Origin of the sequence: Thioalkalivibrio sulfidiphilus HL-EbGr7, assembly GCF_000021985.1 — a bacterium.
GTDB classification, from domain to species: Bacteria; Pseudomonadota; Gammaproteobacteria; order Ectothiorhodospirales; family Ectothiorhodospiraceae; genus Thioalkalivibrio_A; species Thioalkalivibrio_A sulfidiphilus.
In genome coordinates this window covers 792652-907994 of the sequence record NC_011901.1, presented here as the reverse complement: position 1 = coordinate 907994, position 115343 = coordinate 792652, and the positions used below count along the sequence as shown (strand labels likewise).

The following is a 115343-nucleotide window of genomic DNA, read 5'->3' as shown; positions in this document are numbered from 1 at the left end:
CCTCAGCGCCAGCCTGGCGAGCGGCTTCCTGTTCCTTGAAGACCTGTTCGCCCAGCAGGTGGCCCACAAGACGGTGCTCTCCATCGCCGCCTGGCTGCTGTTCGGCACCCTGCTGTTCGGTCGCTGGCGCTTCGGCTGGCGCGGGCGCATCGCCATCCGCTGGACCCTGGGCGGATTCGGTGCCCTGGTCCTGGCCTACTTCGGCAGCAAGCTGGTGCTGGAACTGGTGCTGGGGAGATAAGGAGGCGATTCGAAATTCAACATTCAAGATTCAAGATTCAAAATTCAAAGGAATAGGCTCTGGTCCCAACGCTTTGGCGAGACTCCAACCTTGCATTGAATCTTGAATTTTGAATTTTGAATTCTTGAATAATCAGCCTCGAATCGATTAAATGGTCTGCATAGCCCAATCACCCGCACCCCGCCTTGGCTGAGATCCCCTTAAGCGCACTGTTCGCGGTGCTCATCGCCCTGCTGGCCTGCTCGGCGTTCTTCTCCGGTTCCGAAACGGCGCTCATGGCGCTCAACCGCTATCGCATGCGCCACCTGGCCCAGGCGGGACACCGGGGCGCGCGCCGGGCGCAGCGGCTGCTGGACAAGCCGGACCGGCTGATCGGCCTGATCCTGCTGGGCAACAACTTCGTCAACATCCTCGCCACACAGCTCGCCACCTACATCGGTTTCCGCCTCTACGGGGACGTGGGCATCGCCATCGCCACCGGCCTGCTCACCCTGGCCCTGCTGCTGTTCGCCGAGGTGACCCCCAAGACCCTGGGCGCCCTGCATTCCGAACGTATCGCCTACCCGGCTGCATGGGTCTACACCCCCTTGCTGCGGATCACCTATCCCCTGGTGTGGATCATCAACCTGATCGCCAACGGCTTGCTGAGGGCGCTTGGAGTCCGACTCAAGGACATCGACCAGCACGCCCTGAGTTCCGATGAACTGCGCAGCGTGGTCAACGAGGCCGGAGGCCTGATACCCAGCAAGCACCAGAAGATGCTGGTCAACATCCTCGACCTGGAGAAGGCCACGGTGGAGGACATCATGGTCCCCCGTCACGAGATCCAGGGCATCGACCTGGAGGATGACTGGGACGACATCGAACAGCAACTGTTCACCGGCAGCTACACCCGCATGCCGGTCTACCAGGGCAACATCGATCAGGTTCTTGGCTTCATCCATGTGCGCAACGTCCTGCCCCTGATCATGCGGGAAGAGCTCAGCAAGGAATCACTGCGCGCCCACCTGCGCGACGCCTACTTCATCCCCGAGGGCACGCCGCTCAACCGCCAGCTGCTCAACTTCCAACGCGAGCGCCGTCGCATCGGCCTGGTGGTGGACGAATACGGCGACATCCAGGGCCTGGTGACCCTGGAGGATCTGCTGGAGGAGATCGTCGGCGAGTTCACCACCGACCCCGCCGCCCTGTCGCCGGACGTCATGCCCCAGGAGGACGGCAGCTGGGTGGTGGACGGCGGCGTGCACCTGCGTGAACTCAACCGCATGATCGGCGCCCACTTCAGCCTGGAAGGCCCGCGCACCCTCAACGGGCTGATCATCGAGCATCTCGAGACCATCCCCGAGGCCAGCACCAGCGTGCTCATCGACGGCTATCCCATCGAGATCGTGCAGGTGAAGAACAACGCCGTGAAGACCGTGCGCATCGGCCGTCGCCTGGCCGCATACCGCTCCGGCCGCACGCCAGAGGCGGACTGATCCATGGCCAGGGCAAAGACCCAGTATCACTGCACCGCCTGCGGCGCCGTGCACCCCAAGTGGGGCGGACAGTGCGCCGACTGCGGTGCCTGGAACACCCTGGAGGAGACCATCGCCTCGGCGCCCGCAGCGGCCGCGAGCCCGCGCTTCGCCGGCTATGCCGGCGAGGCCGCCACCATCCGCCGACTGGGCGACGTGGTGGTGGAGGCGGAACCGCGCAGCGGCACCGGACTCTCGGAACTGGACCGGGTGCTGGGCGGCGGCCTGGTACACGGCTCCGTGGTGCTCATCGGCGGCGATCCCGGCATCGGCAAGTCCACCCTGCTGCTGCAGACCCTTGCCATCATGACCGGCGCGGACGGCGGTGCCATGAACGGTCTGTACGTCACCGGCGAGGAATCCCCCCAGCAGGTGAGCCTGCGCGCCCGGCGCCTGGGCCTGCCCTACGAGGACCTGAAGCTCCTCACCGAGACCTGCGCCGAGCGCATTATCCAGCACGCCCAGCAGGCCCGCCCCGACATCATGGTGGTGGACTCCATCCAGACCCTCTATACGGAACAGCTGCAGTCCGCCCCGGGATCGGTGGCCCAGGTGCGGGAATCCTCCGCCCAGCTGGTGCGCTTCGCCAAGCAGACCGGCACGGCCCTGTTCATCGTCGGCCACGTCACCAAGGAAGGTCAGCTGGCCGGCCCCAGGGTGCTGGAGCACATGGTGGACACGGTGCTGTATTTCGAGGGCGATCCCGGCGGGCGCTACCGGGTCCTGCGCGCGGTGAAAAACCGCTTCGGCGCGGTCAACGAACTGGGCGTGTTCGCCATGGTGGACAGCGGCCTGAAGCCCGTGAGCAACCCCTCGGCCATCTTCCTGTCCCGCCACGAGGACCCGGTGCCCGGCAGCGTGGTCATGGTCACCCGGGAAGGCACCCGCCCCCTGCTGGTGGAGGTGCAGGCCCTGGTCGCCGAGAGCCACGCCGCCCAGCCCCGGCGCATCACCGTGGGCCTGGAACAGAATCGCCTGAACATGCTGCTCGCCGTGCTGCACCGCCACGGCGGCATCGCCCTGTTCGACCAGGACGTGTTCGTCAACGTGGTGGGCGGCGTGCGGGTCACCGAGACCGCCGCCGACCTGCCCATGCTGGCCGCAGCACTCTCCAGCTTTCGCAACCGCCCCCTGCCCCAGGAACTGGTGGTGTTCGGCGAGGTGGGCCTGGCCGGCGAGATCCGCCCCGTGCCCAACGGCGAGGAACGCCTGCGGGAGGCCGCCAAGCACGGCTACACCCGCGCCATCGTCCCCGCCGGCAATGCGCCGCGCAAGCCCATCAAGGGGATGGAGGTGATCGGGGTGTCGAGACTCTCCCAGGTGCTGGATGCCCTCTAGGACTCTGTCGGACTCAGGTGCCCGTAGCGAGCCGCGTGGGAGAGCGAGGCCATTTTTTCGATCGTTTGAGGAGAATAGCCGTCACTATTTGACGAAAAGGATCGGAAAAATGGACCGCTCTCCCACCGGCGCAGTAGGCGCAACCTAAGTCCGACAGGCTCCTGGGGCATCGCCCCGCTCACCTCGTCAATTAACCTGCATCAAGCAACCCCGAATACGCGTTCACAATCCCGCACAATGCGGCGATGCCCGTAATCATCGGGACTAGACTCCCTGGCATGCGCCGACACCTGCCGGCGACGAGGAGGATAGGACCATGATGCGCACCCTGCTGATCTCCGCCGCCCTGGCGGCGGTGGCATCAACATCTGTTATTGCCCAGGAACGGGGCACCTTCAGCTACCCCGTGCTGATCCCCGAAGTGGCCCTTGAAGCGGCACAGGCGGCGCTCGAGCACTGCCGGGGCCGGAACGTCCAGGTGGCCGTCGCGGTGGTGGACCGTGGCGGAAATGTCCAGGTGCTGCTGCGCGATCGCTTCGCCGGCGCCCACACCCCGGAAACGGCCATCGGCAAGGCCTGGACGGCGGTGAGCTTTCGCACCAACACCACCGACCTGATCGCCATCTCCCAGCCAGGCCAGCCTTCCAGCGGCATCCGCGACCTGCCCGGCGTGGTGGTGCTCGGCGGCGGCGTGCTGATCGAACAGGCCGGGTCCATCGTCGGCGGCATCGGGATATCCGGCGGCCCGAGTGGCGAGGTGGATGATGCCTGCGCCAGGGCAGGCGTGGACAAGATCAAGGAGAAGCTGGTCTTGTAGTGGAATTTTCCGCCCGGCCTGCCGATGAAGAGTCCAGGCGGATCACCAACTTGTCGCCCGGTCCGCATCTGCCAGATGCGGACCGGGCACGTGTGAACCTCGCGGGTTAGACTGTCGGCATGAGACTGCCGGAGTATTGCGAGCGAAGCGCCGAAGGGCTCTGGGCCGAGCCTCTCAATGCCATCACCAATGCCGCCTTCCTCATCGCCGCCTGGATGGCCTGGCGCGCATGGCGCAGGCAACCCGACGCCTCCTGGAAGGCCCAGCCGGACATCGGCGTGCTGATTATTCTGGTGGCCGTGATCGGCATCGGCAGCCTGCTGTGGCACACCGTGGCCGTCCCCTGGGCCTACCTGCTGGATGCGGGCCCGATCGTGGCGTTCATCCACGCCTTTCTCATCAGCTTTCTGTGGCGCATCGCGGGTCTTTCCTGGCCCGGGATCCTGGGTGTGGTGGTCCTTTACCAGCTCGTGACCCTGGCAACGATGGGTATCCTCCCGGCGGGGGCCTTGAACGAGTCCGTGGGTTACCTGCCGGTACTGCTGTTCCTGCTCGCGATGGCCGTGTGGCTGCATCTGAGGGGGCATCCCCTGTGGCGACGCCTGCTCCTGTGCAGCGGCCTGTTCGCCCTGTCCCTGGGGTTTCGTATCGCGGACCTGTTCCTCTGCAACGCCCTGCCCTTCGGCACCCATTTCCTCTGGCACATGGTGAATGGGCTGCTGCTCTACCTGTTGCTGGAGGGACTCATCCAGCACGGCACGAAACGGTGCCAGCGCGCCTGAACAATACCCGCCCTCGGCGGCTCTTTGCCCAGGCCATACACAACGCACAAAACACCAAGCACAAAACACAAAGTACTGACACAAAAAAAACGGGGCCTTGCGGCCCCGCCAGTGCTCCAATCACCACAGTTGTATTATGCCAGATCCCTGGCGAGAGAATCCCGGATGCCCTGGGGAAGCGGCTCCACCTGGTGGGCGTAGTTGTCATGGTCCACGCCGACACTGATGGCGGCACCGGACTTGGCAGCCTTGACCATGTCGGGGGTCAGCTCAAAGCGCATGAAATGCACGGAGGAGGTCTTTTCCTCGGTGTCGCGCTCCATGTCCTCGTCGGCAATGGCATAGACCCTGTCGAAGCCGCTGACCTGCACCCAGGTCTTGTCCTCGATGCCGATGAGTTTGGCCAGGGCGACCTTGCGCTCCTCCACGTCATCGAATTCCACCATCATGGTGGCCTTGAAGTTGCTGCCGTCGGGGATCAGGGGGTTGTAGGCCTCCAGCTCCTCCATGATGCCCTCGGATTCGTAGATGCGCTCGGCCCGCAGCATCTCCTGGATCTGGTACTGCATGGTCAGCCGGTCTTCAAAATGCAGGGTCACGTTGGGACCCACCGGCACGATGCGGTCACGCTTGTGCTTCATCACCTCGGCGCGGAACTGGGGCCGCACCTCGGCATACTTCTCCAGGGAATACAGATCGTCTCGGGTCAGCTTGTCCATCATGAAATCACCTCGTAGTTGGCTCTTGGACCAGGGCGCTTCCGGGCCGGCCGTTCGATCGGCGCTGCTCGGCAGTCCTCAGCCCTTGTGTTCGTGTTCCAGGCCGGCGATGGGTTTGTCGGTGAACAGGTAGTCGCGCAGTTCCTTGTCGAAGGTCTTGTCGCGCCGACGGATCCACTCCAGCACCATGGCGGCGTGTTCCTTTTCCTCGTCCCGGTTGTGGGCGAGGATGGCCTTCAGCTCCTCGTCCTTGCAGGCGTCGACGCGCTGCTGGTACCAGTCCACCGCCTCGAGCTCTTCCATCAGGGAGATGATGGCCCGGTGCATGTCGCGGGTCTCGTCGCTCAGTTCCTCGTAGGGCTCGTGATAGCCTTCGTTCGACATCTGTCTTCTCCTTAGCTCGTCTTTTCTTGCCTTACAGACCGTAGGCCTTGCGCAGCAGGGTCAGCGGATGCTCCGGGGCCTTGTCGCCGTCCAGGCCGTTCTCGATCTGGTGCCCGGCCATGGGGCAGTCACTGGAGTAGTGATCCGCCCCGGCCTTCTGCACCCGGCTCACCACCGGGCGGCAGATCTTCATGGAGATCTCGTGGAACTCGCTCTTCACCGCGTAGGTACCGTCGTGGCCGGAGCAGCGCTCGATCACGTCGATCTCGGTGCCGGGCACCAGTTCCAGGGCCTCGCGGGTCTTCAGGCCGATGTTCTGCACGCGCAGGTGGCAGGAGGCGTGGTAGGCGATCTTGCCGAGCTTTTCCTTGAACTCGGTGTTCATCCTGCCTTCCTTCTGCCGGATCATCAGGTACTCGAAGGGATCGAAGATGTGCGCCTTGACCTTCTGCACGTCCGCATCGTCCGGGTACATGAGCGGCAGCTCCTGCTTGAACATGAGCACGCAGGAGGGCACCGGGGCGACGATGTCATAGCCCGCGTCGATGGCCTTCACCAGCACCGGGATGTTGTGGTTCTTGGCGTCTTCGACGGCCTCCAGGTCACCCAGCTCGAGCTTCGGCATGCCGCAGCAGCGCTCCTTCTCGGCGAGCGTCACGGGGATGCCGTTGTGCTCGAAGACCTTGACCAGGTCCTCGACGATGTGGGGCTCGTTGTAGTTGCCGTAGCAGGTGGCGAACAGGGCCACCTGGCCCTGGGTCCGACCCACGGCCTCCGGCTTGTTGCTGGAGCTGTGGTTCTTCAGACGCTTGCGCCCGGTGTTGCTGTGGTACTCGGGCAGGATGGCGTCGGGGTGCACGCCCATCACCTTGTCCAGCACCTTGCGCACGGGCTTCATCTTGTTGGCGGCGTTGACCGCCTGGGCCACCACCGGGATACCGGCCAGCTTGCCGACCGTGTCAGTGGAGGACATGAGCTTGTGGCTCGCCTTGGCGCCTTCCTTCTTGTAGCGCACGGCCTTGGCGCGCAGCATCACGTGGGGGAAGTCCAGGTTCCACGGGTGCGGGGGCACATAGGGGCACTTGGTCAGGTAGCACAGATCACACAGGTAGCAGTGATCCACCACCTTCCAGTAATCGGCCTTGGCCACGCCGTCCACTTCCATGGTCTCGGATTCGTCCACCAGGTCGAACAGGGTGGGGAAGGAATTGCAGAGGCTCACGCAACGGCGGCAGCCGTGACAGATGTCGAACACCCGCTCCAGTTCAGTGAACAGGGATTCCTCGTTGTAGAACTCCGGGTCGCGCCAATTGAGGGGGTGACGGGTGGGCGCTTCCAGGCTTCCTTCTCTCTGACCTTCGATCGGTGCGGACATCTCGGCCTCTCTTGCTGGCTGCCTTGGATGAATTCTGTGGGGTAAAAAAACCAGGGCCGGCGAACCGGCCCTGGCGGGTGCCGCTTAGGAGCCCAGGGTGTCCAGGGCCTTCTGGAAGCGGTTGGCGTGAGAGCGCTCGGCCTTGGCCAGGGTCTCAAACCAGTCGGCCACTTCGTCGAAACCCTCTTCACGGGCGGTCTTGGCCATGCCCGGGTACATGTCGGTGTACTCGTGGGTCTCGCCGGCGATGGCGGTCTTCAGGTTGGCCTCGGTGCTGCCGAAGGGCAGGCCGGTGGCGGGGTCGCCGCAGGCTTCCAGGTATTCCAGGTGGCCGTGGGCGTGGCCGGTCTCACCTTCGGCGGTGGAGCGGAACACGGTGGCGACGTCGTTGTAGCCTTCCACGTCAGCCTTGGATGCGAAGTACAGGTAACGGCGGTTGGCCTGGGATTCACCAGCAAAAGCCTCCTTCAGGCTCTGCTCGGTCTTGCTGCCTTTGAGTTCCATAGTGGTTCTCCATCTTCAAACTGTGGGTTGAGTGGGAAAACGCACGATTTAGAATCGTTCTAAATCGTGCCGATAAATTAGACCAAGTCTAAATCACTGTCAACAGGCAACGGCCCGTTCCGGCCGGTCCCGCGGGGACTTGCAGAGGAAACATCACAAGCCATCCCTTTCCGTGGTGGCATTCGAGCCTGATTTCAAGCCCGGGCCTGCCCGGCTGTCATGCCAGGACCCTTTCTTTATACTCTAGACCCTTTTAGCGGAGATTGACCTTGGCCAAGAAAAACGCACCTTCCGCACCGGCGGATTTCGAGCAGGCCCTGGGCGAACTGGAAGCCCTGGTTGAACGCATGGAACAGGGCGAGCTGAGCCTGGAGGCCTCCCTGGCCGAGTTCGAGCGGGGCATCGCCCTGGCGCGTCAGTGCCAGCAGGCCCTGCAGGCGGCGGAGCAGAAGGTGCGCCTGCTCAGCGGTGAGGGGGAAGAAGTGCCCCTGGATACGCCTGATGCCGAGGATGGGGACGGCGAATGAGCCCGACAAATATGGAACAGCACATCTCCGCTCTGCGGGCGCGCCTGGAGCAGGCCCTGGACCGCTGGATCCCTGCCGAGACCACCCACCCCGCACGCCTGCACGAGGCCATGCGCTATTCGGCGCTGGGCGGCGGCAAGCGGGTGCGCCCGGTGCTGGTCTATGGCGCCGGCCAAGCCCTCGGCGTGGCGCCCGAACGGCTGGACGGCCCGGCCTGCGCCGTGGAGCTGATCCACGTCTACTCCCTGATCCACGACGACCTGCCGGCCATGGACAACGACGACCTGCGCCGGGGCAAGCCCACCTGCCACAAGGCCTTCGACGAGGCCATGGCCATCCTGGCCGGCGACGCCATGCAGGCCCTAGCCTTCCAGATCCTGTCCATGGACCCGGACATGCTCGACGACCCGGCCCGGCGCCTGCGCATGATGGAAACCCTGGCCCGTGCCGCCGGCTCCCGGGGCATGGCCGGCGGCCAGGCCATCGACCTGGGCTCGGTGGGCAAACAGCTGGACATCGCCCAGCTGGAAGACATGCACGTGCACAAGACCGGTGCCCTGATCCGCGCCAGCGTCCTGCTCGGGGCGCTGAGCGCGCCCGAGGTGGACAAGGCCCACCTGGAGAACCTGGACCGCTTCGCCAAGTGCGTTGGCCTGGCCTTCCAGATCCGCGACGACATCCTGGACGTGGAGGGCGACACCGCGACCCTGGGCAAGACCCAGGGGGCCGACCAGGCCCTGAACAAGCCCACCTACCCCGCCCTGATCGGCCTGGAGGAATCCCGCCAGGCGGCCCGCGAACTGGTGGACCAGGCGCTGGGCGCCCTGGAGGGCTTCGGGGCAGAGGCGGATCTGCTGCGCTGGATCGCCCGGTATATCGTCGAGCGTATCCACTGAGTGTGAGGCGTGAGGGGATAGGCGTGAGGCGCACCCCCTCACCCCTCACCCCTCACGCCTCCCCCATTTCTTGCATGACTCCCCGGCGGGGTCGATAATTGTCCCCTTTTCCGTTGTGCAAGCCCCTGATGAGCCAGCCTGAGTCCTATCCCCTGTTGTCCCGCATCGGGTCGCCCTCGGATCTGCGTGAACTGCCCGCAGCCGAACTCCCGGCCCTGGCGGGGGAACTGCGCGCCTTCCTGCTGGAGTCGGTCTCCAGCACCGGCGGCCACCTGGCCTCCAACCTGGGCACGGTGGAGCTGACCATCGCCCTGCACTACGTGTTCAACACCCCCGACGACCGCCTGGTCTGGGACGTGGGCCACCAGAGCTACCCCCACAAGATCCTCACCGGCCGCCGCGAGGCCATGCCCGGCCTGCGCAAGAAGGGCGGCCTGGCCGGTTTTCCCAAGCGCGCCGAGAGCCCCTACGACACCTTCGGCGTGGGCCATTCCAGCACCTCCATCAGCGCCGCCCTGGGGATGGCCCTGGCCGCGCGGCAGCTGGGCGAGGACCGCCACGCGGTGGCCATCATCGGCGACGGTGCCATGACCGCGGGCATGGCCTTCGAGGCCCTGAACCACGCCGGCGACCAGAAGGCCAACCTGCTGGTGGTGCTCAACGACAACGAGATGTCCATCTCCCCCAACGTGGGCGCCATGAACAACTACCTGGCGCGCCTGCTCTCGGGCAAGGTCTATTCCACGGTGCGCGAGGGCAGCAAGCGGGTGCTGGACCACATGCCCCCCATGCGCGAGTTCATGCGCCGCGCCGAGGAGCACATGAAGGGCATGATCGTGCCCGGCACCCTGTTCGAGGAGCTGGGCTTCAACTACTACGGGCCCATTGACGGCCACGACCTGCCGTCCCTGGTGAAGACCCTGAAGAACCTGCGCGCCCTGCCCGGCCCGCGCCTGCTGCACGTGGTCACCCGCAAGGGCCACGGCTACGCGCCCGCCGAGCAGGACCCCTGCGGCTACCACGGCGTGGGGCAGTTCGATCCCAGCCAGGGCCTAGCCGCCGGCAAGACCCCCTCCAGCCCCAGCTACACCCAGGTGTTCGGCCAGTGGCTCTGCGACATGGCCGAGGCCGATCCGCGCCTGGTGGGCATCACCCCGGCCATGCGCGAGGGCTCCGGGCTGGTGGAATTCTCCCAGCGCTTCCCCGAGCGTTATCACGACGTGGGCATCGCCGAGCAGCACGCCCTGACCGTGGCCGCCGGCATGGCCTGCGACGGGCTCAAGCCGGTGGTGGCCATCTACTCCACCTTCCTGCAGCGGGCCTACGACCAGCTGATCCACGACATCGCCATCCAGAACCTGCCGGTGCTGCTGGCCATCGACCGGGCCGGCGTGGTGGGGCCCGACGGCCCCACCCACGCGGGCAGCTTCGACCTGAGCTACCTGCGCTGCGTACCCAACCTGACCGTCATGGCCCCCGCCGACGAGGACGAGTGCCGGCGCATGCTGAGCACCGGCTTTCACCTGGACGGCCCGGCGGCGGTGCGCTACCCCCGGGGCAAGGGGCCGGGCGCGGCCCTCGACCCGGGCCTTGACACCCTGCCCGTGGGCAAGGCGCAACTGCGCCGCAAGGGCCGGGGTGTCGCCCTGCTGGCCTTCGGCGCCGTGCTGCCGGCGGCCCTGGCCGCGGCGGAACCCCTGGATGCCACGGTGGTCAACATGCGCTTCGTCAAGCCCCTGGACGAGGCCCTGGTGCGGGAGATGGCCGAGGGTCACGACCTGCTGGTGACCCTGGAAGACAACGTGGTGGCCGGCGGCGCCGGCAGCGCCGTGGCCGAGAGCCTGGCTGTCCAGGGCATTACCGTGCCCCTGTTGCACCTGGGCCTGCCGGACCGTTTCCAGGAGCACGGCAGCCGGGAAGAACTGCTCTCCGAGGCCGGCCTGGACGCCGAGGGCATCCTCGCGGCCGTGCGCGCGCGGCTGAACGATGTACCGTCCCGGTCCGGGCGTGACGATTGCCTGTCCGCGCCCACTCGGGTAATATCCAAGTAATTTACTAAGTTATTAAATTGTAAACATGGCCGCCCAATACACCCTCAAGGTCCTCACCGACTTCGCCTCCGCCCACACGCTGCGGGACTACCCCGGCGCCTGCGCGCGCATGCACGGTCACAACTGGAAGGTGGAGGCCGAGGTGATCGCCACGCGCCTGGACGACATCGGCATGGGCATGGACTTCCGGGACATCAAGCAGATCGCCCGGGAGATCGCCGGGCGGCTGGACCACCGCTATCTCAATGAACTGGAGCCCTTCACCGAGGTCAATCCCACGGCGGAGAACATCGCCGCCTGGTTCTTCCGGGAGATGGCGGCCCAGATCAACGGCCCGCACCGGCGCATGCACGCGCTGACCCTGTGGGAAACCGAACGGGCCTGCGTCCGTTACACTGAAGACTAGTGTCGAAAGCGACACTGCCCCGGACACACCGAGGACAATGAATACAATGAGCAACATCGCACCCAAGGCCATCTCCGGCGGCATGCCCGACGTGCAGGCCAGCGCCGACACCCGCCAGATCCCCATCAACAAGGTGGGCATCAAGGACATCCGCCACCCGGTGCGGGTGAGCGATCGGACCGGCTCCGAGCAGCACACCGTGGCGCGCTTCAACATGTACGTGAACCTGCCCCACAACTTCAAGGGCACGCACATGTCCCGTTTCGTGGAGATCCTCAACAACCACGAATATGAGATCACCGTGCAGTCCTTCAAGCAGATGCTGCACGAGATGGCCGAGCGCCTCGAGGCCGGCTCCGGCCATATCGAGATGAGCTTCCCGTTCTTCGTCAACAAGCGCGCGCCGGTCTCGGGCGTGATGAGCCTGATGGACTACGACGTGAGCTTCATCGGCGAGATCCACGACGGCGTGGCGCAGATGAACATCAAGGTGGTGGTGCCGGTGACCAGCCTGTGCCCCTGCTCCAAGAAGATCTCCGACTACGGCGCCCACAACCAGCGCTCCCACGTGACCATCAACGCCCGGGTGGGCGAGTTCGTGTGGATCGAGGAACTGATCGACCTGGTGGAGAGCGAGGCCTCCTGCGAGCTCTACGGCCTGCTCAAGCGCCCCGACGAGAAGCACGTCACCGAGCGTGCCTACGACAACCCCAAGTTCGTGGAAGACATGGTGCGCGACGTGGCCGCCCGCCTGAATGCCGACGAGCGCATCCGCGCCTACGCGGTGGAATCGGAGAACTTCGAGTCCATCCACAACCACTCGGCGTATGCGCTGATTGAGAAGGACAAGGACGCGTAGGAGCGGCGACTTCGCCGCGAATCGACGCGCCACCGCTGTTCGGCCCGGGGTCGGGCCTCCTACACCGGGTCGTAGGTCGGGCTTCAGCCCGACATTGCGACGTCTCCATGAGCGCCCGGCGTCGGGCTGAAGCCCGACCTACGTCAGGCATCCCTCCAGCCAAACCCCTCCTCCTGCCGCGCCACGTCCAGCCACTGGGGCGTACACCCCAGCGCCCGTGACAGGGCCTCCAGGGCCAGGGCCTCGGTGTTGTTCTTCTCCGACAGGTGCATGGCCACCAGGTGAGTGAGCCGGCTGGTGTCCATCTCCGCCAGCAGGGCCTCGGCCTGGGTGTTGGCCAGGTGGCCGTAGTCGCCCCCCACGCGCCGCTTCAGGGATTCCGGATACGGGCCCGTGGCGAGCATCTGCACATCGTGATTGCACTCCAGCAGCAGCGCGTGACAGCCGTCCAGCACCCGGCGCATGTGGGGCGTCACCGAGCCCGCATCCGTGAGCAGACCCAGGCGGCGGTCGCCGTCACTGAGCACGAACTGGCAGGGCTCCCGGGCATCGTGGGGCACCGGGTAGGGATCGATGGCAAGATCGCCCAGGGCCAGGGGCTCATGGGCGTGGATGATGCGCAGGGCGTGGAAGTCGGTATCACGCAAGGCATCGTAGGTGCCGGCGGTGAGCCACACCTGGCGGCGGTGGCGCCGCGAGAAGGCCGCGGCGCTGCCCACGTGATCGCTGTGCTCGTGGGTGATGAGCACCGCGTCGATGTCCTCGGGTGCAAGCCCCAGGCGGGCCAGGCGGCGCTCGGTCTCCGCAACCGAGAAACCGCAGTCCACCATCACCCGGGTGCGGCCCGCCTGCACCACCAGGCAGTTGCCGCGGCTGCCGCTGCCAAGGGAGGCGAAGCGGATTCCCCGAACCGGCTGACCCGCCATGGCGGGTCTAACGCAGTTCTTCCTGCAGACGAACCAGCACGCTGCGCGCCTCGGGGGCCCGCAGCAGCTCACCCTCGCGACTGCGTACGGTCACCCGGGTCCAGTCGCCCTCCTGCACCAGGTGGATCTGGTAGCGGGCGCCGGCGTCCAGAGTCTCACGCCGGAACATGCGGCTGAAGAAGCCGCTCTGGGTGGCCGTGTCGGGGTTGTAGGTCACGTGGAAGACGCGACGGCTACGGTCCTGGTCATCCACCAGCAGGCCGGCGCGATCCAGGGCCAGGCCCACACGACGCCACACGGAGGTGAACTCGCCGCTCAGCTCGATGCCCGGCTGGCCATCCACCTCGCGCTCGCGTATCTGAGTGCCGTGATCGGCCGCATCCAGGGCGGTGCGGGCCGCGGCATCCTCCTGGCCCAGGAACACCAGCAGGCGGGTGAGCATCTCCGCCTCCAGTTCAGGATCCGCGGGCCGCGGTACCCAGCGCATGCCGGCGCCTTCCTGGGTGGTGGCCACGCTCTCCACGCCCCGATGGCTCAGGAACAGGGCGGTCACGCCCTCGGACTCCCGCTCCAGTCGGACGCGGTACTGATCGCGCAGTCCGGCGTCATAGAGGGTGCCCAGGGTGCGGCCCAGGGTGGCCCGGAAACCGGTCACGGGCGCGCCCAGTCGGGTCTCCTTCCAGTCGGTCTCCATGATGCCGATGCGCGGCTCGTCCCGGCGCAGCTCGAAGTCCTGCTCCTGCCAGAAGGCGCGCAGCGAGGGCCAGATCTGCTCGGGCTCGGCGCGGATCTCCAGCCAGCGCACGGCGCCGTCGCGGCGCACGGCCACATCACCCAGCTCCCGGGGGGCCACCTCGGCGACGGTGCCATCGGCGGAGACACCGGCGCCCAGGATGCCCGAGGGCTGCTGACGACGCTCGGCCTCCACGGCGCTGACGCGGCCATCGCCTCGGGCCGGGATGCGGTAGGTGGCGTCCACCTCCGGCGGCAGCAGATCCGGCGGCACCTCCAGGGCACGGCCGGTGGTGGCGCCGTGATGGGCGGTATCGCGTCGGTCGCCCAACATGCCGCAGGCACTCAGACTGATGACCAGGAGGGAAACAACAAGGACAGGGAACGACTTGGACAGCAAGGGCTTCAGGGACATGGATTCGGGTATCAGGCGTTGAGGGTGATGCCCGCGGCGGCGAGGGCCTCGCGCACGGGGGCATGGAAGCGTTCGGACAGGCGGGTCAGGGGCAGACGTATCCCCGGGGGGATCAGACCCATCTGCTCCAGGGCCCACTTCACGGGGATCGGATTGGCTTCCAGGAACAGGTTGCGGTGCAGCAGGTCGATGCGGGCATTGATGGCCTCGGCGGCTGCACGATCGCCGCGCATCGCCGCCTCGCACATCTGGTGCATCTCGGCAGGGGCCACGTTCGCGGTCACCGAGATCACGCCCTTGCCGCCCAGCAGCAGGAACTCCATGGCGGTGGCGTCATCGCCACTGTAGAGGTCGATCTTCCCGCCGCAGCGGGCCACCAGGTCCCGGGCGCGGTCCAGGTCGCCGGTGGCATCCTTCAGGCCGACGATGTTGGAGATCTCCGCCAGGCGCACCACGGTGTCGTTGTGCATGTCCACTGCGGTACGGCCAGGGACGTTGTAGAGGATCTGCGGGATGGGCACCGCCTCGGCCACGGCCTTGTGGTGCAGGTACAGGCCTTCCTGGGTCGGCTTGTTGTAGTAGGGGGTCACCAGCAGGCAGGCATCGGCCCCGGCCTGCATCGCGCAGCGGGTCAGTTCGATGGCCTCGGAGGTGGAATTGGCGCCGGTGCCGGCGATCACCGGGATGCGCCCCGCCACCCGATCCACCACCTTGCGGATGACCTCGCAGTGCTCGTCGAAATCCAGGGTCGCGGACTCGCCGGTGGTGCCCACGGCGACGATGGCGTCGGTGCCCTTCTGAATGTGGAACTCAACCAGCTCCGCCAGGGATGCGTCGGAGACGGAACCGTCTGCCTCCATGGGCGTCACCAGGGCCACCATACTGCCGTGAAACATCGAAACCTCCGAGGCCAGACCAAGTGGGACATGGTACTCACCGCACCCCCGCGGGATCAAGCAAGACCCCGGTCCGCGGGCCGTTCAGGCGGGCATGGCGCCCCGGGTCTGTGACCTGATACTCTTACAGCAACCTTCCATCCGAGCCCGAAGATCCTCAATGACCCGCAAACCGGACCCCAAGCACAGCACTCACCTGGTCATCTCCGCCATCGGCGAGGATCGTCCCGGCCTGGTGGAAAGCCTGTCCAGGGCGGTGCTGGAGAGCGGTTGCAGCATCGAGGACAGCCGCATGAGCGTGCTGGGTGGGCATTTCGCCGTGATCATGCTCGCCTCCGGCAACTGGAACACCCTGAGCAAGCTCGACAATGCATTGGATCAACTGCGCAAGCAGCAGTTCCTGGAGATCATCAGCCAGCGCACCACCCAACGCTCCCCCAGCGCCCGGGCCCTGCCCTATGGCGTGGACGTGGTGGCCCTGGACCAGCCTGGCATCGTGCACCAGCTGGCGGGGTTCTTCTCCGCCCGGGGCATCAACATCCAGGAGATGAGCACCCACGCCTACAACGCGGCGCACACGGCCACCCCCATGTTCGCCGCCCACCTGACGGTGGAGTTGCCCGCCACGGAGCACATCGCCAGCCTGCGGGACGATTTCCTGGATTTCTGCGATGAACTGAACCTGGACGGGGTGATCGAACCGATTAAAGGATGAACAAGTAAGAAGTGTGAATTGGGAAGTGGGAAAGAAAGCCTTTACTTCGCACTTCCCAATTCACACTTCTCACTTGCCTTCAAAGCACCAGGACAACCAACATCAGAAGAGGCCCCTCATGCCCCAAGTCGCCCTCGACAAACCCGTCCCCGACTTCGAACGCCCCGCCACCGGCGACAAGACCGTGCGTCTCTCGGACTTCAAGGGCAAACAGCACGTGGTGATCTACTTCTACCCCAAGGATGACACACCCGGCTGCACCACCGAGGGCAAGGACTTCACCGAGCAGTACGCCAGGCTCGGCAAGCAGGGCGTGGCGGTGCTGGGGGTCTCCCGGGACAGCCTCAAGTCCCACGAGAAGTTCAAGGAGAAGTATGGTTTTCCCTTCGACCTGCTCTCCGACGAGGACGAATCCCTGTGCACCCTGTTCGACGTCATCAAGATGAAAAACATGTATGGCAAACAGGTCAGGGGGATCGAACGCAGCACCTTCCTGATCGACAAGCAGGGCGTGCTGCGCCGGGAGTGGCGCAAGGTGAAGGTGCCCGGCCACGTTGACGATGTCCTGGAGGCCATCAAGGAGCTTTGACACCGCACATGCCGCGAACCCCGCGCAGATCCAGGCAGTCCACCGCGTTCCACACGCCGCAGCGCCCCTCGGGGTTCTGCGGCGTTTTTGTATCCACGCACCCACAGTCCACGCACACAGTGCCAGGAGCCCTTCCATGGTGAAGAAAGAAATCCGCGGCAAACGTCTGTTCGTCCTGGATACCAACGTGCTGATGCACGACCCCACCGCCCTGTTCCGTTTTCAGGAGCACGACATCTACCTGCCCATGGTGGTCCTTGAGGAGCTGGACCGCAGCAAGAAGGGTGTCTCTGAAGTGGCGCGCAACGTGCGCCAGGTGAGCCGCTTCGTGGATGAACTGATGGCCGACGCCACCCATGCGGAAATCGCCAAGGGCCTGCCCCTGGTGAGCGAGAGCCTGGCCGAGAGCGCCTTCGGCAGCAGCGGCCGGCTGTTCTTCCAGACCCGCGCCATGCCCGTGAGCCTGCCCGACAGCCTGCCGGGCAACACCCCGGACAACACCATCCTGGGCACCGCACTGGCCCTGCAGCAGGAACGCCCGGACGTGGACGTCACCCTGGTGTCCAAGGACATCAACCTGCGCATCAAGGCGGCGGTGATCGGCATCCACGCGGAGGACTACTACAACGACCAGGTGCTGGACGACGTCAACCTGCTCTACAGCGGACGCTGCGAACTCAACACCGACTTCTGGGAACAGCACGGCAAGCGCATGGACTCCTGGCAGGAAAGCGGTCGCACCTTCTACCGCGTGCACGGGCCGATGGTGACCCAGTGGCATCCCAACCAGTTCCTGTACCTGCAGGGCGAGGAGCCCTTCACCGCCATGGTGCGGGAGGTGGCGGGCGAGGAAGCGGTGATTGAGATAGCCGGGGACTACATGAACCCGCGCCACACGGTCTGGGGCATCAACGCCCGCAACCGCGAGCAGAACTTCGCCCTGAACCTGCTCATGGACCCGCAGATCGATTTCATCTCCCTGGTCGGCGCCGCCGGCACCGGCAAGACCCTGCTGACCCTGGCGGCGGGCCTGGCACAGACGCTGGAGGACAATCTCTACAAGGAGATCATCATGACCCGGGTGACGGTGCCCGTGGGTGAGGACATCGGCTTCCTGCCCGGCACCGAGGAGGAGAAGATGACGCCGTGGATGGGCGCGCTGATGGACAACCTGGAGGTGCTCACCAAGTCCGAGGTAGGCGGCGACTGGGGCCGTGCGGCCACCAACGATCTGCTGAAAAGCCGCATCAAGATCCGTTCCCTGAACTTCATGCGCGGACGGACCTTCCTCAACCGCTTCATCATCCTCGACGAGGCCCAGAACCTCACTTCGAAACAGATGAAGACGCTCATCACCCCGCGCCGGCCCCGGCACCAAGGTGGTATGCCTGGGCAACATCGCCCAGATCGACACGCCGTATCTCACCGAGACCACCTCCGGCCTGACCTTCGTGGTAGACCGCTTCAAGGACTGGGCCCACAGCGGCCACATCACCCTCACCCGGGGCGAACGTTCACGGCTGGCGGATTACGCGTCGGCGACGCTGTAAGGATGGAATGATTGCCGCAGGGACGCTGAGGCGCAGAGGCAAAAAAACCAAGAAATCGACGGGATTTACATGATTAACGGGATTAAATGACAAAAGCCCAAATGATTTTTTGACATCCTGTGAATCATGTAAATCCTGTCCGATATTTTCGTTCCTCCGCGCCTCTGCGGCAAAGGGAATTTCAGGCCTTCTCTTCCGAGCTCGGCACCTCACCGTGCCGTGGCCAGGAACGGATCACCGCCTGGATGAGGGTGGCCAGGGGGATGGCGAAGAACACGCCCCACAGGCCCCAGAGGCCACCGAACACGATCACCGCGGCGATGATGGCCACCGGGTGCAGGTTGACCACCTCCGAGAACAGCAACGGCACCAGGACGTTGCCGTCCAGGAACTGGATGACGCCGTAGGCCACCAGCACCCAGACGAACTCGCTGCCCAGGCCCCACTGAAAAAAGGCCACCATGGCCACGGGGATGGTCACCACCGCCGCGCCGATGTAGGGGATGATCACCGACAGCCCCACCATCACCGACAGCAGCATGGCGTAATTGAGGCCGAACAGGGTAAAGGTGACATAGGTGACCGCCCAGACGATCAGGATCTCGATGAACTTGCCGCGCACGTAGCTGGCGATCTTCACGTTCACCTCGGCCCAGACCTCGCTGGCCAGGCCGCGGTCACGGGGCAGGAAACCGGTGATCCAGGCGAGGATGGCTTCCTTGTCCTTGAGCAGGAAAAAGACCATCAGCGGCACGATGATCAGATACACCAGGAAGGTCACCAGGTGCATGGCCGAGGACAGGGACAGGGACACCATGCGCTGGCCCAGCAGGGTCGCCTCGGCGCGGATCGCGACGATCAGGTCGCGCACCTGCTCCTCGGAGATGAACTGGGGATAGCGCTCCGGCAACTCCATCAGAACGTACTGCCCCTGGGCGATCATTGCCGGCAGCTCGCGCACCAGCTGCGTGACCTGCTGGGACAGGAGCGGGATCAGGCCCAGCAGGGTGATGATGAACAGGGTGACGAATACCACGAACACCAGGATCACGGCCGCCAGGCGCGGCATGTGCCAGCGCTGCAGCTTCTGCACCGCACCATCCAGCAGATAAGCAAAGATCAGGCTGGCCAGCAGCGGTGCGATGAGCCGCCCGGCGAACACCACCACGGCCGTGCCGAAGATCAGCAACAGGGCCAGGATGACCACCTGGGGGTCAGAGAAATGCCGGTCGTACCAGGCGCGCAGCGGACCGATCACCTGGCCTTACTCCCGTCCGGTGACGCGCTTGTAATGCATCTCGAACACCACTTCCAGCTCGTCGATCACTTCCTCGGCGGGCCGACCCTGCATGACGTGCTGGGCCATGAGCGCGGAGGTCTCGTTGAGCAGTTTGGACTTGTCGAGCATGTGGTAGGTGGCGGAGAGACGCTTCATGGCCTTGACCACGCTCTCCCCCTCGGGACGGGGGATGGCCTCGGGCTCGGGGATCTCGCGGGGTGCCTGCTCACCCTGGCTGGCCAGGAACTCGGCAAAGGACAGCAACGTGCGCTGCTGTTCCTCGGACAGTTCACGGAACAGCTTGAGCAGGCGCTTGCCCTGCTCTCCGGCACCGCCCGTCATGCCAACGGATGGGATCACTGGGTCTCCACCCTGAGGTTGAACACCGGCATCTTGCGCCGTTCCTGCATCAGGGACAATCCGGTCACCAGGCCCTTGAGCACCAGGGCGGTGGTCTCCTGCATCTGGTTCCACTCCATGCGCGCCTCGCCGAGCAGCTCGCCGATGTGGGGCGGCGGGTTGTGCCTGGCCTCCATGATGATGTCCTCCAGCATGCCGGGCTTCATCTCGGGACGGAACAGCAGGCCATAGCTGAGCGGGTCCGGGCGCACGGCCAGCCAGTGGCCATCCTCGTCCACCAGGATGGGCTCCAGGCCTTCGGGCAGGGCCACGTCGCCGTTGTACATGACCAGCACGCGGCGCCCGTCCAGTTCCTCGGCGATGGGGTCGCCCTCGCCTGCGGCGGTCTTGCTGGCGGTGACGAACTTCGCCGTGTGCATGGGTTCCGCCTTCGGCGTGCCGCCGGCAGCCATGGCCACCAGCTGGCCGCCCATGCCCAAGCCCACGATGGGCCGCCCGGCCTTCTGGAACACCCTGATGAGGTTGAGTTCGTCGCTCACCTGGGGATTGTGCTCCTCGTCGGTGAGCGGCCAGGCGCCGCCCAGCAGCCAGAGGCCGTCGAACTGGGCGGCGGAGCCGGGCAGTTCCTGGCCCACGAAGGGGCGGAAGTAGCTGAAGCCGATGTCGCGCTTCTCCAGCTGGCTCTCCACCAGGCCGAGGAATTCTGAATAGGTGTGCTGAACGACCAGATAGTTCTTCATTAAAGACTCCGTGGCGATCTGTGCAAATGTCGCGGACGTGCCGGTTCAGGCGTCGGTCCGCGGGAGATCGCCAGCATGGACCTGGCAATAATTGCGTGCAAATTCCAGCAATTCCTCCATGGCCCGCAGACGGAACTTCTGCCGCTGGCGCACGAAGGAGAACGGGCGTTCGAGGGGGGGCGCCAGGGGGATGGCCACCAGGCGCTTGAGCGCCAGCTCCTTTTCCACCGTGGCCCGGGACAGGATAGAGACCCCCATGCCCGCCTCCACGGCACCTTTGATGGCCTCCGGGCTGCCCAGTTCCAGGCACACCCCCAGGGCGTTCTTATCCACGCCCTGGCTGGCCATGTAATCCACGATCACCTCCCGGGTGCCGGAGCCTTCCTCCCGGCAGATGAACGGCTGGAGCAGGATCTGATCCAGGGTGGCCTTTTTTTCACCGGCCAGAGGATGGTCCGGCGGCACCACCAGCACCAGCTGATCCTGCTGGCAGACCTCCACCAGCAGGTTGCGGTTGCTCACCGGTGATTCCACCACACCCAGGTCGATGATGTTGTTCTCCACCATGGAGACGATGCCCTCGGAGTTGGACACCTTGAGACGGATGTTGATCTCCGGGTACTTCTTCTTGAAGTCCCCCAGCAGGGAGGGAAGCATGTACTCGGCGATGGTGGTGCTGGCCCCCAGGGTCAGGGCGCCGCTCACGTCGCCGGTCAGCTCTCGCACCGAGTTCTCCATCTCCGAGTAGAGTTCGAAGATGCGCTCGGCATACTCGTAGACGGTACGGCCGGCCTCGGTGAGACTGACCCGGTTGTGGGTACGGTCGAACAGCCGGGTGTTGAAGTAATCCTCCAGCTGGCGCACCTGGAAGGTCACCGCGGGCTGGGTCATGTGCAGGGCATCCGCCGCCTTGGTGAAGGACAGCAGACGCGCCACGGTGTAGAAGACCTGTAGTCGGCGATCAGCCATGAAAGACCCTGATACCCTGTGCTTGGCAATAAGTATGGTTAATCGGCTGAATATTAGCATAGCCGCAAGCACGGCAATGCCACAGTAACCGTCGAACCGCCGGGGTCAATGGGCAGACGGGCCGTCGACCGCTACACTCCTCCCTCTCCCCAAGCCCCGGAATAAAAGCCCACATGAGCGAAGCCTGGAAGAAACTGGATCTGGAAGGCGCCGGCCTGCAGCGCCTGAACATGACCCTGGCCCAGGAGATGAAACGCCGGCCGATGGCCTACGGCCTGCTGGTGCTGTTTCCCCTGGGCCTGCACCGCTTCTACCTGGCCGAGCGCCGGGGCGGGTTTGTCTACCCGGGCCTGAGCCTGCTGGGCCTGGTCCTGGCCCTGACCCTGGCCCCGGTCTGGATCCTCGCGGGCCTGGTGCCGGCCCTGCTGTTCGCCGCCTTCGACCTGGTGTGGATCGACCGGCGTGTGACCGCCTACAACAAGGCCCTGCGCATGCAGCACTTCCTCAAGCCCGGCACCCGCCCGCCCCAGGGATTCCGGGGCCGATACACCGACGACGACGCGGGCCTGGATGAATACGTGCGCATCAAGGAATCGGAACGGGCCGGCCACCAGCCCGTGGGCAAGGATGCGGACGAGACCGGGCGCAAGCACATCCCCTCCTTCAACGAGCAGGAGGCGATGCTGCGGGAACTGACGAGGACCAACAAGGGGAGGAAGAACAAGTAGGAAGTGTGAATTTGGAAGTGGGAAGAAAAGCAACTTCGCACTTCCCAATTCACACTTCCCACTTCAATCAAGCGTCCCCCGGTCTCCACACCCCCGAGGCCTCCTGGGCCGGCGGGGCGGCGGGCTTGCGCTGCTGGGAGACCACGTCGTTGAACACGTGGTGCAGGAAACCGGTGAGCTGCTCCAGGTAGTCCCGCTTCTGGTCCTCGGCCATGGACTGGCTGGCCAGCATGTAACCGGTCACCGCCGCCAGGTACTGCACCGCCACCAGCGGGTCCTTGCAACGGAGGTCATTGGCGGACAGGGTGTCCTGGATCCGCTGGACCAGTTCACCGGACAACTGCAATGCATCATCGCTCATGGATCGGACTCCCGGGTTAAATGGTCGGGCAAGTCTAATACAGATGGCCGGCGCGGGCGGAATTCACACAAGAAAAACGCAGGGTCCGCGAATGAACGCGAATCAACGCCAATAAAACACGGAACATCATGCGATCCTGGCCTCAACGGCTGACCCCAGACACCTGCGGTAGCTGCCTTGATCCAGTAACCAGGCCTTCGGAAACCTTCGAGCTTATGGTTTCAGTCATTCATTTGCGTTGATTGGCGTTCATTCGCGGACCCCGCTCTTTACCCGCCCTTGGAGAACGTCAGCCCGTCGCCCGCCACGTCCACGCGCACGGTGTCGCCGGGCAGGAACCGGCCGGACAGGATGGCCTGGGCCAGGGGGTTCTCCACCTGGTGCTGGATGGCGCGCTTGAGCGGCCGGGCACCGTAGACCGGGTCGAAGCCTGCCTCGCCCAGGCGGTCCAGGGCGGCCTCGGAGACCTCGAGCTTGAGATCCCGCTCGGCCATGCGCTTGCGCAGGTCGTCCAGCTGGATGCTGGTGATGGAGCGGATCTGCTCGCGGCCCAGGGGATGGAACACCACCACCTCGTCCACCCGGTTGATGAACTCCGGGCGGAAGTGGCTGCCCACCACCTCCATGACCGCCGCCTTCATGGCCTCGTAGTGCTCCTCGCCGGCCATCTCCTGGATGATCTGGGAACCCAGGTTGGAGGTCATCACGATCACCGTGTTGCGGAAGTCCACGGTGCGGCCCTGGCCGTCGGTGAGCCGGCCATCGTCGAGCACCTGCAGCAGCACGTTGAACACATCCGGATGGGCCTTCTCCACCTCGTCCAGCAGGATCACACTGTAGGGCTTGCGGCGCACCGCCTCGGTCAGATAACCACCCTCCTCGTAGCCCACGTAGCCGGGGGGCGCACCGATCAGGCGGGCCACGGAGTGCTTCTCCATGAACTCGGACATGTCGATGCGCACCATGGCCTCTTCAGTGTCGAACAGGAAGGCGGCCAGGGCCTTGGTGAGTTCGGTCTTGCCCACGCCGGTGGGGCCCAGGAACAGGAACGAGCCGTTGGGCCGGCGCGGATCGGAGAGCCCCGCGCGGGAGCGGCGGATGGCGTTGGAGACGGCCTTCACCGCCTCGCTCTGGCCCACCACCCGGGTGGTCAGGGCCTCCTCCATGCGCAGCAGCTTCTCGCGCTCGCCTTCCAGCATCTTGGACACGGGGATGCCGGTCCAGCGGGAGACCACCTCGGCGATCTCCTCGTCGCTCACCTTGTTGCGCAGCAGGCGCATCTCGTGCATCTCCGCCTGGGCGGCCATGTCCAGCTGCTTCTCAAGCTCCGGGATGCGCCCGTACTGCAGCTCGGACATGCGCGCGAGATCCCCGGCGCGGCGCGCGGTCTCCAGTTCCAGGCGCGCCCGCTCCAGCTCCTCCTTGATGTGGGCGGTGCCGGAGAGCGCGGCCTTCTCCGCCTTCCAGATCTCGTCCAGGTCCGCGAACTCGCGTTCCAGCTTGTCGATCTCCCCTTCCAGGGTATCCAGGCGCTTGCGGGAGGCCTCGTCGGATTCCTTCTTCAGGGCCTCGCGCTCGATCTTGAGCTGGATCAGGCGACGCTCCAGGCGATCCATCTCCTCGGGCTTGGAGTCGATCTCCATGCGGATGCGACTGGCCGCCTCGTCGATCAGGTCGATGGCCTTGTCCGGCAGCTGGCGATCGGTGATGTAGCGGTGCGAGAGCATGGCCGCGGCGACGATGGCCGGGTCGGTGATCTCCACGCCGTGGTGCACCTCGTAGCGCTCCTTCAAACCGCGCAGGATGGCGATGGTGTCCTCCACCGAGGGCTCGTCCACCAGCACCTTCTGGAAGCGGCGCTCGAGCGCCGCGTCCTTCTCGATGTACTTGCGGTACTCGTCCAGGGTGGTGGCGCCGATGCAGTGCAGCTCGCCGCGGGCCAGGGCGGGCTTGAGCATGTTGCCCGCATCCATGGCGCCCTCGGCCTTGCCGGCGCCCACCATGGTGTGGATCTCGTCGATGAACAGGATGATGCGACCTTCCTGCTTGGAGAGGTCATTGAGCACGGCCTTCAGGCGCTCCTCGAATTCGCCGCGGAACTTGGCGCCGGCGATCAGCGCGCCCATGTCCAGGGACAGCAGGCGGCGGTTCTTGAGGCCTTCCGGCACCTCGCCGTTGACGATGCGCTGGGCCAGGCCCTCGACGATGGCGGTCTTGCCCACGCCGGGCTCACCGATCAGCACCGGGTTGTTCTTGGTGCGCCGCTGCAGCACCTGGATGGCGCGGCGGATCTCGTCGTCGCGGCCGATCACCGGGTCCAGCTTGCCCTGTTCGGCGCGCTCGGTGAGATCGATGGTGTATTTCTCCAGGGCTTGGCGCTGTTCCTCGGCGTTGGGGTCGTCCACCCGCTGGCCGCCGCGCATGGCCTCCACGGCCTTCTCCACCGCCTGCCTGTCGGCACCGGCCTTCTTGAGCAGTTCACCCAGGGTGCCCTTGTCCTCCAGGGCGGCGAGCAGGAAGAGCTCCGAGGAGATGAACTGGTCCTTGCGCTTCTGGGCCAGCTTGTCGCAGACGTTGAGCAGGCGGCCCAGGTCGTTGGAAAGGTGCACCTCGCCCTCGGCACCCTGCACGCTGGGGAGGCGCTCCAGGGCCTCCCCCAGCTGGGAGCGCAGCAGGTTCACGTTGGCACCGGCCTGGGTGAGCACGTGCCGCACCGTGCCGCCCTCCTGGTCCAGGAGGGCGATCATCAGGTGCGCCGGTTCGATCATCTGGTGATCACGGCCCAGGGCCAGGGAATGGGCATCCTGGAGGGCCATCTGAAACTTGCTGGTGAGCTTATCCATTCGCATGAGCTGAATTCTCGCTGGGCAACTTTGGCAATACCCCTAAGATGGGTGGGGCAGGCGGGAATTCAAGATTCAAGATTCAAAATTCAAAGGGTGATGGCGACTGACCTTTGAATTTTGAATTTTGAATTTTGAATTTTGAATCTTGAATCTGCCCTACCGCCCTCACGGCCTGATCCAGATCAGGCTGGCCATGCGCCCGGTGGTCGCGTCGCGCCGGTAGGAGAAGAAGCGCTCGCGCTCGGTGCAGGTGCACAAACCACCGCCATGCACGGACCTGACGCCGCAGGCAGCCAGGCGACGCCGCGCCAGGGTATAGATGTCCGCCAGCCAGCGCTCGCCATCGGGCCGGAAGGCCCCGGCCGCACCCGGATCTGCGTCCAGGAAGGCCGCGCGCACCTCGGCGCCCACCTGGAAGGCATCGGGCCCGATGGCCGGACCCAGCCAGGCGATCAGGTCCCCGCCACCACCCAGGGCCTGCACCGTGGCCTCCAGCACCCCGGCATGCAGACCCCGCCAGCCCGCATGGGCAGCGCCCACCTTCGTCCCCGCCGCGTCGCAGAACAGCACCGGCAGACAGTCGGCGGTCATCACCGCGCACACCACCCCGGGCTCGAAGGCCACGGACGCATCGGCACGCACGCCGGCCGTGCCGCGCGCCGCATCCACCACCGTGGTGCCATGGACCTGGGTGAGCCACAGGGGATCGGCGGGCAGGGACAGCGCGTCCACCAGGAGGGCCCGATTGGCGGCGACGGCGGCGGGATCATCACCCACGTGATCGCCCAGGTTCAGGCTGTCGTAGGGCGCGCGGCTCACCCCACCCTGGCGGGTGGTGGAGGCGGCGCCGATGCGATCGGGGGCGGGCCAGTTGGGGAGGAGGAGGTCAAGCATGGTGAAGCGGGAATGTGAATAGAGTTCGAAGTGTGAATTGGGAAGTGGGAAATGAAAATCCGCCATCTGCGCATGAAACTTGTCTTGCCGACGACAGCATTGTCACTTTCTCGCCGGACTGATCCCGGGCTGGCTGTTTTGCACTTCCCACTTCCCAATTCACCCTTCGCATTTCAACACAGCGCCTCCAGCAGCGCCGCGAAATCCGCAGGCATGGGCGCCTCCCAGCCCATCTCCTCGCCGGTGACGGGATGCACCAGCTCCAGGCGCGCCGCATGCAGGGCCTGGCGACGGAAGCCGCGCAGGACCGCCTGGTCCGCCTCGGACAGGCCTGCGGGCACCTTGAGTCTCCCGCCGTAGACCGGATCGCCCACGATGGGATGATGGACGTGGGCCATGTGCACCCGGATCTGGTGGGTGCGGCCGGTCTCCAGTCTCACCCGCAGCAGGGTGTGGTGGGGGAGGCGCGCCTCCACCCGGTAATGGGTGATGGCCTCCTTGCCGCCGGCGACCACCGCCATGCGCTTGCGGTCCACCGGGTGGCGCCCGATGGGCGCATCCACGGTGCCGCCGGCCACGATCACGCCCTGCACCAGGGCCAGGTATTCCCGGCCCACGGTGCGCGCCTGGAGCTGGCGCACCAGGTCCGTGTGGGCCTCCAGGGTGCGCGCCACCACCAGCAGACCGGAGGTCTCCTTGTCCAGGCGGTGCACGATGCCCGCCCGGGGCAGCGCGGCGAGATCCGGGGCGTGGTGCAGCAGGGCATTGACCAGGGTGCCCTCCCGGTTGCCGGCGGCGGGATGGGTCACCAGGCCCGGCGGCTTGTTGATCACCAGCAGACTGTCGTCCTCGTAGATCACCTCCAGGGGGATGTCCTCGGCCCGATCCTCGGAGGCCGCCTCCACCCGGGCCTCGATCACCACCCGGGCACCGCCCAGGGCGGTGTCCCGGCGACGCGGCGTCTCGCCGTCCACACGCACCCAGCCCGCCTCCATCCACTGCTGGATGCGGCTGCGGGAATAGCTGGGGAACATGCGCGCCAGGGCGGCGTCCAACCTCTGACCGGACAGCGCCTCGGGCACTTCCCCCTGTAAATGAATGACTTCAAGCTCTCCGGACAAGCTCACGGCCCTCTCGTTGGGAAGCGCTGAACAAGTCCGTCCAGGACTTGTTCAGCGCGCGCCGCGCCCGGTACACGCCCGGACGCGGCTACGCGAATCAAACACTTAGGCGTTCGATTCGCGGGCGGGCCGTCCCTGGCCCGCGGAAACGCCGAGTTATTCAGCGTTTCCCTTGTTATACTGCCGCCCATTATTCCAGTCCCGGTGCCCCATGACACCCATGCGTCAGTTCATCCTGCTCCTGCTCGTCTCCCTGCTGTCCCTCACCCTGGTCGCCGGCTGCGGCGCCAACCGTCAGGATCCCACCCGCGACTGGTCCGCGAGCCAGCTCTACACCGAGGCCCGCGCGGCCCTGGACCGGGGCAACTTCGACCAGGCGGTGAGTTATTACGAGAGCCTGGAGGCCCGCTTCCCCTTCAGCCGCTTCGCCCAGCAGGCCCAGCTGGAAGTGGCCTACGCCTATCACAAGGCCGACGAGCCGGAGATGGCCCTGGCCGCCGCCGATCGCTTCATCCAGATCAACCCGCGGCATCCCTACGTGGACTACGCCTACTACCTCAAGGGCCTGGTGAATGCCAACCGCGGCCAGGGCTACCTGCAGCGCTGGTTCCCCCGGGATCCCAGCAGCCGCAACCCGGCCCACCTGCGCCAGGCCTTCGATGACTTCTCCACCCTGGTGGGCAACTTCCCGGACAGCCGCTATGCCGAGGACGCCCACCAGCGCCTGATCTACCTGCGCAACATGCTCGCGGCCCACGAGCTGCACGTGGCGAACTTCTACATGCGTCGGGGGGCGTGGCTCGCCGCCGCCCAGCGCGCCCGCACCGTGATCGAGCGCTACCCGGAGGCCGACTCCAACCTGGATGCCCTGGAGGTCATGGTGCGTGCCTACCGGGAACTGGAGCTGAACGACCTGGCGAATGATGCCCTGCGGGTCCTGACGCTGAACGATCCGGAACGGGCCGCCCGACTGCAGAACCGCTGAAACCCCAGACAGGACACAGGCCATGTGGGACTTCTTCAAGACCGTGCGCCATCGCCACTCGGTCCGCCGTTACCAGGCGGACATGCCGGTGGAGGATGAAAAACTTCACGCCATCCTGGAGACCGCCATCGCCGCGCCCTCAGCCGGTGACCTGCAGGCCTACGGCGTGGTGGCGGTGCGTGACGCCGCCCTGCGTGCCGCCCTCTCCCGGGCTGCCCACGACCAGGCCTTCATCGCCGAGGCCCCGGTGGTGCTGGTGTTCTGCACCGAGGCGGAACGCTCTGCACGCAAATACGGCGAACGGGGGCGGGACCTGTTCGCCCTGCAGGACGCCACCATTGCCTGCGCCTACGCGCAGCTGGCCGTGGTCGCCGCCGGACTGGGTTCCACCTGGGTCGGTTACTTCGATGAGGCGCAGGTCGCCGAACACCTGGGCCTACCCGAGACGCAGCGCCCCGTGGCGCTGCTGTGCGTGGGTTACCCGGCGGAACTGCCGGAGGTGACGCCGCGCAGAAGGCTGGATGAACTGGTGATTTACAAGTAGCAAGTCTCAAGTGGCTAGTGGCAAGAAAGACCTTTGCTTCGCTGACATCGGATCAGATCGAAGCCGCGGCTTTCCTTGCCACTAGCTACTAGCCACTGGCCACTTGCTAAAGCGCCTCGCTCCCCTCTTCCCCGGTGCGGATGCGGATGGCGCGCTCCACCGGGGTGACGAAGATCTTGCCGTCGCCGATCTTGCCGGTGCGGGCGGCCTTGACGATGGCGTCCACGCACACATCCACCCGGTCGTCGTCCACCACCACCTCGAGCTTGGCCTTGGGAATAAAGTCCACCACGTACTCGGCGCCACGGTAGAGCTCCGTGTGGCCCTTCTGGCGGCCGAAGCCCTTGACCTCGGTGGCGGTCAGGCCGGTGACGCCGATCTCCATCAGCGCCTCGCGCACGTCTTCGAGCTTGAAGGGCTTGATGATGGCTTCGATCTTTTTCATGTGCTCATTCCCCAAATTGACGATGTCTGGTTCAGGACAAGGTACTCGCTACCAGGTACCAGGGCAAAGGGCTTGGCCCTCTTGTCACTTTTCTCTGGCAACTTGTATCTATCTTCAACTTAACAATCTTCCGTACCCGGAGGTAATCGGATAGCGCCGGTCCTTGCCGAAGCCGCGGCGTGTGACCCGCACGCCGGGCGGTGCCTGGCGGCGCTTGTACTCGTTGCGCAACACCAGGGTCGCCACCCGCTGCACGGTGGCCTCGTCAAAGCCGGCGCGCACGATCTGCTCCACGGACTGATCCTGCTCCACGAAGCGCTCCAGGATCGGGTCCAGCACCTCGTAGGGCGGCAGGCTGTCGGAGTCCTGCTGTCCCGGCGCAAGTTCCGCAGACGGCGGACGCTCGATCACCCGGCGCGGGATGGCCGCACCGAGGGTGTTGCGGTACTCCGCCAGGCGGAACACCCACAGCTTGGAGACATCCTTGAGCGGCGCGAAACCGCCGGCCATGTCCCCGTACAGGGTGGCGTAGCCCACCGCCATCTCGCTCTTGTTGCCGGTGGTGAGCAGCATGCGGCCGGTCTTGTTGGAGATGGCCATGAGGATCACCCCCCGGCAGCGGGCCTGGATGTTCTCCTCGGTGGTATCCCGGGGCAGTCCCTCGAACTCCGGGGCCAGTCCCGTCATGAAGGCCTCCACCATGGGCTCGATGGGGATCTCCCGGTAGCGCACCCCCAGGCTCTGCGCCTGGCTGCGCGCATCCTCCACGCTCATGGAGGCGGTGTAGCGGTAGGGCATCATCACCGCCTCCACCGCGTCCGCGCCCAGGGCATCCACGGCGATGCACAGGGTCAGCGCCGAGTCGATGCCGCCGGAGAGCCCGAGCACCGCGCCCCTGAAGCCGTTCTTGGAGACGTAGTCGCGCACCCCGGTGACCAGGGCCTGGTAGAGCTCGGCGGCCTCGTCGGCGAGGGGCGCCTGCTCACCGGCCCGGGGCTGGAGCGGCGCATCGCCCGCCGGGCAGTCCACGCTCACCAGGGACAGGGCCTCATGCCAGGCGGGCAGGGACTGGCGTACCTCGCCATCGCCACCCATCACCAGGGACTGGCCGTCGAACACCAGTTCGTCCTGGCCACCCACCAGGTTGAGATAGAGCACGGACAGTCCGGTCTCCCGCACACGGGCGCGCAGGGTCTGCAGGCGCTCCTCGCGCTTGCCACGGTGATAGGGGGAGGCGTTGATGTTGAGGATCAGACGCGCGCCCGCCTCCCTGGCTCGGGCGGCGGGTTCCGGCTGCCAGATGTCCTCGCACACGGTCAGCCCCAGGGGCACGCCGCGCACCTGGATCACGCAGGCCCCGTGACCGGGCACGAAATAACGCTTCTCGTCGAACACGCTGTAGTTGGGCAGGATCTGCTTGTCGTAACGGGCAGCGATGGCGCCGTCGCGCAGCAACAGGGCACTGTTGTGCAGGCCGCGCTCATCCTGCATGGGCGCGCCCAGCACCACGTCGATGCCACGGACCTCGTGGGCCAGCCGGTGCAGGGCGCGCTCGACGCGCGCATGCAGGCTGGCGCGCAGCAGCAGGTCCTCGGGCGGGTAGCCGGTGATGGCCAGCTCGGGGAACAGCACCAGGTCCGCGCCCAGTTCATCCCGGGCCTTGAAGACCCAGTCACGGATGCGCTCGGCATTGCCCTCCACGTCACCCACCAGCAGGTCCACCTGGGCCAGGGCGATTTTCAGGGTGTCGGTCATGGGGGAAGACAATTCAATATTCAAAATTCAACATTCAAAGGACGGGCACAGCCGCGATCGACCGTCACGGAGAACGCGGGCGTGATCCTCCCTTTGAATTTTAAATATTGAATTTTGAATTCGCCGCTCACAGCAGCGTCTTCATACGCTCGCCCATCTCCGCAGGCGAACGCACCACGGAGACGCCGGCGGCCTCCAGGGCGGCGAACTTCTGTTCCGCCGTGCCCTGGCCGCCGGAGATGATGGCGCCGGCATGGCCCATGCGCCGTCCGGGCGGTGCGGTCACGCCGGCGATGTAGGCGACCACGGGCTTGGTGACGTGGGCCTTGATGTAGGCGGCCGCTTCTTCCTCCGCCGTGCCGCCGATCTCGCCCACCAGGATAATGCCCTCGGTTTGCGGATCGGCCTGGAACAGCGCCAGGCAGTCCACGAAGTTCATGCCCTGGATGGGGTCTCCGCCGATGCCCACGCAGGTGCTCTGGCCCAGACCCGCGTCGGTGGTCTGCTTCACCGCCTCGTAGGTGAGCGTTCCGGAACGGGACACGATGCCCACCCGACCGGGCTGGTGGATGTGGCCGGGCATGATGCCGATCTTGCAGCCGCCGGGCGTGATCACACCGGGGCAGTTGGGACCGATCAGGCGCGCGTCGCTGTGGGCCAGGGCCGCCTTGACCCGCAGCATGTCCAGCACCGGGATACCCTCGGTGATGCACACGATCACTTGAATGCCCGCGTCCATGGCCTCCAGGATCGCGTCCGCCGCGAACGGCGCCGGCACGTAGATCATGGTGGCCTCGGCGCCGGTGTCACGCACCGCATCGTGAACGGTGTCGAACACCGGCAGGTCCAGGTGCTTCTGACCGCCCTTGCCCGGCGTGACACCGCCCACCATGCGCGTGCCGTAGGCGATCGCCTGCTCCGAGTGGAAGGTGCCCTGCTTGCCGGTAAAGCCCTGGCAGATCACCCTGGTGTCTTTGTCGATCAGAATGGACATGGTGGGGACTCGCGCAATTCAAGATTCAAAACTCAAAATTCAAAGGTGGGATTGCTGGATCCGGAATTTGTGACCTTTATATCTGCCAGATTGCAGGTAACGGATGAAGCCGGCGAGCATGCGACTGATTTCAACACATTCATTCCTCAAATGCCCGGCCCGCTGCGTGTCCAGCAGGCCCGCATCCTGAGCAATATAAATCTGGGAACGCAACTCCCCAGCCGAACCCTTGGCCATGGACAGAAAATTAATCAGCTCGCGATTCCCACCCCGCTCGTACCCTTCCGAGATGTTGGACATCACCGAGACCGCGCTGCGGCGCATCTGGCGACAAAGCACTTGATCGCTGAAAAGGGCACCGTCACGCGTCAACGCATAGACGGAAGCCGTGAGCGTCCTCGTACGTCTCCAGACCTCAAGATCCTCGAATCGAGCACCAGACATTCCATGTCCTCTCGTTTTCCTTTGAATGTTGAATCTTGAATTTTGAATTCACTGGACCGACGCCACCACCCGCCTGGCACCGTCGGTGAGGGACTCGGCGGTGATGATGTTCAGGCCGCTCTCGGCCAGCATCTGCTTGCCCTGGTCCACGTTGGTGCCTTCCAGGCGCACCACCACGGGCACGGTCACATGGACTTCCTTGACGGCGTTGATGATGCCTTCCGCGATCAGGTCGCAGCGCACGATGCCGCCGAAGATGTTCACGAACACCGCCTTCACGGCCTCGTCGGAGAGGATCAGCTTGAAGGCCTCGGCCACCCGGGCCGCGGTGGTGCCGCCGCCCACGTCCAGGAAGTTGGCGGGCTCGCCGCCGTGCAGCTTGATGAGATCCATGGTGGCCATGGCCAGGCCTGCGCCGTTGACCATGCAGCCGATGTTGCCGTCCAGGCGCACGTAGTTGAGTTCGTGCTCCCGGGCACGGGCCTCACGGGCGTCCTCCTGGGTCTCGTCGCGCAGTTCGGCCAGCGCCTGGTGGCGGTACAGGCCGTTGTCGTCCAGGTTGATCTTGGCGTCCAGGGCAATGAGCTCCCCGGTCTTGGTGACCACCAGGGGGTTGATCTCCACCAGGCTCGCATCGCTGTCCACGAACAGCCGGTAGAGCTGGCCCAGCAGCTTCACCAGGGCGGAGACCTGCGGCCCTTCCAGCCCCAGGGCGAAGGCCACGCGGCGGCCCTGGTAGGGCATGTAGCCGGCGGCCGGATCCACGTGCAGCGTGATGATCTTCTCGGGGCTCTCGGCGGCCACGGTCTCGATGTCCATGCCGCCGGCCGCGGAGGCCATGATGGCCACCCGGCGCCGGGCACGGTCCACCAGGAGACTCAGATACAGCTCCCGGCCGATATCGGTGAGGGACTCCACCAGCACGGTGTTGATGGGCAGGCCTGCGGGACCGGTCTGGTGGGTGGCGAGCCGGCCGCCCAGCAGTTCGCCCACGGCATGTTCCAGTTCCCTGGAGCCCTTGACCAGGCGCACGCCGCCCGCCTTGCCGCGGCCACCGGCGTGGACCTGGGCCTTGACCACCCAGGCATCACCGCCGAGTGAACTGATCGCCTCGCCCAGCGCGGCGGGATCGCTCACGGCCACGCCCTCGGGCACGGGGATGCCGTGTTCGCGGAACAGTGCCTTGGCCTGAAATTCGTGAAGGTTCATGGGGATGAAGATACTCGCTTGACCCCTCGGGGTACAAGCGAGCGGATGCCGGTTCAGGCGGATTTCTGCAGCAGATGCGGCCCGGGACGGTGCAGGTGATAGCCCTGGGCCATGTCCACGCCGAGGGTATTGAGCATCTCCAGGGTGGCGGCATCCTCGACGAATTCCGCCACGGTGCGTTTGCCCAGCCCCTTGGCCACGTCCACCATGGCGCGCACGAACACCTGGTTCTCCCTGTCGCGGGTCAGGTCACGCACGAACATGCCATCGATCTTGAGCATGTCCACATCGATGTACTTGAGATAGGCGAACGAGGAAAAGCCGGCGCCGAAGTCATCCAGGCACACCTTGCAGCCCAGCCGGTGCATGGACTCGATGAAGCGCTGGGCCTCCTGGATCTCGGAGACCGCGGCGGTTTCGGTGAGCTCGATGATGAGCCGCGATGGATCCACCCGGTGGCGTGCGATCAGTTCCCGGATGGCATCGGCCAGGGCCGGATCATCAAAGGAACGGCCCGAGATATTCACCGCCAGGGGAGGCATGTCCGGATTATCCGCCAACTGGGCGATGCCCAGTTCCAGCACGCGCCGGTCCAGGGCGAGGATCAGCCCGGTCTTCTCCGCGATGGGCACGAACTGTCCGGGCATCAGGATGCGCTCCAGGTCCCGGGGGTCGCGAATGCGCGCCAGGGCCTCCATGTGCACCAGCTCGCCGCTGGCCGCGTCATAGACGCCCTGGTAGTGCAGCAGGAGCAGGTCCTGCTCCAGGGCCATGCGGATGCGGTCGCCCCAGCTCAGGCGCTCAGCCACTGCCTCGGAACGGTCGCGCTCCGGGTCGTACACCGACCAGGTGTTCTTGCCCAGACCCTTGGCCTGGTACATGGCGATATCCGCCCGGGCGACCAGGTCCTCGGTGGTCTCGCCGTGCTCCGGATAGACAGCGATGCCGACGCTGGCGGTGCTGCGCACCCCGGTGCCCCGGAAGCGGAACGGGATCTTGGCGACGGTCCCGCAGAGCCTCGCGGCGAGGCTGCGGGCCTCCTCGATGGAGTCGATCTGGGTGAGCAGGGCGAACTCGTCGCCACCCACCCGCGCCAGCATGTCGCCGCCGCGCACCACCGGGGCCAGTTCGCTCGCCACCCGCACCAGCACCGCGTCACCGGCACGATGCCCGAAGCTGTCGTTGATGGCCTTGAATTCGTCCAGGTCGAAGTACAGCAGCGCGAGCCGGTGATGATGGCGCTGGGCGGAGGCCATGGCCTTCTCCAGGCGCTGCTCGAAGCAATGGCGGTTGCACAGGCCGGTGAGGGCGTCGTGCTCCGCCAGGTAGAGCAGCTGCTCGGCGGTCTGGCGCTCGTGGGTGACGTCCTCGTAGATCCACAGGCGGCCCAGGCTGTTGCCGTCGTTGTCCAGCACCGGGTAGGAGATCTGGGTGATCAGCCGCCCGTCGTTGAGCTCCGTCTCGAAGCGTTCGCTGGATTCGTGGGTGTCCAGGACCTGTAGGATGTGGCGCGAGCTGTGATCAGGGCGGGACTCGAAGTGGGCCGCCAGTTCCAGCACGTCCTGGGTGGGCATGCCGGTCAGGTTGGTGTCCCGGGGGATACCCCAGATGTTCTGGAACGCGGGGTTGTAGTACTCCACCCGGTGATCATGGGTCTCGAACAGCACGCCGATGTTCATGGCCGAGAGCAGGGAACGCAGCCGGCCCTGCTCCTGGCGGGCAAGCCCGGTAAGACGCTCGGCCTGGCGATGGGCCTCGGTCAGCTCCACCTCGCGGGTGCGCACCGAGGAGACCATGGCGCGGAACGCCTCGGCCAGCTGGCCCACTTCGTCATGCCCCCTGGCCGGGAGCGACACATCGTAATGGCCTGCACTGACGGCTCGGGCGCTCGCGGCCAGATGCGCGACCCGCCTCACCATGCGGTGCCCGACCGTGCCCAGCAGCAGCAACCCCAGGGGCAGCACCACCAGGACCACCAGCAGGCTATCCATCAGCAGGCGCGAGCGGGCCGCCTCCTCCGCCTCCAGGGACGACCCGATGAAGACCTGCCCCACGTCCATGCCGCCAAGCGTCAGCGGGACGCGGGCATGATGGATGGAGGAGACGTCGGCCTCCGGCCCCTGATCTGCCTGCAGCCAGTCCGGCACCGCGCCGGCGCTGGCGTAGATGCGACCGGACAGATCCTCCACCTGCACGTAGACCACCGCGCCTTTGCCAGTGGACACCATGCGCAAGGCCAGGTCCGCCAGCGCGCCGTAGTCCTGCTCGAACACCCGGGTGCTGAAGGCCGCGTTGATCCACAGGGGCAGGTCGCTCTGCTGCGCCCGCAACTGTTCTTCGGCGAAGCGATCCACCTGGCGCAGGCCCACGAACACCGCCAGGCCCAGCGACAGCACCAGGACCAGGACCAGGGAGGCGCTGAGCTTGCGCTGCAGCGAAGCCTGCAGCCATTGCCAGAGGCTCATGGCCGCACCTCGGGCCGTCGCAGTCTGGGCCGCCACACCCTGGATTCTGGGCCCTTGCGCGGCAGGTCGCGTTGTCGCGCGCCCACGCTCACTGGCCCCCGAGGGCGCGGGCGGCCCGGTCGGCAAATGGATCAAGGGCCTCCAGCAGCCCGGTTTCGGGCAGCATGAACCTCACCAGCCCGGAACCCTGGAAGTAGCGCTCACCCACCGGCTCGGCGTGCAAGGTCAACAGGTCCCGAGACAGGGCCGCCAGCCTCGGGGCAGGCAGGCGCTCAGGATTGCCCAACAGCACGAAGCCCGGGATGTCCCGGGTGCGGAAGATCTCCACCAGCTGATCCTGGCCCGAACGCCGGGCATCCTGCCAGGTAGGCAGTCCCACCAGCCCCACCCCCCCCTGCTGAAGCACCGCCAGCAGCGCGCTGTTGTGAGACTGTGCCACCTCGATCGTGAGCTCCGTGTCCACGTCCAGGCCTGCCTGCAGCAGGGCCTCGATACCCAGCTGGTGGATGATCGCCAGTTCCGGCGGTGCATGCAGGGTCTGGCCGCGCAGGTCGGCGAGGCTGGCAAGACCCGCATCGCGGCGGGCGACGAACACCGCGGCCGAACGATTGGCGGTCACCGCCAGCACCATCTGGCCGCAGTCGCGCTGAGCCAGGCGGCCCAGGTGGGGCGCGGTCAGTGTCAGGACGTAGTCGCCCTGGCAGGTGCGCTGTGCGAAGGTCTTGAAATCCGGGGCCGTGACCAGGTTGACCGGTGCATCCAGTTCCTGGGCCAGCCAGGCGCGCAGGGGGCCATGGCGGGTAGCCAGGGAGGCGGGACTCATGTAGGGAAACACACCGAACAGCGGGGGACTCACGCGCATGGCCGTAGAGTCGGCGGCCGCCACAGGGGCCACCACCCAGGCCCCCAGACACCAGGCCAGCAGCATCGCCGCCAGAGCGCGGCCTTTGGGCAAGTTCATCCGTGACAAGGGGGTCCCCGTTGAGAAGCTTGAATCAGTTCACAAATTATAGGGGAAAGTGTCACTTGGGAAGGGCCCGGCGTTTCTGCATGACACGACCGTTCGTCGGAAGATCCGACCCTCCGGCCCGTTACGGCCATCCGGAGTCCCACACTGCCTCAGCATGCGCCCGTGCCTGGCGGCCGGGCTCCCTCAGCCCTGAGGCGCGGGGAACAGGCCCTCGATCTGCTCGGCGGGCGCCGGGCGAGCGAACAGGTAACCCTGGGCCACATCACAGCCCAGACGCCGGAGGATGTCCCGCTGTTCGTCGGTCTCAACCCCCTCGGCCACCAGGCTCAGGTCCAGCCGCTCGGCCAGCACCACGAGGGTGCGGATGAGGTTCTCCGCCACCGGATCGCCGCCCAGCCCGCGCACGAAGCTCTGATCGATCTTGAGCGCATCCACCGGCAGACGGTGCAGGTAGCTCAGGGAGGCATAGCCGGTGCCGAAGTCGTCCAGGTGCACGGCAATGCCCAGTCGCTTGAGCCGGAACAGGGCCTCGGAAACCTGTTCCATGTCCTCGATCACCGCCGTCTCGGTCACCTCCAGCACCAGGGGCATGTCGTCTTTATCCAGCCCATGGCGCTCCAGCACCTTCACCACCTGGGTGTCGAAACCCGGCGTGAGCAACTGGCGGGCGGAGAGGTTCACGCTCATGTGCAGGTGATTCCAACCCTGCGCACGCCAGTGGGCGATCTGGGCACAGGCCTGCTCCAGCACCCATTCACCCAGGGAGAGGATCAGGCCGGAATGCTCCGCCATGGGGATGAAGCGTCCCGGCGAGACGCTGCCGAAACGGCGGTTGTCCCAGCGCAACAGGGCCTCGACGCCGAGCACGCTGCCGTCCCGGGTATTGACGATGGGCTGGTAATGCAGGTGCATCTCGTCCCGCTGCAGGGCGCCCTGCAGCTCGTTGTCCAGGGCCTGGTACTCTCGCACCCGCTCATCCATCTCCCGCGCATAGAACACGCAGCGCCCGGCATGGGACTGGGCACCCCCCTGGTGCAGCGCCACGCCGGCGCAATGCAGCAGTTCCGGCCCGGACTCCGCATCCCCGGGATAGACCGCGGCACCGGCGGAGAGCTTCACGTGCAGGGGCGGCAGGTCACCGCCCATCTCCAGTTCAAAGGGCTCCAGCAGCTTGTCGGCCACCTCCGAGACATCCATGCCCATGCGCAGGTCGCAGAGCAGCAGGGCAAACTCGCCGTTGCCCAGGTGCGCCACGGTATCGCCCTCGCGCAGGCGGCTGAGCAGCCTTCTCGCCACCACCTGCTGCAGACGGTCCCCCTGCTGACGGCCCAGGGAGTCGATCACCGCGCGCAGCCCCAGCACTTCCAGGGCCATCACGCCGATGTAGCGGCGGTGATGCCGCGCGCGCAGCAAGGCCTGGCCGATGCGCTCCTCCAGCAGGCCGCGGTTGGGCAGGCCGGTGAGAGGATCGTAACGGGTGGAACGCTCCAGGGCCTGGGCCTGGTCGATGATCATCAGGCCCAGGCCCGTGTCGGCGGCCACCTCGGTGAGCAGTTGCAGTTCGTCGGCATCGAACACCGTGGCCTGACGGGACAGGAAACCCAGCACGCCCAGCAGTTGCGATCCGTTGAAGAAGGGCACCACGGCCATGGCCCGGAAGCCCCTCGCCACGGCGCGGCTGTGACACTCATCCATGGGGGGAATGGCGCTCAGTTCATTGACCACGAAGGGCAACCTGGCGCACAGGTCCGCAGCCATGGGGTGGGCGTCAGGGTCTCCGGAGGCGATGCAAAGGCTCAAGCCGTCCAGACAGTCCAGGGCATCGCCGGCACTGGCCACCGGGCTCAGGGTGCGAGCATCCGCGTTCACCAGCCCCACCCAGGCAAGATCGAAACCGCCGGTGTCCACGGCGATGCGGCAGGACTCCCGCAACAGGCTGTCCCTGTGGCGTATACGCAGGATGGCGCCGTTGATGGCGCTGAGCATGGCGTGCACCCGGTTGAGCCGGGCGATGTGCAGGCCGCGCTCCTCGAGCCGCACGTTGGCCTGGGCCAGGACGTGCATCTGCCAGGCGATCAGGCCGTAGAGCAGCAGCGCGGTGACCAGTACGTAGGCCCAGCCCTTGAAGGTCTGCAGCCAGGTGAGCAGCACCGGATCGTCCACCAGCATGGCCAGGGCGCGGTCAGAGAGGGCGATCCACAGGATACCCATGACCAGGTAGACGACGACGATCCTCAGGGCCAGCCGACCCGCCAGGCTGCGGGATGGGGACGATCCGTTGCGTGTCACGGCATGATGTTCCATTACGGGGAGCAAGCCCCCCCATTGACGATGGACTGCATCAGCGACACGGGCTCCCTGCCGCCGCCAGGCGCGGTTCGCATGCGCCGGCGGCCCGTAGACAGCTGCCGCTTACTGCTCCGCCATCTCCAGGATAGCGGTGACGATGTCATTCATAGTGACAATGCCTTCCAGCTCATTGTTGCGCAGCACCACCAGGCGGCGGAACCCCTGGTTGACCATGAGACGGGCCACGTGCTTGACGTCCATCTCGCTGAACACCGAGATCACCGGCTTGGAACAGACGTCGTAGACGTTGATGAGATCGATGTCGCCTTCCTCGGCGACGATGGTGCGCAGGATGGTGGTGTAGGTGATGATGCCGTAGGCGTCGTGGATATCCTTCTTCTCCACCACCAGGGATTTCACGCCATGGCGCTTCATCTGCCGCATGGCTTCGCGGATGGTGGCAAACGGCGAGACCGTGACCACCTTGGGCTGCATGATGTCCTTGACGAGCATGGGCTTCACCTTTTCCTGGGGCACCACCAGGTCTTGTCACGAATGAAAAAATCGACAGGATTCACATGATTGACTGGATTAAAAATATCCGATCCAGAGACAATCCTGTAAACCCTGTCAATGAATGTTCTAGATTTCGTCCTTGATGCGCTCCTCGAAGCGCTCGATCTGGCCCACATCGATACCGGCGATGTGCTCCAGCGGGATGGTGAACACCACGCCCTTGCTGTGGGCCGTCAGGTCCAGGTCCTTGGTGAGCTTCTTGAGCACCGTGACGGAAAGCTTCTTCTCCAGCACGAAGATCAGCACCGACTGACTGCCCTCGTAGGTCAGACCGAAGAAGGTTTTTTTCTCCTTCGTGCCGATGCCACGCCCGTCCAGGATGGTGACGCCACCGGCGCCGGCCTGCTTGGCCGAGTCGATGGCCTTCTCTTCCAGTTCCTCGGCCAGGATGGCCACCAGTACCGCGAATTTCATGTCTGCACCCCCCTCGTCCTGGCGACGAGTTCAACGAAAATAGCATAGAGCATCACCGTGACGATCGGAAAGATCGAGGCAAAGGCGATCAGACCGAAACCGTCGATGAGCACGTTGCGCCCCTCGATGTGCGTGGCCAGGCCGATGCCCAGCGCGGTGACCAGGGGCACGGTCACCTCCGAGGTGGTCACGCCACCCAGGTCATAGGCCAGGGCGACGATGTACTTGGGCGCCAGCCAGGTGAGCAGGATCACCAGTGTGTAGCCGCCCATGATGTAGTAGTGGATGGAATCACCCGTGATGATGCGGTGCACGCCGATGGTGATGCCGATAGCCACGCCCAGCGCCACCAGCAGGCGGATCAGGTTGCCGTTGAGCCTGCCCTTGCCGGCCTCCTCGGCCTTCATGCCGATGGCGATCAGGGCGGGCTCCGCCATGGTGGTGGCAAAGCCGATGCAGAAGGCGAACAGGTAGATGAAAAACACCTTGTCCAGGCCGATGAGCTGTGCCGCCATGCTCTGGCCGATGGGGAAGAGCCCGAGCTTCAGCCCCACCACGAAGGCGTAGAGGCCCACGATCACCAGCACGAAGCCACCCATCACCTTGTGGATGTGGGCGATAGGCTTGCGGATCACCAGGTACTGGAAGAAAAGCACCACGGCGATGATGGGCAGCACGTCCCGGAACATCACCAGCAGGTCCGTGACCATGCCCAGCAGGATGCTGCCGGCGGTGGGCGAGACCGCCTCCTCGATCGCCGGGTCCAGCATTGCGGCACCGGCGTCCACGGTCCCCGGTTCGCCGAAGCTGTAGACCAGGATGCCGTAGAGCTGCACCAGGATCATGGGCACCATCACCGCGAGCCCCACAAGGCCGAAGCCATGGGTCAGCGCGTTGCGCCCGCGCAGGGACACGGCCAGGCCGATGCCGAGCGCGGCAATCAGGGGCACCGTGACGATGTTTGTGGTCACGCCGCCGGAATCGTAGGCCAGGCCCACGATCTCCTCCGGTGCGAAGAAAGTCACCGTGACCACCACGATGTAGCCGATGATCATATACCAGTGCAGGCTGTGGCCCAGGATGATGCGCACCACGCCCAGCGCCACCACCAGGCCCACCGAGACGGCCACCAGCAGGCGCAGGGTCAGGCCGTGGATGCGCCCTTCGCTGATCTGTTCCGCCTGGCTGGCCACGGCGATCAGCGCAGGCTCGGCCACCACCGCCGAGAAGCCAAGGCAGAAGCCGAAGATCATCAGCAGGGACAGGGAGCCCTTCTTGGCGAAATCGTTGGAGAGGTTCTTGCCGATGGGGAAGATGCCCATCTCCAGCCCCTGCAGGAACAGGGCCACGCCCACCACCACCACCAGCAGGCCGAAGGTGATGGGCAGCAGGTCGTCGGGCACCTGGCGCATGATGACGAACTGGAAGAAGGCCACCACCACGATGATAGGCAGCAGATTCCGAAAGGAATGCTTGAGGATCCCGAGGAATTCTCTGAGCTGGTTCAAGGGTCAGCCGTAGGTTGCGGTCGTTTGCTCAAGAGCCTCGGCCGACAGGGTCAGCGTCGTTTGACTTCTTGTGAGCCCCCGCCTCCAGATACCGTCGGATTGCGGCGACGTCGATGCCACCCGTCTCATCCAATTTGAAGCAGAATGCGAGCCCCTGAAAGGGTTGCAGCAGATCCAACTCCCTGTTCAGACGCTCGACGGCATGTTCGGCGCGGGTAGCATCCAGCACACACAGCAATATCTTCTCGAGTCCTCGGTAGCCGAGTCCGAAAAAACTCTTGTGTTCAGGGAAATTAAGGCCTCGAGCGGGCAGAATCGTCACCCCGCCACCCCCTTCTTCGCGAATAATGGCAACGGCACGCTCTTCCAGCTGATCAGACACCACGGCAATCAAGAGATTTGCCTTGGTCATGACATCTCCCCATGAGATTGGATGCGTTGCACCACGATAACATAGAGCAGTACGGTGATGATGACATAGAGAGATGCCAGCGCCACCAGGCCAAAGCCCTGCATCATGACATCGTCACCCCCCGTGGCCATGGCCAGACCCACCCCCAGGGCCGCGATCACAGGGACCGTCACATCCGAAGTGGCGATCCCACCCAGGTCGAAGCAGAAAGCCACCAGATCCCGAGGCGCCAACACCGCCAGGACGGCCAGCAATCCGAGACTGCCCGCAAAGACATGATCCAGAGACCAGCCGTATATAAATCGCAATGCACCGATCACAAGTCCCAATCCGACGCCCAGGGCAACCAGCCCACGGACCACAGGCGGGCGGATCCGAAACGGGTCCAGATGTGCGGCATGGCGGATGACCGCCATGAGGGCAGGCTCCACCAGCGTAACGGCGAAACCCAGCAGAAAGACAAACATCACCAGATAGGCGCCACCGCCGGTGCGCGCAAGCCCTGATGCCAGGTGCTCGCCAATGGGGAACAGCCCAGAGGTCAGACCCTCACTGAAGGCAAACAACCCAAACAGAAGCAACAGCGCTCCACCGACAAGCCGACGGGGATGCAACATGGGCTGACGGATCACGAGAAACTGAAACACCAGGACCACAAGCACAACGGGCACCAGGTTTGCCATCAGAGACAGCACGTCCGTGAGCAGGCTCCAGACGGGAGCGGATGCCATCTGCACTGCGCCCAACCCCGCCCCAGGTCCATACCCGTCCAGGACTGTGGGATCTGACGCGTAAACAACAATGCCATAGAGCTGCACGGTCAGGCGCGGGGCCATCACGGCCAACGCTGCCAGGCCGAAGCCTTCGCTCAGCACACGGCGCCCCTTGAGTGAGGCCATGAGCCCCATACCCAGGGCCACCACCAGGGGAACGGTGACCATATTGACACTCACCGCACCGGCATCGAAGGCCAGCCCGGTGATCTCCGGGGGCGTGAGGTAGGTGACAGGGATGAGCAATAAATAGCCAACCAGCACGTACCACAGCACGGAGTGCTTGAGTATCGACCGAAGGATGCCCAGCACGATTGCGCCCCCCACCGAGGCGGCTACCAGCAGGCGCAGCGTCCAGGCATCGATACGCCCTTCACTGACCATCTCTGCCTTCTGCGCCAACGCGATCAGGGCCGGCTCGGCAATCACCGTGGCCGCGCCCAAACAGAAACCGAAGATGAGCAGCCAGCTCAGCATACCCTTCGCGACAAAGGCATCTGCGATGTTGCGCCCGATGGGGAACACGCTGAGTTCAAGGCCGCGTAAAAACAGGGCAATCCCCAGGGCCACTAGGAAAAGACCGGCAAGGACAGTACCGACCCCTTGCGGCCAGGCACCGATCACCAGCCACTGGTATAGCGCCACGACGCCGATAACAGGCAGAAGATTGCGAAAGGACTGAACAAATGCCCGCAGAAAATGAGTGACCTGATCCAAACCTCGGCTCCGTCTTCGTGGCATCAACTGTCTCGATTGAGTGGGCGCGCTTCCCACCCTCGGTATGCGTATTAAAGCGCCTCTCATTCTTCTGAGCGCCCAGGTTGGACACTCGGATTTGTGCTATCAAGTCGCAAATCAAGGTCAAAAGCGAGCTATTGTGAAAATTTGATGCCGAAAGCCCGGACATGGGCCCTCAAGATGCGTACTCACGAATCCTGAAAGAGGCACCCCGATACAATAGACAGGGTGAAATTACCGAAATCCGCTATACCTTTGTTTTTGTAACTTATTTTTTTGGCTTATAACAACAGCCACTTGGGGGCGCAGGACGATGGAATGGCTGACCGAGGCCAGCGGCAGGCTGGCAGGCTTTCTCTGGGGCAATCCCGTCACCCTGTTGCTGCTGGTGGGCACGGGCCTCTATCTCACCCTGCGCCTCGGCTTCGTGCAGCTGCGCGGCTTCCGCCACGGCGTGGCCCTGGTGCAGGGCAAGTACACCCACCCGGGCGAGCCCGGCCAGGTCTCCCATTTCCAGGCCCTGTCCACGGCCCTGTCCGGCACCGTGGGCACCGGCAACATCGCCGGTGTGGCCACCGCCATCGCCTTCGGCGGCCCCGGCGCCCTGTTCTGGATGTGGGTCACCGCCTTCGTGGGCATGGCCACCAAGTTCACCGAATCCACCCTGGCCCTCAAGTTCCGCGAGATCCGCCCCGACGGCACCGTGGCCGGCGGCCCCATGTACACCCTGTTGCACGGGCTGAAGATGAAGCGCATGGCCTGGCTGTTCGCCTTCTTCGCGCTCATCGCCTCCTTTGGCATCGGCAACATGGTGCAGGCCAACTCGGTGGTGGACGGACTGGTGTTCCTGTTCCCGGAGCTGCATGACAACCCCGAGGGCCGCCAGACCGCGGCCCTGTTCCTGGGTGTCGGCATGGCCCTGCTGGTGGGCCTGGTGATCCTCGGCGGCATCACCCGCATCGCCAAAGTGGCCAGCACCATCGTGCCCTTCATGGCAGTGCTCTACATCTGCGCCGCGCTCATCATCCTGCTGAGCAACCTCACCGAGATCCCCGCCGCCTTCGGAGTGATTCTCAACCACGCCCTGAACCCCTGGGCCGTGGGCGGCGCCGCCATCGGCGAGGCGATCCGCTACGGCGTGGCCCGGGGCCTGTTCTCCAACGAGGCGGGCCTGGGCAGCTCCGCCATCGCCCACGCTGCGGCCCGCACGAAGGAACCCACTCGCGAGGGCCTGGTGGCCATGCTGGAACCCTTCATCGACACCCTGATCATCTGCACCCTCACGGGCCTGGCCATCGTGGTCACCGGCGCCTACCTGGACGCCCCCGAGGAGATGCGCGGTGCCTCGCTCACCGCCTATGCCTTCTCCATCAACCTGGGCAGCGGCGGCGCCATGGTGGTGGGCGGCGGGCTCATGCTGTTCGCCTTCTCCACCATGATTGCCTGGTCCTACTACGGCGACCGGGCCGCCTACTTCCTGTTCGGGGATAAGGCGGTCCTGCCCTACCGCATCGTGTTCGTGCTGCTGATCGTCGTCGGCGCCACCCTGTCCCTGGAACTGGTGTGGAACCTCTCCGACATCACCAACATCCTCATGGCCGCCCCCAACCTGATCGCCCTGATTCTGCTGGCCGGCGTGGCGGTGAAGCTCAAGAACACGTATTTCAGGGAGCATCAGGACAAGATCTGATCGAAAGGCGATTCTCTCGCGGAGACGCGGAGGCGCAGGGAAAATCCTTATAAGGGTGTTCTCCGCGTCTCCGCGCCTCTGCGAGAACATAGGGTTTTGTATTGAGCAGTAAGGGCGCTTTCTCTCGCCAAGACGCGAAGACGCCAAGAAAACTTTCGTCCTGAGTTGTTCTTCGCGTCTTTGCGCCTTCGCGAGAGAACCGGTTTTTCCCCGCCCGCGTTACAATCAGGCTCCACCCGTTGAACCGGATTCCCCGATGGCCGACCACGACACCCGCCCCCCCGCCGCTCCGTCCGCGGAGCTGATCCGCGAGCAGGTTCGGCTCGCCCTGGTCGAGGACGTGGGTTCCGGCGACGTCACCGCCGCCCTGATCCCCGAGGACGCCATCGCCCACGCCCACGTGCTGTGCCGGGTCCCGGCGGTGGTCTGCGGCAGCGCCTGGTTCGACGAGGCCTTCGCCCAGCTGGACCCGCGGGTGGTGGTGGGCTGGCACGTGGCCGAGGGCGAGCAGGTCGAGGCCGACACCCGCCTCTGCTCCCTACGCGGCCCCGCCAGGGCCCTGCTCACCGGCGAGCGTACTGCCTTGAATTTCCTGCAATTACTCTCCGCCACCGCCACCGCCACCCGCGCCTACGTGGACGCCGCGGCCGGCACCGGCGCCCGGATCCTGGACACCCGAAAGACCCTCCCCGGCCTGCGGGTGGCCCAGAAATACGCCGTCGCCTGCGGCGGCGGCCGCAACCACCGCCTGGGTCTCTACGACGCCGTGCTCATCAAGGAAAACCACATCCACGCCGCCGGCTCCATCGCCGCCGCCGTGGAGACCGCCCGCCGGACGGCCCCCGGCCTGATGGTGGAGGTGGAGACCGAGACCCTGGACGAGGTCGACCAGGCCCTGGCCGCCGGCGCGGACGTCATCATGCTCGACGACTTCCCCCTGGAGCGCATGCGCGAAGCGGTTGGCCGCGTGGCGGGCCGGGTGAAGCTCGAGGCCTCCGGTGGGGTCAGTCTGGACACGGTCAAGGCCATCGCCGAAACCGGGGTGGACTACATCTCGGTGGGGTCGATCACCAAGGACGTGGTGGCGGTGGACCTGTCGATGCGGTTTGAGTAATTCGGTCTCAGCCGAGTGACGGCGTGGCCAGACACCCACCCCGGAATACTCACTTGACCTGACATTTCACGAGGCAACTGTGCACGACCAGGACCCTCTCAACAGGCCCTGACAGTCCACGTCAGCCGGATTGACAACTTTTGTCACCCCCCATCGCGCCTTCGTCAAGAGCACGACCACTCGTCTCCCCATCTCGACCACCCGTCCCAGATTGCCGCCCTGGCACGACATCTGCATAATTTGCACGCGAGAACACTCACGTTCCGAACAACGAACATCCGCCCCTCAAGGAGATACACCATGCAGAGCATGAAGAAAGTACAGCAGGGCTTCACCCTGATCGAACTGATGATCGTGGTGGCCATCATCGGCATCCTGGCCGCCATCGCGCTGCCCGCCTACCAGGACTACACCATCCGCGCCCAGGTGTCCGAGGGTATGTCCCTGGCCTCCGGCGCCCGTACCGCCATGGCCGAGTTCTACAATGACCGCGGTGCCTTCGCCTCCACCAACGAATCCTATGGTCTGGAAGACCCCACCGATATCGCTGGCTCCTACGTTGTTAGCGTTGACGCCGGCACCACTTCTGGCGTGATTGTCGTCACTTACGGCAACAACGCCAACAGCAACATTCTGAACAGCACCCTGGAATTCTCCGCCACCACCAGTGCGGGCAGCCTGGCCTGGACCTGCCGTCCCGGCACCAACATGCCCAACAAGTACCTGCCCAACAGCTGCCGCAACTAATCCTTGCCAGCCGTACCAGGCTTGTACTAAAAACACCCCGCCCTGCGGGGTGTTTTTTTTCCAGGAACCGGAAACGCCCAAAGACATGGCCTTGCGCAGCCCGACACTGCTCCTCCCGCTGATTTGCCTGCTGATCCTCCTGGTCTACTGGCCGGGCCTCTCGGGCGGCTACGTGTTCGATGACTTTCCCAACATCGTGCACAACGACAACATCCGCATGGAGCACCTGACCCCGGGAGCACTGGCGAGCGCCGCCTTCTCCAGCGGCTCGGGCCCCCTGTCCCGCCCCCTGAGCATGGCGAGTTTCGCCCTGGAACGGCATTTTTTCGGGCTCGCCCCCTTTCCCATGAAGTTGACGAACCTGCTGATCCACGTCGTCAACACCCTGCTCGGCTTCCTGCTGCTTCGCGCCCTGATCAGCGGACTGCAATCCCGCCATCCCGAGCGCGTCCGACTGCTGGTATCTCCGCAGACCCTTGCCCTGCTGGTGGCCACCGCCTGGGCACTGGCCCCGATCAACCTGACAGGCGTGCTGTATGTGGTGCAGCGCATGGAGAGCCTGGCCACGCTGTTCATGCTGGCAGGGCTGCTCGCCTACGTGCACGGCCGCAACCTGGTGGACCAGGGACAAGCCCGCCGGGGCTGGTCATGGCTGCTGGGCGGATTGTGCTTCGGCGGTGGACTCGGCGTGCTCGCCAAGGAGACGGCAGTGATGCTCCCGCTGTACGCCTTGCTTATCGAGTGGCTGCTGTTCGGCCTCGGCAAGGACAACCCCATCATGCGCAAGCATCTGCTGAGACTCTACGGCCTGATACTGGTACTGCCCGGCATTGCTGCCCTGTTGCTCTATCTGCCCGGGATACTCTCCGGCAGTGCCTATGCCCACCGTCCCTTCACCCTGGAAGAAAGGCTCTGGACCCAGGCCCACGTGCTCTGGCATTACCTCTACTGGATCGTCGCCCCCTCCCCCGGCGCCCTGACCCTGTACCATGATTCATTTCCCGTGGTGCGGGGTCTCTTCCAGCCCTGGACCACACTGCTGGCCGTGGCAGGGCTGGCAGGCCTCCTGCTCGGCACGCTGAAACTGCGCCGTTCTGCGCCATTGCTCACCCTGGGCATCCTCTGGTTCTTCGCGATGCACCTCTTGGTCTCCACGGCCTTGCCGCTGGAAATGGTCTACGAACATCGCAATTACCTTCCCTCCCTGGGCGTCTTTCTGGCGGTGCTGGGCCTGCTGTTCACCGGCCGCGATGGGGATTCCCTGATCCTTGGCCGCCAGGCGCTGGCGACCGGCTTGATCGTGATCTATGGCTTTCTGACCTTCCTGCGCGCCAACGAATGGTCAGACCCGGTCCAGCTGGCCTATTTCGAGGCCACCCGTCAGAGCGAATCCCCCCGTGCCAATCATGACCTGGGCATGGTGCTCGCCATCATCGCCCCGGACGCCAATTCCATCCAGTTCTCCCAGGCCATGGCCTCCTTCGCCTATGCCGCCAGCCTGCCCAACAGCACCCTCACCCCGTTGCAGGCGCTGGTCTTCGAACACGGGAAACACGGGCTGCCGGTCAACCCCCAATGGTGGGATGACATGCGGGAGTACGTGCGTACAAACCCGCTGTCAGCCCAGGACCTCAGCGCACTGCGCCGCCTGGTGGACGCACAGGCCTCCGGCGTGATCCGCGTTGATACAGAAGAACTCGGCCGCCTCATCCGGGAAGCCTATTCGCACCATCCACGACGTGCCATCCTCGCCACCCTCCTGGCCAACTACCTGCTCAATGTCGCTGGAGAAGCAGAAGAGGCGGGCAAATACCTGCACAGAGCAGTGGCCCTTGCGCCAAGGTCATCGCTTCGATGGGCACACCTCATCCAATATCAGATTCTCATGGGGCAATTATCCGAAGCGCATGTCAGCCTGGAGAGACTGCAGGAGTTGAACAGCCTTGGGCGCCTGAACGACCTGATCGCAGATCTTGATCACCGTCTGGCGCTGGCAACTCGCGCCGCCAACCACAGGGACTCCCGGCCATGAAGGCGGCTTTTTTCAAGGTACTGGAACGACCGAGAACACAGGCAGCGATGGCAATCGGCCTGCTGCTACTGCTGACCTGCGTGGTCTACTGGCCCGGCCTGTCTGGCGCCTTTCTGTTCGACGATATCAGCAACCTGGCCGTGCTGGGCTATTACGGACGCATCGACAACTGGGAGGCCCTCTGGTTGTACCTCTTGTCCGGGTTTTCCGGACCCACAGGCAGGCCCGTCTCGACGCTGTCATTCCTGCTGGACGCCAGGAACTGGCCTGCGGACCCCTGGCCCTTCAAGCGCACAAATCTGATCGTTCACCTTCTCACCGGGCTGGCGCTGTACGGCTTCGTACGCCAGGTCACCCGGGCCATGGACCTCGAAAGCAGACATGCCATACAGGTCGCCCTGCTCACCACCGCCCTGTGGTTACTGCACCCGCTCTGGGTCTCCACCACGCTCTACGCGGTTCAGCGTATGGCCCAGTTGTCCACCCTGTTCGTGCTGCTGGGGCTCTGGCTGTATGTTCGAACCCGGCTCAAGTATCCACCAGCCTTGAGTGCTGGCGTGCTGCTGAACAGCGCAACCGCCATCGGACTTCTTGGCCTGCTGGCCATACTATCCAAGGAAAACGGCGTCCTGCTGCCACTGCTGGCCATCACGGTGGAGATCACGGTGCTGGCCGCTTACGAACGAAGGCACAAGCGCACTGCGACCCGTGCCTTCCTCTGGTGGCGGGCCTTCCTCCTGGGCGTACCTGTGGCCGCGCTGGCACTCTACATGGCACAGGGACTGCCGGCGCTTTTCTCAGCCGATCCAGGTATCCGCAGCTTTACCCCGGGTGAGAGACTCCTGGGCCAGGGGCTGATCCTCTGGGAGTACCTTCGCCACATCTTCATTCCCCGCCCCTATCCAGGTGGACTGTTCAACGACCACATTTCCGTACCCGGTGATCCCGCTTCGATACTCTTGGCTCTGGTTGCCTGGGCGACGCTCCTTGGCCTGACGGTGTTCGCATTCCTGTGGCGCACACGATGGCCTGCCCTGGCACTGGCGGTTCTTTTTTTCATGGCAGGACACCTGCTGGAGTCCACCTTTCTCCAACTCGAACTGTATTTCGAGCACCGCAACTACCTGCCTGCGGCCCTGTTGGGACTGCCCGTGGCGATGTTCCTGGTTCAGTCCCGCTGGCCCGCATCCTCTACACGTCTTGCCATTGCGGTCGGTCTCGTATTGACCCTGTCGACCTTGACATACATGCGTGCGGATCTGTGGGGAAAGCCTTTCCAGCAGGCCCTTAAATGGTCGCAGGTGAACCCTCAGTCGGCCCGAGCGCAGCACTACCTGGCTGGACGCTGGCTGGAAACCGGCAACCTGGAGGAGGCCATTCGCCTCAACGATCGGGCCATGGAATTGGCACCCGATGGCCTGCCCTGGATGCTTCAACGCGTTGTGCTGGATTGTCGCCTGGGCCTCGACCCGAGCACATCAATCGCACATATCGAACAGAGTCTGACCCATGGCCCCCGCCTCGGGGTGGTGGCACGCGAGCAGTTGACGCAATTCGTCGATTTCATGCTGGTCGGCCACTGCCATGGCCACACCGGCCCCGGGCAGGGACTTGAACTCATCGATCGTCTGGGAACCCTGCCGGGCATACCCCCCACCTTCACAACCGCGCTACACCAGCGTGCGGGCCACGCCCACCTCATGCTGGGCGAACCGGAGCAGGCATTCCAGAGATTCAGGGAAAGCCTCACGAGCACCCCAGACACAGGCATTCTGCTGGCTAATGCCGCCTTGCTGGCCAGCTATGACGCATATCAGCTTGCACTGTCACTGCTTGATATGGACGTCGAATCATCTCGCACCCCGGGCACGCGCTGGTCAATTGACGGACTTCGCAGGCAATATATCCTGCAGTCCGGATACTATGAGCGGGAAAAGGCATCGCTCAGACAGCGGATCCTTGAAGACATGTCAAACCTGTCAATTGAAGCCACGCCATGAATACACCCGAGATAACCGAACAATCACCCAGCGTAGTCCTGCCCGCGAAAAATGAGGCGGCCAGCATTGGCACGGTGGTCAGTCGCATCCTGGAACACATACCCGAAGCGGAGGTGATCGTTGTCGATGACGGGTCAAGCGATGACACGGCCACGATCGCCAGTCATGCCGGTGCGCGGGTCATCAGCCATCCTTACAGCATGGGTAATGGCTCTGCGATCAAGACGGGGGCCAGGGCCGCGACACGAGAGATCGTTGTGTTCATGGATGCGGACGGACAACACGATCCCGCAGACATCCCTCGCCTGCTCGGGGAACTACGCAAGGGTTACCACATGGTCGTAGGCGCAAGGGGCAGCGAATCGCACGCCAGTCTGGGCCGCGGCATCGCAAACCGTATCTACAACCGCCTGGCCAGCTACATGACCGGCCACCGGATCGAAGATCTGACCTCGGGATTTCGGGCAGTCGTTACCAGCCGATTCAGGGAATTTCTCTACCTTCTCCCTAATGGCTTTTCCTACCCCACAACCAGCACGATGGCATTCTTCAGGGCCGGATATCCGGTTTCTTATGTCCCGATCAGGGCTGAGAAGCGAATTGGCAAGAGCCACATTCGAATTCTCCATGATGGCGTTCGATTCCTGATCATCATTTTTCGCGTGGGCACACTCTATTCACCACTCAAACTATTTCTGCCCATTGCGCTTGGATTCTTTCTGCTCGCCAGTTTCTGGTATGGATACACCTTTGTCACGCAGGGTCGATTCACCAACATGAGCGCATTGCTCTATACCGGCAGTGTCAGCATCTTTCTCATGGGACTCATTTCTGAACAGATCACAGCGCTGATGTACAAGGATAGAGGCTAGGCCTTGATCACTGCCAACCGGCCAATGCCAAAATTACTGCACATCACCCGCAATTACCCGCCCCTATGGGGAGGCATGGAACGGCTGAATTGGCACATCAGCGCAGAGCTGTCCGCCCACATGGACGTCCGGGTGATAGCGCCAACAGGGGCGAGTGCAAATGCACCTGAGCGAGTCCAGGTCCAGGAAGTACCCTTAAAACCACTCTGGAAGTTCGCCTTTGCAACCCTCTGGCATTCAGTCAGACAGGCGCGGGACTGGAAGCCGGATATTGTTCTAGCGGGAAGCGGACTGACATCACCCATGGCATGGATAGCAGCTCGCGTTTGCGGCGCACAAGCCGTTGTCTATACCCACGGCCTCGATATCACTGCTCAGCACCCCGTTTATCGACTTCTATGGCTGCCATTTCTCAGGCGCATGGATCTGGTCATCGCAAACAGTCGAGCAACAGCGAGCCTGGCCTCTTCCAAAAGCATTGATAAAGACAAGATATTGATTGTCCCTCCCGGGACCGAAATACCAACGCTGGATGAGCAGGCGCGCCAGAGGTTCAGAAATACCTACGAGTTAACAGATCGCAAGGTGCTGCTATCAGTTGGTCGACTCACCGCAAGGAAGGGTCTTCGTGAATTTGTTTCAGATGTCCTGCCTGAGATCGTACGAGAACGGCCAGACACGATGCTGGTGATCGTCGGCGACGCGCCGACGGATTCTCTGTACGCCCAAGGCCAGACGCCGGAGAGCATCCTGGCATCAGCACAGGCCGCAGGCGTCAAAGACAACGTACTTTTGACTGGAAAATTGTTCGGACAGGATCTGGCAGATGCATATGCGGGAGCCGATGTGCATGTCTTTCCAGTCCGTGAGATTCTCAACGACCCAGAGGGTTTTGGTATGGTCGCCGTCGAGGCCGCGGCACACGGACTGGCCACAGTCGCATATGCCACAGGCGGCATTGTGGATGCGGTCAAGGAAGACGAGAGCGGAAAGCTTGTCAAACCAGGGGACTCGCTCGGTTTCAAGCGAGCGGTGCTTGAGTATTTGGCCGCCCCCCCACCGAGGCAAATGCTAACGACTTATGCAAGTCAATTCAGCTGGAAAAATTTTTCTGCACGGCTGACTTCAGCACTGCGAAACCCCACAAAACCCGTATAAATCAACAACGAGCGATGCAGACACCATGGTTTATGATCAGTTCTGCCGCGACACCCCAGAACGGTCCCTCCCTGTACGAATCGCCACATCGGACAAGAACGACATGAGTTCGCGCGCACGCTGTTCCCAGGTTGGCGGGGTGATAACCTCACCCGTTGCAGACTTGAGCACGCTATCTACCGCTTTTACCAATGTTTCTGGGCGCCCTGGTCGATAGAGTCGGTCTCTGGAGATTCCGGGCAAATTAGACATTTCTCCGACGTCTGCGGCGACAACCTGGAGATGGCACGCCAACATCTCATTGTACTTCTGTGGATAGCAATATCTTCCGAATGACGAGTCAAGATTACATACCACACCCACGTCCAACGCACTGAACAGGGTCGCCACCTTATCCTGCTTCACTACGCCCAAATCAATGACATAGTCCCTGCCCAGGTATCTTCTGGCGACCCGATCTCTCGGCCCAGCAACAACGACTTTGAGTGAAGGCCATTCATCCCGAAGTATCTCGGCGGACCTGAAGAGGGTTTCAATGTCCCGAGAGCGGTATAGAGCACCTGCAGTACCAACCAAAGGGACATCCGATGGCAGCCCCAGAACTTGTCGCGCCTCACCCACGTCTTGAGGACGAAATATTTTTGCATTGACTGCATTTCCGATGACTCGCACCGGCATCTCGCCCAAACCGTAATCCCGCATGATGTAATCAGCCAACTCGTTCGTCACAACGGTGATGCCAGACGCATCACGACAGGCCTTCCTCAGGCCGTACCGAGCGCCCGGGATCTTGGTCAAGCCGAAACTCTCGTAGTTGTCATACAGGTCAGCGACATAGGGAATGCCAGATACCTTACTGATGTGGCGCGCGGCGAGAAGATGAAACACATCTGAGCTGGCCCAGATCACATCTGGAGAGAAATCACGGACAACGCCCATTACATGGAGAATGTATTTCCTCCATGCCAGAGGTGAAACAGGGTTACCACTGATTGAATCCCACTCAAGCCGCCCCCCCTGCAGCCCCGACGATCCAAAGAAATCTGGCTTCTTCCGATAACTACGCACAACCCCATGAACGTACGCCCCTTGAGAGGCCAATTCATAAGATATTTCGTAAAGTCTGCCATATCGATCATCAAGCAGATCCTTTCCGGTATACTGTCGTTTGCTTAGGATAAGAATATTCATTCAATGCTCTAGATATCTCACCACAAAAAATGGCAATCGACTTTTCCCATACCACATCAACAACTATTTTCATTCACTTATCGTACCGCACGGATCCAGACAGATTCCCACTTATTGCTTAGCGGGCTATTCAACAGCGATGTATTCTATATCAACATATTTACCATACAAGCTGAATTCATCTACGCAGAATGACTACAAATATTGTCTCCAGATTTGAGATACTCGTAATCTCATTGGAAACTGATCTTGAACGCCGGAACCTACTCCGCGAACGCTTCCGACGTTATTCTACTCACTTTAAATTAATCAAAGGCATAGATATGCGTGACGCAACGCAGCCGATCTCGCATACAGTACCTCCACCATGCCCACGCCTCACGCGGAAGCCACTCAAACCATCCGAGATAGGCTGTGCGTTAAGTCACATGCTCGCCTTGAAGCAGGCTGCAATAAGCAATGCACGCACCATCCTCATATTGGAGGACGATGTGCTAGGAAAAGATGAAGACATCGACACCGTTCACAGAATTTCAGAGCAACTACCACCGCACCATTTTCTGCTTTGCGGCGGCCAAGAGGGCCTGAGAGGTAACAAATTCCTTTACGGATCAGAAGAGTTTGGCTGCTTTCGCTTACCCTCTATGGTAAGGAGATTTGTAACCCGTGCATGTTGCTACGCCCTGAGCCCATCAATGGCTGTAGCGATTCTTGAGCGTCAGCAGGCCTGTCTTCACCGCTCTGATGACTGGCACACTCTACTCCGGCACGAGCACAATGTTTTTTTCTCCAATTTGCTTGGGCATCCCATGGACCTCTCGGCTAGCCACATTGAGATAGAAAGAACTCAACTGCCCCAAAGGGGCAGTTGGAAGCGCATCTGGGCAGATGGAATCGGATACACAATTACCACACAAATTTCCAAGATTTCGCTACCACTTCTTGGTTATATAAACCGCTGGCGGAAGATCGACTTGCAGCGCAAGTAATCGTTTTAAAAACCAAACCCCAAATATCTTGGTGCTTTGCTGGATCAAGTGGAGATCGGCACAGTCCCGGCGGGGATACCAATCATGTAAATCATGGTCACGAAGGTCTGCGTGTTACGAATACCCGCGCGTTCTTGCCCGCGCAGCCTAGAACAGTCCATTGAGCCCTTCTAGCCGTGCATTCGTGGGGGTTGATGTACAGCGCAGGAACACACGCTCGGCATGTGTGGACAGGGTATGCAGCGGATTGCGCACCGGTTCAGCCTTTCCTCAGGCAGGTGTTTCTCAGTAAACTGGCACAGATCGAGGAATCAATTCCACTCAAATCCGCGAAGAACCGCTATTTTCTGATGTCATCCTCCACTAGTTGCAGTCACAGCCGAGCTACCACAATTTCTTTGTACTGGTGGGAGCCCAAACCGCATTTTTCGCTACACGGACTAAAGCGGATTGCCATGGCCCGGAATCCGTTGGTCCGGAATTTTGGAGACCTTCTCTCTCCTTTTATCGTATCAAGGCTTGCTGGCCTCGATGTTGTCCACGCCCAAATAGAAAGCCAAGGAAAACTACTAGCGGTGGGATCAGTACTTCACGCTGCCAAGGACAACGATACAATTTGGGGGAGCGGCTTTCTAAATTCAGACTGTACCCAAGCAGTAACGCGCTCTATGGGACTTCATTTTTCATCCGTTCGCGGCCCAAAAACTTGGGAAATTCTGCGGAAAAATGGCATTGTGTGCCCCGAGATTTTCGGTGATCCCGCCGTACTACTCCCTTTGCTGGTCAGAAACGACATCAAGCCAAAAGGGTATATTGGTTTTGTTCCGCATTTTTCACATTACCCTGATTTCCGCCATCTCGGAAAGAAAAGTAAACTTCGGATAATAGACGTTGAGAACCCCCCCGCAGAAGTGATGCGGAATATACTTGAATGTGATGCAATCTATTCTTCTTCTTTACACGGCATTATTGTCGCTGAGGCGTATGGAATCCCTGCGCAGATGGTGGTTTATAAAAAGCCCCTACATGGAGATATATTTAAATTCGAGGATTATTATGGATCAACAGGGAGAAAGCCGAAATTTGTTCAAGCAAACAAGCCGAGTGACATATTTTCAATTATACAAAAAGACCCACTACCGCCACCGATAATACATACTATGGATCTTCTCAAATCCTTCCCATACGAGGTGAGGAATCCACTTCCTGAGGCATCTCGTCCTGGATGGTCATCCCTCTAGGCAAAGACTGGAAATTAGCAGCGTCAAACAGGCCTAGCAACAGTGGCCCCATAGAATTATTAGCTAGCGCTATCCATAGCCGCGAATCGTGAATTCGTCAGCTTAAGCTCCTCATAACTCCCTTCTCCTTCTAGCACACCGCTATGCAAAAACAGAATTTTATCGCACATCCTGATCGTGTTCAGGCGATGCGCAATCAATATGATGGTTTTTTCTTTACCGAGTTTGCGAATTTCCCTCATTACCTCGAGCTCCGTTATGCTATCGAGTGCACTTGTGGCCTCATCCAGCACTAGAATTCCAGGATCATGATACAAGGCTCGCGCAATTCCAATTCGTTGGCGCTGGCCACCCGAGAGGCGAATACCTCGTTCCCCCAATCGGGTTAGATAACCATCAGGAAGCTCGCCGATAATAAAGTCATGGATATGTGCAGCTCTGGCCGCACGCTCAACTGCCTGCTGATCAATCTGACGCGGATCCAGCCCAAAGGCGATGTTTTCAGCTACTGTGCTATCTGCGATGTAGATTTGCTGAGGCACGTAACCAATTCCAAGTTGCCAGCTACGCATATTTTCTGTGCAGAGTGGAGCCCCGTCGACCTTCACGAAACCCTGCTGCGGCTCAACGAGACCAAGTAAAAGATCTATCAATGTACTCTTGCCAGATCCGGTGGCACCAACAACACCGACAGTTGTCCGCGCTGGTATGGTTGCACATATGTCCTGAAGTGCAATTTTATTTTTCTGACCGGGATATGAAAAACACACGCGGTTAAACTCTAAACTATGCTTGAGAATATATGGACGTAGATCTGACTCAGATATGCACTCAACTGAACTTGGCTTCAGCGCCATCAAGTCTCTATGGATCTTCTCCAGAGTAGATGATCCGAAGCGCATTCGGGCGGCACTTCGATATATGATTTGTGCCGCCGGCAAGAGACGATAGGCGGCGAACCCATAAAGACCAAGAACAGGCAGTACTTGGCCAAGATTATCGCTACGCACCGCAAGAAACAGTGCAATTGCGATAAGCCCACCATACCCGGCTGCCTCGACAAGGTATAGAGGAACCTGGCTGAGCGTCTCATTCGTCGCAAGATGTCGCGAGACTCGACGTGATGGACCCTGGAATCGTCTCAGATAGACATCATTGGCACCGCTCAGCTTGACTTCTTTGATCGCACCAAATGCTTCGGAGGAGGCGATGAAGCGCTCAGCATTGGCCTTTTCTCGGTCTGGCCCTATGCGGCCAAGCACACCTCTGACGACCATGTAAATTAATATGTATAAAACCGCAACAACAGTAGCGACAGCGCATGCCATCATCGGGTCATAAAAGAGAAGCAATAAAATCACTGCCAGCACGACTATCCCATGTGCAATCATCTGTACCACGGGCTGGATAACATTCAGCACCAGAATATCGACTTCAGAGAGCATGTTCTTGGTAAGTTCAGAACTGTTACGGTCTAGAAAGAAAACATAGGGTTGCCTGAGGTAGTAATCCAAAAGGCGCGTACTTATTGAATGGCGCTCTAGATTGGCGAAACGATTCAGTACATGCTGTGTAATGGATTTGAAAAGGGATGATAATACGACAAGCAACGCAGAAACGATGCCCAGAGTAAAAATGAATTTCGCTGTATCGCCGAATCCGAACTGCTCATACAGCCAGCGAAGCTGATCCTGCTCTGTCACGATATCGGGATTACCCAGTACAGCCAGAAAAGGCATGATGGAGACAACGCCCACCGTCTCCAGCGCGGCCATAATCATCACCATGCCTAGAACCATGAAAAACTTCTTCCGCTCCGTGTGAGTCAGCAGTTGCCACAAACGCTTGACCATCATCAGCATGGGTATAACCTTTCTTAGAAATTAATTGGGTTGCGTCTTTGATGCTTAAGCAGTCTACATATCTGAGACCCATTGACGAGTAATTCCATTGCGATTTAGACCCATAACCCGCTGTGTGATCGTCAAATATTTATACGCTCTCATTCTCTACACCCAAGCACCCATCCAACACGACCTTATCCGCTAGCAGGCTCTTTACTAGGTCAATGATCGAGTCTGACGGCTCTACACCCAAAGCTTTAACGTAACAAACACGGCCCTGATCGCGCGCACCTCTTCGCGCGACGAGTTGCAGGTGGAAGTCGAGATCCGAAATACTACGCGCAGAAGCTCAAACGAATAAATATTCATATATATCAATATATTAAATTATTCTCCGGCGCCCAGGACCAGTCTACCCAAGCTCACACCCGCCAATGGCCTCTATTCACAACCATAATGTCGGATGAATTCATCACTCACGATGATCCGTGTACTCCCATCATCTTGCAGGGGGCTGTTCGAGACCAACCAATCAATAACCACGAATTTCCATTGACTTCACAAAAGCATCAGCTAACATGCTGTCTAGATAGGTAATTTGCAACCTACACAGGGGACTCATGTCGACACCCGCAGCTTCCATTCCCTTGAGTGGCCTAGCGCGCCGCCTGGTCCAGGACGGGCTAATGGCTGAGGCCGACGCCGGAAAGGCGGTTGAGGCTGCACAAAAGAAGCGCGTCCCCCTGGTTGCCTATCTGGTAGACAACAAGCTGGTGGAATCCAGGCGGGTCGCTCAGGCCGCCGCCGAGGAGTTCGGCACCCCGGTCTTCGACCTGGATAGCTTCGACAAGGAACTCCTGCCCAAGAAGCTGGTGGACGAGAAGCTGGTCCGCCAGCACCATGCCCTCCCCCTGTTCAAGCGCGGCAACCGGCTGTTCGTCGGGATCGCCGACCCCATGAACCTCACCGCCCTGGACGAGATCAAGTTCAACACCGGTATCGCCACCGAACCGGTGCTGGTGGAACAGGACAAACTGGGCAAGCTGATCGAGGAAAGCCTCAACGACACCGGCGCAGTCATGGAAGGCCTCATGGACGACGATCTCGACAACCTCGAGATCAGCGCCGATGACGACGACAGGAAAGGCGAGGTGACGGAAAGCGAGGTGGACGACACCCCGGTAGTCCGCTTCGTCAACAAGGTGTTACTGGATGCCATCAACCGCAAGGCCTCGGACATTCACTTCGAGCCCTACGAGAAAGAATTCCGGGTTCGTCTGCGCATGGACGGCGTGCTCCACGAAGTGGCCAAACCCCCAGTATCCCTGTCGCCACGCATCATCGCCCGCATCAAGGTCATGTCCCGCATGGACATCTCCGAGCGCCGCATCCCCCAGGACGGGCGCATCAAGATGCAGCTCTCCAAGAGTCGGGCCATCGACTTTCGTGTCAACACCTGCCCCACGCTCTACGGCGAAAAGGTGGTATTGCGCATCCTCGACCCCACCAGCGCCTCCTTAGGCATCGACGTGCTGGGTTATGAGGAAGAACAGAAAAAGCTTTACCTGGATGCCCTGAGCAAACCCTACGGCATGATCCTGGTCACCGGCCCGACCGGCTCCGGCAAGACCGTCTCCCTTTACACGGGCCTTGGCATCCTGAACACCCCGGATCGCAACATCTCCACCGCCGAGGACCCGGCCGAGATCAACATGCCCGGGATCAACCAGGTGAACGTCAACCCCAAGGTGGGCCTGACCTTCGCCTCTGCCCTGCGCGCCTTCCTGCGCCAGGACCCGGACGTGATCATGGTGGGCGAGATCCGTGACCTGGAAACCGCCGAGATCGCCATCAAGGCGGCACAGACCGGCCACCTGGTGCTCTCCACCCTGCATACCAACGACGCCCCCCAGACCCTGACCCGTCTGGCTAATATGGGGGTGCCGCCCTACAACATCGCCTCCTCAATCCTCCTTATCATCGCCCAGCGACTTGCCCGGCGGCTGTGCAACCACTGCAAGACCGTCGATGATGTGCCCAAGGATGTGCTGCTACAGGAAGGGTTCACAGAGGATGACTTTAAGGACGGCATCAAGATCTACAAGGCCGTGGGCTGCGACCAGTGTACCAATGGCTACAAGGGGCGCGTGGGCATCTACCAGGTGCTGCCCATCTCCGAGGCCACCCAGCGCCTCATCCTGGAGGGTGGCAACTCCATGCAGCTCGCCGAGCAGGCCCGCAAGGAAGGCATCAACGACCTCCGCCGCGCCGGTCTGCTCAAGGTCAAGGCCGGGATGACCAGCCTTGAAGAGATCAACCGCGTGACCAAGGACTGAACCGATGGCCGAGACCCAGAACATCACCTTCCAGTGGGAAGGACTCGACAAGAAGGGCAGTCGAGTCAAGGGCGAGACCACCGCGACCAGCGAACTCCTCGCCCGCGCGGAACTTCGTCGTCAGGGCATTAACCCGACCAGGGTCCGCAAAAAGCCCAAATCACTATTCGGCGGCAAGAAAAAGATTGTTCCGAAGGATATCGCCGTCTTTTTGCGCCAGATGGCCACCATGATGGAAGCAGGCGTGCCCCTGGTACAGGCCTTTGACATCGTCGGAAGAGGACATGAAAACCCCTCCATGCAGGAGCTGATCCTGGCCATGAAGTCCGACGTGGAAGGTGGCACGACCTTCTCTGCGGCACTGGGCAAGCACCCCAAGTACTTCGACGACCTTGTGGTCAACCTGGTCAATGCCGGCGAACAGGCCGGCGCACTCGAAACCCTCCTGGACAAGATCGCCACCTACAAGGAAAAGACCGAGTCCCTCAAAGCCAAGATCAAAAAGGCCCTGTTCTACCCCACTGCGGTGCTGGTGGTGGCTTTCATCGTGACCGCAATTCTTCTGATATTCGTGGTACCCCAGTTCCAGGACCTGTTTCAGGGATTTGGCGCAGACCTGCCCGTTTTCACCCAGTTCGTGATCGGTATTTCTGAGTTCTTCCAATCCTATTGGTGGGCAATCTTCGGCGGATTGATTGGTGCCGTTGTGCTCTTCAAGCAGGCCCATTTACGTTCTCCCGGTTTCCGGCGCTGGCTGGATCTCATGTCTCTCAAGATTCCCGTCATCGGAGAGCTGCTGCGCAAGGCCTCCATCGCCCGATTCGCACGTACACTCTCCACCATGTTCGCAGCCGGCGTGCCGCTGGTGGAAGCCATGGAATCCGTGGCCGGCGCAACCGGCAATGCCCTGTACCGCGAGGCCACCTTGCGCATCCGAGACGAAACCGCCGCCGGCACTCAGCTTCAGGCCGCCATGCGCAACACGGCCCTGTTCCCCAACATGGTGGTCCAGATGGTGGCCATCGGCGAGGAATCCGGTGCCCTGGACGACATGTTGGACAAGGTCGCCGACTTCTACGAGGAAGAAGTGGACAACATGGTGGACAGCCTCTCGAGCCTCATGGAGCCCATGATCATGGCCTTCCTGGGCGTCGTGGTGGGCGGCCTTGTGATTGCCATGTACCTGCCGATCTTCCAGCTGGGCGCAGTGGTGTAGGAAAGCACTAGAGACAAGATGCAAGTTGCTAGAGACAAGAAATCACTAGAATCTCTCGCGCCTTGATCAGCGCACCCATCGCTGTTCGCTTTCCGTCGGGCCATATTGATGATTGAACTCCTGCAAACCAGCACGGCGGCACTGCTGACCGTCACCGCACTGTTCAGCCTGCTGGTGGGCAGCTTTCTCAATGTGGTGATTCATCGTCTGCCGGTGATGATGGAGCGGCAGTGGCGGCGTGAAGCCACGGAATTCCTGTACGCCGAGGGCCAGACGCTTGCGCCAGCCGAGCAGGGGCCCGCCTACAACCTCTGGAGCCCCCGTTCCGCCTGTCCCCAGTGCGGTCACAAGATCACCGCGCTGGAGAACATCCCGATCCTCAGCTACCTGCTCCTGCGCGGCCGTTGCAGCGAGTGCGGCACCTCGATTCCGCTGCGCTACCCGCTGGTGGAGGCGGCCACGGCTCTGTTGTCCGTGGTAGTGGTCTGGCACTTCGGCTTCACCTGGCAGTCGGGGGCCGCGCTGCTGCTCACCTGGGCACTGATCGCGCTGGCGGTCATCGACCTGCGCACCACCCTGCTCCCGGACAGCATCACCCTGCCCTTCCTCTGGATCGGCCTGTTACTCAACCTGGGCGGCCTGTTCACCGACGCCACCAGCAGCCTGATCGGCGCCGTGGCCGGTTACCTGAGCCTCTGGCTGGTGTATCACGGCTTCAAGCTGCTCACCGGCAAGGAAGGCATGGGCTTCGGCGACTTCAAGCTCTTCGCCCTCATCGGCGCCTGGCTCGGCTGGCAGCTGCTGCCCCTGGTGATCCTGCTCTCATCCCTGGTAGGCGCCGTGGTGGGCATCGCGCTGATCCTGTTCCGCGGCCGCGACCGCGCCCATCCCATGCCCTTCGGCCCCTACCTGGCAGCGGCCGGCTGGATCGCGCTGCTGTGGGGCAACGACATCATGGCGCTGTACCTCGGGTAGGAGGATTCACAATTCGAAATTTAAAATTCAAGATTCAAAATTCAAAGGCGGATCACGAGGTACACTGCGAGAAGAGTATCTCCGGGCCAACTTTGAATTTTGAATCTTGAATTTTAAATGTGCCCTGATCATGCTTCGCATCGGACTCACAGGTGGCATCGGCAGCGGCAAGAGCGCCGTGACTCGCTTGTTCGCTGAACGCGGCATTCCGGTCATCGACGCGGATGTGATCGCCCGCGAACTGCTCGCACCGGATGCGCCCGCCACACAGGAAGTGCTCGATGAATTCGGTGATGAGATCCGCGATCCGATGACCGGCGGTCTGGACAGGAAGGCCCTTCGTCGGCTGGTGTTCGCAAACATCCAAGCCCGTCACAGATTGGAAACACTGCTGCACCCTAAGATCAGGGCCGAAATGAACCGGCAACAGACCGGTCTGGGCTCGCCCTACTGCATCATGAGCATACCCCTGCTGGTAGAGTCAGGCCTCCGGGAAACCGTGGATCGCGTTCTGGTGGTGGACTGCCCCGAAGCCCTTCAGGTAGAGCGGACCATGTCGCGGGACGGGATCTCACGGGACGATGCTCTGGCCATCCTCGCCGCTCAGGCCAGCCGGGCACAACGGCTTGCGCTGGCGGACGACGTGATCGACAACAGCGGGGATCTCGTGGCGCTCGAGGCACAGGTGGAAACGCTGCACCGGCACTATCTGGAGCTTGCGCGCAACGGAGGATAGGCGCCCGACAGGGGAATTCAGGAGAGGAATGACGACATGTTTGTGAATTTCGCACTCAAGGTAGAAAATAACGAATATGTCCTCCATGAATCCCCGACCGTCACGCCGGTGAGCGACTCCATTACCTACGAGCAGCCCCTGCTGGAGCGCATGCGCCTGTTCATGCGCCTGGAAGAGCTCATGCACCGCTTCCAGTTTGCCGTGCAGGGCAACGGCGGCTTCGAGACCCACTTCGCCCTGACCACCCTGATCGAGATCCTCGACCTGACCAACCGGGTGGACCTCAAGCGCGAACTGATGAAGGAACTGGAGCGTCAGATCGCCAACCTGAGCCGCCTGACCGTGGAGCCCAGCGTGGACCAGGACCGGCTCACCGGCGTGATCGACCAGCAGCGCCGTCTGATCGAGCAGATCCACACCATCAACGGCCAGCTGGACCAGCAGATCAAGAGCAACGACTTCTTCGGCAGCATCCGCCAGCGCAACGCCATACCCGGCGGCACCTGCGACTTCGACCTGCCCGCCTACCACTACTGGCTGTCCCGCCCCGTCTCGGAGCGCCGCACCCTGCTCAAGGAATGGTCTGCGCCCTTCCACGAGATCCACGAAGCCGTGCGCCTGGTACTCAAGCTGATCCGCAACAGCGCAGAGCCCCGCAAGGCCGTGGCCCGTCAGGGTTTCTACGAACAGAGCCTGGACGGCAGCATCCCCTGGCAGATGATTCGCATCAGCCTGCCCGCCGACAACCCTTGCTACCCGGAGATCAGCGCCGGTCGTCAGCGCTTCTCCGTGCGCTTCCTCAAGCCCGGCGACATGCGCAACCGGGCGAAACAGTGCGACCAGGACGTGAGCTTCGAGCTGACCTGTTGCGCCATTTAGGCATGTACCGGGCAAGTAATCGGCAGACTCAACTGTGTCATAACGTAGGTCGGCCTTCAGGCCGACGCCGCTGACATCGGAGCCATCGCTGTCGGCCTGAAGGCCGACCTACGCCTGAGACATCCCCCTCACCGTCCCGCCTCGAACACCACATCCATGCGGTAGTACTCCCCATCCAGTTTCATCCGGAAGGTGGCGCGCCAGTCCGCCCGGTCCACGGTGCAGACCGGCAGCACCGCCGTGGATTCCCAGAGCCCCTCGGAGACCGGCGAAAACCGGAACTGGTTGATGCCCATGTCCATGTCGTCCATGGTGAAACGCACCTCGGCCATTTCCGGGCTGCGGGTCGTTTCCAGATAGACCTTGAAGGGTACCAGCGGACGGATCGGATCCTGGACACGCACGGTCATCACCTGGTCATCCGCAATGAACCGGCAACCGGATGCATCCAGGGTACACGGTGCATCGGCCTCCAGCAGCCGCGCCTGTTCATCCTGCCAGCCGCCCCCCTGATCCACGATGCCCCCCGCTCCACCCAGCCAGTACCCGACAGCGCCCATCGCAAGCACCAGCACGGCCCCGACCCAATAGCCTGCCTTCACGGCTTCATCTCCCAAAGGCCGCGAATCGCGGCAATACCCTGGCCACCATGGAGCCTGGCGCGCTCGATGTCATCGACGCTCATCCCGCCCAGGGCATAGACGGGCATAGCGGCACGCTCTGCCAGATCCTGGAACCCGGTCCACCCGATGGGCGTCGCGTCAGGATGACTCGCCGTGGCCATGACCGGAGAGACGACGATGAAGTCCGCGCCGCGCGCCTGCGTCAGCTGGGTCTCATCATGCACCGAGGCCGACACCAGCAGACCTTCGGTCTGCTGCGCAGACCAGCGACTGAGACGCAAGCCATTGAGATGGACGCCGTGCGCGCCGAGTTGCCTGGCCGTAGAGACCTCCGCATTGAGCAGCACACGCAAGCCCAGATCCCGGGCCAAGGCAATGACCTCAGCAGCCAGCGTGCTGTAGGCCTGTTCATCCAGGGAGGGGGCGCGCAACTGCAACAGAGTGACGTCGCCCGCACTCAGGCGCCGTTCGAGATACTTGATGAACGCAGCGGTCTGGGTGCCGGGATCCGGTGTGATGAGATAGCGGTCCGGCAACTGCAGCGCGCTGATGATGGGTCGGTTGGCGGCGGGGAATTCAAACGCCTGCAGCGCACCCACCGAGACCCAGCGCAGAGGTTGTCCTTCGCGACCATGGGGTACCCCGCTGAAGGACTCCACCCGGCACACCCGAAGGCATACGCGCTTGTCGCCATAGTCGTGATGGATGGTAATCAGGGGGCGGGAACGGAGCGGCGCGATGCCGAGTTCCTCGCGCAGCTCCCGGGCGAGTGCCTGGTCCAGGGTTTCACCCGGCTCCATCTTGCCGCCGGGAAATTCCCAAAGCCCGCCCTGGTGCACACCCTCCGGGCGACGCGCGATGAGCACCTCGTCATGGGCGTTGATGATGGCGGCCACGGCCACCTGCACGGGGAGCGAGTGATTGGACATTGGCACCATGAAGCCGTGAGGTGTCAGGTGAGAGGAGAGAGGCGTAAAACCACCCTCGCCCCGGCCCTACCCCATGAGGGGGAAGGGGCATACCGCCTTAGGTAAAATACGCCTTTCACCTTACCCCTTACGCCTTACGACCGATACTCCGCGTTGATGCGCACGTAGTCGAAGGACAGATCACAGGTGTAGACCGTGGCACTGGCCGTACCCCGGCCGAGACCGATGCGGATAGGGATCTCCGCCTCTGCCATGACCCGCTTGCCGGCCTCTTCCGTGTAACTGGCTGCGCGCCCGCCGTGTTCGGCAATGAGCACATCGCCCACGTGCAGGCTGACCCTGTTCACATCCAGGCCCTGCACCCCCGCGCGGCCCACCGCGGCCAGGATGCGGCCCCAGTTGGGATCGGAGGCAAACAGGGCCGTCTTGACCAGGGGGGAGTGGGCCACGGCGTCGGCCACCAGGCGTGCCTCCTCGCGGCTGCCGGCACTGTTCACCTGGATGGTGATGAACTTCGTCGCACCCTCGCCGTCGCGCACGATGGCCTGGGCAAGATGATCGCAGACCGCCTGCAACACCTCGCGGAACGCGCGCCGGTCCTCGTCAGACACCAGCTGCACACCGCTCGCGCCCGTCGCGCAGAGCACGCAGGCGTCGTTGGTGGAGGTGTCACCATCCACGGTGATGCAGTTGAAGCTCGTGTCCACCGCCTCGCTGAGCATGGCCTGCAACTCGCCGGCGGGGATGGCCGCGTCAGTGCCGAGATAGGCCAGCATGGTTGCCATGTCCGGCCGAATCATGCCCGAGCCCTTGGCGATGCCGGTGAGCGTCACCGTGCCGCCGGACAGGGTGACCTGCCGGCTCATGCCCTTGCCCACAGTGTCCGTGGTCATGATGGCGCGCATGGCGTCGATCCAGGCATCCTCTTTCAGGGACGCGGCCAGCGCCGGCAAAGCATCGCGGATGCGGGGCACGGGCAGCGGCTCGCCGATCACGCCAGTGGAGAACGGCATCACCTGCGTCGCCTCGCAACCCGTCACCTCCGCCACGTGGGCGCAGCTGGCGCGGGCATCCGCCAGGCCGCGCTCTCCGGTGCCGGCATTGGCATTGCCGGAGTTGATGAGCAGGTAGCGGATGGCGCCCCCGGCCAGATGCTCACGAGCCACGATCACGGGCGCGGCACAGAAGGCGTTGCGGGTGAACACCGCGGCGGCACTGGCGGACGGGGCCAGCTCCATCAGCACCAGGTCACGGCGCTCCTTGTAGCGGATGCCGGCGGCCACGGCGCCCAGGCGCATGCCGGGCACGGGGAGCAGTTCAGTGGGTTCAGTCAGATTGATAGGCATGAAGGCGCTAGAGACAAGTGGCTAGATACAAGAGACAAGAAGAGCGTGGCTGGCGTCAGAATCGATGGCGATGAAACAAATGAATCATGTCTTTACTTGCCTCTTGTCACTTGCATCTCGTCTCTGGCGCCTTCCTGCATCTTGTCTCTAGCGCCTTCATAGCTTGCCATGACAGTGCTTGAACTTCTTGCCTGAACCGCACCAGCAGGGATCGTTGCGGCCCACTTTCGGCGTCTCGCGGCGGAAGGGCTGTGCCTCTTCGCCTTCGCCCGCCTCGGGCTTGTGCAACACGCTCTCGGGCTGGGAGTGCTGGAAGCGCATGTCGGCGCCGGCGGCAGCGCGCTGCTGGCGCTCCAGGGCCTCGGCATCTTCAGGAGAACGCACCTGCACCCGCATGAGCAGGGCGGTGACATCGTGCTTGATGCGCGTCAGCAGGGCCTCGAACATCTCGAAGGCCTCGCGCTTGTACTCCTGCTTGGGATTGCGCTGGGCATAGCCGCGCAGACCGATGCCCTGTCGCAGGTAATCCATGGCGGCCAGATGCTCCTTCCAGTGGCTGTCCAGCACCTGCAGCATCACGTCCTTCTCGATGCGGCGCATGGTCTCGGCGCCCACCTTGTCCTCCTTGACCTGGTAGGCCTCGGCGGCATGCTGGTGGATGCGTTCGCGCAGGGTCTCCTCGTGCAGGTCGTCCTCGCGCTCCAGCCAGCCGGCGATGTCCAGCACCAGGCCGAAATCCTGCTCCAGGACGTGGGTGAGGCCGGGCACGTCCCACTGCTCCTCGATGCTGCCCTGGGGAATGTACTGGGAGATCACGCCTTCGAGCACGTCCCGGCGCACCGCCTCCAGGGTCTCGGAGATGTCCTCGGTCTCCAGCAGTTCACGGCGCTGTTCGTAGACCACCTTGCGCTGGTCGTTGGCCACATCGTCGTATTCCAGCAGGTTCTTGCGGATGTCGAAGTTGTGGGCCTCCACCTTGCGCTGGGCATTCTCGATGGCCTTGGTCACCCAGGCGTTCTCGATGGCCTCGCCCTCCTGCATGCCCAGGCGCTGCATCAGCGACTTCACCCGGTCGGAGGCGAAGATGCGCATCAGGTTGTCTTCCAGGGACAGGAAGAAGCGGCTGGAACCGGGGTCGCCCTGGCGGCCGGCACGGCCGCGCAGCTGGTTGTCGATGCGACGGGATTCGTGGCGCTCTGAGCCGATGATGTGCAGGCCGCCGTTGGCCAGCACCTCGTCGTGACGCTTCTGCCAGTCGGCCTTGACCCGGTCCACGTCGGCCGGCTTGGGATTGTCGCCCAGGGTCGCCAGTTCCGCCTCCAGGCTGCCGCCCAGCACGATGTCGGTACCGCGGCCGGCCATGTTGGTGGCCAGGGTCACGGCACCGGGACGGCCCGCCTGTTCCACCACGTGGGCCTCGCGCTCATGCTGCTTTGCGTTGAGCACCTCGTGGGCGATCTTGGCCTTCTTGAGCAGACCGGAGAGGTATTCGGAGGTCTCCACCGAGGCGGTACCCACCAGCACCGGCTGGCGCTTCTCCTGGCAGTACTTGATCTCCTTGATGATGGCCTCGAACTTTTCCTTCTGGGTCATGTAGACCAGGTCCTGCATGTCGTTGCGGACCATGGGGCGGTTGGTGGGGATCACCACCACCTCCAGGCCGTAGATCTGCTGGAACTCGTAGGCCTCGGTGTCGGCGGTGCCGGTCATGCCGGAGAGCTTCTCGTAGAGCCGGAAGTAGTTCTGGAAGGTGATGGAGGCCAGCGTCTGGTTCTCCCGCTGGATGGGGACGCCCTCCTTGGCCTCGATGGCCTGGTGCAGACCCTCGGACCAGCGCCGGCCCGCCATGATGCGGCCGGTGAATTCGTCGATGATGAGAATCTGGCCGTCGCGCACCAGGTAATCCACGTCCTTGTGAAACAGGATATGGGCACGCAGGGCGGCGTTGAGGTGATGCAGCAGGGCAATGCTGCCGGCGTCGTACAGGCCCTGACCCTCCGCCAGCAGGCCCGCATCGCGCATCAGCTGCTCGGCCTTCTCCTGACCGTCCTCGGTGAGGAAGACCTGCTTCATCTTCTCGTCAACGCTGTAGTCGCCGGGGCCCTCCTCCTCTTCCTGGGGGGTGAGCTTGGGCACGATGCGATTCATGCGCTCGTACATCTCTGCGCTCTCCCCGGCGGGACCGGAGATGATCAGCGGCGTGCGCGCCTCGTCGATGAGGATCGAGTCCACCTCGTCGACGATGGCGAAGTTCAGCTCCCGCTGTACGCGGTCTTCCAGGCGGAAGGCCATGTTATCGCGCAGGTAGTCGAAGCCGAACTCGTTGTTGGTGCCGTAGGTGATGTCCGCGGCATAGGCCTCGCGGCGGGTCACCGGACGCAGATGGGCGATGCCGCCCTCGGCGTGAAAGCCCGGGTCGTAGAGATAGGAGGCGGAATCCGGACCGGCGCCGCCGGAGGAATTGATCACGCCCACGGACAGGCCAAGCGCATGGTAGAGCCGACCCATCCAGGCCGCATCACGGCGGGCCAGGTAGTCGTTGACCGTCACCACGTGCACGCCCTTGCCGGACAGGGCATTCAGATAGGCGGCGAGCGTCGCCACCAGGGTCTTGCCCTCACCGGTGCGCATCTCGGCGATGCGGCCGCTGTCCAGCACCATGCCGCCGATCAACTGCACGTCGAAGTGGCGCATGCCCATGACACGACGGCCCGCCTCGCGCGTCACGGCGAAGGCCTCGGGCAGCAGTGCCTCCAGGCTCTCCCCCCCGGCCAGGCGTTCGCGCAACTGTCCGGTGCGGGCCTTCAGGGCCTCGTCGTCCAGGGACTGAAGCTCGGCTTCCAGTTCGTTGATGCGGGCAACGGTCTTGCCCAGGCGCTTCACGATGCGTTCGTTGCGGCTGCCGAAGATCTTTCTGACGAGGCTGGTGACCATGGATGGGGACTTTTACGTTGTTGGGATGGACCACCACGGGGGCGGCTTTGCGTCGGACATGATAACCCATGGGCGGCCCTGCGGTCAGCGGCCCGGGGTGGTTGGCAGTGCAGCGGGTAGACCCGCGCCGGGCAGGCCGGTTCAGCGGGAGGCGCGGATGAAGCGGGAGGGATTGATGTGCCGGCCGTTTTCCAGCACCTCGAAATGCACGTGGGGACCGGTTGCGCGACCGGTCTCGCCCAGCAGGGCGATCACCTGACCCTTGCGCACCGTCTCGCCCGTCTCCACCAACAGTTTCTTGTTGTGGGCGTAGCGGGTGACGAAGCCGTTGCCGTGGTCGATCTCCACCAGGTATCCGAACACGTTGCGCTTGCCGGCAGTGGTGACGATGCCACCGGCCACGGCGATCACGTCACTGCCTGGCCGGCCGGCGAAATCGACACCTCGGTGCATTACGCGGCGCCCCGTGAAGGGGTCGTTGCGCATGCCGTAGCTGGAGGAAATCCAGCCCTGGTTCACGGGCCGGCCCGCCGGGGTCACCTCTTCCTGGAGCTGGCGGTTGAGGATCATGCGATCCAGCAGGCCCAGCTGGGACTCCCGTTCCTCCAGCAGGCTGTCCAGACCGTCCAGCTGGGCGATCAGGTCCGGGGCATGCCCCACACCTGGTTCGGCCATCTCGGGACCGCCCACGCCGGGAATGCTGCTGAAATCGAACTCGCCGTCATCCAGACCGGCCATGTTGACCAGTTTGCCGCCCAGGGCGTCCAGGCGGGTGGCGCGGGCCTGCAGTTCGGCCAGGCGGATAGTCAGGGCGTCGATGTCAGCCTGGGTGGCTTCCCTGGCCGTGCGCAGGGCCTCGCGCTGGAGACGGATTTCCTCCTCCCAGGCGACGATGAACTGTTGGGGATCTGCATGACGGGCGCCGGCATGGAAACCCGCCGCCGCCACCAGGGACAGGAGGCCGCCGATGACCATCACAGCCACGGCCCGCACTCGCCAGGAATGCAGGTCCAGACACTTGCGGCAGGTGCCGCTTCGGCTGAGAAAGATGATGTTCATACGACCACACTGCTAGTATGGGAGCCCGATAGTACATGCCACAGGCGTTTCGGGAAACCCGTTTCCGGCACCAAAGGTACCATTCAGACGATGCAACGCATCCGCCACCTGATTGATCCCCGCCTCGTCAAGCAGGCCGGCCTGCACCAGACACTGACCGACAGCCTGCGCCACCTGCTGCCGCCGGCCCTGGCCGAGCACTGCTGGGTGGCCGGCATTGACGAGGAGCAGCTGCGCATCGCCGCCGACGCCGGCGCCTGGGCCACCCAGGTGCGCTTCCTGCAGCGGGAGATCCTCAAACATCTGGCCGCCCATCACGGCCTCAAGCTGCGCCGCGTGCGGGTCAGCGTGGCCGCCCTGCACGGGTCAGCAGCAGCCAGCAGGGGCACGGCCCTGCCCCGCCCGAAACTTTCCGGCCGGGCGGGTTCGACGCTGCGCCAGGCCGCCCGGGGGATCGAGGACAGGGAACTGGCCGAGGCCCTGGAAAGGCTCGCCGCCAGAGCGGCAAAACCCGACACGCGCCGATCCTGACGGATCCCGGATTCCTGTAGGTCGGGCTTCAGCCCGACAGCGGGGGCTCAGAATACGTACGGCGGCGTCGGGCTGAACGAATCGCCGGGAGCGATTCGTCGCGCAAGCCCCCTAGGGGTGAGGCGCAGGGATGCGCCGAACAAGCCCGACCTACACCGCGGCGCGAGAAACACCTCACGCCTACCCTCACGAACTCAATCAGAACGCCGTGACCGGCTGGGCGTAGGAAATGGGGGCCGACTCGTTCTCATCCTCGAAGGTGATGCATTCCCAGGCGTCTTCCTGGGCGATGAGGGTACGAATGAGGCGATTGTTGAGGGCATGCCCGGACTTGAAGCCGGTGAAGGCGCCCACCAGGCTGTGGCCCAGCAGGTACAGGTCACCGATGGCGTCCAGGATCTTGTGTTTGACGAACTCGTCTTCGTAACGCAGCCCGTCTTCGTTGAGGATGCGGAAATCGTCCAGCACGATGGCGTTGTCCAGGCTGCCGCCCAGGGCCAGCTGACGCTCGCGCAGCATCTCGATGTCACGCATGAAGCCAAAGGTCCGTGCGCGGCTCACTTCCTTGACGAAGGAGGTGGTGGAGAAATCCAGTTCTGCGGTCTGCACCCCGTTGCTGAAGATGGGGTGCTGGAAATCGATGGAGAAGCCCACCTTGAAGCCGTCGAAGGGCTCGAAGCGGGCCCACTTGTCGTCCTCGCGCACTTCCACCGCGCGCTTGATGCGGATGAACTTCTTGGGCGCCTCCTGCTCCACGATGCCGGCGGACTGGATCAGGAACACGAAGGGACCGGCGCTGCCGTCCATGATGGGTACCTCGGCCGCGCTCACCTCCACGTAGAGGTTGTCGATGCCGAGGCCGGCGATGGCGGACAGCAGGTGTTCCACCGTGGAGACCCGTACCTCGCCGTTGACCAGGGTGGTGGAGAGGCGCGTATCACCGACGTTGTCGGGGCTCGCCTTGATCTCCACCGGCGGCTCCAGGTCCATGCGCCGGAACACCACACCGGTATCCACCGGTGCCGGCCTGAGCATCACGTAGACCTTCTCGCCGGTGTGAAGACCGACGCCCGTGGCCCTGATGGTGTTCTTGAGTGTGCGCTGCCTGATCAACGATGGAACCCTCGACTGGTTCGGACTATCCGAATGACTCACGGTCCGGCCGGCATGATAACCCGGCCTCCCGAATTGCCCAGCAAAAACTGCGCCATCCTGATGGCGACGCGAGCCAAGCGGGTAAATCTGCAAAAAACCTGCGCATTATGGCACCAAAGCCGTGCAGATGCATGGTTTCCACCGAAAAAGCGACCAGACGCGGCAAATCCGCGACCGGATGACGCGCTGTCACAGACCACCCACAACCCCGGGCGCACCATCCTGGTGCATCGATCAGTCCGCCTGCTTGCGCAGGAAGGCCGGGATGTCCAGGTAATCCATGTTCAGGTGACCATTCAGGTCCACCGCAGCGTTGCCCTGACTCTTGCGGATCACCGTGGGGCGGTCCAGGTTCTCGTAGTCGGGGGTCAGCTCGGGGGCCGGTTCCACCAGCTTGACCTTGGGCTTCTCAGGCGCCCGGGTGGCCGCCATGGTGCTGCCCAGACCGGTGGCCACCAGGGTCACGCGCAGCTCGTCGGTCATCTCCGGGTCGATCACGGTACCCACCACCACGGTGGCGTCCTCGGAGGCGAACTCCTTGATGGCATCACCCACTTCCTCGAACTCGCCGATGGACATGTCCAGGCCGGCGGTGACGTTCACCAGGATGCCCCGGGCACCGGCGATGTTCACGTCCTCGAGCAGGGGACTGGCGATGGCCGCCTCGGCCGCCACCCGGGCGCGGTCCTGGCCGGACGCGCTGCCGGTACCCATCATGGCCATGCCCATCTCGGACATCACGGTGCGCACGTCGGCGAAGTCCACGTTGATCAGTCCCGGACGGGTGATCAGCTCGGCAATGCCCTGCACCGCGCCCAGCAGCACGTTGTTGGCCGCCTTGAAGGCCTCCAGCAGGGAGATGTTCTTGCCCAGCACGGTGAGCAGCTTCTCGTTGGGGATGGTGATCAGCGAGTCCACGTACTTGGCCAGGTTCTCCATGCCCGCCTGGGACACGGCCAGGCGCTTCTTGCCCTCGAAGGGGAAGGGCTTGGTGACCACGGCCACGGTGAGGATGCCCATCTCCCGGGCGATCTGGGCCACCACCGGTGCGCCGCCGGTGCCGGTACCGCCGCCCATGCCGGCGGTGATGAACACCATGTCGGCGCCCTCGATCACCTCGGCGATGCGGTCCCGGTCCTCCAGGGCCGCCTCACGTCCCACCACCGGGTCGGCGCCGGCACCCAGGCCCTTGGTGATGTGCCCGCCCAGCTGCAGCAGGGTCTTGGCGTTGTGGTTCTTCAGCGCCTGGGCATCGGTGTTGGCGCAGATGAAGTCCACGCCCTCGATGTTGGCATTGACCATGTGCTGTACGGCGTTGCCGCCGCCGCCGCCCACGCCGATGACCTTGATGACCGCGTTCTGCGGAAACGTATCCATGAGCTCAAACATTGTCATACCTCCTCAACACATTGGTTGATCTGATTCGTAAAAACGAAAATCCGCCCTGTCCCGTTTCGTACTTCCCAATTCTCAATTCCGACTTCGATTAGAAGTTGCCCTGAAACCAGCTCTTCATCCTTCCCCACACTGCCTTGAGATTGCCCGTCTGACGCGCCTCGTGGCTGCGCCCGCCGCCCCGGCTCTGATGACCGAACAACAGCAGACCCACGCCGGTGGCGTGGATCGGGTTGCGCACCACGTCCACCAGCCCGCTCACGTGCTGGGGCAGACCCAGACGCACGGGCATGTGGAACACTTCCTCGGCCAGATCGATCACCCCTTCCATCTTGGAAGACCCGCCGGTAAGCACCACGCCCGCCGCCACCAGTTCCTCACAGCCGGAGCGGCGCAGCTCCGCCTGCACCAGGGACAGCAGCTCCTCGTAGCGCGGCTCCACCACGCCGGCGAGGGTCTGGCGGGACAGACGCTTGGGTGCGCGGTCGCCCACGCTCGGCACCTCGATGGTGTCGTCGGGATTGGCCAGCTGGCGCAGGGCGCAGGCGTACTTGATCTTGATGTCCTCGGCGTACTGGGTCGGCGTACGCAGGGCCACGGCGATGTCGTTGGTAACCTGGTCGCCGGCGATGGGGATCACCGCCGTGTGGCGGATCGCGCCGTCGGTGAACACGGCGATGTCCGTGGTGCCGCCGCCGATGTCCACCAGGCACACGCCCAGTTCCTTCTCGTCCTCGGTGAGCACCGCGTGGCTGGAGGCCATCTGTTCCAGGATGATGTCGTCCACCTCCAGGCCGCAGCGGCGCACGCACTTGACGATGTTCTGGGCGGCGGAGACCGCGCCGGTGACCAGGTGCACCTTGGCCTCCAGACGCACGCCGGACATGCCCACCGGCTCGCGGATGCCCTCCTGCTCATCGATGATGAATTCCTGGGGCAGGATGTGCAGGATGCGCTGGTCCGCCGGGATGGCCACTGCGCGCGCCGCGTCGATCACCCGGTCCACGTCGGCGGAGGTGACCTCCTTGTCCTTGATGGCCACCACGCCGGTGGAGTTGAGGCTCTTCACGTGACTGCCCGCGATGCCCGTGAACACCGAGTGGATCTGGCAGCCGGCCATCAGCTCGGCCTCTTCCACCGCCCGCTGGATGGACTGAACCGTGGACTCGATGTTGACCACCACGCCCTTCTTCAGACCCCGGGAAGGGTGCGAGCCGATGCCGACGATCTCGATCTGACCGTCCTCGTTGATCTCGCCGACGATGGCCTCGACCTTGGAGGTGCCGATATCCAGGCCAACAATCATTCCCTTATCGGATCGCTTCGACATGCTGTCTCTCTCTAGGTACTGACTCGTTCATTCAATGCGCGACCGGGGCCGCTTCGCCCCAGGCCACGGCGATGCCGTTGGTGTATCTCAGGTCCATGCGCCGCACCGGCGCGTCGCGTTGTGCGGCGATATGCGGGTAGGCCCGCAGCAGCCGCTCCAGCTGGACCTCGCCGGCACCGCGGCCCATGAGCACTTCACCGCCGCCCACCAGCTCGATGGTCCAGGCCTGGCGGGCGTCCTCGCGCAGGCCGCGCACCTCCAGCCCCACGTCGGCGAGCCGCGCCTGCACGGCGAGATAGCGGCGCATCAGGCTGCGCTGGCGCCCCTCGCCGCCGGTCAGGCTCGGCAATCCACCGGGCAGGCTCTCCGGGGCCGGCCGGAACACGTCCCCGTAACGGTTCACCAGGGCGTCCTCGCCCCAGCGGGCCACGGGCACCTGCTCGGTCACCTGCACCTGCAGGGTGTCGGGCCAGAGCCTGCGCACGCTCACCCCGTACACCCAGGGCAGCGCCATGGCCGCGCGCTCCACCGCCGGCAGATCCACGCTGAAGAACCCGCCGCTCACGTACGGCCCCAGGGCCGATTCAAGATCGCGGCGCTCCAGGTGATGGAACTGCCCCTCGATCTGCACCGCGCGGATCGGCAGGGTGTCCGGGCGCAGAGCCCAGTCCGCGGCGTAGCCAAGCGCAGCGGCAAACATCAGCACCACCCCCAGCGCCAGGCCGCGGCGCAGCCAGCGGCGCAGTTCCAGACCACGCCACCAGGGCGCGATGTCCCGCTGTTTCCTGGCCATGGCATCCCGCTTCGCCACGTCATTGCCGCTCCCCGGAAGCCAGGGTGCCGGCCAGGATGCGCAGCACCAGGGCCTGGAAATCCAGGCCCGCGGCCCGGGCCGCCATGGGCACCAGGCTGTGGTCGGTCATGCCGGGCACGGTGTTCACCTCGATCAGCCAGGGCACACCCACCCGGTCCACCATCAGGTCCACCCGGCCCCAGCCCCGGGCGCCCACCGCCTCGAAGGCCTGCAGGGCCAGGGACTGGAAGCGCTGTTCCACCGCCGCCTCCAGCCCGCAGGGCACGTGGTAGCGGGTGGTCTCGGCCTTGTACTTGGCCTCGTAGTCGTAGAAGGCCCGGGGCGTCTCCAGGCGGATCAGCGGCAGGGGCTCGCCCTCGAGGATCGCCGCCGTGTACTCGGTGCCGGTCACCCAGCGCTCGGCGAACACCGGCCCGCCGCAAGCGGCGGCACGGGCATAGGCCTCGGGCAGATCACCCACGGTCTCCACCTTGCTCATGCCGATGCTCGAGCCCTCCAGGGCCGGCTTGACGATCAGCGGCAGGCCCAGGCCCGAGGCCACCACCACCCAGTCCGTGTCCCCGTCCAGCACCTGGTAATCGGGGGTGGGCAGGCCCGCGCCGCGCCACAGGCGCTTGGTCATGAGCTTGTCCATGCTCACCGCCGAGCCCAGCACGCCGCTGCCGGTGCAGGGCAGGCCGATCAGCTCCAGGGCGCCCTGGATCACGCCGTCCTCGCCGCCCCGCCCGTGGAGCATGTTGAACACCCGGTCGAAACCGCCGGCCTTGAGCACCTCCAGCACGTCCCGGCCGGCATCGATGCCGTGGGCGTCCACGCCGGCGGCCTGCAGGGCCTTGAGCACCTCGCCGCCGCTGATGAGCGAGATCTCCCGTTCCGCGGACCAGCCGCCCAGGAGCACCGCCACCTTGCCGAAGGACCTGGGGTTCATGCCCGCCCCTCCAGAGGCTCGCCCACCATGCGCACCTCGGGCTCCAGATGCACGCCGAAGCGCGCCTCGACCGTGGCCTGCACGTGGTGGATCAGGGCCTCCAGATCCGCCGCCGTGGCATCGCCGGTATTGAGGATGAAGTTGGCGTGCTTCTCCGAGACCTGCGCGCCGCCGATGCGATGGCCCTTGAGGCCGGCCGCCTCCACCAGGCGTCCGGCGTGATCGCCGGGCGGGTTGCGGAACACGGAGCCGCAGCTGGCCACGCCGGTGGGCTGGCGCTCGGCGCGCTCGGCCAGCAGCTCGCGGATGCGCGCCTTGCCGGCCTGGCCATCGCCGGGGGTGAGCCGGAAGGTGGCGGCGGTGAACCATTCCTCCACCGGGGTGATCACGCTGCGGTAGGCCACCTGGTACTCGTCCGCCTCGCGCAGGTGACGGCGGCCGCGCCGGTCCAGGGTCTCCACGGTCTCCACGCAGGTCCAGGTCTCGCCGCCCCAGGCACCGGCGTTCATGGCCAGGGCCCCGCCCAGGGTGCCAGGAATGCCGGCCAGGAATTCGCAGCCGGTGAGGTTCGCGTCCGCGGCGAAGCGCGCCAGCTTGGCGCAGGCCACGCCGGCCTCGGCACGGATGCGGTTGTCCGGCAGCAGGGTCATCTCGTTGAGCGCCCCGGACAGGGCGATCACCGTGCCGCGCACCCCGCCGTCGCGCACCAGCAGGTTGCTGCCCAGGCCCAGCCACAGCAGCGGCTCTTTGGGCGGCAGGGTGCTGAGGAAGAAGGCCAGGTCGTCCAGGTCCGCCGGCTTGTAAAGCTGGTCGGCCGTGCCGCCCACGCGCCAGGAGGTGTAACGGGCCAGGGGTTCGTGGTGGCGCAGCTCGCCGCGCAGCATCTGGAGGTTCTCGGCGGTCATCATGGATGTCCCTCCTCTGTGGACAGCGCGGCCGGCAGGGCCGCGGCCAGGGCGCCCACGTTGCCGGCCCCCTGGGTGAGCAGCACATCGCCGTCGCGCAGCACGCCCTTGAGGGTCTCGACGAAGCGCTCCGGGGCGTCCACGAACACCGGGTTCACCCGGCCACGGGCGCGGATGGCCCGGGCCAGGGTGCGCCCGTCGGCGCCGGGGATGGCGGCCTCGCCGGCCGGGTAGACGTCCAGCAGCACCAGGGCATCGGGGCTGGAGAGCACCTCGGCGAAGTCCTCGAACAGGTCCCGGGTGCGGGTGTAGCGATGGGGCTGGAAGGCCAGCACCAGGCGCCGGTCGGGCCAGGCGTCCCGGGCGGCGGCCAGGGTGGCGGCGATCTCGGTGGGGTGATGGCCGTAATCGTCCACCAGGGTGACGGTGCCCGCGGCGGTCTTGAGTTCACCGTAGACCTGGAAGCGCCGGCCGATGCCCTGGAACTTGTCCAGGCCCTGCTGGATGGCCGCGTCGTCGACCCCCAGTTCATGGGCCACGGCCACCGCGGCCAGGGCGTTCAGTACGTTGTGCCGCCCCGGCAGATTGAGGGTCACGGCCAGGGTGTCGTCGCGCTCCGGCAGGCAGATCTCGAAGTGGGTGCGGGTGCCCTCGGCGCGCACATTGCGCGCGGTGACATCCGCGTCCACACCGATGCCGTAGGTGAGCACAGGGCGGCCCACCTCGGCGATCATGCCCGCCAGTTCCCGGTCGTTGGCGCACAGCACCGCCAGACCATAGAAGGGCAGGTGATGCAGGAACTCCAGGAAGGTGGCGCGCAGCCGACCGAAGTCCCCCTGGTAGGTGGCCAGGTGGTCGGCATCGATGTTGGTGACCACGGCGATGATGGGCTGCAGGTGCAGGAAGGAGGCATCGCTCTCGTCGGCCTCCGCCACCAGGTAGGCCCCCTGCCCCAGCCGGGAGTGGCTGGCGGTGCTGTTGAGCCGCCCGCCGATCACGAAGGTGGGGTCCAGCCCGCCTTCCGCCAGCAGGCTCGCCACCAGGCTGGTGGTGGTGGTCTTGCCGTGGGTGCCGGCCACGGCGATGCCGTGGCGGAAGCGCATCAGCTCGGCCAGCATCTCGGCACGGCGCACCACCGGGATGCGCGCCTCCCTTGCGGCGATGAGCTCCGGGTTGCGCGGGTCGATGGCGCTGGAAACCACCAGCACGTCGGCGTCCTGCACGTAGGCGGCGTCGTGGCCCAGGCGGATGGTCACGCCCAGCCCCGCCAGGCGCCGGGTGACGGCGTTCTCGGCGATGTCCGAGCCGCTCACCTGGTACCCCAGGTTGGCCAGCACCTCGGCGATGCCACCCATGCCGGAACCGCCGATGCCCACGAAGTGGATGCGGCGGATGCGGCGCATGGGGATGGGGGTGACTGCGCTCATTTCGCACCTCCACGGGCCTTGCCGGTACGGGCCTGGCCCAGGCAGATCCGCGCCACGGTCTCGGTGGCATCGGGCAGGGCGCGGCGCCGGGCGGCCTCGGCCATCTCCAGGGCGCGGGCCCGGTCGATGGACTTGAGTTCGGTGGCCAGGCGCCGTGCGTCCAGTTCGGATTCGGGGATCATCACCGCCGCGCCGGCCTCGGTGAGATAGCGGCCGTTGGCGCTCTGGTGGTCGTCCACCGCGTGGGGATAGGGCACCAGGATGGCGCCCAGGCCGGCGGCGGCCAGTTCGGCGACGGTGAGCGCGCCGGCGCGGCACACCACCAGGTCGGCCCAGCCGTAGGCCTCGGCCATATCCTTGATGAAGGGCAGCAGTTCCGGCTTCACGCCGGCACTGGCATAGGCCGCCCTGGCCTGGTCCAGGGTGCGCTCGCCGGCCTGGTGACGCACCAGGGGGCGACCCTGTGCCGGCAGGCGGGCCAGGGCCTCCGGCACGGTCCTGTTCAGGGCCAGCGCGCCGAGGCTGCCGCCCAGCACCAGCACCCGCAGCGGACCCTCCCGGCCCAGGAAACGCAGTTCCGGCTCGATCAGGCCGCTGATGCGCGCACGCACCGGGTTGCCGGTGTGCACGGCGCCCACCTTCTCCGGGAAGGTGCCCGGGAAGGCCTCCAGCACCTTGTCCGCCACTCGGGACAGCCAGCGGTTGGTGAGGCCAGCCACGGCGTTCTGTTCGTGGATCACCAGGGGGATGCTGAGCGCCGCGGCCATGAGCCCGCCGGGACCGGAGGCGAAGCCGCCCAGGCCCAGCACGGCCCGGGGCTTCACCCGCAGCAGGAAGGCCAGGGCCGCCCACAGGGCGACGCCCAGGCGCAGCGGGGCGAACAGCCAGTTGACCAGGCCCTTGCCGCGCAGTCCCGCCACCGGCAGGGTGTGGAACTCGAAGCCCGCCTCGGGTACCAGCTTGGCCTCCAGACCCCGGGCGGTGCCGAGCCAGACCACGTGCTCGCCCAGCTCACGCAGGCGCTCGGCCACGGCCAGGCCCGGGAACACGTGCCCGCCGGTGCCGCCCGCCATGATCAGGATGGGACGCTCGCTCATGCGCCTCGCCCTCCCGTCACGCGCCCGACCCGCAGCGGGCCGCTCTCCACCGTCTCCCGATGCACCCGCAGCAGCAGGCCCACGGCGGCGCAGGTCATGAGCATGGAGCTGCCGCCGTAGCTCATCAGTGGCAGGGTCAGGCCCTTGGTGGGCAGCAGGCCCATGTTCACGCCCATGTTGATGAAGGCCTGCAGGCTGACCCACACGCCGACGCCATAGGCCAGGTAAGCGCCGAACAGCTGGCCGGCCTGTTCCGCCGCCCGGCCGATGCCGAAGCTGCGCCACAGGAACCAGCCGTAGAGCAGCACCACCACGGTGATGCCCACCAGCCCCAGTTCCTCGGCGAGCACGGCGAACAGGAAGTCGTTGTGGGCCTCGGGCAGGTAGAAGAGTTTCTGCACGCTCGCCCCCAGTCCCACGCCGAACCAGGACCCGCTGCCGATGGCGATCAGGGACTGGGTGAGCTGGAAGCCGCTGTTGAAGGGGTCGTTCCAGGGGTCCAGGAAGGCGGTCAGGCGCGCCATGCGGTAGGGCGTGGTGATGGCCAGCATGGCAAGTGCCGCCGCCACGGTGCCCACCAGCAGGGCGAACTGCCAGAGCTTGGCGCCGGCCAAGAACAGCAGCGCCAGGCCGATGGCCATGAGCACCACGGCGGCGCCGAAGTCCGGCTCCATGAGCAACAGCAGGGCCGCGCCGGACAGCAGCAGCATGGGGCGCAGGAAACCGGCGAACTGCTCGCGCACCGCGCGGCCGTGACGGGTCAGGTAACCGGCCAGGTACAGGGTGAACAGCAGCTTGGCCACTTCCGAGACCTGCAGATTGAACAGCCCCAGGCTCAGCCAGCGGGTGGAGCCGTTGACCGTCACGCCCACCCCGGGCACCAGCACCAGGATCAGCAGGAAATAGGCAAATCCCAGCAGCAGCCCGGCAGAGGCCTCCCAGTAGGCCAGGCGGATGCGGTAGGCCAGGCTTGCTGCCGCAAGCCCCAGGACCACGTACGCCGCCTGGCGCTTGAGGAAGTACAAGGGGTCGCCCAGGTTGCGATCGGCGATGCCGATGGAGGCGGAGGCCACCATCACCAGGCCCAGTCCCAGCAGGGCCAGCACGCTCAGGGTCAGGCCCAGGTCCAGGCGCTGGGCCAGACGCACCTGCAGCTGCTGACCGGCGTCACGGGTGGCCTGGATGTCCACGGCGCTCACGGGGCGAGCCTCCGCACCGCGGCCATGAAGACCTCGCCCCGGTGCATGTAGTTGTCGAACATGTCGAGACTGGCGCAGGCGGGCGAGAGCAACACACTGTCGCCGCTCTGTGCCAGGCGCGCGGCCTCGGCCACGGCGGCCTCCATGGACGCCACACTGACGACCGGCACACGACCGTCCAGCGCCGTCGCGATGTGCGGCGCGTCCTCGCCCAGCAGCACCACGGCCCGGGCCTTGCCGACCACCGCATCGCCCAGGGGCGCGAAGTCCTGGCCCTTGCCCTGGCCGCCGGCGATCAGCACCACCTGGCCCGGGAAACCTTCCAGGGCCGCCAGGGTGGCGCCCAGGTTGGTGCCCTTGGAATCGTTGTACCAGGAGACGCCGTGCAGACGCGTCACCCACTGGCAGCGGTGGGGCAGGCCGGAGAACTGGGTCAGGGCCTCCACCATGGCCTCGCCGGGCAGCCCCGCCGCCTGGCCCAGGGCCAGGGCGGCCAGGGCGTTGGCGGTGTTGTGCCGCCCGGCGATGCGCAGGCGCGATTCCGCGAACCAGGGGATCTCACCCTGGGCCAGCCAGGGCTCGGCATCCCGTTCGACCAGGCCCCAGTCGCCCTCACCAGGGACATCGAGGCCGAAACTCACCCGTCGCGCGCCGCCCGCCATGGACCAGACCCGGGGGTCGTCCCGGTTGATCACCGCGGTCTCCGTGCGCCGGAAGATGCGTTCCTTGGCAGCTGCGTAGTCTTCGAGGCTCTCATAACGATCCAGATGATCGGCGGAGATGTTGAGCACCGTGGCCGCCACCGGAGCGAGACTCTCGGTGGTCTCCAGCTGGAAGCTGGAGAGTTCCAGCACGTAGAGCTCCACGTCTGCGTCGTTGAGCAGGTCCAGGGCCGGGATGCCGAAGTTGCCGCCCACGGCGACGTTCAGGCCGGCCGCCCGGGCCATCTCGCCCACCAGGGCGGTGACCGTGCTCTTGCCGTTGGAACCGGTGATGGCCACCACGGGGGCGCGGGCCTCCCGGGCGAACAGCTCGATGTCACCCAGGATCTCGGCACCGGCGGCACGGGCCGCCTGGATGGCGGGCTCGGCCACGCTCACGCCGGGGCTCACGATGAGCCGCTTCACGCCGGTGAACAGGGCCGGATCGAAGGGGCCTGCATCAAGCCGCGCCTCGGGCGCCAGACGACGCAGTTCCTCACGGCCCGGCGGCTCGGCACGGCTGTCCGCCACGCGGAAGGACTCCCCGCGCGCACGCAGGTGGCGCGCCACGGAGATGCCCGTTGCGCCCAGCCCCACGATCAGTGTGTCAGCCATGCCGTTCATGTCAGTCAGTCGCTTTCCTCAACGCAGCTTCAGGGTGGCCAGGCCCACCAGCACCAGGATCACGGTGATGATCCAGAAGCGCACGATGACCCGGGGCTCGGGCCAGCCTTTCAGTTCGAAGTGGTGATGCAGGGGCGCCATGCGAAAGATGCGCCGGCCGGTGAGCTTGTAGGAAACCACCTGCATGATCACCGACAGGGTCTCCACCACGAACACGCCGCCCATGATCACCAGCACGATCTCCTGGCGGGTGACCACCGCCAGCACGCCCAGGGCGGCACCCAGGGCCAGGGCCCCCACGTCGCCCATGAACACCTGGGCCGGATAGGCGTTGAACCAGAGAAAGCCGAGCCCCGCGCCCACCAGGGCGCCGGTGAACACCACCAGGTCGCCCACCCCGGGCACGTAGGGAATGCCCAGGTAGTTGGCGAACACCGCGTGGCCGGAGAGATAGGCGAACACCCCGAAGGCGCCGGCCACCAGCACGGTGGGCATGATGGCCAGGCCGTCCAGGCCGTCGGTGAGGTTGACCGCGTTACTGGCGCCCACGATCACGAACCAGGTGAGCAGGATGAACCAGGGACCCAGCTGGATGGCCACGTCTTTGAACAGGGGCACGAAGAAGGTGGTCTCCACCGGCGCCTGGGCGGTGTAGTAGAGCAGGATGGCGGTGGCGAAACCCACCACCGACTGCCAGAAGAACTTGGTCCTGGCCGACAGGCCCTTGGAATTGCCGTAGCGCAGCTTGCGGTAGTCGTCGATGCCGCCGATCAGGCCGAACAGCAGGGTGACCATGAGCACCACCCACACGAAGCGGTTGGACAGATCGCTCCACAGCAGGGTGCTCACCGCCACGGCCACCAGGATCAGGGCGCCGCCCATGGTGGGCGTGCCGGCCTTGGTCAGATGGGTCTGGGGGCCGTCCGTGCGCACCTGCTGGCCGATCTTGTACAGGCTCAGGCGGCGAATCATGGCCGGGCCCACCAGGAAGGCGATGATCAGCGCGGTGAGCACGCCCAGGATGGCGCGCAGGGTCAGGTACTGGAAGACATTGAAGCCCCGGTAATACTCGCTCAGGAATTCAAACAGACTGAGCAGCATGCGCAGCCCCCCCGTTATTGTGATTGTTGTTCGTGTCCGCCTGCAGGGCCTGCACCACCCGCTCCATGCGCGCGCTGCGCGAGCCCTTCACCAGCACGGTCATGCCGGCATGCAACATCGGGCGCAGGGCCTCGATGAGCGCGGCCTGGTCGGGGTGGTGCTGCGCCCCCTCCCCGAAGGCACGCACCGCGTGGGCACTGAGCGGGCCCACGGCATGAAAATGCTCGATGCCCAGTTCCCGTGCCCGGGCGCCGATCTCGGCATGCAGGGTTTCACCTTCATCGCCCAGTTCGCCCATGTCACCCAGCACCATGCAGCGCTCGCCGCCATGACCGGACAGCACTTCCAGTGCGGCGCGGGTGGAGGCGGGGTTGGCGTTGTAACTGTCGTCCAGCAGCAGTGCACCGCCCCGCCCCGGCACCGCCACCAGGCGTCCGCTCACCGGGTGTACCCGGGCAAGACCGCGCAGGATGGCCTCCTCGGGGATCTCCGCACCCAACGCCGCGGCCGCGGCGGCCAGGGCGTTGAGGGCGTTGTGGCGACCGGGGAAGGCCAGCTCCAGGGCATGCACCCGGCCATTCATGTGCAGACGCAGACTGCCAGGCGCCTGCCACTCGCCGGAGACCTCGGCCACATGATCCAGTCCGAAACTGATGACGCGTCGCCCTGGATTCAGGCCGTACCAGTAGTCGGCGTAGATGTCGTCGGCGTTGATCACCGCCACGCCGTCGGGACCCAGGCCCGAGTAGATCTCGCCCTTGGCCCGGGAGACCCCCTCGATGGAACCGAAGCCCTCCAGGTGGGCGGGTCCGGCATTGGTGATCAGGGCCACGTCGGGGCGGGCGAGGCTGGTGAGATAGGCGATCTCGCCGTGATGGTTGGCGCCCATCTCCACCACCGCGTAACGGTGGTTGCGGGCCATCTCCAGCAGGGTCAGGGGCACGCCGATGTCGTTATTCAGATTGCCTCGGGTGGCGAGGGTGGGGGCATGCTCCCGGGCGATGGCCGAGAGCATCTCCTTGACCGTGGTCTTGCCGTTGCTGCCGGTGAGCGCCAGCACCGTGACCGGCAGGGATTCGCGCCAGGCCCGGGCCAGGCGTCCCAGGGCGAGACGGGTGTCGTCCACCAGCACCTGGGGCAGGCGCGTGGGCAGCAGGCGGCTGACCATGACACCTGCGGCAGGCAGGTCGTCGCTGACGAAGGCATGGCCATCGTAGGTCGGGCCGGTGAGCGCCACGAACAGCTGGCCGTGCTGCAGGCTGCGGGTGTCGGTGCTGACCCCCTCGGCCACAGTATCACCGCCGTGCAGTTCACCGCCGACCTTCGACGCGATCTCGGCGAGCGACCAGATCATCATGCGATGTCCTCCCCGTTGCCTTCCGCCATGCCCGAGACCAGGCGCCGGGCCAGGTCGCGGTCACTGAAGGGCCGCTGCTCGTCGCCCACGATCTGCACCGTCTCATGTCCCTTGCCCGCCACCAGCACCAGGTCACCGGCGGCCGCGTGTGACCAGGCCCATTCCACGGCGGCCTGGCGATCCAGCTCCTGATGCACCTCGGCGGGACGCTCGAAGCCGGTCATCACCTCCCGGGCGATGTCCTGCGGGTCCTCGTGGCGGGGGTTGTCGCTGGTGAGCACCACCCGGTCGGCGAACTGCTCCGAGGCCCGGGCCATGAGCGGACGCTTGCCCGGGTCCCGGTTGCCGCCACAGCCGAACACGCACCAGAGCCTGCCTTCGCAGTGCATCCGCAGGGCCTGCAGCACCTGGGCCAGGGCCGCTGGGGTGTGGGCGTAGTCGACCACCAGGGTGGCGCCTTTCCCGCCCGAGAACCGTTCCATGCGCCCCGGCACGGTGCGCACGTGGGTCAGTCGCTCCAGGGCATCGGTGAGACTCAGGCCCAGCTGCAGCAGGGCGGCCAGCACTGCCAGCAGGTTGTGCACGTTGAAGGCGCCCAGCAGGCCGGTCTCGAGCCGACCGCTGCCCCAGGGGGTGACGACACTGAAGGCCAGACCGTCGGGCCGATATTCCACCGACTCGCCGCGCACCTGTTCGATCTCGCCGCTGGCGGCAGCCAGGCCGTAGCCCAGGATCTGCACCTCCCGCTCGGCCAGCTCGGCGGCCAGCTTGCGGCCGAACGCATCGTCCAGGTTGAGGATGGCAGTCTCCAGGCCGGGCCAGCGGAACAGCCGTGCCTTGGCCTCGGCATAGGCCTCCATGCTGTCGTGGTAATCCAGATGATCCCGGCTCAGGTTGGTGAGCACGGCGATATCCAGGGCGGCGCCGTTGATCCGCCCCTGCACCAGGGCGTGGGAGGAAACCTCCATGACCGTGTAGCGCACGCCCCGGCCACGCAGATCCGCGAGCCAGCGGTGCAGGCTGAGCGCATCCGGCGTGGTGTGTCCGGTCTCCACCAGCTCCCCGTAGACACCTGCGCCCAGGGTGCCGATCACGCCGCAGCGGCCCGACTCCTGGTACAGGGTCTGGGCCAGGAACTGGCTCACCGAGGTCTTGCCGTCGGTGCCTGTCACGCCGATGAGCTTCATGGCGCCGGAGGGATGACCGAAGAAACGGTCGGCGATCTCGCCCAGTCGCTGGCCCAGCCCGGGCACGGCGACACAGGGCACGCCCAGGTCCACGGGCGCCTCGACACCGGGTGCCGGCTCCCAGAGCACCGCCACCGCACCGCGGGCAAGCGCCTCGGCGGCGTGGCTCAGGCCGTGGGCACGGTGACCGGCCAGGGCAATAAAGACGGCGCCGGGCTGGGCCCGGCGACTGTCGAGACACAGATCCCGCAGCGGGACGTCCAGCCCCGGCGAGACCGCCGCGAAGCCCTCCAGCAAGGTGGAGAGGCGCCAGTCGGGTTGGTTGGCGCGCACGCTCATCATGCCGGCCCCCTGCCCGCCTCTGCGGTCACGGCGCGGATGCCGGGCACGTCGTCGGGCGGCACGTCCAGCAGGCGCAGCGCGCCCTGCATGATCTTCGAGAATACCGGCGCGGCCACCTGCCCACCGTAGTACTGCTCGCCGGCCGGCTCATCGATGACCACCACCATCACCAGGCGCGGCTGGCTCGCCGGGGCGAAGCCCGCGAACATGGCCACGAAACGCTCCTCACTGTAGCCACCGGCGCCGCTCTTGCGCGCCGTGCCGGTCTTGCCCGCCACCCGGTAGCCCTCCACCCGCGCCCGGTGACCGGTGCTATCGGCGGTCACCGACGCCTCCAGCATGGCGCGCAACTCGCGGGCCACGGACGGGGATATGACCGGCTCGCCGGGCAGCACCGGCTGGTGCGCCAGGAAGCGCGGCGCGGGCATCACGCCGTCGTTGGCCAGGGCGGCGTAGGCCCGCGCCAGCTGCAGTGGGGTGACCGACAGGCCGTAGCCGAAGGCCAGGGTGGCGCGATCCACGTCGCGCCAGAAATAGAAATCCCGCAGCAGACCGGAGGCCTCACCGGGGAATCCGCTGCCGGTGCTGCGCCCCAGCCCCGCCTGATGCAGGGTGCGCCACAGGTGCTCCGACTCCATACTCAGGGCCAGCTTGCTGGCACCGATGTTGGAGGACTTGGCCAGCATCGTGGTCAGGTCCACGCGCCCGTAGTTGCGGATGTCACGGATGGTGTGGTTGCCAACGCGGAAAAAACCTGGCGCGGTATCCAGGGTCATGTGCGGATTCGCGCTGCCGCTCTCAAGCGCCGCTGCCACGGTGAACGGCTTGATGGTGGAGCCCGGCTCGAACAGGTCGGTCACCGCCCGGTTGCGGGAGGCATCGCGGCGCAGGCTGCCCCGGTTGTTGGGGTTGTGACTGGGCTGGTTGACCATGGCCAGGATGTCGCCGGTATGCACGTCCATGATCACGGCCGAGCCGGAGCGTGCGCCGTGGGCCTGCACTGCGGCCTTCAACTCTCGGTAGGCCAGGTACTGCACGCGCTGATCCAGGGTGAGGGTGATGTCCTTGCCGGGACGCGCGGGACGGATGTTCTCCACGTCGCGGATCACCCGGCCGAGTCGATCGCGCACCACCCGCTTGGCGCCGGGCTGCCCGGTCAGCAGTTCGTTCAGGGCCAGCTCCAGCCCTTCCTGACCCCGGTCATCGATATTGGTGAAGCCCAGCACGTGGGCCGCCACTTCACCCATGGGGTAGTAGCGGCGGAATTCCCGTTGCAGGGCCACGCCGGGCACGCCCAGCTGCTGTACCCGGGCAGCCACGTCCGGGTTCACGTGTCGGCGCAGGTAGACGAACTCGCGGCCGGCGCGCTCCGCCAGGCGGCGTTGCAGATCACCCCGGTCCATGTCCAGCACCCGGGCCAACTCCGCCAGCCGCTCGGGAGCCTGCAGGGTCTCCTGGGGATTGGCCCACACGGAATCCACCGGCGTGCTCACCGCCAGGGGTTCGCCGTTGCGGTCCAGCACCATGCCCCGGTGGGCAGGAATGGAGACCACGCGCAGGTGGCGCGCATCGCCCTCGCCGCGCAGGAAGTCCTGCTTGAACACCTGCAGATCGAGCCCACGGCCGAGCACCACCGCGAAACCCAGGACGAACAGTCCCAGCACCACGTTGCGGCGCACTGCACTCAGCTTGTCCGGAGAATCCGACATCGGCCCTCGCTCAATCCAACAGAATCACGGTGTTGCCGGCGTTCGGCAGGGTCATGTTCAAGCGCTGCCGCGCCGTCTCTTCGATACGTCCGTGGGTGGCCCAGGTGCTCTGTTCCAGCTGCAGCTGGCCCCACTCCACGTTCAGGCTGTCCCGTTCAGCCAGCTCCACCTGCAGCGCCATGAACAGGCTGCGGCTGTGGTGCTTGCTGTAGATCACCCCGAAGGCGCTGATCAGCACCGCCAGGAACAGCACCCCGAACCCCACCAGGCGCAGCCTCACGCCAGCCGCTCCGCCACCCGAAGCACGGCGCTGCGGGCCCGGGGGTTCTGGTCCAGCTCCGCTTCGCCGGCGCGGATCGCGCGCCCCACCAGGCGCAGGGTCTGGCCCCGACGCGCGTCGCCCTGCACCGGCAGGCCCCGGGGCAGGCGTTCGCCCTCGGCCTGGTCGCGCAGGAAGCGCTTGACCATCCGGTCCTCCAGGGAGTGGAAACTGATCACCGCCAGGCGTCCGCCCGGGGCCAGCAGGGCGGGGATCTGCTCAAGACACCGGGGCAGGGTCTCCAGTTCGTCGTTGACCCGGATGCGGATGGCCTGGAAGCTGCGCGTGGCCGGATGCTTGTGACGCTCCTTGAAGGGCACCGCCTCCGCGATGAGTTCCGCCAGCTGGCGGGTACGTTCCAGGGGCATTTCCTGGCGCGTCTCGACGATGCGCCGGGCGATGCGCCGGGCGAAACGCTCCTCGCCGTATTCCTTGAGCACCCAGGCGATCTCGTCCTCATTGGCCCGGGCCAGCCAGGCGGCGGCGGACTCGCCGGACTCCGGGTCCATGCGCATGTCCAGGGGGCCGTCGCTCATGAAGCTGAAGCCGCGCTCCGGGGTGTCCAGCTGGGGCGAGGAGACGCCGAGGTCCAGCAGGACCCCGTCCAGCCGTCCGCTGATTCCCAGCCTGTCTGTCACCTGCTGCAGCATCTCGAATGAACACCGCTCGAAGTGAAACCGCTCGTCATCCCCGAAGCGACGCGCCGCCTCGGCCTCGGCCTCCGGGTCCCGGTCCAGGGCAATGAGCCGACCGTCAGGGCCGAGCCGCTCCAGGATCCGGCCGCTGTGGCCGCCGCGCCCGAAGGTGCCGTCCAGGTAGATCCCGTCGGGACGCACCGCCAGGGCCTCGACCGCCTCCTCCAGCAACACCGCGCGGTGGGCCGGGGCTGGCTTCCCGCTCACAGGGACAGGCTCTCCAGTACCGCGCTCGGCTCCGCGGTCTCGTCCTCTTCCTTGAACCACTCATCCCGGCTCTTGACCCAGGTGTCCTCGTCCCAGAGCTCGAACTTGTTGCCCTGCCCCACCAGCACCACGCGCTTGTCGAGGCCCGCGTAGTCGCGCAGCGGCGGCGGCAGCAGGATGCGCCCCTGGCCGTCCAGCTCGCACTCGGTGGCATGACCCACCAGCAGGCGCTGCAGACGGCGCACCTGGCGGTCCATGTTGGGGCGGGACATGAGGGCCTGCTCGATGCGCTCCCACTCGGGCTGGGGATAGACCAGCAGACAGCCATCGCGGTCCACGGTGATCACCAGGCGCCCCTCGCAGGTTTCCACGAGGCGATCGCGATACCGGGACGGCATGGCCATGCGCCCCTTGGTATCCAGGTTGAGATTGGCGACCCCTCGAAACACTGACAGCCCTCATGGGGAGGAAAACCACTTTCCTCCACTATTCCCCACATTTCTACACTATAGGTAGGGATCCGGGGCCGGTCAAGGGAAATCAGGGTCTGGGAAGAGAAAAATAGTGCTTGTGTCACAAAGACTTAGGAACACCCCTCCAAGTGGGAGATCAGCCCAGGCAAGGCCGAAAGAATAGCGCCTTGAGATTCACCAGATTGGCCTCACAAGCTCACAATTCACTTTAAGTTTGGGACCCGAAAAGCAGTGAAGCCCGCCCCTGCATCGGGGTCGGGCTTCATCGCGGTGGGGAAAAATGGGGAGTCGGCCTGTAAGCCGGGTTCTGTCTGGGACAGTCATTCATCTGGGACGCGCGTCACCGCGCGCCTCGAGCAGCCTACCCGGGTGCAGTGCGGGCCACACCAATGCACCCCTATTTGGCCTTGCTCCGGGTGGGGTTTACCGTGCCGCGAAGTGTTGCCACCCGCGCGGTGCGCTCTTACCGCACCTTTTCACCCTTACCTGATCCCGGAACGGGTCCGAGCCATCGGCGGTATGTTTTCTGTGGCACTTTCCGTCGGCTCGCGCCGCCCAGGCGTTACCTGGCACCCTGCCCTATGGAGCCCGGACTTTCCTCCACGACACAAGGTCGCAGCGACTGTCCGGCCGACTCCGGAGCATTAGAGTACGTGGGAACGGGAAAGTTACAAGGGAAAAGTGGGAAGCTGGAATTGGGAAGGGCGAAGGCTGTTGCCGAATTCGATCCTGGCCTCCATGGGACCGGCCCGCAGCACGACATCGATAAGCCAGGAGGAAAACGCACTGCAAAGGCCGCGAAGGCACGTGCGCAGCTGACTGGGTCAGGATGATGGGTGTCCTAAACCGCTTTACGATCCTACACTCCTTGCATACCTAGGCGGGATAAGCCACTACTATTCACAGAGCAGCGTAAGGAATTCGCAAACCCAACTCGCAGGAGGCAGGATCATGGGCGACGGCAAACGACTCGGTTTTGGGGCAGACAGCCATCGGAACAACCTCCTTGCCCTGCTGCTGATCCTCCTGGTGTTCGCCGCGCTGGGATTGCGCTTCTGGGCAGAGCACCACAAATCCCTGTACGGCGGCCCCCAGCAGATCACACAGTTGGGCGACGCCCTGCTGATCAACAACGGCGATGCGCTCTACCGCATCTCACCGGACGGTGAGATCCTCTCGCGCCACGACCTCAGTCAGCTCGGCTATGCCAACAACCTGACTGACCTGCATGGCCTGCCCGATGGTTCGGTTCTGCTGGCATCGAGCCGGCCAGCCACGGTCAGGCAATGCCGTCTTGAGACCTCAGATTGCGACACGCTTCTGGATGCAGACCACCTGCCCGAGGGGCGGGCCTACAAGCTCCTGCACGGTCCGGATGGCACGCTGATGATCGCCGACACCAGCGGTCATCGCATCCTGCGAGCGCAGGACTTGAGGAACCCCGAACCCACCCCTCTGGACATCACAGCAGGCCTGCGATTTCCGAACCAACTGTCATGGCACAACGGACATCTCTGGGTCGCCGATACCAATCACCATCGCCTCAGCGTCTATCAAGTCAATGAAATGCGCGGCGAGATACTCGGCAGCATCGAAGTCATCGGTCATCCCGACGCGCGCAGGACACGTATCTGGCCGATTGCCTTTGCCTTCGACGAGAGAGGACGTGTCTGGGTGATTGTGGCGAACAACCTGTTGCGGGAGGCCGATGTCCTGGCCTATTCAATGGAAGGCCGTGCCTTGACCCGTATCGAATTGCCAGAGGGCGCGGATCCCGTGTTCATGACCCACCACCAGGGAGCGCTGTTCATCACGGACCCAACCCGAATGACCGTATACCAGGTGGATATGAATGACCTGCGCGTCTCCGCTCTGGGCGGACAGTTCGGCACACACCTGGATGAACACCGCACTCAACGTGATCACTATGCAACCCTGAGCCATATCGGGCTCTGGTCCCTGGCGGGAATCCTGGTACTGGGCCTCCTCCTGGCCAGCGGAAGCCTCAGGGAGCGGTTATCGGCGCAGTGGCAGGCCACAATGGGCACAGGATCGAAGCAACGCCCTCACTTGTCCAATCGCATCGCACCGCTCGTGAACGCCGACCGTCTTTCCGGCGTGAGCTGGCTCGAACCCGACCCCAAACGCATGAGACCTCTCCAGTGGGCCCTGTATGCAGGCATGGCCTGCATCCTGCTCGCACCCGCCCTGATCATTGCGACCCAGGTCTACTGGGCACCCGAGGATGCGGACGCCTCCCCTTATACATTCCGCGGTCTGATGGCGATGTTACTCGTGCTGGTTGCAGTGATTCTGCCCCTGATGTGGCAGGCCTCCCTCCTGCTCAAGTCGCGAATCGGCATCAGAGGCGGTCTGCTCTACCTGAGGGACCATCGCGGAAGAGCGATACAGATCCCAGCGGAGGTCGCCGTAAGCTCCCCCATGCACATCTCCCACGGCCCCATCACGGTGGTGCTCTTCGATGGCCGGAGGAAGTCGTTCTATGATGAGGAAACCACTGAGAACACCCTGAAGCCGATTGTGGCCCGCACCCATCACCTGGGACACATCAACTTCTGGCTCTACCAGCTCAAGCAGCGTCAAACTGCAGCGATCCTGGCAACCGTATTGCCATTGAGTGGTGTACTGGCCCTCTACGCAATACTGAAATGGCTGTGAGTGAGGCTTTCGCATTTCTTTGCGCCTCTGCGTCGCGGTTACGCCTTTCGCCTCACCCCGACTTCATCTCCACCGCCCGCGCATACAAGAGATTCTTCCCCACCCCCGTGATCTCGGCGGCCAGCTTCGCCGCCTTCTTCACCGGCAGTTCTTCGAGCAGCAGGCGCAGCACCCGTTGCGCCTCGGGGCCGACGCCCGCATCGCTTGCCTCCGGGGCACCGGCGACGAGCACCACGAACTCGCCCTTGCCGTGATCTTCGTTGCTCGCAAGCCAGGCGACCAGCTCCGCGAGATGCCCGTCCTGTACCTGCTCGAAGGTCTTGGTCAGTTCCCGGGCCACCACGGCACGGCGCTCACCGCCCAGCACGGCGGCCATGTCATCCAGGCAGGCGGCGATGCGGTGGCTGGATTCGTAGAAGATGAGCGTGCGGGGATCGCCGGCCAGCGCCTCCAGCCGCTGGCGTCGGGCGCCGCCCTTGGCGGGCAGGAAGCCCTCGAACACGAAGCGGTCCGAGGGCAGCCCGCTCACCGACAGGGCCGCCATGGCGGCCACGGGGCCCGGCACGGGCGAGACCCGGATGCCGGCGGCACGGGCGGCGGCCACCAGGCGGTAGCCCGGGTCGCTGATCAGCGGCGTGCCGGCATCGGAGACCAGGGCGATGGATTCGCCGGCCTCAAGCCTCGCCACCAGGGCGGGCACCTGCTCCAGTTCGTTGTGCTCGTGCAGGCTGATCTGCCGGGCCTTGATGCCGAAGTGGGTCAGCAGCGCGCCGGTGCGCCGGGTGTCCTCGGCGGCCACCCGGTCCACGGCGGCGAGCACCTCCCGGGCACGGGGGCTCATGTCCCCCAGGTTGCCGATGGGCGTGGCCACCACGTACAGGACGCCCTTCTCAATTGCGGCCGCTTGAATTGACACGTTCCCCCCCGGCCAAGATACTGACCTGCCTTGAATTCATCTGAAGGGTCGACAGTCTACGCCCCGTCGCCCCTGCCCAACACCACCCCGGTATCCGATGACCCGATCAGCCCTGTTGTTCCGCCTGTTCCCCGCCCTGGCCCTGACCGCCGTGCTCGCGGCCTGTGCGCCGCCCGAACCCCGGCTTGTGGTGCCGCCGGCGGACCTCACCGAGGCCCAATCCCTGGAACTGTCGGGCGAGCTGCAGGAGGCCGGTCGCCTGTACCTGGCCCACGCCCAGCGACTGCGCGGCGAGGAACGCATCCAGTTCACCCTGCACGGCCTGGAACTGCTGCTCTCGGAGCGCCCCGAGCCCGAGGATCTGGATCTCGCCGAGACCGCCTACGCGGACCTGACCCGCCAGCCCCTGCCGGAACCGGCCAGCACCCGGGCCGCCGTGGCCGGTGCGCGCCTGGCGATCTGGTCCGACGATCCCTGGCGCGCCCTCTCGCTGCTGCCCACGGACCTGGAAGGCCGCCCCGCGCCCCTGGCCCGGCAGGTGCTGGAGACCCGCGTGCTGGTGCTGAGCCTGATGGACGACTGGCTGGGCGTGGTGCAGACCCACATCACCCTGGAACGCTGGCAGGACGATGCCCAGGGCATCGCCGCCAACCGCGAGGTGCTCTGGACCCGGCTGCTGGAACAGGACCGTGACCGCCTGGCGCGCTTCGAGGCCGAGGCCCCGGACCGGGTCACCGCCGGCTGGCTGTCCCTGGCCCGGGTCGCGCGGGGCACGGCGCCCCGTCCGGCGGCCCTGGAAACGGCCCTGGAGGACTGGATGCTGGCCTTCCCCAACCATCCGGCCACCGGCGATTTCCTGCCCCGGCTGCGCCGTGAATGGGCGGAACTGGGCCGCTACCCGGATCGCATCGCCGTGCTGCTGCCCATGACCGGGCGCCTGGCGGCGGTCTCCACCGCCGTGTACGAGGGCATGCTGGCTGCCTATTACCGGCTGCCCGTGGAGGATCGCCCGAGCCTGCGCCTCTATGACACCGGCGAACAGGCGGAGGCCGCCTGGACCGTGTACCACCAGGCGGTGCAGGACGGCGCCACCCTGGTGATCGGCCCCCTGGACCGTCGCGCCGTGGAACTGTTCGCCACCAGCGATCACCTGCCCGTACCCATGCTGGCCCTGAACCAGGTGGACTGGGACAACCCGCCCGAGCGGCTCTTCCAGTTCGGCCTCAACCCGGAGGACGAGGCACGCCAGGTGGCCGAGTACGCCGCCATGGAGGGGTACCTGCACGCCCTGATCCTGGCGCCGCGCAACGAGCTGGGCGAGCGGCTCGGCACCAGCTTCACCGAACGCTTCCTGGAACTGGGCGGGCTGGTGCTGTCCGCCCAGTTCTACGCCCCCCAGGCCACCGACTACGCGCCCTCCATCACCCAGGGACTGGGACTCAACGACAGCCAGGGTCGCCACCGCCAGCTGCAGAACATCGTGCGCCGCAACCTGGAATTCGAACCCCGGCGCCGCCAGGATCTGGACGTGGTGTTCATGGTGGGCACCCCCCGGGAGGCACGCCTGCTGGCGCCCCAGCTGCGCTTCCATCGCGCCGGTGACCTGCCCGTGCTGAGCACCTCCCATGCCTATTCCGGCCATCGCGACGCCCAGACGGACGCGGACCTGGACGGCCTGACCCTGGCCGAGATCCCCTGGCTGCTGGACGCCGCCATCGAGGAGACACCCACCCGCGCCACCCTCGCCCCGGACCTGTCACCCGGCAGCCGCCAGCTGCCCCGGCTGGTGGCGCTGGGCCACGACGCCATGCGCCTCGCGCCCCTGCTCAACCACCTGCACCAGCGCCCCGGCGAAGGCCTCGAAGGCATGACCGGCAGGCTGTACCTGGACGAGGCGGGCCGTGTGCACCGCCAGCTGCACTGGGCGGTGTTCCGACGCGGCGTGCTGAGCCCCATGGTGCTCACGCCCCCCATGGCGGAAGCGGGACCACAGGCCTCCCGATGAGCACTCAGCGCCAGGGACGGCGCGGCGAGGCCAGGGCCCTGGCGTATCTGGAGGGCCGCGGCCTGCGCCTGCTGGAACACAACTACCGCTGTCGCGGCGGCGAGATCGATCTGGTGATGCGTGACGGCGCGACCACGGTGTTCGTCGAGGTTCGCCTGCGCCGCAACCGGCGCTTCGGCGGTGCCGCCGCCAGCATCACCCCCAGCAAGCAACGTCGCCTGTGCACCGCCGCCCGGCACTACCTGATGGTGCGTGGCATGCCCGACGGCCCGGTGCGCTTCGACGTGGTGGCCCTGGAAGGCGACGAACCGGTGGACTGGATCCGCAACGCCTTCGATGCTCCGGTGGATTGAACCTGCTGAGGCCTCCCATTAACGCGGAGGACGCAAAGACGCAAAGTGCGCAAAGAGTTCTCTATGGAAAAACCCCTTTGCGATCTCTGCGTCTTTGCGCCCTCCGCGTGAACATCCCAGGCCCGCTTTCCCACCCGGACTGCCGGCACAAGTGCAGCGCCACGCCCCCAGCAGATACACTTCCCCCATGACCGCACATCCCGAGCTCATCGACGCCCTGCGTCAGGCCCTGCCCCCGGATCAGCTGCTCACCGAGCCCGGCGACTGCTGGCCCTACGGCTACGACAACTCCCGCCAGCAGGCTCTGCCCGAGGCGGTGGCCTTCGCCACCGGCGCCGAGCAGGTGCAGGCGGTGGTCAGGCTGTGTCACGAACACGGCGTGCCGCTCACCGCCCGGGGCCGCGGCACCGGCACCACCGGCGCCACCGTGCCGGTGCGCGGCGGCGTGGTGCTGTCGCTGGAACGCATGGACCGGATCCTGGAGATCGACCCGGACAACCGGCTCATGGTGGTGCAGCCCGGCGTGACCAACCAGGCGGTGCAGGACGCGGCTGCCGCCCACGGCTTCTTCTGGCCGCCGGATCCCACCAGCGCCGCCTTCTGCACCGTGGGCGGCAACCTGGCCTACAACTCCGCCGGCCCGCGCGCGGTGAAATACGGCACGCCCCGGGAGAACACCCTGGGGCTGCGCGCCGTGAGCGGCGACGGCAGACTGCTGCGCACCGGCGTCTATACCACCAAGGGCGTGGTGGGCTACGACCTCACGCGCCTGATCATCGGCTCCGAGGGGACCCTGGCGGTGATCACCGAGGCCACCCTCAAGCTCACGCCCCTGCCCGCTGCCAAGCGCACCCTGCAGGCGGTGTACCGTGACATGGGCGACGCCGCCCGGGCGGTGGCCGCCATCATGGCCCAGCCCACGATCCCCTGCGCCCTGGAGTTCATGGATCGCGGCGCCATCGAGATGATTCGCCGCTACTCCGAGGCGAACCTGCCAGAGGGGGCCGGCGCCCTGCTGATGATCGAGGTGGACGGCCCCGAGGACTGCGTGGACAGCGCCGCGGACACGGTCACCCGGGCGGCACGGGTGGACGGCGCCCTGTCCGTGGAGGTGGCCCGCAGCGAGGCCGAGGTGAAGGCCCTGTGGGCCACGCGCAAGGCGCTTTCGCCTGCACTGCGCAACGTGGCACCGAAGAAGATCAACGAGGACGTGGTGGTCCCCGTCTCTCACATCCCGACGCTCATCGAGGGGCTTGAGGCGCTCTCGCAGCGCTTCGGCATCACCATCGTCAACTTCGGCCATGCGGGCAACGGCAACATCCACGTGAACCTGCTGGTGGACCCGGATGACCCTGTCCAGATGCAGGCCGCCGATGCCTGCCTGGACGAGGTGTTTTCCCTGGTGCTGAAACTGCGCGGCAGCCTGTCCGGCGAGCACGGCATCGGGCTGGTGAAACGCGCCTTCGTGGACCGGGAGATCGAACCGGAGACCCTGGACCTGATGCGGCGCATCAAGGGGCAGTTCGATCCGAAGGGGATCCTGAACCCGGGCAAGGGGTTTCCGGATATCTGAAAATCAAAGGACTCGGCGCAGAGACGCGAAGTAATGCTTGCTTAGAAGGATCTCGAGGCTTCGCACTCACCCTTCAGAAAACAGCTCATTCAGAACACAAAAAAACGCCGGGCAAATGCCCGGCGTTTTTGTACCACTTGCCGCTTGTTCAGCGAGGACCGCTGGCACCACCGGTACCGCGGCCAGTGCCGTCACCAGGACCTGCGCCACCACCGGCACCGCCGGCGCCGCTGCCATAACCGGGACCGTAACCGCGTCCCTGACCGGGGCCGCGTTGCGGGGGCTCATCGGGCAGCTGCATACCGCGTTCACGGGCGCGCTCCTGCATGCGCTTGTGGTGTTCGAGGCGATAGGCCTCGCGCTCTTCGCCCCGTAGGGTACGCATGGCGCGCTGGTGTTCCTGGATTTCCTCCTGGGACATCATCTGCCGACCGTAGATCTCTTCTTCCTGGGCCTGGAGCGTCAACGGCGCGGCCAGACCAAGGGCCAGGGCAGCCAGCAGGGATTGGGTAAAGGTTCTGCGATTCATGATCAACACCTCCATGAGGTCAACGAACACGGATCTTGAGATCATCCGGTTGTCGTGAATTATGGAGGCGCACCCGCTGCAAACCTGCACGGGCATCACAAATCACTGGGGTGTTTGCAGAGAATTCGCGCCGGACTTGCGCCAGATCAATTGCGGAGATGCGACGGGGACTGCTGATGATCGGAGCCGCGGGAGGTGTAACTTCCCACTTCCCAACTCCAACTTCCGACTTACTTGACGACCCTGAGGTGGCTGCCCTTGCCGCCTTCCGTGCCGCCACCCTCGCCGCCCGGTCCCGGCGTGGAAGGTCCGCCATCGCCCTCCTCGGGAAACATCATGCCCTGACCGTTCTCGCGGGTGTAGATGGCGAGCACGCGGTAAACGGGGATCTGCACGCTCATGGGCTTGCCACCGAAGCGGGCGCTGAAGGTGATCTCCTCGTTGCCCAGGGTCAGACCCTGCACTGCCATGGGGGCGATGTTCATGACGATGCGTCCGCCCTCCACGTAGTCCCGGGGCACCTGCACATCCTCGCCGGCGGCATCCACCAGCAGGTGGGGCGTGAGGCCGTTGTCCACGATCCACTGGTAGATGGCACGCACCAGGTAGGGGCGGCTGGAGGTCATGGGCACCGTGGTCACGGACATATCCCGGCACGCCTCAGGCGCGCAGTTCCCGCTCGGCTTCAGTGAGGCTCAGCTTGAAGGAAGGCCTTGCGAACAGGCGCTTGGAATAGTCGGCGATGGGCTTGGGGATGTCCTTGGGAGCAATCCCGTAGGCGGGCAGACGCCACAGGATGGGCAGGATGGCGCAGTCCACCAGGCTGAATTCATCGCTCAGGAAATAGGGCTTGATGGCGAATATGTCCGCCGAGGCCACCAGGCTTTCCAGCAGGATCTTGCGGCTCTTGGCAGGCAGCTTCATGCCGTTGGCCTCGGCCTCCTCGGCCACGCTGTACCAGTCGCGTTCGATGCGGTACAGGGCGAGGCGCGCGGCGGCGCGGGACACGGGGTCCACGGGCATCAGGGGCGGATGGGGGAAACGCTCGTCCAGGTATTCACTGATCACCTGGGGCCCGTACAGGGCCAGATCACGGTCCACCAGGGTGGGGACCGTGTTGTAGGGGTTCAGGTCGGACAGGTCTTCTGGCTTGTCGTCGAGATCGATGTTGATGATGTCGACGGTGATGTCCTTCTCCGCGAGCACGATGCGCACGCGGTGGCTCTGGGCGCACAGGGGTGCGGAAAACAGGGTCATCACGGACCTTCTGGTGGCGATCAACGCCATGGGCTATCTCCATCGGATGTGCAAATCCCGCCCAGGATGGCGGCTTTGCATCGGATCGGGGCCGCGGACCCGGCGGAGCATTGTCGGGCCCGACAATGCATTATAACGCGGCTGACGGCGCTTGGGCGTCCCTGCCCGGCCGCCGTGCACGGAAAAAGCCTTAGTGCACGTCCTTCCAGTATTCCTTCTTCATCAGGTAGGCGATGATGGTGAAGATGAACAGGAACAGCATCACCCAGATACCGATCATCTTGCGTTCGGTCTGAATCGGCTCGCCCATGTAGGACAGAAACGCGACGATGTCACGCACCGCCTTGTCATACTCGGCCGGTGACATGCTGCCGGACTGGACCAGTTCGAAGCGGACTTCATCATGGCCCCTGGCGTCTTTGCCCACCACTTCCTTGCGCTGGAAACCCTGCAGCTCCCAGAGCACATGGGGCATGCCCACGTTGGGGAACACGGTGTTGTTCACGCCCATGGGACGGTTCTCGTCCAGGTAGTAGCTGCGCAGGAAGGTGTACAGCCAGTCCTCGCCACGGACCCGGGCCACCAGGGTCAGGTCGGGCGGCGCGGTGCCGAAGGCCTCGGCGGCATCACGCTTCGGATAGGCATTCTTCATCAGCGCGCCCACGCGGGTCGGGTCACCGAACTCGTCCCGGGTGAAGATCAGGTTGTCACGCACCTGATCGTCGGTCAGGCCGAGGTCACGCCCGATGCGGTTGTAGCGCATGTACTGGGCCTCGTGGCAGCCCATGCAGTAGTTCACGAAGTACCTCGCGCCCCGCTGCAGGGAGGCCGTGTTGGTCACGTCCACGTTGGCCTTGTCCACCTTCACGGCGGGGCCCGCCGCGAAAGACGCGGCAGGCACCATCAGGGCCAGGAACATCATTACGGAGATCAGCTTCTTCATCACGCGGTCACCCTTTCCGGAACTGCCTTGTCTTTACCCAGGCCGCGCACGAAAGCGGGCAGCAGCAGGGTAATGGCGAGATAGATGGTCGGATACAGCCAGGTACCCCAGACCAGGCCCATGGTCTCTGAATCGACACGGGTCAGGTCGTAGCCGGTGTAGATCGCCACCACCACCAGGAAGGACACCAGGCTCATCACCAGTGAACGCTCGCGACTGTGGAACCAGATCACGAAGAAGAACACGAAGTACACCAGCGTGGAGCGCAGACCCCATTCCACCAGGGTGGTGTCGGTGGGCTGGGTGCCCAGCCAGGTCATGGCGATGAAGTTCAAACCAAAGAAGATGATGTTGAACTTGTGCACCGGGCTGCGGTAGCGGATGGACTTGACCGGGTTGCGATCCAGCCAGGGCAGGAACAGCAGGATGAACACCGCGCCGAACATGGTGAGCACACCCAGGAACGGGTCAGGCACCACGCGCAGGGTGGTGTAGAAGGCACCGTAGTACCACACCGGCGGAATGAAGTCCGGGGTCACCAGCGGGTCGGACTTCACGAAGTTGGCGGCCTTGAGGAAGTAACCGCCCGCCTCGGGGGCGAAGAACACCACCGCGAAGAACAGGATCAGGAACACGCCCACGCCCACGATATCCTTCACGGAGTAGTAGGGGTGGAACGGGATGCCGTCCACGGGCTTGCCATCGGGGCCCTTGTTCTTCTTGATCTCGACGCCGTCGGGGTTGTTGGAACCCACTTCGTGCAGGGCGATGATGTGCACCGCCACCAGCATCACCAGCACCAGCGGCAGGGCCACCACGTGCAGGGCGAAGAAGCGGTTCAGTGTGGCATCGGAGATCAGGAAGTCACCGCGGATCCAGGTCACCAGGTCCGGCCCGATGAACGGGATGGTGGCGAACAGGTTCACGATCACCTGGGCGCCCCAGTAGGACATCTGGCCCCAGGGCAGCAGGTAGCCCATGAAGGCCTCGGCCATCAGCACCAGGAAGATCAGCCAGCCGAAGATCCACAGCAGCTCGCGGGGCTTCTTGTAGGAGCCGTAGAGCAGCGCGCGGAACATGTGCAGGTACACCACGATGAAGAACGCGGAGGCACCGGTGGAATGCATGTAGCGGATGAACCAGCCCCATTCCACGTCTCGCATGATGTACTCGACGGAGGCGAAGGCATAGGCCGCGTCCGGCTTGTAGAACATGGTCAGGAAGATGCCGGTGACGAACTGGATGACCAGCACCAGCAGGGCCAGAGAGCCGAAGAAGTACCAGAAGTTGAAGTTCTTCGGCGCATAGTATTCGGCCAGATGCTCGTTCCACATCTTGCTCAGAGGGAAACGATCGTCGATCCAGCCCACCAGGTTGTTGAGTGGCTTGCTCATCATGCGGCTCCTTCGTCCTCACCCACGACCAGCAGGTTTTCGGACAGGTACATATGCGGCGGAACGACCAGGTTGGTGGGGGCGGGCAGGTTGCGATACACGCGACCGGCCAGGTCGAAGCGGGAACCGTGGCAACCACAGAAGAAGCCGCCGCGCCACTCGGGACCCAGGTCATCGGGGGCCACCTCGGGACGGTAGGCCGGTGAGCAACCCAGGTGGGTGCACACGCCGATCAGTACCAGGATCTCGGGTTTGATGGAGCGGTGGATGTTGCGGGCGTAGGACGGCTGCTGGGTTTCCAGCTCGGATTCGGGATCGCGAAGCCGCGGGTTGAGGGTGGGCAGCGCATCGAGCATCTCCTCGGTCCGACGCACGATCCACACCGGGCGACCGCGCCATTCCACGCGGATCAGCTGACCCGGTTCCACCTGAGACACATCCACTTCCACCGGGGCACCGGCCGCCTGGGCACGGGCACTCGGCTTCCAGGACGCGACAAAGGGCACGACCGCCGCGACAACACCTGCACCGCCCACCACGGTGGTCGCTGCCACCAGGAAGCGGCGCCGGCCCTGGTTAACGCCTTCGTTAGCCATCACAAGTCTCCCACTGAGAGTCAAACACCAAAATTCTTTATGGATACCCGAATCTGGCGCCGGGCTTGTATCCGCGGGGGCGTGCTCATGGGGCTTGCGCGCGCGCCCGGTCCTTTGGGGGGTCAATATAAGACGCGATAGGATTCCCGAACTGGGGGTTCAGGTCAAGCTTGGGCGAGGCGAGCTTCTCCAAGCAACTGATTTACACAGGGTTTTCTATATCGATAAATACATGCTGAAGTTTGAATACACCGGCAAGCCGCTCCCCCAGGGCCCGGGCGCCATCGCGCTCGGTGGCATGGTGACCGGCGGCGAAGTAATGGATGCCCGCCTCCCGGGCCACGTGCACCGTCTGTTCGGAGATCTCACCGCTCACGTAGGCATCCAGCCCCAGGGCCGCCGCCTGCTCGATGAAGCCCTGGGCCGCCCCGGTGCACCAGCCGATGCGCTCGATGGGCCTGTCCGCACCTCCGGGAATCCACAGGGGGGCACGCCCCAGGCGCTCTGCCAGGTGATCCGCCAGGGTCTGACCGTCCATGGGCGCGGCCGGGCGCCCGGTGAGGCCGATGCCGTCCTCTCGCAGCACGCCTTCCACCTGGAAATCCAGGCGCCGCGCCAGCTGGGCGTTGTTGCCCAGCTCCGGATGGGCATCCAGAGGCAGATGGTAGGCCAGCAAACTCACGTCGTGGGCCAGCAGCAGACGCAACCGCTCCCGCTTCATGCCCGTGACCCGGGCATCCTCGCCCTTCCAGAAGTAGCCGTGGTGCACCAGCAGGGCATCCGCGCCCCAGTCGATGGCCGCCTCGATGAAGGCCCGGCTCGCCGTCACGCCGCTGGCCAGCTTGCGCACCGGCCGCCCGCCCTCCACCTGCAGCCCGTTGGGGCAGTAATCGCTGAAACGACTGCACTCGAGCAGGGTATCGGCGTGGCGGGCGATCTCGTGGATGCGGGTCATGGGTGGTCTCTCGGCCATCTGGGCGTCAGGCGAGGGTGAAATCCGTCGTAGGTCGGCCTTCAGGCCGACAGCGGTGGATTCGACAGGCAGCGGCGTCGGCCTGAAGACAGACCTGCATCTTCCACGCCCCAACCCTCACGTTTTTTACATCGACTCATGCTATCGTAAACCTTATGACAAAAGTCTCCCGCTTCCTGCTCCAGGTGGTGATCGCCGGCATCGCCGCCGCGGCACTCGTGCTCGCCTTTTTCCCGGAACTGGTGCGTGACAACGGCCGGCCGGTCGTGGAACTGCGCCAGGGCAACGGCAGCTCGTTCGGACCGCGCACGGAAGGCCCCGTGTCCTACGCGGATGCCGTGGACCACGCGGCGCCGGCGGTGGTCAATATCCATACCCGCAAGACCGTCACCCAGCAGGCACATCCGTTCCTGGAAGACCCCCTGTTCCGGCGTTTCTTCGGCGACCGTTTCGAGCCACCCCCCGGCCAACGCACCCAGACCAGCCTCGGCTCCGGCGTGATCCTGAGCCCCCAGGGCTACGTGCTCACCAATCACCACGTGATCCGCGATGCCGACGAGATCGAGGTCATGCTGGCCGATGGCCGCAGCCTGGAGGCCCAGGTGGTGGGCACGGACCCGGACACGGACCTGGCGGTGCTGCGCATCCAGCCGGGCAGCGAAGACCTGCCCAGCATCACCATCGGCGGTTCGACGGGCCTGCGCGTGGGCGACGTGGTACTGGCCATCGGCAACCCCTTCGGCGTGGGCCAGACGGTCACCCAGGGCATCGTCAGCGCCACCGGACGCAGCCGCCTGGGGATCAACACCTACGAGGACTTCATCCAGACCGACGCGGCCATCAACCCGGGCAACAGCGGCGGCGCGCTGATCAACGCCTATGGCGAACTGGTGGGCATCAACACCGCTATTTTCACACGCTCCGGCGGTTCCCACGGCATCGGCTTCGCCATCCCGGTGGACCTGGCCCGGGACGTGATGACCCAGATCATCGAGCAGGGCCAGGTGGTGCGCGGCTGGCTGGGCATCGAGGTCCAGGAGATCACCCCACAGCTGGCGGAGTCCTTCGGCCTGCGCGACCGGCGCGGCGTGCTCATCGCCGGCGTGCTGCGCGACAGCCCCGCCGGACAGGCAGGCCTGCGCCCCGGCGACATCATCACCCACATCGGCGGCGACCGGGTCAACGACGCCCAGGACGCCCTGAACTTCATCGCCCGCGCCCGCCCCGGCGAGATGCTGTCCATGGAAGGCATCCGCGACGGACAGAAGATCGAGATCCGCAGCCAGGTGGGGACGCGTCCGGCGCGGCGTTGAGATTTTGCAGAGCCGCCGCCGCAGAGACGCGGAGGCGCTGAGATAAAGTACTTATGGACAGGATGAACCGGATTTTTCAGGATTTACAGGAATAAAGATTTAATCCTGTTAATCCGCTTTTATCCTGTCGATCCTGTCCAGTGATTTAGAAGTTCCTCCGCGTCTCTGCGGCGACATCTGACTTTCCAGCCCTTCAGCCAGACCCCAGCACACCTGCCAACGCCTCCATGAAGCGGGCGTTTTCCTCCGGCCGGCCTACGGTCACCCGCAGGCAGTCGGCGAGCACGCCGCCCTGGGGGGAGAGGTTCTTGATGAGCACGCCGGCGTCCTTCAATCCCTGGAACACCCGGTTGCCCTGCCCCTGCGGCACGCGGAACAAAATGAAGTTGGCCTCGCTGGGATAGACCTTCAGCCCCGGCAGCGCGGCCAGGGCATCCAGGAGTACGCCCCGGTCGTGGCGGATGGCCCGGGCCTGGTCCTCGAGCACCTGGTGATGTTCCAGGGCGAAGGTGGCACTGGCCTGGGTGAGCACGTTGATGTTGTAGGGCAGGCGCAGCTTGTCGAATTCCGAGAGCCACTCAGCCGGGCCGCTCAGGTAACCCAGGCGCAGGCCCGCCAGGCCCTGCTTGGAGACCGTGCGCATGACCACGAGATTCGGGTAACGGCCCAGGTCCTTGAGGAAGCTGTCATCGGCAAACGGCGCATAGGCCTCGTCCACCACCACCAGGCCGGGGGCGGCCTGGATCACGGCCTCCACGTCCTCGCGGGGAAAGCGGTTGCCCGTGGGGTTGTTGGGATAGGCCAGGAACACCACCGCGGGCTGGTGCTCCTGCATGGCCCGGATGAAGCCATCCACATCCAGGGCGAAGTCCTCGCCCAGGGGCACGCCCACGTAGGCCATGTCCGCGTAGCCGGCGATCATGCGGTACATGACGAAGCTCGGCTCCACGGACATCACCACCCGCCCGGGCGCGGCGAGCGCCATGATGATCACCTGGATCAACTCGTCGGAGCCGTTGCCGAGGATCACGGACTGGTCGGCGGGGATGCCGGCGACCCGGCGCAGGGTCTCGATCAGCTGCGGCGAACGGGGATCCGGGTAGCGGTTCAGTTCCACGTCACGCAGCTGCGCGAGCCATGCATCCACCAGTTCCGGCGGCCAGTGGTAGGGGTTTTCCATGGCATCCAGTTTAACGAAGCCGGTGGCGTCGGGGACGTGATAGGCGGCCAGGGCCCGGATGCCGGGCCGGACCCACTGGCCGACCAGGGTGTCGGCGTCTTTCATCGCGTGGCGCTCACTTGATGCGGTATTCCGCCGAACGGGCGTGGGCCACCAGGCCCTCACCCCGGGCGAGCGTCGAGGCGGTGCGCCCCAGGGTGGAGGCGCCCTGTGCCGAGCAGTGGATCAGGCTGGAGCGCTTCTGGAAGTCGTACACGCCGAGGGGCGAGGAGAAACGCGCCGTGCGCGAGGTGGGCAGCACGTGGTTGGGCCCGGCGCAGTAGTCACCCAGGGCCTCGGCGGTGTAGCGGCCCATGAAGATGGCGCCGGCGTGGCGGATGCGCGCGGCCACGGCCTCGGGGTCCTCCACGGACAGCTCCAGGTGTTCAGGGGCGATGTGGTTGGCCACCTCCACCGCCTCGTCCATGTCCCTCACCTGGATCAGGGCGCCCCGGCCCTCAAGCGAGGTCCGGATGATCTGTGCCCGGGGCATCTCGGCCATGAGGCGCTCCATGCTCTCCTCGACGCGATCCAGGAACTGCACGTCCGGCGAGACCAGGATGGACTGGGCGTCCTCGTCGTGTTCCGCCTGGGAGAACAGGTCCACGGCGATCCAGTCGGGGTCGGTCCTGCCGTCGCAGACCACCAGGATCTCGGACGGGCCGGCGATCATGTCGATGCCCACGGTGCCGTAGACCATGCGCTTGGCGGTGGCCACGTAGATGTTGCCCGGGCCGACGATCTTGTCCACCGCGGGGATGGTCTCGGTGCCGTAGGCCAGCGCTGCCACCGCCTGGGCGCCGCCCACGGCAAACACCCGGTCCACGCCCGCGACCGCGGCGGCGGCGAGCACCAGCTCGTTCACCTCGCCGCCGGGCGTGGGCACCACCATGATGAGTTCTTCAACCCCGGCCACCTTGGCCGGGATGGCGTTCATGAGCACCGAGGAGGGATAGGCGGCCTTGCCGCCCGGTACGTACAGTCCGGCGCGATCCAGTGGGGTCACCTGCTGGCCCAGCATGGTGCCGTCTTCCTCGGTGTACTGCCAGGAGTCCATCTTCTGGCGCTCCGCATAGCGGCGGATGCGCGCGGCGGCGGTCTCCAGGGCCTTGCGCTGTTCCGCCGGGATGGCGGTCAAGGCCTGTTCCAGGCGGAACAGCGGGATCTCGAGATCAGCGGCCTCGGTCACCTCGCGGCGGTCGAAGCGGCGGGTGTACTCGAGAACGGCGGCATCGCCACGGCGACGCACGTCGGCCAGGATGTCGCGCACCGTGGTGAACACGGCGTCGTCGGAGACGCTCTCCCAGGCCAGCAGCTCATCGAGGCGCTGGCGGAAATCGGCGTCAGAGGTGCTCAGGCGATTGATGGCGGGCATGGCGGCTCTGTCAGGGTCTTGGGTGTCAATGCATTTATGCCACAGAGGACACAGAGGTCACAGAGAGAAATCAGATGCTTTCTTCGCGCCTGGGGTCCTGGCGGGAGACCGGTCTATCCGCGGGCCGAAAACCCCAGTCTCTCGTCAGGACGCTAAGACGCCAAGGAAAAGCGTTTGGTGTTTGTCTCTGTGACCTCTGTGGCAAGAATCATCATTCAGTTTGCGGCGCGTCGCGCACGCACCGCGGCGGCCAGGCCTTCCAGCACCTGCTCGCTGTCGTCCCAGCCCATGCAGGCGTCGGTGATGCTCTGGCCGTAGGTCAGTTCGCGGCCGTCCTCGGCGTCCTGGCGGCCACCCACCAGGTGGCTTTCCAGCATCACCCCCATGATGCGCCGGTCTCCGGCGGCCAACTGCTCGCCCAGCACGCGGGCCACCTCCACCTGACGACTCGGATCCTTGCGGCTGTTGGCGTGGCTGCAGTCGACCATCAGCTTGGGCGGCAGGCCGGCGGCCTTCAACTGCTCGGCGGCGTGATTCACGCTCCTGGCGTCATAGTTGGGCTCGCGCCCGCCGCGCAGGATGATATGGCAGTCGTTGTTGCCCGCGGTGGAAAAGATGGCCGAATGCCCCGCCTTGGTCACGGACAGGAAGTGATGGGGACGCGACGCGGAGCCAATGGCATCGATGGCCACCTGCAGGCTGCCGTCGGTACTGTTCTTGAAACCCACCGGACAGGACAGCCCCGAGGCCAGCTCACGATGCACCTGGCTTTCCGTGGTACGTGCGCCGATGGCACCCCAGGCCACCAGGTCGGCGACGTACTGGGGACTGATCAGATCCAGGTACTCCGTGGCCGAGGGCATGCCCATGTTGGCCAGTTCCAGCAGCAGACCCCGGGCCAGGCGCAGCCCCTTGTTGATCTGGAAACTGCCATCCAGGTTGGGGTCGTTGATCAGACCCTTCCAGCCCACGGTGGTACGGGGCTTTTCGAAATACACGCGCATCACGATATGCAGGTCGTCGGCCAGCTTCTCGCGCATGGTCTTGAGCCGGCCTGCGTATTCCATGGCCGCATCCACGTCATGGATGGAACAAGGGCCGGCGATCACCAGCAGCCGATCGTCCTCTCCGGCGAGGATGTTGTGAATGGCCTCCCGGGCGTTGTGCACGGTGGCGGCTGCCTCGTCGGTGACAGGCAACTCCTCGTGAACGAGGACGGGGGGGCGAAACCTCGCGGATCTCGAGGATTCGCAGGTCATCTGTGTGGTAGCGCATGGCTGGATCTTCCTGCAATGGGTCAGGTGGCGGAGGCGGCTCGATCGACCGCCTCGCCGAGATGCTGGATCAGGGCCTTCATGCGGGCCGATTTCATCTTCATGGACGCCTTGTTAACCACCAGCCGGGAGCTGATGTCGGCGATGTGTTCCAGGGGCACGAGGCCGTTGGCACGCAGGGTGTTTCCGGTATCCACCAGATCCACGATGCAGTCGGCCAGTCCCACAATAGGCGCCAACTCCATGGAGCCGTAGAGCTTGATGATCTCAACCTGCCGGCCCTTCCCGGCATAGTAGTGTCTGGTGGTATTAACAAACTTGGTGGCCACGCGCAAGCGACCTGGCGTCTCGGTGGCGCCGGGGCGACCGGCCACCATGAGCTTGCAGCGGGCGATGCGCAGGTCCAGGGGCTCGTAGATGCCTTCGCCGCCGTGCTCCATGAGCACGTCCTTGCCGGAGACCCCCAGATCCGCCGCGCCGTACTGTACGTAGGTGGGCACATCGGAGGCACGGATCACCACCAGCTTCACATCCGGCTGGTTGGTGTCGAGGATCAGCTTGCGACTGGTCTCGGGGTCGTCCACCGGCGTAATGCCGGCGGCGGCCAGCAGCGGCAGGGTGTCCTTGTAGATGCGTCCTTTCGACAAGGCGATGGTGAGGGTCTCGTTGCTCATGATGTCTCTGTCTGTTTAACCGGGCACGCGTCGGATGCTGGCGCCCAGCTGGGAAAGTTTTTCCTCGATGCACTCATAGCCACGATCGATGTGATAAATGCGGTCCACCAGGGTCTCGCCTTCGGCCACCAGACCAGCCAGGATCAGGCTCGCCGAGGCGCGCAGGTCGGTGGCCATCACCGGGGCGCCGGTGAGTTTGGGCACGCCGCGCACCAGGGCGGTGTTGCCTTCGACCCGGATATCGGCACCCATACGCTGCAGTTCCAGGGCATGCATGAAGCGATTTTCGAACACCGTCTCGACAATGGCCGCCGTGCCTTCGGCCACGGAGTTCAGGGCCATGAACTGGGCCTGCATATCCGTGGGGAAGGCCGGATAAGGCGCGGTACGCAGTCCCACGGACCGGGGCCGGCGTCCGACCATATCCAGCTCGATCCAGTCCTCACCGATGTTCATCTGCGCACCGGCCTCCTCCAGCTTGGCCAGCACCGCATCCAGTGTCGCCGGCGCGGTATTGCGAAGCCGCACCTTGCCGCCGGTGATGGCCCCGGCCACCAGGAAGGTGCCGGTCTCGATGCGATCCGGCAGCACGTCGTAGTGGCAGCCGTGCAGGGTCTCCACGCCGTCGATGACGATGGTATCCGTGCCGGCACCGGAGATCTGCCCGCCCATGGTGTTGATACAGTTGGCCAGATCCACCACCTCGGGCTCCCGGGCGGCGTTCTCGATCACCGTGGTGCCCCGGGCCAGGGCCGCGGCCATCATCAGGTTCTCCGTGCCGGTGACCGACACGATGTCCATGACGATGCGCGCCCCCTTGAGCCGGTCAGCGCGGGCACGAATGTAGCCGCTGTCGATACTGATGTCGGCGCCCATGGCGGCCAGTCCGTCCACGTGCAGATTCACCGGCCGGGAACCAATGGCGCAGCCACCGGGCATGGAGACCTCCGCCTGGCCGAAACGGGCCAGCATGGGCCCCAGCACCAGGATGGAGGCGCGCATGGTCTTCACCAGCTCATAGGGGGCGACGAAGTCATGGGTGGTGGTGGGGTCCACCTCGATATGCATGCGCTCGTCCACGGTGAGCGAAGCACCCATGCGCCCCAGCAACTCCATGGTGGTGGTCACGTCCTGCAGATGCGGCACGTTGCCGATGGTCATCGGGCTGTCCGCGAGCAGGGTGGATGCCAGGATGGGCAGCACGGCGTTCTTGGCGCCGGAGATACGCACGTCGCCGTTCAGGGGACGCCCGCCACGAATGATCAACTTGTCCATCATGGGTCCATGGGCCACCGGGGGCCGTGAATCAAGGAAAAAAGAGGCCCATGATAGCGAAAATCGTCCCCGGACGGGACACCTAGCGCGGATATCTCACAGGGATCACGGATTTTCCCGCTGCCTGGCAGTCTGGTCATCTACCACGGGCAGCAGGGGCTCGAGATCCGCCAGGGCAATCAGATCCCCCATGGCGGGGCTCATGCCCTCCACCCGCAGCGCCACACCACGGGCCCGGGCCATGCCCACCCACTGAACCAGCAGGGCCACCCCGGCGCTGTCCACCCGGTCTACCGCCGAGACGTCCACCCGGGCAGGGGGTTGGGTGGACTCAAACAAGCGCTGGCTGCTTGACCAGAGGCCCGCCACGGTGGCGAGATCCAGTCCGCCGTGCAGCCGCAGCGTATCGCCCTCGGATTCGAAACCGGCGTCCTGGCTCACTGCTCCACCGCCTGCCTGACCAGGTCCCGGTCACCCTGCTCCAGCCGCTGGATCAGGTTCTCCAGTCCACCGCGCTCGATCTCGTTGTTGAAGTTGGTGCGAAAATTGGTCACCAGGCTCAGGCCTTCCACGGTCAGGTCATAGGCCTTCCAGCGATCATCCACGATACGCAGGCTGTAGGTGACCGGCACGTTGGGACGCCCCTGGCCCACCACGATCTCGGTGGCCACGGTGGCCCGCTCGCCGTCCACCCGGCTGCGGCGCTCGTTGACGATGATGCGCTTGTCGGCATGCTCGGCCAGCTGTCCGGCATAGGCCCGCACCATGGTGTTGGTGAAGGCCTCCACGAAACGCTCCCGCTGCTCCGGGCTGGCGGTGCGCCAGTGACGTGCCAGGATCAGTCGCGACATGCCCTGAAAATCCACCGACGGCAGGATCTCTTGTTCCACCAGGCTGAATACGAAGGTCTCGTCGTTCTTCAGACGCTCGCTGTTCTCGCGCAGCATCTCCAGCACACGGTTGGCGGACTCGCCCACCTCCCTGGCCGGATCACCGGGAGACGCCCAGAGGGTCGAGGTCCAGCCAAGGGCCAGGGCCAGCAGCAGGACGACGGGGTAGTTGAACGCGGATTTCAGCTTATCCATGGGACATCTCTCAGGCTTGAGACTCACCCGTTGCCGGGTCAGTTGGTGGTCATGTTGACCATGATACGGCCGATGATCTGCTCCAGCACGAAGGCGGACTGGGTGTAATGGATCTCACCTCCCTGAGCAAGGACCTCGTCCTCGCCGCCGGGTTCCAGGGCGATGTACTGCTCGCCCAGCAGGCCCGCGGTGTAGATGCTGGCCTGGGTGTCGGTTGGCAGGTAGTCATGATCGGCGCCGATGGTGATTTCCACCCGGGCCTGGTAGCGCTCGGGGTCGTAGCGGATGGCCGTGACCCGGCCCACGCGCACACCGGAGACGGTCACCGGGGCACGCACCTTGAGTCCGCCGATATTGGTGAAGTACGCGCTGACGGTGTAACCGTCACTGTTGCGGTACTCGGAAATATTGCTCACCTGCATGGCCAGCATGAACAGGGCCGCCACGCCCAGGGCAACGAATATGCCCACGGTGATCTCGATGGTACGGGTCGTCATGCTGTGTACGCCTCTCGCATATCAGATATCACCGAACATCAGGCCGGTGAGAATGAAGTCCAGTGCCAGTACTGCCAGCGCCGAATGCACCACGGTGCGGGTGGTGGCACGGCTGACGCCTTCCGAGGTGGGCACGGTGTCATAACCCTCGAACACGGCGATCCAGGCCACTACGAAACCGAACACGAGGCTCTTGATGATGCCGTTCATCACGTCCTCGTAAAAATCCACGTTGGCCTGCATCTGGGACCAGTATGAACCGCCGTCCACACCCAGCAGCCCCACGCCGATGAAATAGCCGCCCATCACTGCCACGGCGCTGAAGATGGCCGCCAGCAGGGGCAGGGAGATAAAGGCCGCCACGAAACGCGGCAGGATCACCCGCTTGACCGGGTCCACGGCCATCATCTCCATGCCGGAGAGTTGTTCTGTGGTCTTCATCAGGCCGATCTCGGCGCTGAGCGCGGAACCGGCCCGCCCGGCGAACAAAAGGGCCGTGATCACCGGCCCCAGTTCGCGCACCAGGGACAGCGCCACCACGGAACCCAGGGCCTCCTCGGCACCGAAGTTCACCAGGGTGATGTAGCCCTGGTAGCCCAGCACCATGCCCACGAACAGGCCGGAGACGGCGATGATCAACAGGGACAGGACACCCACGGAATACAGTTCCTTGATCACCAGGCGTGGACGGGTGACCGCCGTGCCCAGGGACATGAGCACGCGCAACAGGAACAGGTGCCCCCGTCCCAGGCGTTCCAGCACCCCCAGGCCCCAATGACCCAGCTTCTGCAGGCCGCCCAGCATCTCAGCGCGCCTCCGTCAGGTCGGCCAGATAATCCGGCGCCGGGTAGTGGAACGGCACAGGCCCGTCCGGCAGGCCCTCGAGGAACTGCCGGGACCATTCCGAGGTGGTACGCCCCAAGGCCTCGGGGGTGCCGGAATCCACCACCACCCCATCGGAGATCAAAAACAGCTGATCGGCGATGGAGCTGGTCTCCTGCACGTCGTGAGAGACCAGGATGCTGGTCAGGCCCAGGGCGTCGTTGAGGCGTTTGATCAGGGAGACAATCACGCCCATGGTGATGGGGTCGAGCCCCGTGAAGGGTTCGTCATACATGATCATCATGGGATCCAGGGCGATGGCCCGGGCCAGGGCCACGCGGCGCGCCATGCCACCGGAGAGCTCGCTGGGCATCAGGTCCCGGGCGCCACGCAGACCTACGGACTCCAGCTTCATCAACACCAAGGTGCGCAACAGGGGCTCCGGCAGGGCGTAGTGTTCCCGCAGCGGGAAGGCCACGTTCTCGAACACGCTCAGATCCGTCAGCAGCGCGCCACTCTGGAATAGCATGCCCATGCGTCGGCGCAGCTGGTAAAGATCCGAGAGCCCCTGGCGATGCACATCGATGCCGTCCACCAGGACCTGGCCTCGATCCGGGCGCAACTGGCCACCGATGAGTTTGAGCAGGGTGGTCTTGCCCGTACCGCTGGGGCCCATGATGGCGGTAATACTGCCCCGTGGGATGCTCACATTCAGACCGCGAAACACGGGGCGGCCGCCCCGGGAGAAATGCAGATCCCGGATTTCCAACAGATTATCGTTGTGGGGCTGGGTATTGATGAGGAGGACCTTCGTGTCGAACCCTGATTGTGTGAGTGGCGCTGACGGGGATTTAAGCCAGGCAAAGCGTGCAAGTCTCCCGGCCCCCCGCGGGGGAGTCAAGTCAGCCGGTGCCCAGCGCCACGTAGCCTGAGTGACTTCCGGGCTTCATGGACGGGCCTGAATGCGGTCAGCACACCCCCAGCAGCTGACCGATGACTCGAGCATCCTCGAAGCTCTCCGCCGGGGCGTCCAGGAACAGCACGGACCAGGCCTCATCCTGGCAGGCGAGAAAGCCCTCTATTGCCGTCCGCAGTTCCCTGGGCGAGGGCCGGCCCTCAAAGTGCA

The 115343-nt window shown here is 64.7% G+C and carries 105 protein-coding genes, 1 other RNA gene and 3 pseudogenes (2 of these 109 only partly in view); 36 read left to right on the top strand and 73 right to left on the bottom strand.

Going from position 1 to position 115343, the window contains the following annotated elements; translation table 11 throughout:
• From TGR7_RS04165 to TGR7_RS04145, 5 genes are all read left to right on the top strand, one after another.
• On the top strand, window positions 1-241 hold the 3' portion of the coding sequence (locus tag TGR7_RS04165) for a cytochrome C assembly family protein (protein ID WP_012637422.1). Its footprint begins 569 nt before the window's first position; only the last 241 of its 810 coding nucleotides appear in the window; its start codon lies beyond the left edge, outside the window; its stop codon occupies window positions 239-241.
• Between the two features lie 185 nt (window positions 242-426).
• A complete protein-coding gene (locus TGR7_RS04160; RefSeq protein WP_012637421.1) occupies window positions 427-1719 on the top strand; it encodes an HlyC/CorC family transporter in 1293 nt (430 codons plus the stop codon).
• Window positions 1720-1722: 3 nt separating this feature from the next.
• Window positions 1723-3096: a DNA repair protein RadA gene (gene radA, locus TGR7_RS04155; RefSeq protein WP_012637420.1), complete on the top strand. Its 1374-nt coding sequence runs from the start codon at window positions 1723-1725 to the stop codon at window positions 3094-3096.
• Between the two features lie 316 nt (window positions 3097-3412).
• Window positions 3413-3913, top strand: a complete 501-nt coding sequence (locus tag TGR7_RS04150; RefSeq protein ID WP_012637419.1) for a GlcG/HbpS family heme-binding protein — start codon at window positions 3413-3415, stop codon at window positions 3911-3913.
• Between the two features lie 119 nt (window positions 3914-4032).
• A complete protein-coding gene (locus TGR7_RS04145) occupies window positions 4033-4695 on the top strand; it encodes a ceramidase domain-containing protein (protein ID WP_012637418.1) in 663 nt (220 codons plus the stop codon).
• A 134-nt stretch (window positions 4696-4829) separates the two neighbouring features.
• On the opposite strand, the gene TGR7_RS04140 is transcribed toward TGR7_RS04145, so the two are convergent.
• From TGR7_RS04140 to TGR7_RS04125, 4 genes are all read right to left on the bottom strand, one after another.
• Window positions 4830-5417 carry a DUF3501 family protein gene (locus TGR7_RS04140; protein WP_012637417.1) on the bottom strand — a complete coding sequence of 196 codons (588 nt, stop codon included), beginning with the start codon at window positions 5415-5417 and terminating at the stop codon, window positions 4830-4832.
• Between the two features lie 75 nt (window positions 5418-5492).
• Window positions 5493-5798 (bottom strand): encapsulin-associated ferritin-like protein, encoded by a 306-nt coding sequence (locus TGR7_RS04135; RefSeq protein ID WP_012637416.1) that lies wholly within the window; start codon window positions 5796-5798, stop codon window positions 5493-5495.
• Between the two features lie 31 nt (window positions 5799-5829).
• The gene (locus TGR7_RS04130) at window positions 5830-7173 is read right to left on the bottom strand and encodes a heterodisulfide reductase-related iron-sulfur binding cluster (RefSeq protein WP_012637415.1); all 1344 of its coding nucleotides are present in this window, start codon (window positions 7171-7173) and stop codon (window positions 5830-5832) included.
• Window positions 7174-7257: 84 nt separating this feature from the next.
• A complete protein-coding gene (locus TGR7_RS04125; RefSeq protein WP_012637414.1) occupies window positions 7258-7677 on the bottom strand; it encodes a rubrerythrin family protein in 420 nt (139 codons plus the stop codon).
• Window positions 7678-7946: 269 nt separating this feature from the next.
• Between TGR7_RS04125 and TGR7_RS04120 the strand changes: the two genes are divergently transcribed.
• From TGR7_RS04120 to folE2, 5 genes are all read left to right on the top strand, one after another.
• Entirely contained in the window at window positions 7947-8204 is a 258-nt protein-coding gene (locus TGR7_RS04120; RefSeq protein ID WP_012637413.1) for an exodeoxyribonuclease VII small subunit, read from the top strand.
• Window positions 8201-9100 (top strand): (2E,6E)-farnesyl diphosphate synthase, encoded by a 900-nt coding sequence (gene ispA / locus TGR7_RS04115; protein ID WP_012637412.1) that lies wholly within the window; start codon window positions 8201-8203, stop codon window positions 9098-9100. Before TGR7_RS04120 ends, ispA begins: the two co-directional genes overlap by 4 nt.
• 128 nt (window positions 9101-9228) lie before the next feature.
• Window positions 9229-11151 carry a 1-deoxy-D-xylulose-5-phosphate synthase gene (dxs, locus tag TGR7_RS04110; RefSeq protein WP_012637411.1) on the top strand — a complete coding sequence of 641 codons (1923 nt, stop codon included), beginning with the start codon at window positions 9229-9231 and terminating at the stop codon, window positions 11149-11151.
• Window positions 11152-11176: 25 nt separating this feature from the next.
• On the top strand, window positions 11177-11557 hold the full coding sequence (queD, locus tag TGR7_RS04105; RefSeq protein ID WP_012637410.1) for a 6-carboxytetrahydropterin synthase QueD: 381 nt from the start codon (window positions 11177-11179) through the stop codon (window positions 11555-11557).
• Between the two features lie 46 nt (window positions 11558-11603).
• Complete coding sequence (gene folE2, locus TGR7_RS04100; RefSeq protein WP_012637409.1) at window positions 11604-12416, top strand: GTP cyclohydrolase FolE2; 813 nt, start codon at window positions 11604-11606, stop codon at window positions 12414-12416.
• 143 nt (window positions 12417-12559) lie between these two features.
• On the opposite strand, the gene TGR7_RS04095 is transcribed toward folE2, so the two are convergent.
• The 3 genes from TGR7_RS04095 to dapA all read right to left on the bottom strand — a co-directional run bounded on the left by TGR7_RS04095 (window position 12560) and on the right by dapA (window position 15385).
• Window positions 12560-13342: an MBL fold metallo-hydrolase gene (locus tag TGR7_RS04095; protein WP_012637408.1), complete on the bottom strand. Its 783-nt coding sequence runs from the start codon at window positions 13340-13342 to the stop codon at window positions 12560-12562.
• A 7-nt stretch (window positions 13343-13349) separates the two neighbouring features.
• On the bottom strand, window positions 13350-14408 hold the full coding sequence (bamC, locus tag TGR7_RS04090) for an outer membrane protein assembly factor BamC (RefSeq protein ID WP_245523026.1): 1059 nt from the start codon (window positions 14406-14408) through the stop codon (window positions 13350-13352).
• A gap of 92 nt (window positions 14409-14500) precedes the next feature.
• Entirely contained in the window at window positions 14501-15385 is an 885-nt protein-coding gene (dapA, locus tag TGR7_RS04085; RefSeq protein ID WP_012637406.1) for a 4-hydroxy-tetrahydrodipicolinate synthase, read from the bottom strand.
• A 160-nt stretch (window positions 15386-15545) separates the two neighbouring features.
• Between dapA and TGR7_RS04080 the strand changes: the two genes are divergently transcribed.
• The 3 genes and pseudogenes from TGR7_RS04080 to TGR7_RS04070 all read left to right on the top strand — a co-directional run bounded on the left by TGR7_RS04080 (window position 15546) and on the right by TGR7_RS04070 (window position 18239).
• Entirely contained in the window at window positions 15546-16100 is a 555-nt protein-coding gene (locus TGR7_RS04080) for a glycine cleavage system transcriptional repressor (RefSeq protein WP_012637405.1), read from the top strand.
• 73 nt (window positions 16101-16173) lie between these two features.
• On the top strand, window positions 16174-16689 hold the full coding sequence (locus TGR7_RS04075) for a peroxiredoxin (RefSeq protein ID WP_281054573.1): 516 nt from the start codon (window positions 16174-16176) through the stop codon (window positions 16687-16689).
• A 136-nt stretch (window positions 16690-16825) separates the two neighbouring features.
• Window positions 16826-18239: pseudogene (locus TGR7_RS04070) on the top strand (PhoH family protein).
• A 181-nt stretch (window positions 18240-18420) separates the two neighbouring features.
• Here the strand turns inward: TGR7_RS04070 and TGR7_RS04065 are convergent.
• The 4 genes from TGR7_RS04065 to TGR7_RS04050 are packed head-to-tail and all read right to left on the bottom strand — an operon-like array spanning window position 18421 to window position 21587.
• Window positions 18421-19497: an AI-2E family transporter gene (locus tag TGR7_RS04065; protein WP_012637402.1), complete on the bottom strand. Its 1077-nt coding sequence runs from the start codon at window positions 19495-19497 to the stop codon at window positions 18421-18423.
• A 6-nt stretch (window positions 19498-19503) separates the two neighbouring features.
• Window positions 19504-19938: a Crp/Fnr family transcriptional regulator gene (locus TGR7_RS04060; protein ID WP_420084769.1), complete on the bottom strand. Its 435-nt coding sequence runs from the start codon at window positions 19936-19938 to the stop codon at window positions 19504-19506.
• On the bottom strand, window positions 19875-20618 hold the full coding sequence (locus tag TGR7_RS04055) for a type 1 glutamine amidotransferase (RefSeq protein ID WP_012637400.1): 744 nt from the start codon (window positions 20616-20618) through the stop codon (window positions 19875-19877). Before TGR7_RS04055 ends, TGR7_RS04060 begins: the two co-directional genes overlap by 64 nt.
• A 45-nt stretch (window positions 20619-20663) precedes the next feature.
• On the bottom strand, window positions 20664-21587 hold the full coding sequence (locus tag TGR7_RS04050) for a selenium metabolism-associated LysR family transcriptional regulator (RefSeq protein ID WP_012637399.1): 924 nt from the start codon (window positions 21585-21587) through the stop codon (window positions 20664-20666).
• 173 nt (window positions 21588-21760) lie between these two features.
• On the opposite strand from TGR7_RS04050, the gene TGR7_RS04045 reads away from it, so the two are divergent.
• Complete coding sequence (locus TGR7_RS04045; protein ID WP_012637398.1) at window positions 21761-22315, top strand: hypothetical protein; 555 nt, start codon at window positions 21761-21763, stop codon at window positions 22313-22315.
• Between the two features lie 67 nt (window positions 22316-22382).
• Here the strand turns inward: TGR7_RS04045 and TGR7_RS04040 are convergent, their stop codons facing one another.
• The 4 genes from TGR7_RS04040 to rluD form a co-directional block, all read right to left on the bottom strand.
• Window positions 22383-22676: a hypothetical protein gene (locus TGR7_RS04040; RefSeq protein WP_012637397.1), complete on the bottom strand. Its 294-nt coding sequence runs from the start codon at window positions 22674-22676 to the stop codon at window positions 22383-22385.
• Window positions 22677-22945: 269 nt separating this feature from the next.
• The gene (clpB, locus tag TGR7_RS04035) at window positions 22946-25519 is read right to left on the bottom strand and encodes an ATP-dependent chaperone ClpB (protein WP_041440920.1); all 2574 of its coding nucleotides are present in this window, start codon (window positions 25517-25519) and stop codon (window positions 22946-22948) included.
• 168 nt (window positions 25520-25687) lie between these two features.
• Window positions 25688-26416, bottom strand: coding sequence for a peptidoglycan editing factor PgeF (gene pgeF / locus TGR7_RS04030; RefSeq protein WP_012637395.1), 729 nt, complete (start codon window positions 26414-26416; stop codon window positions 25688-25690).
• Window positions 26417-26589: 173 nt separating this feature from the next.
• Complete coding sequence (gene rluD / locus TGR7_RS04025) at window positions 26590-27537, bottom strand: 23S rRNA pseudouridine(1911/1915/1917) synthase RluD (RefSeq protein ID WP_012637394.1); 948 nt, start codon at window positions 27535-27537, stop codon at window positions 26590-26592.
• 220 nt (window positions 27538-27757) lie between these two features.
• Between rluD and TGR7_RS04020 the strand changes: the two genes are divergently transcribed.
• Together TGR7_RS04020 and TGR7_RS04015 are read left to right on the top strand one after the other, a co-directional pair.
• On the top strand, window positions 27758-28522 hold the full coding sequence (locus tag TGR7_RS04020; protein WP_012637393.1) for an outer membrane protein assembly factor BamD: 765 nt from the start codon (window positions 27758-27760) through the stop codon (window positions 28520-28522).
• A gap of 22 nt (window positions 28523-28544) precedes the next feature.
• The gene (locus TGR7_RS04015; protein WP_012637392.1) at window positions 28545-29066 is read left to right on the top strand and encodes a nitroreductase family protein; all 522 of its coding nucleotides are present in this window, start codon (window positions 28545-28547) and stop codon (window positions 29064-29066) included.
• Window positions 29067-29172: 106 nt separating this feature from the next.
• Here TGR7_RS04015 and TGR7_RS04010 read toward each other — a convergent pair whose 3' ends face one another.
• The 13 genes from TGR7_RS04010 to TGR7_RS03950 form a co-directional block, all read right to left on the bottom strand.
• Window positions 29173-29511 (bottom strand): P-II family nitrogen regulator, encoded by a 339-nt coding sequence (locus TGR7_RS04010; protein ID WP_012637391.1) that lies wholly within the window; start codon window positions 29509-29511, stop codon window positions 29173-29175.
• Window positions 29512-29625: 114 nt separating this feature from the next.
• Window positions 29626-31266, bottom strand: a complete 1641-nt coding sequence (locus TGR7_RS04005; RefSeq protein WP_012637390.1) for an NAD+ synthase — start codon at window positions 31264-31266, stop codon at window positions 29626-29628.
• Between the two features lie 127 nt (window positions 31267-31393).
• Entirely contained in the window at window positions 31394-32260 is an 867-nt protein-coding gene (gene sucD / locus TGR7_RS04000) for a succinate--CoA ligase subunit alpha (RefSeq protein WP_012637389.1), read from the bottom strand.
• A 39-nt stretch (window positions 32261-32299) separates the two neighbouring features.
• The gene (locus TGR7_RS03995; protein WP_012637388.1) at window positions 32300-32704 is read right to left on the bottom strand and encodes a four helix bundle protein; all 405 of its coding nucleotides are present in this window, start codon (window positions 32702-32704) and stop codon (window positions 32300-32302) included.
• A gap of 48 nt (window positions 32705-32752) precedes the next feature.
• Window positions 32753-33913 carry an ADP-forming succinate--CoA ligase subunit beta gene (sucC, locus tag TGR7_RS03990; RefSeq protein WP_012637387.1) on the bottom strand — a complete coding sequence of 387 codons (1161 nt, stop codon included), beginning with the start codon at window positions 33911-33913 and terminating at the stop codon, window positions 32753-32755.
• 53 nt (window positions 33914-33966) lie between these two features.
• Window positions 33967-36378 carry an EAL domain-containing protein gene (locus TGR7_RS03985; RefSeq protein ID WP_012637386.1) on the bottom strand — a complete coding sequence of 804 codons (2412 nt, stop codon included), beginning with the start codon at window positions 36376-36378 and terminating at the stop codon, window positions 33967-33969.
• A gap of 88 nt (window positions 36379-36466) precedes the next feature.
• Complete coding sequence (locus TGR7_RS03980) at window positions 36467-37339, bottom strand: phosphate/phosphite/phosphonate ABC transporter substrate-binding protein (RefSeq protein WP_148211462.1); 873 nt, start codon at window positions 37337-37339, stop codon at window positions 36467-36469.
• A gap of 192 nt (window positions 37340-37531) precedes the next feature.
• Window positions 37532-39637: a putative bifunctional diguanylate cyclase/phosphodiesterase gene (locus TGR7_RS03975; protein ID WP_187148417.1), complete on the bottom strand. Its 2106-nt coding sequence runs from the start codon at window positions 39635-39637 to the stop codon at window positions 37532-37534.
• Window positions 39638-39760: 123 nt separating this feature from the next.
• Entirely contained in the window at window positions 39761-40150 is a 390-nt protein-coding gene (locus TGR7_RS03970) for a CBS domain-containing protein (RefSeq protein WP_012637383.1), read from the bottom strand.
• A gap of 129 nt (window positions 40151-40279) precedes the next feature.
• A complete protein-coding gene (locus tag TGR7_RS03965; protein WP_012637382.1) occupies window positions 40280-40627 on the bottom strand; it encodes a P-II family nitrogen regulator in 348 nt (115 codons plus the stop codon).
• Window positions 40624-42135 carry a DUF1538 domain-containing protein gene (locus TGR7_RS03960; protein WP_012637381.1) on the bottom strand — a complete coding sequence of 504 codons (1512 nt, stop codon included), beginning with the start codon at window positions 42133-42135 and terminating at the stop codon, window positions 40624-40626. The genes TGR7_RS03965 and TGR7_RS03960 overlap by 4 nt, the downstream gene beginning before the upstream one ends.
• 28 nt (window positions 42136-42163) lie before the next feature.
• Entirely contained in the window at window positions 42164-42547 is a 384-nt protein-coding gene (locus tag TGR7_RS03955) for a hypothetical protein (protein ID WP_012637380.1), read from the bottom strand.
• On the bottom strand, window positions 42544-44037 hold the full coding sequence (locus TGR7_RS03950; protein ID WP_012637379.1) for a DUF1538 domain-containing protein: 1494 nt from the start codon (window positions 44035-44037) through the stop codon (window positions 42544-42546). Before TGR7_RS03950 ends, TGR7_RS03955 begins: the two co-directional genes overlap by 4 nt.
• Before the next feature lie 334 nt (window positions 44038-44371).
• Here TGR7_RS03950 and TGR7_RS03945 point away from each other — a divergent pair, with 334 nt between their 5' ends.
• The 7 genes from TGR7_RS03945 (at window position 44372) to TGR7_RS16995 (ending at window position 53671) form a co-directional block, all read left to right on the top strand.
• Window positions 44372-45748: an alanine/glycine:cation symporter family protein gene (locus TGR7_RS03945; protein WP_012637378.1), complete on the top strand. Its 1377-nt coding sequence runs from the start codon at window positions 44372-44374 to the stop codon at window positions 45746-45748.
• A gap of 256 nt (window positions 45749-46004) precedes the next feature.
• A complete protein-coding gene (gene nadC, locus TGR7_RS03940; RefSeq protein ID WP_012637377.1) occupies window positions 46005-46862 on the top strand; it encodes a carboxylating nicotinate-nucleotide diphosphorylase in 858 nt (285 codons plus the stop codon).
• 300 nt (window positions 46863-47162) lie between these two features.
• Window positions 47163-47609, top strand: coding sequence for a pilin (locus tag TGR7_RS03935; protein WP_012637376.1), 447 nt, complete (start codon window positions 47163-47165; stop codon window positions 47607-47609).
• An 85-nt stretch (window positions 47610-47694) separates the two neighbouring features.
• Window positions 47695-49641, top strand: coding sequence for a tetratricopeptide repeat protein (locus TGR7_RS03930; protein ID WP_012637375.1), 1947 nt, complete (start codon window positions 47695-47697; stop codon window positions 49639-49641).
• On the top strand, window positions 49638-51641 hold the full coding sequence (locus tag TGR7_RS03925) for a hypothetical protein (protein ID WP_049764612.1): 2004 nt from the start codon (window positions 49638-49640) through the stop codon (window positions 51639-51641). Before TGR7_RS03930 ends, TGR7_RS03925 begins: the two co-directional genes overlap by 4 nt.
• The gene (locus tag TGR7_RS03920; protein ID WP_012637373.1) at window positions 51638-52513 is read left to right on the top strand and encodes a glycosyltransferase family 2 protein; all 876 of its coding nucleotides are present in this window, start codon (window positions 51638-51640) and stop codon (window positions 52511-52513) included. Before TGR7_RS03925 ends, TGR7_RS03920 begins: the two co-directional genes overlap by 4 nt.
• A 3-nt stretch (window positions 52514-52516) precedes the next feature.
• Window positions 52517-53671 carry a glycosyltransferase family 4 protein gene (locus TGR7_RS16995; protein WP_012637372.1) on the top strand — a complete coding sequence of 385 codons (1155 nt, stop codon included), beginning with the start codon at window positions 52517-52519 and terminating at the stop codon, window positions 53669-53671.
• A 36-nt stretch (window positions 53672-53707) separates the two neighbouring features.
• On the opposite strand, the gene TGR7_RS03910 is transcribed toward TGR7_RS16995, so the two are convergent.
• Window positions 53708-54862 carry a glycosyltransferase family 4 protein gene (locus TGR7_RS03910; protein ID WP_012637371.1) on the bottom strand — a complete coding sequence of 385 codons (1155 nt, stop codon included), beginning with the start codon at window positions 54860-54862 and terminating at the stop codon, window positions 53708-53710.
• Between the two features lie 191 nt (window positions 54863-55053).
• On the opposite strand from TGR7_RS03910, the gene TGR7_RS16990 reads away from it, so the two are divergent.
• A complete protein-coding gene (locus TGR7_RS16990; RefSeq protein WP_012637370.1) occupies window positions 55054-55851 on the top strand; it encodes a glycosyltransferase family 25 protein in 798 nt (265 codons plus the stop codon).
• Between the two features lie 44 nt (window positions 55852-55895).
• On the opposite strand, the pseudogene TGR7_RS17360 reads toward TGR7_RS16990, so the two are convergent.
• A pseudogene (locus tag TGR7_RS17360) lies at window positions 55896-56109 on the bottom strand (transposase); the annotation flags it as partial.
• A gap of 197 nt (window positions 56110-56306) precedes the next feature.
• Here TGR7_RS17360 and TGR7_RS16985 point away from each other — a divergent pair.
• Entirely contained in the window at window positions 56307-57092 is a 786-nt protein-coding gene (locus TGR7_RS16985) for a polysaccharide pyruvyl transferase family protein (protein WP_187148415.1), read from the top strand.
• A 59-nt stretch (window positions 57093-57151) separates the two neighbouring features.
• Here the strand turns inward: TGR7_RS16985 and TGR7_RS03900 are convergent, their stop codons facing one another.
• Complete coding sequence (locus TGR7_RS03900) at window positions 57152-58954, bottom strand: ABC transporter ATP-binding protein (RefSeq protein ID WP_012637368.1); 1803 nt, start codon at window positions 58952-58954, stop codon at window positions 57152-57154.
• A gap of 602 nt (window positions 58955-59556) precedes the next feature.
• Between TGR7_RS03900 and pilB the strand changes: the two genes are divergently transcribed.
• The 5 genes from pilB to zapD all read left to right on the top strand — a co-directional run bounded on the left by pilB (window position 59557) and on the right by zapD (window position 65078).
• A complete protein-coding gene (gene pilB / locus TGR7_RS03895) occupies window positions 59557-61272 on the top strand; it encodes a type IV-A pilus assembly ATPase PilB (RefSeq protein WP_041440910.1) in 1716 nt (571 codons plus the stop codon).
• A 4-nt stretch (window positions 61273-61276) separates the two neighbouring features.
• Window positions 61277-62488, top strand: a complete 1212-nt coding sequence (locus tag TGR7_RS03890) for a type II secretion system F family protein (protein WP_012637366.1) — start codon at window positions 61277-61279, stop codon at window positions 62486-62488.
• Between the two features lie 108 nt (window positions 62489-62596).
• Window positions 62597-63463 carry a prepilin peptidase gene (locus tag TGR7_RS03885; RefSeq protein WP_012637365.1) on the top strand — a complete coding sequence of 289 codons (867 nt, stop codon included), beginning with the start codon at window positions 62597-62599 and terminating at the stop codon, window positions 63461-63463.
• A 130-nt stretch (window positions 63464-63593) separates the two neighbouring features.
• Window positions 63594-64199 carry a dephospho-CoA kinase gene (coaE, locus tag TGR7_RS03880; protein WP_012637364.1) on the top strand — a complete coding sequence of 202 codons (606 nt, stop codon included), beginning with the start codon at window positions 63594-63596 and terminating at the stop codon, window positions 64197-64199.
• 36 nt (window positions 64200-64235) lie between these two features.
• A complete protein-coding gene (zapD, locus tag TGR7_RS03875; RefSeq protein ID WP_049764610.1) occupies window positions 64236-65078 on the top strand; it encodes a cell division protein ZapD in 843 nt (280 codons plus the stop codon).
• Between the two features lie 128 nt (window positions 65079-65206).
• Here zapD and TGR7_RS03870 read toward each other — a convergent pair whose 3' ends face one another.
• The 5 genes from TGR7_RS03870 to TGR7_RS03850 form a co-directional block, all read right to left on the bottom strand.
• On the bottom strand, window positions 65207-65680 hold the full coding sequence (locus TGR7_RS03870; RefSeq protein WP_012637362.1) for a hypothetical protein: 474 nt from the start codon (window positions 65678-65680) through the stop codon (window positions 65207-65209).
• Entirely contained in the window at window positions 65677-66630 is a 954-nt protein-coding gene (locus tag TGR7_RS03865; RefSeq protein ID WP_012637361.1) for a Nudix family hydrolase, read from the bottom strand. Before TGR7_RS03865 ends, TGR7_RS03870 begins: the two co-directional genes overlap by 4 nt.
• Window positions 66631-66764: 134 nt before the next feature.
• Window positions 66765-67976 carry a bifunctional glutamate N-acetyltransferase/amino-acid acetyltransferase ArgJ gene (gene argJ / locus TGR7_RS03860; RefSeq protein WP_012637360.1) on the bottom strand — a complete coding sequence of 404 codons (1212 nt, stop codon included), beginning with the start codon at window positions 67974-67976 and terminating at the stop codon, window positions 66765-66767.
• 156 nt (window positions 67977-68132) lie between these two features.
• Window positions 68133-70910 carry a preprotein translocase subunit SecA gene (secA, locus tag TGR7_RS03855; RefSeq protein WP_012637359.1) on the bottom strand — a complete coding sequence of 926 codons (2778 nt, stop codon included), beginning with the start codon at window positions 70908-70910 and terminating at the stop codon, window positions 68133-68135.
• Between the two features lie 141 nt (window positions 70911-71051).
• A complete protein-coding gene (locus TGR7_RS03850; RefSeq protein ID WP_012637358.1) occupies window positions 71052-71969 on the bottom strand; it encodes a M23 family metallopeptidase in 918 nt (305 codons plus the stop codon).
• A gap of 90 nt (window positions 71970-72059) precedes the next feature.
• Between TGR7_RS03850 and TGR7_RS03845 the strand changes: the two genes are divergently transcribed.
• Window positions 72060-72500: a DciA family protein gene (locus TGR7_RS03845; RefSeq protein ID WP_012637357.1), complete on the top strand. Its 441-nt coding sequence runs from the start codon at window positions 72060-72062 to the stop codon at window positions 72498-72500.
• Between the two features lie 198 nt (window positions 72501-72698).
• On the opposite strand, the gene lpxC is transcribed toward TGR7_RS03845, so the two are convergent.
• The 18 genes from lpxC to rnpB form a co-directional block, all read right to left on the bottom strand.
• Window positions 72699-73613, bottom strand: coding sequence for a UDP-3-O-acyl-N-acetylglucosamine deacetylase (lpxC, locus tag TGR7_RS03840; RefSeq protein WP_012637356.1), 915 nt, complete (start codon window positions 73611-73613; stop codon window positions 72699-72701).
• A gap of 276 nt (window positions 73614-73889) precedes the next feature.
• Complete coding sequence (ftsZ, locus tag TGR7_RS03835; RefSeq protein ID WP_012637355.1) at window positions 73890-75044, bottom strand: cell division protein FtsZ; 1155 nt, start codon at window positions 75042-75044, stop codon at window positions 73890-73892.
• A 97-nt stretch (window positions 75045-75141) separates the two neighbouring features.
• Window positions 75142-76380: a cell division protein FtsA gene (gene ftsA / locus TGR7_RS03830; RefSeq protein WP_012637354.1), complete on the bottom strand. Its 1239-nt coding sequence runs from the start codon at window positions 76378-76380 to the stop codon at window positions 75142-75144.
• 31 nt (window positions 76381-76411) lie between these two features.
• On the bottom strand, window positions 76412-77191 hold the full coding sequence (locus tag TGR7_RS03825) for a cell division protein FtsQ/DivIB (RefSeq protein ID WP_012637353.1): 780 nt from the start codon (window positions 77189-77191) through the stop codon (window positions 76412-76414).
• A gap of 1 nt (window position 77192) precedes the next feature.
• Entirely contained in the window at window positions 77193-78122 is a 930-nt protein-coding gene (locus tag TGR7_RS03820; RefSeq protein WP_012637352.1) for a D-alanine--D-alanine ligase, read from the bottom strand.
• Entirely contained in the window at window positions 78119-79027 is a 909-nt protein-coding gene (gene murB / locus TGR7_RS03815; protein ID WP_041442488.1) for a UDP-N-acetylmuramate dehydrogenase, read from the bottom strand. The genes TGR7_RS03820 and murB overlap by 4 nt, the downstream gene beginning before the upstream one ends.
• The gene (gene murC / locus TGR7_RS03810; protein ID WP_012637350.1) at window positions 79027-80454 is read right to left on the bottom strand and encodes a UDP-N-acetylmuramate--L-alanine ligase; all 1428 of its coding nucleotides are present in this window, start codon (window positions 80452-80454) and stop codon (window positions 79027-79029) included. The genes murB and murC overlap by 1 nt, the downstream gene beginning before the upstream one ends.
• A complete protein-coding gene (murG, locus tag TGR7_RS03805; RefSeq protein ID WP_012637349.1) occupies window positions 80451-81551 on the bottom strand; it encodes an undecaprenyldiphospho-muramoylpentapeptide beta-N-acetylglucosaminyltransferase in 1101 nt (366 codons plus the stop codon). Before murG ends, murC begins: the two co-directional genes overlap by 4 nt.
• Window positions 81548-82750, bottom strand: a complete 1203-nt coding sequence (gene ftsW / locus TGR7_RS03800; protein ID WP_012637348.1) for a putative lipid II flippase FtsW — start codon at window positions 82748-82750, stop codon at window positions 81548-81550. The genes murG and ftsW overlap by 4 nt, the downstream gene beginning before the upstream one ends.
• Complete coding sequence (gene murD, locus TGR7_RS03795) at window positions 82747-84075, bottom strand: UDP-N-acetylmuramoyl-L-alanine--D-glutamate ligase (protein WP_012637347.1); 1329 nt, start codon at window positions 84073-84075, stop codon at window positions 82747-82749. The genes ftsW and murD overlap by 4 nt, the downstream gene beginning before the upstream one ends.
• 18 nt (window positions 84076-84093) lie before the next feature.
• Entirely contained in the window at window positions 84094-85176 is a 1083-nt protein-coding gene (gene mraY, locus TGR7_RS03790; RefSeq protein WP_012637346.1) for a phospho-N-acetylmuramoyl-pentapeptide-transferase, read from the bottom strand.
• Complete coding sequence (locus TGR7_RS03785) at window positions 85157-86533, bottom strand: UDP-N-acetylmuramoyl-tripeptide--D-alanyl-D-alanine ligase (protein WP_012637345.1); 1377 nt, start codon at window positions 86531-86533, stop codon at window positions 85157-85159. Before TGR7_RS03785 ends, mraY begins: the two co-directional genes overlap by 20 nt.
• Window positions 86530-88062 carry a UDP-N-acetylmuramoyl-L-alanyl-D-glutamate--2,6-diaminopimelate ligase gene (locus TGR7_RS03780; protein WP_012637344.1) on the bottom strand — a complete coding sequence of 511 codons (1533 nt, stop codon included), beginning with the start codon at window positions 88060-88062 and terminating at the stop codon, window positions 86530-86532. The genes TGR7_RS03785 and TGR7_RS03780 overlap by 4 nt, the downstream gene beginning before the upstream one ends.
• Window positions 88059-89771 carry a peptidoglycan D,D-transpeptidase FtsI family protein gene (locus TGR7_RS03775; protein ID WP_012637343.1) on the bottom strand — a complete coding sequence of 571 codons (1713 nt, stop codon included), beginning with the start codon at window positions 89769-89771 and terminating at the stop codon, window positions 88059-88061. The genes TGR7_RS03780 and TGR7_RS03775 overlap by 4 nt, the downstream gene beginning before the upstream one ends.
• Window positions 89772-89781: 10 nt before the next feature.
• On the bottom strand, window positions 89782-90051 hold the full coding sequence (gene ftsL / locus TGR7_RS03770) for a cell division protein FtsL (protein ID WP_012637342.1): 270 nt from the start codon (window positions 90049-90051) through the stop codon (window positions 89782-89784).
• Window positions 90048-90992 (bottom strand): 16S rRNA (cytosine(1402)-N(4))-methyltransferase RsmH, encoded by a 945-nt coding sequence (gene rsmH, locus TGR7_RS03765; RefSeq protein ID WP_012637341.1) that lies wholly within the window; start codon window positions 90990-90992, stop codon window positions 90048-90050. The genes ftsL and rsmH overlap by 4 nt, the downstream gene beginning before the upstream one ends.
• A complete protein-coding gene (gene mraZ, locus TGR7_RS03760) occupies window positions 90989-91441 on the bottom strand; it encodes a division/cell wall cluster transcriptional repressor MraZ (protein ID WP_012637340.1) in 453 nt (150 codons plus the stop codon). Before mraZ ends, rsmH begins: the two co-directional genes overlap by 4 nt.
• A 304-nt stretch (window positions 91442-91745) precedes the next feature.
• An RNA gene (gene rnpB, locus TGR7_RS16900) (RNase P RNA component class A) lies at window positions 91746-92103 on the bottom strand.
• Window positions 92104-92416: 313 nt separating this feature from the next.
• Here rnpB and TGR7_RS03755 point away from each other — a divergent pair.
• On the top strand, window positions 92417-94144 hold the full coding sequence (locus tag TGR7_RS03755) for an SMP-30/gluconolactonase/LRE family protein (RefSeq protein WP_012637339.1): 1728 nt from the start codon (window positions 92417-92419) through the stop codon (window positions 94142-94144).
• 52 nt (window positions 94145-94196) lie between these two features.
• On the opposite strand, the gene rsmI is transcribed toward TGR7_RS03755, so the two are convergent.
• A complete protein-coding gene (rsmI, locus tag TGR7_RS03750) occupies window positions 94197-95018 on the bottom strand; it encodes a 16S rRNA (cytidine(1402)-2'-O)-methyltransferase (RefSeq protein WP_081434247.1) in 822 nt (273 codons plus the stop codon).
• Window positions 95019-95157: 139 nt separating this feature from the next.
• On the opposite strand from rsmI, the gene TGR7_RS03745 reads away from it, so the two are divergent.
• From TGR7_RS03745 to TGR7_RS03735, 3 genes are all read left to right on the top strand, one after another.
• A complete protein-coding gene (locus TGR7_RS03745; protein ID WP_012637337.1) occupies window positions 95158-97065 on the top strand; it encodes a penicillin-binding protein activator in 1908 nt (635 codons plus the stop codon).
• Window positions 97062-97418 carry a YraN family protein gene (locus TGR7_RS03740; RefSeq protein WP_012637336.1) on the top strand — a complete coding sequence of 119 codons (357 nt, stop codon included), beginning with the start codon at window positions 97062-97064 and terminating at the stop codon, window positions 97416-97418. The genes TGR7_RS03745 and TGR7_RS03740 overlap by 4 nt, the downstream gene beginning before the upstream one ends.
• A gap of 187 nt (window positions 97419-97605) precedes the next feature.
• Window positions 97606-98991 carry an FAD-binding oxidoreductase gene (locus TGR7_RS03735; RefSeq protein WP_012637335.1) on the top strand — a complete coding sequence of 462 codons (1386 nt, stop codon included), beginning with the start codon at window positions 97606-97608 and terminating at the stop codon, window positions 98989-98991.
• A gap of 148 nt (window positions 98992-99139) precedes the next feature.
• Here the strand turns inward: TGR7_RS03735 and TGR7_RS03730 are convergent, their stop codons facing one another.
• From TGR7_RS03730 to TGR7_RS03700, 7 genes are all read right to left on the bottom strand, one after another.
• Window positions 99140-99520, bottom strand: a complete 381-nt coding sequence (locus TGR7_RS03730) for a hypothetical protein (protein ID WP_012637334.1) — start codon at window positions 99518-99520, stop codon at window positions 99140-99142.
• A gap of 230 nt (window positions 99521-99750) precedes the next feature.
• Window positions 99751-100167: a ClpXP protease specificity-enhancing factor gene (locus TGR7_RS03725; RefSeq protein ID WP_012637333.1), complete on the bottom strand. Its 417-nt coding sequence runs from the start codon at window positions 100165-100167 to the stop codon at window positions 99751-99753.
• A gap of 13 nt (window positions 100168-100180) precedes the next feature.
• The gene (locus tag TGR7_RS03720) at window positions 100181-100807 is read right to left on the bottom strand and encodes a glutathione S-transferase N-terminal domain-containing protein (RefSeq protein WP_012637332.1); all 627 of its coding nucleotides are present in this window, start codon (window positions 100805-100807) and stop codon (window positions 100181-100183) included.
• A gap of 160 nt (window positions 100808-100967) precedes the next feature.
• Window positions 100968-101720 (bottom strand): cytochrome c1, encoded by a 753-nt coding sequence (locus TGR7_RS03715; protein WP_012637331.1) that lies wholly within the window; start codon window positions 101718-101720, stop codon window positions 100968-100970.
• A complete protein-coding gene (locus TGR7_RS03710; protein ID WP_012637330.1) occupies window positions 101720-103114 on the bottom strand; it encodes a cytochrome b in 1395 nt (464 codons plus the stop codon). Before TGR7_RS03710 ends, TGR7_RS03715 begins: the two co-directional genes overlap by 1 nt.
• Window positions 103114-103710, bottom strand: coding sequence for a ubiquinol-cytochrome c reductase iron-sulfur subunit (gene petA / locus TGR7_RS03705; RefSeq protein WP_012637329.1), 597 nt, complete (start codon window positions 103708-103710; stop codon window positions 103114-103116). The genes TGR7_RS03710 and petA overlap by 1 nt, the downstream gene beginning before the upstream one ends.
• A gap of 202 nt (window positions 103711-103912) precedes the next feature.
• Window positions 103913-104665 (bottom strand): Nif3-like dinuclear metal center hexameric protein, encoded by a 753-nt coding sequence (locus TGR7_RS03700; protein ID WP_012637328.1) that lies wholly within the window; start codon window positions 104663-104665, stop codon window positions 103913-103915.
• A 173-nt stretch (window positions 104666-104838) separates the two neighbouring features.
• On the opposite strand from TGR7_RS03700, the gene TGR7_RS03695 reads away from it, so the two are divergent.
• Window positions 104839-105996, top strand: a complete 1158-nt coding sequence (locus tag TGR7_RS03695) for a Do family serine endopeptidase (protein WP_012637327.1) — start codon at window positions 104839-104841, stop codon at window positions 105994-105996.
• A 193-nt stretch (window positions 105997-106189) separates the two neighbouring features.
• On the opposite strand, the gene hisC is transcribed toward TGR7_RS03695, so the two are convergent.
• From hisC to TGR7_RS03640, 11 genes and pseudogenes are all read right to left on the bottom strand, one after another.
• Window positions 106190-107281, bottom strand: a complete 1092-nt coding sequence (hisC, locus tag TGR7_RS03690) for a histidinol-phosphate transaminase (RefSeq protein WP_012637326.1) — start codon at window positions 107279-107281, stop codon at window positions 106190-106192.
• 10 nt (window positions 107282-107291) lie between these two features.
• On the bottom strand, window positions 107292-108590 hold the full coding sequence (gene hisD, locus TGR7_RS03685) for a histidinol dehydrogenase (RefSeq protein WP_012637325.1): 1299 nt from the start codon (window positions 108588-108590) through the stop codon (window positions 107292-107294).
• 215 nt (window positions 108591-108805) lie between these two features.
• Window positions 108806-109865 (bottom strand): annotated as a pseudogene (gene aroG / locus TGR7_RS03680) (3-deoxy-7-phosphoheptulonate synthase AroG).
• A gap of 22 nt (window positions 109866-109887) precedes the next feature.
• Window positions 109888-110538: an ATP phosphoribosyltransferase gene (gene hisG, locus TGR7_RS03675; RefSeq protein ID WP_012637323.1), complete on the bottom strand. Its 651-nt coding sequence runs from the start codon at window positions 110536-110538 to the stop codon at window positions 109888-109890.
• Window positions 110539-110553: 15 nt separating this feature from the next.
• Window positions 110554-111813 (bottom strand): UDP-N-acetylglucosamine 1-carboxyvinyltransferase, encoded by a 1260-nt coding sequence (murA, locus tag TGR7_RS03670; protein WP_012637322.1) that lies wholly within the window; start codon window positions 111811-111813, stop codon window positions 110554-110556.
• A 105-nt stretch (window positions 111814-111918) separates the two neighbouring features.
• On the bottom strand, window positions 111919-112254 hold the full coding sequence (locus tag TGR7_RS03665; protein ID WP_012637321.1) for an STAS domain-containing protein: 336 nt from the start codon (window positions 112252-112254) through the stop codon (window positions 111919-111921).
• The gene (locus TGR7_RS03660) at window positions 112251-112898 is read right to left on the bottom strand and encodes an MlaC/ttg2D family ABC transporter substrate-binding protein (protein ID WP_012637320.1); all 648 of its coding nucleotides are present in this window, start codon (window positions 112896-112898) and stop codon (window positions 112251-112253) included. Before TGR7_RS03660 ends, TGR7_RS03665 begins: the two co-directional genes overlap by 4 nt.
• 38 nt (window positions 112899-112936) lie before the next feature.
• Window positions 112937-113395, bottom strand: coding sequence for an outer membrane lipid asymmetry maintenance protein MlaD (mlaD, locus tag TGR7_RS03655; RefSeq protein WP_012637319.1), 459 nt, complete (start codon window positions 113393-113395; stop codon window positions 112937-112939).
• Between the two features lie 21 nt (window positions 113396-113416).
• Complete coding sequence (gene mlaE / locus TGR7_RS03650; RefSeq protein WP_012637318.1) at window positions 113417-114199, bottom strand: lipid asymmetry maintenance ABC transporter permease subunit MlaE; 783 nt, start codon at window positions 114197-114199, stop codon at window positions 113417-113419.
• A 1-nt stretch (window position 114200) separates the two neighbouring features.
• Window positions 114201-114986 carry an ABC transporter ATP-binding protein gene (locus tag TGR7_RS03645; protein WP_012637317.1) on the bottom strand — a complete coding sequence of 262 codons (786 nt, stop codon included), beginning with the start codon at window positions 114984-114986 and terminating at the stop codon, window positions 114201-114203.
• Between the two features lie 199 nt (window positions 114987-115185).
• Window positions 115186-115343, bottom strand: partial view of a DUF72 domain-containing protein gene (locus tag TGR7_RS03640; protein WP_012637316.1) — the 3' end only. It continues 451 nt past the right edge of the window; only the last 158 of its 609 coding nucleotides appear in the window; its start codon lies beyond the right edge, outside the window — the gene reads right to left on this strand; it ends in the stop codon at window positions 115186-115188.

Excerpts from the sequence above, each read along its gene's own strand:
- TGR7_RS03720 (WP_012637332.1), bottom strand. The coding sequence starts at position 100,807 with ATGGCGTTGATCGCCACCAGAAGGTCCGTGATGACCCTGTTTTCCGCA.
- TGR7_RS04040 (WP_012637397.1), bottom strand. The coding sequence starts at position 22,676 with ATGAGCGATGATGCATTGCAGTTGTCCGGTGAACTGGTCCAGCGGATC.
- TGR7_RS03970 (WP_012637383.1), bottom strand. The coding sequence starts at position 40,150 with ATGCTCGTCAAGGACATCATGCAGCCCAAGGTGGTCACGGTCTCGCCG.
- ispA (WP_012637412.1), top strand. The coding sequence starts at position 8,201 with ATGAGCCCGACAAATATGGAACAGCACATCTCCGCTCTGCGGGCGCGC.
- TGR7_RS03740 (WP_012637336.1), top strand. The coding sequence starts at position 97,062 with ATGAGCACTCAGCGCCAGGGACGGCGCGGCGAGGCCAGGGCCCTGGCG.
- TGR7_RS03715 (WP_012637331.1), bottom strand. The coding sequence starts at position 101,720 with ATGAAGAAGCTGATCTCCGTAATGATGTTCCTGGCCCTGATGGTGCCT.
- TGR7_RS03735 (WP_012637335.1), top strand. The coding sequence starts at position 97,606 with ATGACCGCACATCCCGAGCTCATCGACGCCCTGCGTCAGGCCCTGCCC.
- TGR7_RS03695 (WP_012637327.1), top strand. The coding sequence starts at position 104,839 with ATGACAAAAGTCTCCCGCTTCCTGCTCCAGGTGGTGATCGCCGGCATC.
- TGR7_RS03820 (WP_012637352.1), bottom strand. The coding sequence starts at position 78,122 with ATGAACCCCAGGTCCTTCGGCAAGGTGGCGGTGCTCCTGGGCGGCTGG.
- TGR7_RS04130 (WP_012637415.1), bottom strand. The coding sequence starts at position 7,173 with ATGTCCGCACCGATCGAAGGTCAGAGAGAAGGAAGCCTGGAAGCGCCC.
- hisC (WP_012637326.1), bottom strand. The coding sequence starts at position 107,281 with ATGAAAGACGCCGACACCCTGGTCGGCCAGTGGGTCCGGCCCGGCATC.
- pgeF (WP_012637395.1), bottom strand. The coding sequence starts at position 26,416 with ATGCTTGACCTCCTCCTCCCCAACTGGCCCGCCCCCGATCGCATCGGC.
- TGR7_RS03885 (WP_012637365.1), top strand. The coding sequence starts at position 62,597 with ATGATTGAACTCCTGCAAACCAGCACGGCGGCACTGCTGACCGTCACC.
- sucC (WP_012637387.1), bottom strand. The coding sequence starts at position 33,913 with ATGAACCTTCACGAATTTCAGGCCAAGGCACTGTTCCGCGAACACGGC.
- queD (WP_012637410.1), top strand. The coding sequence starts at position 11,177 with ATGGCCGCCCAATACACCCTCAAGGTCCTCACCGACTTCGCCTCCGCC.
- TGR7_RS03955 (WP_012637380.1), bottom strand. The coding sequence starts at position 42,547 with ATGACCAAGGCAAATCTCTTGATTGCCGTGGTGTCTGATCAGCTGGAA.
- TGR7_RS04080 (WP_012637405.1), top strand. The coding sequence starts at position 15,546 with ATGACCCGCAAACCGGACCCCAAGCACAGCACTCACCTGGTCATCTCC.
- murC (WP_012637350.1), bottom strand. The coding sequence starts at position 80,454 with ATGAGCGCAGTCACCCCCATCCCCATGCGCCGCATCCGCCGCATCCAC.
- TGR7_RS03935 (WP_012637376.1), top strand. The coding sequence starts at position 47,163 with ATGCAGAGCATGAAGAAAGTACAGCAGGGCTTCACCCTGATCGAACTG.
- TGR7_RS03865 (WP_012637361.1), bottom strand. The coding sequence starts at position 66,630 with ATGTCCAATCACTCGCTCCCCGTGCAGGTGGCCGTGGCCGCCATCATC.
- TGR7_RS03730 (WP_012637334.1), bottom strand. The coding sequence starts at position 99,520 with ATGAATCGCAGAACCTTTACCCAATCCCTGCTGGCTGCCCTGGCCCTT.
- TGR7_RS03775 (WP_012637343.1), bottom strand. The coding sequence starts at position 89,771 with ATGTCGGATTCTCCGGACAAGCTGAGTGCAGTGCGCCGCAACGTGGTG.
- TGR7_RS04140 (WP_012637417.1), bottom strand. The coding sequence starts at position 5,417 with ATGATGGACAAGCTGACCCGAGACGATCTGTATTCCCTGGAGAAGTAT.
- dxs (WP_012637411.1), top strand. The coding sequence starts at position 9,229 with ATGAGCCAGCCTGAGTCCTATCCCCTGTTGTCCCGCATCGGGTCGCCC.
- sucD (WP_012637389.1), bottom strand. The coding sequence starts at position 32,260 with ATGTCCATTCTGATCGACAAAGACACCAGGGTGATCTGCCAGGGCTTT.
- murA (WP_012637322.1), bottom strand. The coding sequence starts at position 111,813 with ATGGACAAGTTGATCATTCGTGGCGGGCGTCCCCTGAACGGCGACGTG.
- dapA (WP_012637406.1), bottom strand. The coding sequence starts at position 15,385 with ATGTTTCACGGCAGTATGGTGGCCCTGGTGACGCCCATGGAGGCAGAC.
- TGR7_RS03930 (WP_012637375.1), top strand. The coding sequence starts at position 47,695 with ATGGCCTTGCGCAGCCCGACACTGCTCCTCCCGCTGATTTGCCTGCTG.
- TGR7_RS04145 (WP_012637418.1), top strand. The coding sequence starts at position 4,033 with ATGAGACTGCCGGAGTATTGCGAGCGAAGCGCCGAAGGGCTCTGGGCC.
- TGR7_RS04020 (WP_012637393.1), top strand. The coding sequence starts at position 27,758 with ATGCGTCAGTTCATCCTGCTCCTGCTCGTCTCCCTGCTGTCCCTCACC.
- TGR7_RS04125 (WP_012637414.1), bottom strand. The coding sequence starts at position 7,677 with ATGGAACTCAAAGGCAGCAAGACCGAGCAGAGCCTGAAGGAGGCTTTT.
- TGR7_RS03755 (WP_012637339.1), top strand. The coding sequence starts at position 92,417 with ATGGGCGACGGCAAACGACTCGGTTTTGGGGCAGACAGCCATCGGAAC.
- TGR7_RS04010 (WP_012637391.1), bottom strand. The coding sequence starts at position 29,511 with ATGAAAAAGATCGAAGCCATCATCAAGCCCTTCAAGCTCGAAGACGTG.
- TGR7_RS03710 (WP_012637330.1), bottom strand. The coding sequence starts at position 103,114 with ATGAGCAAGCCACTCAACAACCTGGTGGGCTGGATCGACGATCGTTTC.
- zapD (WP_049764610.1), top strand. The coding sequence starts at position 64,236 with ATGTTTGTGAATTTCGCACTCAAGGTAGAAAATAACGAATATGTCCTC.
- TGR7_RS03985 (WP_012637386.1), bottom strand. The coding sequence starts at position 36,378 with ATGAGCCTCTGGCAATGGCTGCAGGCTTCGCTGCAGCGCAAGCTCAGC.
- mlaE (WP_012637318.1), bottom strand. The coding sequence starts at position 114,199 with ATGCTGGGCGGCCTGCAGAAGCTGGGTCATTGGGGCCTGGGGGTGCTG.
- argJ (WP_012637360.1), bottom strand. The coding sequence starts at position 67,976 with ATGCCTATCAATCTGACTGAACCCACTGAACTGCTCCCCGTGCCCGGC.
- TGR7_RS03900 (WP_012637368.1), bottom strand. The coding sequence starts at position 58,954 with ATGCTGATGATGGTCAAGCGTTTGTGGCAACTGCTGACTCACACGGAG.
- TGR7_RS04050 (WP_012637399.1), bottom strand. The coding sequence starts at position 21,587 with ATGGCTGATCGCCGACTACAGGTCTTCTACACCGTGGCGCGTCTGCTG.
- bamC (WP_245523026.1), bottom strand. The coding sequence starts at position 14,408 with ATGTTGGGCGACCGACGCGATACCGCCCATCACGGCGCCACCACCGGC.
- TGR7_RS04095 (WP_012637408.1), bottom strand. The coding sequence starts at position 13,342 with ATGGCGGGTCAGCCGGTTCGGGGAATCCGCTTCGCCTCCCTTGGCAGC.
- TGR7_RS03925 (WP_049764612.1), top strand. The coding sequence starts at position 49,638 with ATGAAGGCGGCTTTTTTCAAGGTACTGGAACGACCGAGAACACAGGCA.
- TGR7_RS04055 (WP_012637400.1), bottom strand. The coding sequence starts at position 20,618 with ATGAAGAACTATCTGGTCGTTCAGCACACCTATTCAGAATTCCTCGGC.
- folE2 (WP_012637409.1), top strand. The coding sequence starts at position 11,604 with ATGAGCAACATCGCACCCAAGGCCATCTCCGGCGGCATGCCCGACGTG.
- TGR7_RS04150 (WP_012637419.1), top strand. The coding sequence starts at position 3,413 with ATGATGCGCACCCTGCTGATCTCCGCCGCCCTGGCGGCGGTGGCATCA.
- TGR7_RS03850 (WP_012637358.1), bottom strand. The coding sequence starts at position 71,969 with ATGAACATCATCTTTCTCAGCCGAAGCGGCACCTGCCGCAAGTGTCTG.
- TGR7_RS03910 (WP_012637371.1), bottom strand. The coding sequence starts at position 54,862 with ATGAATATTCTTATCCTAAGCAAACGACAGTATACCGGAAAGGATCTG.
- clpB (WP_041440920.1), bottom strand. The coding sequence starts at position 25,519 with ATGGATAAGCTCACCAGCAAGTTTCAGATGGCCCTCCAGGATGCCCAT.
- TGR7_RS03945 (WP_012637378.1), top strand. The coding sequence starts at position 44,372 with ATGGAATGGCTGACCGAGGCCAGCGGCAGGCTGGCAGGCTTTCTCTGG.
- hisG (WP_012637323.1), bottom strand. The coding sequence starts at position 110,538 with ATGAGCAACGAGACCCTCACCATCGCCTTGTCGAAAGGACGCATCTAC.
- TGR7_RS03780 (WP_012637344.1), bottom strand. The coding sequence starts at position 88,062 with ATGATGAGCGTGCGCGCCAACCAACCCGACTGGCGCCTCTCCACCTTG.
- murG (WP_012637349.1), bottom strand. The coding sequence starts at position 81,551 with ATGAGCGAGCGTCCCATCCTGATCATGGCGGGCGGCACCGGCGGGCAC.
- TGR7_RS03745 (WP_012637337.1), top strand. The coding sequence starts at position 95,158 with ATGACCCGATCAGCCCTGTTGTTCCGCCTGTTCCCCGCCCTGGCCCTG.
- TGR7_RS16985 (WP_187148415.1), top strand. The coding sequence starts at position 56,307 with ATGGCCCGGAATCCGTTGGTCCGGAATTTTGGAGACCTTCTCTCTCCT.
- petA (WP_012637329.1), bottom strand. The coding sequence starts at position 103,710 with ATGGCTAACGAAGGCGTTAACCAGGGCCGGCGCCGCTTCCTGGTGGCA.
- TGR7_RS04015 (WP_012637392.1), top strand. The coding sequence starts at position 28,545 with ATGTGGGACTTCTTCAAGACCGTGCGCCATCGCCACTCGGTCCGCCGT.
- mlaD (WP_012637319.1), bottom strand. The coding sequence starts at position 113,395 with ATGACGACCCGTACCATCGAGATCACCGTGGGCATATTCGTTGCCCTG.
- ftsA (WP_012637354.1), bottom strand. The coding sequence starts at position 76,380 with ATGTCGAAGCGATCCGATAAGGGAATGATTGTTGGCCTGGATATCGGC.
- coaE (WP_012637364.1), top strand. The coding sequence starts at position 63,594 with ATGCTTCGCATCGGACTCACAGGTGGCATCGGCAGCGGCAAGAGCGCC.
- murB (WP_041442488.1), bottom strand. The coding sequence starts at position 79,027 with ATGACCGCCGAGAACCTCCAGATGCTGCGCGGCGAGCTGCGCCACCAC.
- TGR7_RS04135 (WP_012637416.1), bottom strand. The coding sequence starts at position 5,798 with ATGTCGAACGAAGGCTATCACGAGCCCTACGAGGAACTGAGCGACGAG.
- TGR7_RS03660 (WP_012637320.1), bottom strand. The coding sequence starts at position 112,898 with ATGGATAAGCTGAAATCCGCGTTCAACTACCCCGTCGTCCTGCTGCTG.
- hisD (WP_012637325.1), bottom strand. The coding sequence starts at position 108,590 with ATGCCCGCCATCAATCGCCTGAGCACCTCTGACGCCGATTTCCGCCAG.
- secA (WP_012637359.1), bottom strand. The coding sequence starts at position 70,910 with ATGGTCACCAGCCTCGTCAGAAAGATCTTCGGCAGCCGCAACGAACGC.
- pilB (WP_041440910.1), top strand. The coding sequence starts at position 59,557 with ATGTCGACACCCGCAGCTTCCATTCCCTTGAGTGGCCTAGCGCGCCGC.
- TGR7_RS03785 (WP_012637345.1), bottom strand. The coding sequence starts at position 86,533 with ATGATGATCTGGTCGCTCGCCGAGATCGCGTCGAAGGTCGGCGGTGAA.
- ftsZ (WP_012637355.1), bottom strand. The coding sequence starts at position 75,044 with ATGTTTGAGCTCATGGATACGTTTCCGCAGAACGCGGTCATCAAGGTC.
- TGR7_RS04045 (WP_012637398.1), top strand. The coding sequence starts at position 21,761 with ATGAGCGAAGCCTGGAAGAAACTGGATCTGGAAGGCGCCGGCCTGCAG.
- TGR7_RS03965 (WP_012637382.1), bottom strand. The coding sequence starts at position 40,627 with ATGAAATTCGCGGTACTGGTGGCCATCCTGGCCGAGGAACTGGAAGAG.
- TGR7_RS16990 (WP_012637370.1), top strand. The coding sequence starts at position 55,054 with ATGACTACAAATATTGTCTCCAGATTTGAGATACTCGTAATCTCATTG.
- TGR7_RS03700 (WP_012637328.1), bottom strand. The coding sequence starts at position 104,665 with ATGACCCGCATCCACGAGATCGCCCGCCACGCCGATACCCTGCTCGAG.
- radA (WP_012637420.1), top strand. The coding sequence starts at position 1,723 with ATGGCCAGGGCAAAGACCCAGTATCACTGCACCGCCTGCGGCGCCGTG.
- TGR7_RS04005 (WP_012637390.1), bottom strand. The coding sequence starts at position 31,266 with ATGACCGACACCCTGAAAATCGCCCTGGCCCAGGTGGACCTGCTGGTG.
- TGR7_RS03980 (WP_148211462.1), bottom strand. The coding sequence starts at position 37,339 with ATGAACTTGCCCAAAGGCCGCGCTCTGGCGGCGATGCTGCTGGCCTGG.
- nadC (WP_012637377.1), top strand. The coding sequence starts at position 46,005 with ATGGCCGACCACGACACCCGCCCCCCCGCCGCTCCGTCCGCGGAGCTG.
- TGR7_RS03725 (WP_012637333.1), bottom strand. The coding sequence starts at position 100,167 with ATGTCCGTGACCACGGTGCCCATGACCTCCAGCCGCCCCTACCTGGTG.
- TGR7_RS03845 (WP_012637357.1), top strand. The coding sequence starts at position 72,060 with ATGCAACGCATCCGCCACCTGATTGATCCCCGCCTCGTCAAGCAGGCC.
- TGR7_RS03890 (WP_012637366.1), top strand. The coding sequence starts at position 61,277 with ATGGCCGAGACCCAGAACATCACCTTCCAGTGGGAAGGACTCGACAAG.
- TGR7_RS03995 (WP_012637388.1), bottom strand. The coding sequence starts at position 32,704 with ATGTCTGGTGCTCGATTCGAGGATCTTGAGGTCTGGAGACGTACGAGG.
- murD (WP_012637347.1), bottom strand. The coding sequence starts at position 84,075 with ATGAACGGCATGGCTGACACACTGATCGTGGGGCTGGGCGCAACGGGC.
- TGR7_RS03920 (WP_012637373.1), top strand. The coding sequence starts at position 51,638 with ATGAATACACCCGAGATAACCGAACAATCACCCAGCGTAGTCCTGCCC.
- mraY (WP_012637346.1), bottom strand. The coding sequence starts at position 85,176 with ATGCTGCTCAGTCTGTTTGAATTCCTGAGCGAGTATTACCGGGGCTTC.